A 111869-nucleotide genomic window follows, 5' to 3' on the forward strand; every position below is an offset into this window, starting at 1 on the left:
ACGCCGAGGCCCTCCTCCTGCGCGCCGCGGCCCACCTGGAACTCTCCGGCGACCGCCCTGCCGCGACAGCGCTCTACGACCGCCTGCTGTCCGCTTCAGAAGGCCTTTCGAAGGACCTGGAGAACCCCACCCTGATCCGTGCCCTCAAGGCGTCGAACCTGTGGGAGTACGACCACGAGGCCGAGGCGAGGGCGATCATCGACGGCATCCGGCTGACCGCCCCGCGCGACCCGGCCCCCTGGGTGATCATCGCCGAGGCCCTGGAGTCGCACGACGAGCTGGAAGCGGCCGAGGAGACGTACACGGAGGCCGCGCGCCTGCTGCTCCCGTCCACCACGGAGGCCGCCCCCTCGACCCAGCCCCTCCTCTACGGCCGCCACCGCGTCCGCCGCATGCGAGGCCTCCCGCACGACGACTGGGACACCCTGGCGGACTCCCTCCACTCCGCCCCCGTCTCCCTGGACGAACTCCACGACCCGAAGCGCGTCTGGTCCCTCGGCTCGGACAACCCGGCGGAACTCCAAGCCGAGATCTCCCGCCTCCGCGCCGAACTGGGCGCCTACAGAGAAGCCCTCTCCCGCCCCTTCCCGGTAGCGGTCCTCCACTGGCCGGCGCCCGAACTCTCGGAACTCCTCTCGGCCTACCCGACCCTGTCCACGGAGTACCCGTCCCACGAGATCCACCTGTCGACCATAGAGACGTCGCTGCGCGAACTGTCCTCGTCGGGCACGGGGAACCTGGGCATCGTGACGGGCACGGTCCCCTCGTACGAGGCCTTCGCCGCCTCGGAGGGCTCCTCCCCGGACGACGTGACGCTGCTCCCGCAGTACGCGACGACACTGGCGGCCCGGGGGCGGGCGGTGGCTTGGCCGCCGGAGACGGGGGCGGGGTGCTGGTGCGGGGAGCCCCAGAGCTATGTGGCGTGCCACGGCGCAGCAAACTGACCACGCGCCCCTGAAGAGGCACCCCCGCGTCCCGCAGGCCCTCAATCCACCCGGCGTGCATGAGGAAGCACGACACTGCCCAAGGAGCGGGCGGCCCGACGGTGTGGCACAAGCGGGCCTTGCGCGGTCCTGGATGAGAAAGAGTGCCTGCGCAGCACGCTTGGGCACAAGGTATGGCAAAATCGTGCATCAGTTCGACAACGGGTGGCCAGCCTGTCGCCGGCGCTCAGATGAACCTGGCGAGAAGTGCGAGACTCTTGGGGCTGGGGAGCAGTCGCTGATCACTGCTCCCGACCTGTACATGATCATCCAGGAGGAGCTGCATGCCCCGCAGCGGCCAGAAGCGACCGAAGTTCGCCTCGCCATTGACCTCGATCGAGATCTGCGCGGGCGCCGGCGGGCAAGCCGTCGGGCTGCACAACGCCGGTTTTGACCACCGCGCGCTCGTGGAGTGGGACCCGCACGCCGTGGCCACCCTGCGGGCCAACGTGGGCGACTGGCCCGGCTGGGACCAGGAGAAGGCTGACGCCATTCGCCCGATGGACGTCAAGGAATTCCTGGAGTCGGACGTCCTGAAGGACCTCGGCTTGAAACGCGGAGACCTTGACCTGCTCGCCGGCGGCGTGCCGTGCCCTCCGTTCTCCTTGGCGGGGCACAGGCTCGGCCCTGACGATGAACGCGATCTTTTTCCCGCAGCGCTTGACATCATCGACGCTTTGTTGCCCAAGGCAGTGATGATTGAAAATGTGCGAGGAATCCTGGAACCTCCAGAGTTCTTCATTGATTACCGGATCTCAATCCTCGAAAGACTTCGCAGCCTCGGCTATCTGGTCCCCGAGGTTGATCCAGGTCTTTCTGCGACTGAGCAGGACGTCATCATGCGTTCGGTCTGGCGGCGTCTCGACGCAAGCTATTTTGGCGTTCCGCAACTGCGGCCGCGCGCGATTTTGGTGGCCATTCACAAGAGTGCAGTAAGCCCAGGTGACCAGAAGTTCAGGTGGCCCACAGAGCTGAAGGGTGATCCGGCAACGGTCCAAGGGAAACTCTACGACAGCATGAAAGCGCGCTGCGATGAGTTCTGGGACAAGAATCTCCACGGGCAGCCCGCAGGACCTGGAGAGAAAACTGGACAGCATATCTTCGAAAGGTGGGAAGAAGCCACTTCAGGTAAGAGGGTCGCCCCCACTCTCGTAGGCGGGTCAAAGAAGCACGGCGGCGCCGACCTTGGTCCCACACGAGCCAAGCGTGCTTGGCGAGACCTGGGAGTTGACGGCATGGGAATCGCGAACGACCCCGAGAATTGCGTCCCGGAGCGCGACCTCTTCCGTCCCGACGGCCCCATGCTCACCGTCGCTCAGGCCGCGATCATTCAGGGCTTCCCGGAGTACTGGAAGTTCCAGGGCCGCAAGACCGCCCGCTACCGCCAGGTCGGGAACGCGTTCCCGCCCCCGGTGGCGGAAGCCGTTGGACGGGCCATTGCGGCCGTTCTGCGTCCTGAACACCGCGAGGAACTTCTCACCGAGTACGAGATGGAACCGACGGGAGCGCTGCCCGTCGCAGACGTCCCGCGGCAACTTGAGATTTCAGTCTCCGCCGCCCGCGCCGCCCTTGCGCCGACTCAGGACCGTGAGGGCGATTTTGTCGGCACAAGCGTCTGATGATTCATGCTCCCAGAAGCGGAGCACGCACCAACCGGCTGCCTTCAGTTTCTGGTCCGTGTCCATGTCCCGTGCCATGTTCCGCAGGACTTTCTCGGACCAGTAACCTGAATTCGTCCTAGGCGGCACGTAATGCTCCGGGCAGCCATGCCAGTAGCAGCCGTCTATGAAGACAGCGACTTTCGCCGGACGGAAGACCAAGTCCGCCGTCCGGCGGAGGTCCGGCAGGGGCCGGGCCGCGACGCGGTAGCGGAGACCCTTCGCGTGGACCAGCCTTCGGATGAGCCACTCGGGCTTGGTGTCACGGCTGCGGATCGCCTGCATGTTGCGGCGGCGTGCTGCGGACGAAGCCCAGGAACCTTCCGGGGCCTCCCATTGGGCATCATGGGACACACCGCAGAGGGTAGTCCCGCGAGGTCCCCAGCACGCGGCCGGTCCTAGCGACCCCCCATGTGACTGAGCAGTGCCTCTATGTCACTCGGCGCGAGTCCGGCGGCCACCGAGGGCTCCTCCTCCAGGTCAGCGAGCTGCTGCACCGTGGGGTCGTCCAGGATGCGCCCCATGAAGTCGAGCTTCCGCTCCAGGCGCTCGGCGACCACCTCGTCGATGGAGTTCCGCACCGCCAGGACAGTCACCCGGGTCTCCGTGTCGGGGGCCAGCCCGAGGCGGTGGATCCGGTCGAGGCTCTGAAGGAAGCGGCCGGCCATGAAGTCGCGGTCCACGTAGACAGCGTCGTGGCACACATGGTGCAGGCTTATCCCTTCTCCCAAGGTCGCCGGGTTCGAGATCAGCACCATGCACGCCGGGTCCTCCCGGAACCGGCGGAGCTGCTCCTCACGGTCCGCGGTGCCGCCGTAGACGACAGCCGGACTGTACTTCTCCAGCAGGCCTTCCAGCGTGGTGAGGCTCCTGACGAAGGTCGTCCAGACCAGCGTCTTACGGCCCTGGGCGGCGTTCTCCGCGATGATCGCGATGGCTTCCTGGTACTTAGGCGACAGCTCGTAGTCGGGGAGGCTCTGCATGAGGGAGTACAGCGAGCTGCCCTCGGGGACGTCCAGCGGTGGCAGTTGGTACGCGAGCGGCTCGTACCGGCTGGCTCCTTCAAGGAGCAGGGCCGGGCTCGTAGCCGCCATGAGAAGACGCAGAGCAGTCTTGCCCAGGCTGCTCAGGTCGTCGCGCGCTGTGCCGCTCTTCTCGCCGCCCACGAGAGCCGTGTAGATCTCGTCGTGCAGGGGTGGCATGTCGACGAAGCGAAGCCCCAGCTGAACCGGTGGCAGACCGAGTTCCTGCTTGGTCGTGCGCGTGAACAGCGGCCGCAGGACCGAGCTGGCGTGTGCGAGGTCACCGCCAGCCACCGCCTGCACCACCGTGCGCTGACCGTGCCCCGGCCAGACGAAGCCCAGCAGGTTTTCCAGGTCTCGGGAGCCGTTGGGGGCCGGGGTACCGGTCAGGATCAGTCGGCGCGCGGCCAGAGGGCCCAGGGCCATGCAGGCTGCCCCGTACGTCCCCCGGGCGCCCAGCTTCATCCGGTGCGCCTCGTCCAGGATGATCATTGAGGGACCCGCCTTGAGCCACCCGGCCAGCATGGGCAGCGACCGGTCGAGACGCTCGTAGTTCACCACGAGCACCTCGGCCCACTCGTCCCACGAGCCGTCCAGGACGTTGATCCGCAGCGGGTGGATGAGGCACTCGGCGGTCTCATAACGCCAGGACTCGTAAGCCGACTTGGGACAGACGACCAGCAGGCGGCTCACCTTGCCGGCGGCCTTCTGCGCGGCATACACGGCGAGGGCGACGCGGGTCTTGCCGGCTCCGGGCACGCTGAAGTTCGCACCGTGCTGCAGCGACAGAAGCTTCGCGATGTCGCGGCGCTGGAACTCGCTGAGTTCGCCCTTCCAGGTGTCGCCGAGGAGGGCGAGCACGTCGTCGGGCGCGACCTCGCCGGGTGCGCCCCGCCCCGCGAGTCGCTGCTGCACGGTGTGGGCGTCCTGGACCACACCGGATACCAGCTCACGCAGGTCATCCGCCCACTCCACGCCGGCCGGGTCGGACCAGGTGCCGAGGAGGGCAAGGTCCGCGAGCAGCTCGTCCAGGGAGACCGAGGCACTCAGAGGGCCGAGCTGGCCGCCGGTGCGAAACCGGGCGGCCAGCTGCACGAGTTCCTGCTGGAACGATTCCGTGGTCCGCAGCACCACCCTGGTCCGGGTCTCATCGAACCCGAGACGCAGCGACTTCTCGCTAACGGGACTGCTCACCGCGAGCCCTCCGCTGCGACGGCCTCCAGCAGCCAGGCCACACCGTCTCCCGGCTGCGGCAGCCCGCGGCCGGCCTGCTGCGCGAGCTTGAGGAGGCTGCCCCGCAGCTTGATCACCGCATCATCGAACGCTTCCTCGTCCAGGCTCCGGGAGGTCCGTGCCTGTACCAGGTCGCTTACGCACTGGTCGATGCTCGCGCATGCTTCCGCCAGCCGGGCCGGGGCGAGCTGCTTGCGCTTGCGCAGCCGGGCGTTGCGGCCCGCTGCGTCGATCGCCTCGTCGAACGCCTTCTTCGTGCTTTCCCAGGCGTCCTGCGCGGCGGCCTTCCGCTCGTCACCGAGGTCCGAGGCTCCGTTCCTCACCAGAGCGGCGGTGCGGAGGATCTCGTCGTTCATCGCCCGGGCCTCAGCGACGGCGGAGGAGGCGGCGGGCACCTCCAGGCCCAGGCCGGGGATGGACACCGACTGCGGCTGCGCGGCCGTCGTACCGCCCATGGGCAACTGCCGCTCAAGCCCCGCCTTCAGGAACTCCTCGTCGATGTGACGAACGTCCGTCTTGGAGAAGTTGAGGAGGATCGCGGCCAAGCGCAGCTCCTTCAGGACCTCGGCCTGGTCGCGGTCCACCGTTTCCAGCTTCGCGTACAGCCGGTGGAGCTCCCTGAGCCGCTCCGTCGCGCCCTCCCAGTCCACCAGGCGCAGTCCGTTGCCGCCGCCAGTGCGGCTCCGCTCGTTCAGCTCGCGGATCGTGCTGAGGATCCACCGCTCCTGGTGGTAGGTGCGCACCTGGATCCGGAAGTCCTTAGCGATCTGCTCCGGCGTCCGGCCCAGCGCCGCCTGCTCCTCCATGGCGATGATGCGGTTGATGAAGGAGTAGTCACGCCTGTGGTCCTTGCGAAGCTGCAGGGACAGCTCGACAGCGTTGATGTCGGCCCATGTGAACGACGCCGGCAGTACGCCCACGCGCATCGACTGAGCGCCGAGTTCGCGAAGCGCGGCGGCCCGGGTGTTGCCGTTCACCAGCACCCCGTGCCGGGTCACGAGCCCGGGGTCGTTCTGCCCGAACTGGTTAAGGCTGTCTTTCAGGTCATCGAAGTGCTTGTCCCGCACGTTCGTGTTCTCGGGGTCCGCCTTGAGCAGGAAGCTGAGGTAGTCCTGGCTCTCCGCGCACCAGGGGTCCTTGTCCAGCAGCGCATCCCGCTCCGCGTCGTGGCTGCGCTGGGCCCGGATCCGGTGGGTGCTGGGGTTGTAGAAGAGGCTGCTCAGCGGCAGATCAATCACTTCGACATGGGCCTGCTGCCCATTCCAGTCGACGGTCACGGTCTCCCGCGTACCGCCGGCCGCCTTGACCTCCTCGACCTTCTTGCTGATCAGTTCGCTGAACTCGGCCGCCCTCGGCGGGGCCGGAAACTCGCGCATCGTAGTCGTCCCGTCCTGTCTCAGTCGTTCGTACCGTCGAGCTTGTCGGCCACGGCCTTGCGTGCGTCCGCAGGCAGCGTGCGGTACAGCCCCCACAGCTGCTCCAGCGCGCTGGGGGGCCGGCGGTCCGCGGCGATCCACCCGCGGAACACCCTCCGCTCTACCGAAGCCAGCGACTCGATCTCCCCCAGGACGTCCGCCATGTGCACGGTCCGGTCCACGTTGCCCCGGCCGCACCGCTGGCACTCCGTGACGAGCTGGTGGACGACGCTGCCGTCCGGCTGAACGACCGGCCGACGCGCCACGTTGAGCACGGCCTGCTCCAAACCCCCGTCGCCGTACGTCTCGCCGCCCGCCACGCCGCAAGTACGGCAGAGGTAGCCATCGTCCTGGAACACCTTGGCCCGCTGGGCGTTAGTGATGCTCCCCTTGTGCGCCGGCGCCTTCGACTGCCCCGGAATCCAGACGTCAGCACCCCTGGTCCGAAAGCGGTGCTCCTGCTGGCGCAACGTCGGGTCCTCGCGGCTCGTGGCGATCTCCCAGCCGCGGTCGCGCAGGTCACGCATGCGACGGTCGATCTGCGCCACGTCCGGGAACGCGGCCCGCAGGTCGCCCTTGGTGAAGGTGCCGTTCTCCTTCACCTCCTGGATGAGCCACAGCGCGACGCGTGCCATGGTTCCGAGCTTGTGGCCCCCGTAGGTCGTGTCCCGCCAAGACGGCAGCGCGGTCATCCGTTCCCTCCCATGTGCCCATGTGGCAATTACCTGAATCTGGCCTTAAGGCGCGCACTGCTGCATAGCGGCACAAGAACTGCCATTCCTGCACAAGCGTTCGCCTCGCGACCACCCCCCGCCTCAAGAGCGGCTGACGTCCAGTGAACACGACAGATGCCGAGATTCAATCCCCTTTGGATACTTGCCGACACAAAGCAAGCCTTGCTCGTCAAAAGCAAGCACAACTCCGCCATCACTACGGCAGAATGAACCAGACACCTGGCAACGGGCTTGCTGGCAGAGCAACTTGCTGGGAGACGGGGAGGTCTCAAGAGCGTGCCGTACAGCAGGAACAGTCGCCCTCCATTTGCATGGGCGGAAAAGCCCATCGACAGCGGCCTTTCACCAGCACGGCGTGAACTCGCCTCCGCCCTTCAGCGCCTTTGCCCGCTCCTGCTCATCACGCCAGAGAGCACCGGTGTACTTACACACAGCCCGACCCAGGGCGAGGCCGCCAACCGGCTCAAAATGAGCGAAAGCGCCCTTTCTAGGGCACTCAGCGGAAAGGCCCTTCCCCAGCGAAGATCGGTGGAGATCCTCTTCGAGGAGGCGCGCGCTGACGCCTCGAAGCAGGGCATCGAGGTCGGCATAACCCGGACGACTTGTGCCAGTTGCACGCGAAGGCGGCGGCCGAGCAGAACGGTGGGATCGCTACGCACCTGAGCGCAGACCTGGAGTCGGCGTCCAGAGAACTACGCGCGCTTCGTGACGAGAACGAACAGCTCAGGAGCGCGAACGAGGAGCTGCGCGCGGAACGTGACACGCTGCGCCAGCAAGCCTCGCCGAAGGCCGACAGCCTGCGTTCCCTCCAGCGGAAGTACACGGTGCTGCAGCGAAAGGCCGCCTCACTTCGGGAACGGGTCAGCCTCCTCGAAGCCGGCTCACCAGTCCATCCGCCTCACGCTCCGGCCGCCGTTCCGCTGCCGGTACCCCGTCAGGCGGGGTACCGGCAGCGGAACGAACTTGATACGGAGGCCGCCCGGAACGTCGCGAGGCGAGCGGAAGCTCTGCGCGGCGACGGCCGGCAAGCGGATGAGGTGCTGGCCCTCCTGCGACATACGGCGGACGCCTACAGCCCGGCAGAGATAGCCCTGCTGGTCGTCCTGCTGACCCAGGAAGGCCAGGAGGATCTCGTCAGGGACCTTCTCCACATCTATGGACGGGACCAGCCCGACCGCGAAGTGCTGCGCACCGCGCTGGAACTTCTCAGGTCCGGCGCCCCAGGTAACGCTGAAGCCCTGCTGCTGACCGCTGCGCAAACGCGCAAGTCATCCCGTACCGCTTAGGCCGCCCCTCCCAGCTCCGCCTCGTAATGCATCTGAACACGGTCGAGGACATCGTCTGGATCCTGGCCCCGGGCAGCAGTCCAGTGGAGCAGGTCAGTACGAGCTTGGTCACGTGCCATGCTTGCGCGATGCTCCCCGAAACGACCTGCAAGCACAGCAACTTCCCGCTCCACCGTGCTCCTGGTGACGACTCACGGAGGACGTTCGATGCCCTGCGAGAGGAGGCATGGCGTCCGGAGGCTCCTATAGCCTGCCCCCATGATTCGCGCAGTGGTCTTCGACGTCGGTGAGTGCCTGGTGGACGAGACCCGGGAGTACGGGACCTGGGCCGACTGGCTGGGGGTTTCGAGACACACCTTCCATGCGATGTTCGGGGCCGTGATCGCGCAGGGGCGGGACTACCGGGAGGTCTTCCAGGAGTTCCGGCCGGGGTTCGACCTGTACGAGGAGCGGGAGAAGCGAGCCGCCGCGGGGCAGCCGGAGACCTTCGGTGAAGAGGATCTGTACACGGACGTACGGCCGGCTCTGGGCGAGCTGCGGGCGGCCGGGCTGTGGCTCGGCATCGCCGGGAACCAGACCGTGCGCGCCGGACGGATACTGTGTGAGCTGTTCTCGAGCGACGTCGACCTGATCGGTACCTCCGACGACTGGGGAGCGAGCAAACCCGACCCCGAGTTCTTCAAGCGCGTCGCCGAGGCGGTGCCGTTCGACAGCGGCGAGATCCTCTACGTCGGGGATCGCTGCGACAACGACATCCGCCCGGCACGTGAGGCGGCGATGCATACGGCACTCGTGCACCGCGGGCCCTGGGCGACGATTCAGTGGGACTCGGCCGAGGCCCGGGAGCTGCCCACTTTCCGGGTGCGGAGTCTGCTTGAACTGCCCACTGCGATTCGTCAGTTCAACGACTCAGCGCACTGAGCGTCGTCGACCAGTCGTACAGTCGGTCGTCCAGGTCACGGACACAGTGCTCGTTCTGGTGGGGCGCCAGCGCGCGCCGGACCTCGCGTACGCGGTCCATGCCGGTGGCGTACCAGGTGACCGCCAATTGATCGAGGGCCTGCCCCGCGTACCCGCACGCCTGCTCCGGGTTTCCCGACGCGACCTCCACGGCGGCCAGGTCGCCGAAGATCACCGAACGCTGCTTGGCCTCGGCAGGCGTCATCGACGCCAAGGCGTGGAGCAAGCTCTCGCGAGCCTGTGGGAGGTGGCCCGCGGTCACCTGGGTGTTGCCCTTGAAAGCCGCAAGACGGGCCGGGGAGAACCAGTCCAGCCACTCCGGTGACGAGTGGTCATTGCCTGCTGCCAGCACGTCCTCGGCGTGGGAGATCAGGTTCAGGGCCGTGCGAGTGTTCCCACACCTGGTTTCACACTCGGCCTCCACCGCATCCAGCCAGGCCAGGATCTCGGCGGAGGCGGGCGCACGGCGCGCGTATGTCCGAGCCGCCGTCATGCGCTCCAGAGCGCCGTCGCGGTCCGCCACCCAGCCCGGGACGAAGGCCATGTGCGCGATGATCGCCGCCCCGAGCAGCGGATCGTCGGCTTCGCCGGCGGCCTGCAGCGCCAGGAGGAGGGTGTCGTTGGCCCGGCTCGGTTCACGGAGATCGAAGAACTCGATCCGACCCGCTAGAAGATAGGTCTCGGCCAGAGCGGCGGCCACCGTGCTCCGGGTCGAGTCCCGCAACTCCGGCAGCAGGACACAGCCCAGCGTCGCGTGGGCGACGACGGCCGGATGCAGTTGGGCCGGTGTGACGGACCAGTAGAGCCGACGGTGGGAACGCGTCACCGCCTGGAAGTCCGCTCCGGCCGTGTCGGGATGTGACGCCGCGCCGGCCCTGCCGGGCAGCACCGCCAGGCCCAGGGTCGCCGCACCACCGGCTACCAGGCTGCGCCGCGAGTGGCTGGGCTGCTGTGGGCCCTCGGTACCCCACGGAGGGGTGAAGCCGAGGGCCTCCATGTTCTGGCCCAGCAAGTGGACCAACACCCGCTGGCAGTCCGGCTGCGGCCACGGAGGGCTGTCCGACTCCCACCGCCGCACCTGTCGCACCCCGATCGACAGTCCGCGCATGCCCATCTCCTTGGCGTGCCGCGTCAGGGCATCTGCCAGGTCCTGTTGCGAGTTGAAACCGGCGGCCACTCGAGCAGCCTTGAGACGGACGTTGCCGCTGGGCCTGGACACTTGGACACCTCCTGCTGCTGACTCCTTCAACGGTCCCACGTCGAGTCCCTTGTTGGGCAGCCCCTAACTCCTACGAGGTAGAGGAGGCCCCTTCTGGGTCCCTTCAGCGGCCTCTCCAAGTCCTCGAATGTCGCAGCTACTTCCAAGAAGCTGTGTGCCGTGACCGATCCGGCCCGCAGCAGGAGGAAGACATGGATCCGCAGGAGGCATCAAGCAAGGCCGTTGCCAGGTGGCTCGTCCGGGTCCCGACCGAGGGTGCCTGCCGAAGCCTGATCCTCGTGCAGTCAAAAGACACGAAGTCGATTGGTTGCCCGCTTACATGACCAGGCCCGCCGACTCCGATGCGAAGACGCGGCTCTTCGCCGACAGCCCACTCATGACCATGCGCGTCTCGCGGGACTCCGGGAAGACCTGGGGACCCGAGACGGTCGTACGCGCCACGCCGGACCTTCCGCCCCTGATCACCAGCGAGTGGCCGCCGTGTCGGTGCCGGCGCTGTGACGGGCGCGGTACGGACTCCGGACGCTGAGGCATCTGCCTCCCCCATTTAACTCCCGCCCTCTTGGGCGGCGGCGGTCGGTCATGGCCGTGATCAGTTGAGCAGGAAGGTGCAGTGATGCTGGACGGAACCAAGCTGTACGGGCTCGACATCAGCGGGGCCTCCTTCGCGAAGGCTTGCGGAGGGCCCTGCACCGAGGGATGCGTGACCCTGGCCCGGATCGGCGACGACGCCTGGGCGCTGGGTGACAGCAAGCGCCCGGAGAGGGAGCCACTGCGGTTCACCTCGGCGGAGCTGGCCGCGGCCGGTATCGAGCCGGCGAGGTTCGGGCTGCCCGTCTGATCCTCCCCTGGCCGGTCCTGGGAGCTGTGCGCTCTGCATGGAGTCCGGGGCCGGCCCCCTCGATCTTCGACGCCCGACGGGAACGACCGGTGCATCATCACGGCTATCTATGGGTGGGGGCCAAAGAGCGGTTCGATCAGGAAGCCCTGCGGCGGCCTCCGCATCCCGAGCCGCCCCCGGCGGGATGCAGGCCCGAGCTGCTACAGCGCCACCGGGAGGTCTCGGCGGAATTCCCGACCGTGGACCTTCCTCCGCTGGAAATCGCGTATTGGCTGGTGAAGCCGCGTTCCCTGGTGCGTGGTACGTGGGACGAGGCAAGGGATGCAGCCGCCTGGATGGGCGCGTGCGTGGCCGAGTACGCACCCCGGTTCGCCTCCGCACGGGAGCGCGATTCCATCGATCGGGCGGTGCTGGTCCGCTCCGCGGCCATGCGGCTGGGGTCGGGCGGAGATGTGTCGCTCGGGTTCTACCTGGAGCGACCCTCGTACCTGTCGCTCGCCTTGGTGACGTGTTCTCCGAACCGGTCGAAGCCCGAGCTGGCGTGTCCCGTTCGGCGAGGTGATGGCGAGATCTGAGATCGGCTCCGCCCGCCGTTCGGTGCGGCCCGCACGAGCCGGTCGCCAGTAGGGCCCGCCCCACCCCCGCCCCGGGGGCCCGCCGGAGTGCCTGTGGTTCGGGTTGCGTGGTCCGCTGGGTCGTACAGGAAGCGTGCGGCAGAAGGTGGACGGGTGAAGGCTCGGATCGGGTATTCCGTGTGGATCGCGGGTGTGGTGCAGTTCTTTGTGATCCACGTGATCGTGGAGTCAGCGTGGGCGAGACCCTACAGTTGGGCGCGGAACAACATCAGTGATTTGGGTAATGCCCACTGCGCCATGCAGCAGCATCCCGAGCCGCGCTATGTCTGTTCACCCGAACACGGCCTGATGAACACCTCGTTCGTCGTCCTGGGAACGCTGCTCGTTGTCGGCGCCGCTCTGACCGGCCCCATGTGGCGCCGGGGCGCGACCGCCGCCGTGGCCCGGATTCTCCTGGCCGGGGCCGGTCTGGGGTTCGTGCTCGCCGGGCTGGCGCCCGCGGACGTCCATGAGAACCAGCACGTCCTCGGCGCCTTGCTCATCATGGGGACGGGAAACGTCGGTCTTCTGCTGGCGGGGATCGGCCTGTCTGACGATTCTCCGGGTCCGGTGCGTCGGGTCACCAGCCTGCTGGGAATTACGGCGATCGTGGGCTTGGGGCTCTTCCTTTCCCGGCACTACCTGGGACTGGGTATGGGAGGTATGGAGCGGGTCGCTGTATTTCCCCTGCTGGTGTGGGCGCTGGCCGTCGGTGCACGCGGTCTGTTCCGTCAGCCGCCCCGCAAGGAGGATGCGAGCAGGTCCGTGGCCTTCATGGCCGGGTGAGGACGCGAGCCGCCGGACCTGAAGCAGCCGGCCCTCCTGGCTCTCGGCGAGAGTCCAGCCGGGGCGGCACCACGGGGAGAGTTAGGCTCGCGTCGGATCTTGACGGTACGAGGGGAGAGACGCCGTGAGTGCGGTCGTTGCTGCTGTCAGTCGTAATGAGGAGTACTCCTTCACCAAGCCCAACCGGGAGAGCATCACGCTGCTCGCCGGGCTCGGGGTGGAGGGGGACGTGCATGCCGGGGTGACCGTGAAGCATCGGTCGCGGGTGAAGGCCGATCCCACTCAGCCGAACCTGCGGCAGGTGCACCTCATTCACGAGGAGCTGTTCGAGGAGGTCGCCGGCGCGGGGTTCCGTGTGCGGCCCGGGGACCTCGGGGAGAACGTGACCACCCGTGGGATCGATCTGCTCGGGCTGCCCGTGGGGACGCTGCTGCGGATCGGGGACGAGGCCGTCGTCGAGGTGACCGGGCTGCGCAATCCCTGTGCGCAGATCGACGGCTTCCGGCACGGGTTGCTGAAGCAGGTCGTCTCACGAAGGGACGACGGGGGGCTCGTCCGCAAGGCCGGGATCATGGGGGTCGTGCGGGAAGGTGGTGTCGTACGGCCCGGGGACGTGATTCGGGTGGAGCTGCCCGCGGAACCTCACCGGGAGCTCGACCGGGTCTGAGGGGCCCCGCTGTGGCTGCGCTCGTCCACGCGAGAGGCGTTGCCGGCCGGAGCGCGGAACGAGTGCCGGCTGAGCTTCGTCGCGGGGCGCCTCCCGCACCGCGGGCGGCGCCCCGGCACGGTGGCTACGCCGTCGGTGCGAGGTCCGCTCGGCCGAAGAGGAGGGCGTAGCCCGGCGGGAGTTGGGCGAGGAGGCGGGTCGTCAGCGTCTCGCCGATCCTGTCCGCCAGGACACCGAGCACCGAGCTGACGTCCCAGCGGGCCGTCGCGGGGGTCGAGCCCTCGATGCCGGTCGCCACCGACTCCACGAACTCCCTCGCGGTCAGGGGGCGCGTCGCGGGGATCTGGGCCGCGATCAGCATGCCCGCCTCCCGGGGGAGGGCCTGGGCGAGGGACACGCGTTCTTCCCCGGTCACGTGCCCGCCCAGGGCGGCAAGGACCGTGCGGGTGACGCGTTCGGCCTGCGCCCTCGTGGCGTACTGGCCCGCCTCGCGCACCGCCTCCGTCAGTTCCTGCCAGCGCGTGGTGTCCGCTGCCTCGCCCACGTACAGGGAAGGGGCGGGGATCGTGGCTCTCGTCTGCGGCTGCGGCGTCGTCACGGTCATCGTGGTGGTTCCTCCTCCGGGACACTTCCGGGCACCGGGCATCCGGACATCCGGACGTCTGGTACCCCGTAATGCGGCGGGCATGAGGGGCAGTTCGGCCAATGTGCGGCATGTGGCCTCATGCGGCGTGGGGGGCGGGGCGTGGGCAGGGTCCGGGAGGTGTGAGCGTCGTGTCCCGAGCCCCGGGGGGCGGGCTCGGGACACGTGGGGGGGCGGGCCGGGCCGCAGGTCGGTGGGTGCGGGCCGGGGCCGCGGCTCAGTTCGATCCGGTCGGCTTCCCTGCCGGTGTCGGCTCAGCCGCTGATCTGCTTGCGGTCGCCGGCGCCGCCGCTGATCTGGATGCGACGCGGCTTGGCCTGTTCGGCCACCGGGATGCGCAGGGTCAGGACGCCGGCCTCGTACGACGCGTCGATGCGTTCCGTGTCGAGGGTGTCACCGAGGAACAGCTGACGGGTGAAGGTGCCCGTGGGCCGTTCGGCGAGGAGCATCTCCGCACCCTCGGGAGCGGGGTTGCGGCGCTCGGCGCGGACGTTGAGGACGTTGCGCTCGACGTCCAGCTCGATCGTCTCCGGGTCGATACCGGGCAGATCGAAGTGGACCAGGAAGTCGTCACCGGCGCGGTAGGCGTCCATCGGCATGGCGGACTGGCGCGTGCTGTTGCCGAAGACCTGCTGCGTGAGTCGGTCGAAGTCGCGGAACGGGTCCGTGCGCATGAGCATCACGGGTCACTCCTCTCTACAGGAACTGGGTGCGATGCCCTACGACTTCTTATATAGCTCGCCGGTAGAAAGTTGACAAGCCACGACTCATGTTCGGGTCGCGGACCGGCCCGCGCGTTAGCCTCGGGGCAGATCTCACAGGACGTACCTCGAGGCAGGCACGGGGGATCACGAGGAGGCACTCATGGCCAAGGTTCCCAGCGCGGTCGTCGCCGCCGGTGGACTCGTCGGCGGTTACGGCGTCGCCCGCTGGACCAAGAAGCGGCCGCTGGGCGGGGCGGTGCTGGCCGTCGCGGGTGCCGCCGCGGCCCAGCAGTGGCGCGTGCAGGCGGGCGGGAAGGCCGCGGGTGCGCTCACGGCCGCGTACGTCGCCGCGTTCGCCGGTTCCCACCCGCTCGCCAAGAAGATCGGCGCCTGGCCGTCGGTGTTCGGTGTCGCCGGGGCCGTCGCCCTCGCCTCCTGGGCCGTCGCCGACCGCCGGAGCTGAATCCGCCTGTCGGCCAGGGGGCAGCAGACGCGCGCTCCGGCCCGACGGCCGACGGCAGAAGTGCCACGGCCCGACCGCCGACAGCAGGAGTGCTACGGCCAGCCGTCGGCGGCAGCGGATCCGCTCCAGGCCGCCCACCGCCCCCGGCGGCAGAAGCCCAGCCGCCCGCCGACGGCAGACGCACCGCAGCCTGCCCACCGCCCCCGGGGGCAAAGGACCCACCGCCGGCCCCGCCACCGACGGCAGACCCGTGCTACGGCCGGCTCGCCGCCGGCGGTGCCGAGGGGCCCTGGGGGCCGGACGTACGGCTCGACGGCCGGGCGCCCTTCGTCGCCGCCTTGGCCCGGCCGGCCACCGCCGTCAGCGGGCGGGCGATGTCCTCCAGGGAGCGGCGTTCGGCCCGTACCGCCAGGAACGCCGCCACCAGACCCGCCAGACACATCAGCGTCGCCCCGATCGAGAACGCCAGGACCGTGTCACCGACCTTGCCCGTGCCGGTGAGGTCCGCGAACAGCAGCGGGCCGCTGATACCGCCCGCGGCCGTACCGAGGGCGTAGAAGAAGGCGATCGACATCGCCCTCGTCTCCATCGGGAAGATCTCCGAGACCGTCAGATACGCGCTGGACGCGCCCGCCGAGGCGAAGAAGAGCACCGCACACCAGCAGGCCGTCAGCGTGGCCGCGTTCAGCGAACCCCGGTCGAACAGCCAGGCCGTGCCGAAGAGGAGGAGGCCCGAGAGCAGGTACGTGGAGGAGATCATCACCCGCCGGCCCACCGTGTCGAACAGGTGGCCCAGCAGCAGCGGCCCGCAGAAGTTGCCGACCGCGATCACCGCGAAGTAGTAGCCGGTATGGCCGGACGGCACGTCGAAGAACTTCGTCAGGATCGCGCCGAAGCCGAAGGTGATCGCGTTGTACAGGAACGCCTGCCCGATGAAGAGGGAGAAGCCGAGCACCGCCCGCTTGCGGTACCGGCCGAAGACCGTGCGGGCGATCTCCCGGAACGTCACGCTCCTGCGCTGGTGGATCTCCAGCTCGCCGCCGTCCGGCTCGGGCAGCCGCTCACCGCGCTGCTCCTCCACCTGACGTTCGATACCGGAGACGATCTCCTCCGCCTCCCGGTCCCTGCCGTGGATCAGCAGCCAGCGCGGACTCTCCGGGACGTGCCGCCGTACCAGCAGGATGACCAGGGCCAGGAAGGCGCCGAGAGCGAAGGTCAGACGCCAGCCGACGTTCGCCGCCAGCAGGTCGGTGTCGAGCGCCACGATCGACAGCAGCGAACCACCGACCGCGCCGAGCCAGAAACTGCCGTTGATGATCAGATCGACCCGGCCGCGGTAGTTCGCCGGGATCAGCTCGTCGATCGCGGAGTTGATCGCCGCGTACTCACCGCCGATGCCGAAACCCGTCAGGAAGCGGAACAGGAAGAACCACCAGGCCTCCCACGAGACGGCCGTCAGCGCCGTCGCCGCCAGATACACCGCCAAGGTGATCATGAAGAGCTTCTTGCGGCCGAAACGATCGGTCAGCCGGCCCCAGAACAGCGCACCGATACAGGCACCCGCCACATACAGCGCGGCGGCCGTACCCGTGATCTGGCCCGAGGTGATCGACAGACCACTGCCCGGCTCGGCCAGCCGGCTGGCGATGTTGCCGACGACCGTGACCTCCAGGCCGTCCAGGATCCATACGGTGCCCAGGCCGATCACGATCGTCCAGTGCCAGCGGGACCAGGGCAGACGGTCCAACCGGGCGGGAATGGTGGTGATGATGGTCCGTCCGGTGTCCGGCGATGCCGCCTCGGCTGCGCTCATGGGGCTCCCTCCGCGTCGAAGGACGTCCCCCGGAAAGCGCGAGGGACGGCACCAAGCGGGTGCCCCCAACCTGCGGAATCAGTCGGCACAGAGCCAGGACTCAGGCCCCCAGCGCCCGCGACACCACATAGATCAGCAACCCCGCCAGTGATCCCACCACGGTGCCATTGATCCGGATGAACTGCAGATCACGGCCGATGTGCGCCTCGATCTTCCGGGTGGTGTGCTCCGCGTCCCAGCCCGCCACCGTGTCCGTGATCAACGAGGTGATCTCCTTGCGGTACGTCGTCACCACGTGCACCGCGGCCCCCTCCACCCAGCTGTCGACCTTGCCCTGCACCTTCGGCTCGGTCGCCATCCGCCGTCCCAGCGACAGCAGCGCACCCCGCACCCGCAGCCGCAGCTCACTGCGCTCGTCCTCCGCCGCCGCCACCATCATCGACCGCACCGCCGTCCAGGCCGACGCGATCAGATCCTGCACCTCGCCCCGGCCCAGCACCTCACCCTTCAGCCGCTCCACCCGCGCCCGGGTGTCCGTGTCGGACTGCAGATCGGAGGCGAAGTCCGTGAGAAAACGGTCCAACGCACCCCGCGCCGGATGCGACGGCATGTCCCGCATCTCGGTCGCGAACCGCAACAACTCCCGGTAGACCCGCTCACCGACCTTCCGGTCGACGAACCGCGGGGTCCAGCCCGGCGCACCACCCTCCACGGCCACCATCACGTCGTCCCGGTGCAGCACCAGCCAGTCGTGCGCACGGGCCACCACCAGATCCACCGCCCGCCGGTGCCCCCCGTCGGCGACGATCTTCTCCAGCATCTTCCCGATCCCCGGAGCGATCTCCTGCGTGTTCGCCCGCCGGGTGATCGCCTCCCCCACCACCGCCTGCACGTCCGAGTCACGCAGCACCGTCAGCGCGCCCCGCAGCGCCGTCGCCAGCTCCGCCGTCACCCGGTCCGCATGCTCCGGCTCCGCCAGCCACACCCCCAGCCGGCTGCCGATACCCACCGCCCGCAACCGCTGCCGCACGACGTCCTGGGAGAGGAAGTTCTCCCCGACGAACTCCCCCAACGAGACCCCCAACTGGTCCTTCTTCGTCGGAATGATCGCCGTGTGCGGAATGGGCAGCCCGAGCGGATGCCGGAACAGCGCCGTCACCGCGAACCAGTCGGCCAGCGCACCCACCATGCCCGCCTCGGCCGCCGCGGCCACGTACTGCGTCCACTCCCCGGCACCCTCGTGCCCGGCCACCTTCGCCACCACATAGACCACCGCCACGAACAGCAGCATCGCGGTCGCCGTCAGCTTCATCCGCCGCACCCCGCGCCGACGCTCCTCGTCCGCCGGAGTGAAGGCCGTCATGGTCCGGTACGACGCGGCCCGCGCCGGTGCTGCCGTCTCCGTAGGTTCCATCAGCTCCACCCGTCAGCTCCACAGCTCGGTGATCCCGCACACAATTGTCCCTTCCCGACCGACTCACGGAACGGAACAAGAGTTCCCGGCGTCTGTCTGGACGGGAGTCCTGGGCAGGGCCCTGTCAGCTCCCCGCACCCCATGCCGCATCATGGAGTGACCCAGATCGGAGCCTCGGGCTCCCATCTCCCGAGGAGAACAACAAAAGCATGACCAAGCGTCATGGTTATGCAGTACTGACTGCGCTCGTCGCGCTGGTCGTGGCACTGTCCGCCGCCATCTACGTCACCGTCGCAGCCGACGACGGCACCTCCCGCAGCGCCCTCACCGACAACCGCCCCCACCGCGACTCGTCCGCCGCCCCCGTCTCCGCCGGAACCTGGGTCGGCTCCTGGTCCACCGCCCCCGTGGGCGGCGAACCCGGCACCGAGACGAACGGCATGGCAGGCCACTCGGTCCGCAACGTCGTACACGCCGACACCGGTGGTACGAGTGCCCGCATCACACTGTCCAATCTCTACGGCCAGTCACCGCTCGCCCTGACGCACGCCTCGATCGCCCTCTCCACCGGCGACGGCACCGCGGCCGCCGACCCCCAGACCATGCGGCGCCTCACCTTCAACGGCAGCACCAGCGTCGTCATCCCCGCAGGCGGACAGATCGTCAGCGACGCCGTCCGCCTCACCATCCCGCACGCCGGCGACGTCCTGGTCACCACCTACTCCCCCACCCCGTCCGGCCCGGTCACCTACCACCCGCACGCCCGGCAGATCTCCTACGTCGCCACCGGCGACGCCACCGAGGACGCCACCGGCACCCCCTACACCGAACAGACCGCCTACTGGCGCTACTTGACCGCCCTGGACGTCCTCAGCAACGAGGCCGACGGCACCGCCGTCGTCTTCGGCGACTCCATCACCGACGGCATAACCTCCACCACCGGCGCCAACCACCGCTGGCCCGACATCCTCGCCGGCCGGCTCCGCACCGCCCTCGAAGACGGACAGCAACTCCCCCGCTACAGCGTCGTCAACGAAGGCATCAGCGGCAACCAGGTCCTCGCCGACGGCCTCGGCCGCCCCGCCGAGAACCAGAGCGGCCTCGGCCGCTTCGGCCGCGACGCCCTCTCCCACCCCGACGTCAAGGTCGTCGTCATCGACCTCGGCATCAACGACATACTCCGCAACCCCCAGCTCGCCGACCCGGACCGCATCACGGCCGGCCTGCGCACCCTCGTACGCCAGGCCCACGCCCACGGCCTGAAGGTCGTCGGCGCCACCCTCATGCCCTGCCGCGGCCACCGCGGCTGGACCCCCGCCCGCGAGACGGTACGCCAGCAGGTCAACGCCCAGATCAGGTCCGGCGGCCTGTACGACGCGGTCGTCGACTTCGACAAGGCCCTCCGCGACCCCTACGCCCCGCAGCGCCTGCGCCCCGACTACGACTCCGGCGACCACCTGCACCCCAGCGACCTGGGCTTCGCGAAGATGGCCGAGGTCTTCGACCTGCGCACCCTGAACGGCGCGGGGCAGACGGAGCTGTGACCGGGCGGCGAGGAATACTGGCGGGCATGACCCGCTTGATCCTCGCCACCCGCAACGCCGGAAAGATCACCGAGCTCAGGGCGATCCTCGCCGAAGCAGGCCTGCCGCACGAGCTGATCGGCGCCGACGCCTACCCCGAGATCCCCGACGTCAAGGAGACCGGCGTCACCTTCGCCGAGAACGCCCTGCTCAAGGCCCACGCCCTGGCCCAGGCCACGGGCCTGCCCGCGGTCGCCGACGACTCGGGCCTGTGCGTCGACGTCCTCAACGGCGCCCCCGGCATCTTCTCCGCCCGCTGGGCCGGCCGCCACGGCGACGACCGGGCCAACCTCGACCTGCTGCTCGCCCAGCTCTCCGACATCGCCGAGGAACACCGGTCGGCACACTTCGCCTGCGCGGCGGCCCTGGCCCTGCCGGACGGGCGTGAGCGGGTGGTCGAGGGACAGCTTCGGGGCGTCCTGCGCCACGCCCCCGCCGGCACGAACGGCTTCGGCTACGACCCGATCCTCCAGCCGGAGGGCGAGACGCGCACGTGCGCGGAACTGACCGCGTCCGAGAAGAACGCGATCAGCCACCGGGGGAAGGCGTTCCGGGCGCTGGTGCCGGTGGTCCGGGAGTTGTTGGGCTGAGCAAGAAGGGGCCGCCCCGATGGACGGCCCCTCTCATGTACGGTCGGTGGGACTCGAACCCACACGGGATTTCTCCCACGGGCACCTAAAACCCGCGCGTATCGCCTATTTCGCCACGACCGCCCCACACCGGACAATTAGCCTGCAGGCTGTTTTGCCTCGCTCAGTGTACGGGGCTGCGTCTTTCGTCGTCCGCCCCCTCGGCACCAGGTGCGGGTGGTGGCGTGGCAGTTGGGGCACAGCAGCCGCAGGTTCTCCCGCCGGTCATCGCTCCGGTCGCCATTGATGTGGTCGACCTCCAGCGTCATCGGGTGCCCGAGCCACTCGGAGCCAACACCGCACTCGGCGCATCGGTCCGGTACGCCCGTCTCGTGGAGTCGAATTCCGCGGATCCACCCCCAGCCTCTCCAGCGCCTCGGACAGATTCCACGCTCCCCGAGCCGCCTCCTCCAGCCGCTCCCTCGTGTACGCACTGGCCCCCATCGAGCCCCCTCCGCTCCGGGCAGGCGTTCGCTGCCCGTACGGAGCAACGAACCGGTTATCGGACAGTCGCGCCCGGAGACGGAAAAGCGGCCCGCCCGGGGTCGTTCCAGGGGCGGGCCGCCGACGTCGGCTACAGGTTCCTCAGATGCCCAGATCCTTGATGATCTTGGCCACGTGGCCGGTGGCGCGGACGTTGTAGAGGGCTCGTTCGACCTTGCCCTCCTCGTCGACGACGATCGTGGAGCGGATGACGCCCATGTACGTCTTGCCGTAGTTCTTCTTCTCGCCGTAGGCGCCGTAGGCCTCGGTGACCTTCTTCTCCGGGTCGGCCAGCAGCGTGACCTTCAGGGACTCCTTCTCGCGGAACTTCGCCAGCTTCTCCGGGGCGTCGGGGGAGATGCCGATGACGTCGTAGCCGGCGGTGGCCAGGACCTCCAGGTTGTCCGTGAAGTCGCAGGCCTGCTTCGTGCAGCCGGGGGTCAGGGCGGCCGGGTAGAAGTAGACGATGACCTTGCGGCCCTTATGGGAGGAAAGGGACACCTCGGTGCCGTCGGCGTCCGGGAGGGTGAAGGCGGGGGCCACGTCCCCCGGCTGGAGTCGCTCGCTCATCGGGCCAGCGTAACCGGGGGGCCTTGCGGTGCGGCGCGGGCATGAGCTGACAGACTGTCCGGAACAGCATCAGACTTCGGCAGACTTCGGAGGCCGTACGGTGGCGGACACGTCGGACACCAGAACCCCGGCGCAGATCGAGGCGGACATCAAGCGTCGCCGCGAAGTGCTGGCCGAGACGCTCGACGAGATCGGCGTGCGGGTGCACCCGAAGACGATCGTCGGGGACGCGAAGGCCAAGGTCGTCGCCAACATCGATCACACGGTCGGCCGGGCGTACGTCCAGGTCAACCGGGCCGTGACCGAGGTGCGGGGGCAGTTCGTGGACGAGGACGGGGCGCTGCGGCTGGAGCGGGTCGTGCCCGTGGCGCTGCTCGCGGTCGGGGTCGTGGGGCTGATCGCCCTGGGCACCCGGCGGCGCAAGGGCTGACCCGGAGGCGTACGGCCGGGGTGAAGGCAGGTAGGTTCGAGGCGTGAGCGCCAACAGAAACGAGCACAGGATCCCCCATCACGACAAGCTGCCCATTCGGATGCTGCACGACCGGGTTCTGGTCAAGCAGGAGACCGGGGAGGGCGAGCGGCGGTCGGGGGGCGGGATCCTGATTCCCGCGACCGCGGCGGTCGGGCGGCGCCTGGCCTGGGCCGAGGTCGTCGCGGTCGGTCAGAACGTACGGACCGTGGAGCCGGGTGACCGGGTTCTGTTCGATCCAGAGGACCGGGCGGAGGTCGAGGTGCGGGGCGTGGCGTACGTGCTCATGCGTGAGCGTGATCTGCACGCCGTCGCCGCGGACCGGTTCGAGGGGTCGGAGGACTCCACCGGGCTGTATCTCTGATTCGAAAGTCCCTGACGGAAGGGCTGGTGACGGCTGTCACCAGCCCTTTTGTCGTTCCTTTGCTATGTTCGGAAGCGAGCCCGACGAGACGCGCCGTACCGGGATGCAGGCAAAGACGACGCACCGGTGAAGAGTCGTTCCGTCTCGGGAGGTGCCTGTCGTGGCCTGGGTGCTGTTGGTTGTCGCCGGTCTGCTGGAAGTGGCCTGGTCGATCGGGATGAAGTACAGCGACGGGTTCACCCGGCTGGTCCCGAGTCTGTTCACCGGCGCCGGCATCGTCGCGAGCATGGTGCTGCTGTCGTATGCCGCGAAGTCCCTGCCGATCGGTACCGCGTACGGCGTGTGGGTGGGCATCGGCGCGGCCGGGGCGGCGGTGCTCGGCATGGTGGTGCTGGGTGAGCCGGTCACCGCCGCCCGGGTGTTCTTCGTGTGTCTGCTGCTGGTCGCCGTGGTGGGGCTGAAGGCGACCAGCGGTCACTGAGGGCGGGGTCAGGCGCCGGGGTCGCCGCCTCCGGCGCCTGCCGCTGTGCCGGTCGTGCCGCCGCCGTCCGTGGCCCCGCCGGCGGCTGTGCCGCCGCCGGGGGTGCCGCCGCCGGTCGTGTCGCCGCCGCCGGTCGTGCCGCCGGCTCCGGTCGTCGTTCCTCCGCCGGTGGTGTCGCCGCCGGTGGTGGTGCCGTCCGTCGTGGTGTCGCCGCCGGTGGTGGCGCCGCCGTCCGTGGTCGGGCCGCCGTCGGTGGGCGTGCCGGTGGTGCCGCCGTCGGTCGGGCTGGCGGTGGCGCCGCCGTTGTCCTGGCCGCCGTCGGTGGTGGTGCCGCCGGTGTTCTGGTCGCCGGTGGTGCCGGGCTGGGCCGAGCCGGGGGAGCTGGGCGCCTGCGGCTGGTCGGCGCCCTGCTGGAGCTGCAGGTCGAAGTCGGCGGTCGGCTTGTTCTTCAGGGCGTCGTGCGTGTACTGGGCCCAGATCTGGGTGGGCGGGCCGCCACCGTTCATGCGGGCCTGGCCGAGGGCGCCGTACAGCGGCATGTGCTTGGCGGTCACGGGGTCCTGGCCCATGACGGAGACGACGGTGGCCAGGTCCGGGGTGTAGCCGGCGAACCAGGCGGCGGTGTCGTTCTCGGCGGTGCCGGTCTTGCCGGCGGCGGGGCGGCCGGCGTTCTGGGCGGCGGTGGCGGTGCCGTTGTCGACCACGCTCTGCAGGATCGAGGTGGTGGTGTCGGCGGCCTCGCGGCTGACGGCCTGCTCGACGGACTGGTCGGGGAGCTTGACGTCCTCGGTGTTGTCCTTGGTGATCTTCTCGACGAGGGTGTACGTGCCGTGCTTGCCGTGGTTGGCGAGCGTCGCGTATCCCTCCGCCATGTCCAGCACGCTGGCGGTGGCGGTGCCGAGGGCGATCGACGGGTACGGCTGGAGGTCCGGGGTGGCGGAGGGGATGCCGAGGTCGATCGCGGTCTGCTTGACCTTGGAGGGGCCGACGTCGACGGCCATCTGGGCGTAGACGGCGTTCACGGACAGGTCGGTCGCCTTGGTGACGGTGATCTGGCCGTACGACTTCTGGTCCTCGTTCTGGGGGGCGTAGCCGCCGCCGCTCCAGCCCTGTACGGGGCGTTCGTTGGTGCCGTCGTACATGGTGTTCGGGGTGATGGTGCGGCCGTCCTGGGTGGTGGAGCCGTTCTGGACCGCCGAGGTGAACACGAAGGGCTTGAAGGTCGAGCCGACCTGGAAGTCACCGCGGGTGGCGCCGTTGGTGTACTGCTTCACGTAGTCGATGCCGCCGTACATGGCGACGACCTTGCCGGTCTTGGGGTCGACGGAGGCGCCGCCGGCGCGGACGTAGCGGTCGACCTTGTTGTTCTTCTTGTCGAGCTTGGAGATCAGCTGGTCGTGGACCGCCTTGACGAAGGCGTCCTGCCGGTTCTTCTGGATGGTGGTGGTGATGCGGTAGCCGCCGACCGCGAGCTGGTCGTCGGTGAGGATGTTGTTGGTGGTCAGGTAGTGCTTGACCGCCTCGACGAGGTAGCCGCGCTGGCCGGACATGCCGGTGGAGACGGTCTGCTCCTTGGGCATGGGGAACTTCATGCCGGTGCGCTCGGACTGGTTGAGCCAGCCCTTCTTGACCATGCCGTCCAGGACGTAGTTCCAGCGGGCGACGGCGGCGGCCTTGTTCTCGGGGTGGGCGACGACGTCGTACTCGCTGGGCGCGTTGACGAGCGCGGCGAGGTAGGCGGCGCGGGCCGGGTCGAGGTTCTTGGCGTCCACGCCGTAGTAGGCCTGGGCGGCGGACTGGATGCCGTAGGCGTTGCGGCCGAAGTAGCTGGTGTTGAGGTAGCCCTCGAGGATGTCGTTCTTGGACTTGTTCCGGTCCAGCTTGATCGAGATGAAGAATTCCTTGGCCTTGCGGGTGACCGTCTGTTCCTGGCCCAGGTAGTAGTTCTTCACGTACTGCTGGGTGATCGTGGAGCCGGACTGCTTGCCCTTGCCGGTGGCGGTGTTCCAGCCGGCGCGGATCATGGCCTTCGGGTCGATGGCGGACTCGGTGTAGAAGTCACGGTCCTCGGCGGCGAGGACGGCGTGCTGGGCGTCCTTGGAGACCTGGGCGAGGGTGACGTTCTCCCGGTTGATCTGGCCGTCGCGGGCGATCTGTGAGCCGTCGGCGTAGAGGTAGACGTTGGCCTGCTTGGTGGCGAGGGCGTTGGCGGGCGGGATCTTGACCATCGAGTAGCCGAGGAAGAACAGGCCGATGATCAGCAGCACGCCGATGACGAAGGTGCCGAGCACCATGCGCCAGGTCGGGAACAGCCGCCGCCAGCCGGTGCGCTTGGGCCGCTTGGACTTCTTGCCCTCGCCCGCGCCTGCGGGGGCCGCGGCGTCCGCGGTGGTGGCGGCGAGGGCGGTGGTCTCGGCCTCGGAGGACCGGGCGGGGGGCGGGGTGGCGGGCGTTGCGGGTGCGGCGGGCTTCGCCTTGGGCCGTGCGCCGGTGCCGGTGCTGTCTCCGGTGCGGGGGCCGGGGGTGACGGCGCCCGCGGGGGAGGCCTGAGCGGCGGCACCGGCACCGGCTGCGGCTGCGGCTGCTGCGCGGGCCGCGCGGGCCTTGGCGGGGTCGGCGGGCGCGCCCTTGCGGGGCGCGGTGACGCGGCGCAGCACCTGGGTGCTCTCGGCCGGCCGGTCCTCGCCGGTGTCCTGGGGGGCGCGCGGCGGGGTGACGCGGCGCAGCACCTGGGTGCTCTCGGCGGACTGGGGTCCGCGCTTGTCGGTGCCCTCGCCGGCCTTGGCGGTGGACGCGGTACGGGCGGTGGTGTCGCCGCTGGACGCGGCGTTGCCGGAGGCGGCGGCGCCGTCACCGGGCGAGGAGGTGCGGGCGGCGTTGCCGGAGGCGGCGGCGCCGTCACCGGGCGAGGAGGTGCGGGGGGCAGGCGCGGCCGCATGGGACGCGGACTCGCCGTCGGACTTCGAGGCGCCGCGGGACGCGGACGGGTCCGCGGAGGGTGCCGGGATGCCCTTGCCGTCGGTGCGGCCGCCGAGGGCGGCCTGGCGGGCGCGGGCGATGGAGGCCGTACGGTCGTCGCGGCCCGTGCGCTCCGCAGCCGCGCCGGAACGGCCCGGGGCCACCCCGCCGGACCCGCCCGAGCCGCTCTCGGACGCGTCGCCGGACGTGCTCGAAGCGTCACCCGGCGTCACCGGTCCGGCCGTGGCCGAGCGGTCCTCGGAGTTCGCCCGCCCAGGCTTGGCGTCCCCGGGTTTCCCGGCGCCGTCGGTGCCGTCGGCGTTGTCGGTGCCGTCGGCGTTGTCGGTGCCGTCGGCGTTGTCGGTGCCGTCGGCGTTGTCGGCGGCACCGCTGCTCTGCGTCCCCTTCCCCCTGTCGGTGGCCTGCTCCACGCGGCCCCCCGGGGCCCCGGGCCCTTCAGCCGGCAGCGGCTTTTCCGGCGCCACGCCTTCTTTCGGCTGCTGCGGCTGCGGCTCGTCGCTCATCTCGTGCACGGACTCCTGTTTCGCGTCGTACGTTCCTGTACGCCTCGTACGCTTCTGCGCCCCCGGTGTGAAGACTCTCGCACCTGGCGTTCCGTTCCCGGATTCCGGCACGCTTCCGGCACAAAATGCGTGGCCGGCCGCCGGGCCTCCGGACTAGGCTCCTGCGCTTCGGTGTCGAGCGGTCCGAGGAGGTCGACTGGCGTGGGCGCGGGACGGTTGTACGTGGCCGTCGCGGCGGGGGGATTCAGACGGTACGCGACCTATCGGGCGGCCACTGCGGCAGGGGTGTTCACCAACACGGTCTTCGGGCTGATCCTCGTCTACACGTATCGGGCGCTGTGGGACGTGAAACCGCACCTCGGAGGTTATGACCAGGCGCAGGCCGTCACCTATGTGTGGCTGGGGCAGGCCTTCTTGTCGACCCTCGCGATCGGTGGTGGCGGCGTCGAGGACGAGTTGATCGAACGCATCCGTACGGGGGACGTCGCGATCGACCTGTACCGGCCCGCCGATCTCCAGCTGTGGTGGCTGGCCGCGGACGTGGGGCGGGCGTTCTTCCAGTTGCTGGGGCGGGGGGTGCTCCCGTTCGTCTTCGGGGCGCTGTGTTTCCCGGCGTACCTGCCGACGGACGCGGGGAGGTGGGCGGCCTTCTTCGTCGCCGTGCTGCTGGCCATGGTGGTCGGCTTCGGGATCCGGTACCTGGTGGCACTGTCCGCGTTCTGGCTGCTGGACGGCACGGGGGTGGGGCAGATGGCGTGGCTGCTGGGTTATTTCTGCTCGGGGATGCTGCTGCCGCTGAACGTGTTCCCGGGCGCGCTCGGGGAGGTCGTGCGGGTGCTGCCCTGGTCGTCGCTGCTGCAGGCGCCGGCGGACATCCTGCTCGGGCACGGGGATCCGCTGGGCACGTATGCCTTCCAGGGCGCGTGGGCGGTGGCCCTGCTGGGGACGGGGCGGCTGGTGCAGTCGGCGGCGACGCGGCGGGTGGTGGTGCAGGGTGGCTGAGCGCGGCCGGCTCGCGGAGGGTGCGCGGGTCTACCGGCTGATCGCCGGGATGTGGATCAGGTCGACGATGGCCTACCGGGCGTCGTTCGCCATGACCACGGTCGGGAATTTCGCGGCGACGTTCTTCGACTTCGTCGCGATCACGCTGATGTTCTCCCGGGTGGACGCCCTGGGCGGCTGGTCGCTGCCGGAGGTGGCGTTCCTGTACGGGTTGTCGGCGGTCTCCTTCGGGCTGGCGGATCTGGTGATCGGGTCGATGGACCGGCTGGGGCGGCGGCTGCGGGACGGCACGCTGGACACGCTGCTGGTGCGGCCGGCGCCGGTGCTGGCGCAGGTGGCGGCCGACCGGTTCGCGCTGCGGCGGCTGGGCCGGGTGACGCAGGGTTCGCTGGTGCTGGGCTGGTCGCTGTCGCGGCTGGAGGTGCACTGGACGGCGGGGAAGCTGCTGTTGATGCCGGTGACGGTGCTGAGCGGCTTCGGGATCTTCTGCGCGGTGTTCGTGGCGGGGGCGGCGTTCCAGTTCGTGGCGCAGGACGCCTCGGAGGTGCAGAACGCGTTCACGTACGGCGGTACGACGCTGCTGCAGTATCCGCCGACGGTGTTCGGCAGGGAGCTGGTGCGCGGGGTGACGTTCGTGCTGCCGCTGGCCTTCGTCAACTGGCTGCCCGCGAGCCGGGTGCTGGGGCGGGCGTATCCGCTCCGGCTGCCGGTGTGGGTGGCGTGGACTCCCCCGCTGGTGGCGGTCGGCTGCTGTGCGCTGGCCGGGCTGGCCTGGCGGGCGGGGCTTCGTTCGTATCGGAGTACAGGGAGCTAGCGTGGGCGACTTCATCGAGCTGGAGCGGGTCGAGAAGGTCTTCGAGGTGCGCAGGAAGACCGGGTTCCTCAGGCGGGAGCGGCGCGAGGTGCGGGCGGTGGACTCGCTCTCGTTCACCGTGGCGCGCGGCGAGATGGTGGGGTACATCGGTCCGAACGGTGCCGGGAAGTCGACCACGATCAAGATGCTGACCGGGATCCTGACGCCGAGCGCGGGACGGCTGCGGGTGGCGGGCATCGATCCCTCGCGGGAGCGGACGCGGCTGGCGCACCGGATCGGGGTGGTGTTCGGGCAGCGTACGACGCTGTGGTGGGACCTGCCGCTGATCGACTCCTACCGGCTGGCGCACCGCATGTACCGGATCCCGCTCGCGCGTTACCGGGAGAACCTGGACCGGTGCGTGGAACTGCTGGAGCTTCAGGCGTTGTTGGACGTGCCGGTGCGGCAGCTGTCGCTGGGGCAGCGGATGCGCGGTGACATCGCGGCGGCGTTGCTGCACGACCCGGAGGTGCTGTACCTGGACGAGCCGACGATCGGCCTGGACGTGGTGTCGAAGGCGAAGGTGCGTGGGTTTCTGCGGGAGTTGAACGCCGAGCGCGGCACGACCGTGCTGCTGACCACGCACGATCTGCAGGACATCGAGCAGTTGTGTTCCCGGGTGATGGTGATCGACCACGGCCGGCTGATGTACGACGGCCCGCTGGCGGGGCTGCACGAGGTCGGTGAGAGCGAGCGGTTGCTGGTGGTGGACCTGGAGCGGGAGTTGCCGCCGGTCGAGGTGACGGCGGCGCGGGTGGTGCGGGTGGAGGGGCCCCGGCAGTGGCTGGCGTTCCCGGCGGGGCAGTCGGCGGCGCCGCTCGTCGCGTCGCTCGCGGCTCGGTATCCGCTGGTGGATCTGTCGGTGCGGGAGCCGGACATCGAGGCCGTCATCGCCAAGATGTACGCGGAGAAGGCGGTCTCGTAGGCTGCTGCCATGACCGACGACGCAACTGCGGATCTCCGGGCCTCCGACGCCGACCGGGAACGGGTCGCCGAGGTCCTGCGGGACGCCCTCGCGGAGGGGCGGCTCGACATGGAGGAGTTCGAGGAGCGGCTGGAGGCGGCCTACACGGCGCGCACGTACGGTGAGCTGGCGCCGCTGACCCGGGATCTGCCGGCGTCCGGTGCCGTGGCGCCGCCCGCGCCGGTCTCCTTCGTCAAGGGGCCTGTGGAGGCGGGGGGTTGGGCGTCGCGGATCGTCGGGGGCGAGGGGTCCTCGACGGGCGGGATCGCCATCATGTCGGGGTTCGAGCGCAAGGGCCGCTGGACGGTGCCGAAGCGGTTCAACTGCTTCGCGTTCTGGGGCGGCGGCGAGATCGACCTGCGCGAGGCGAACTTCGCGGACCACGAGGTCGAGATCAACTGTGTGGCGGTCATGGGCGGGATGCAGGTCATCGTGCCGCCGGGCGTCGAGGTCGTCGTCCGGGGCATCGGGGTGATGGGCGGCTTCGAGCACCCGAGGGACGACGGGCCGCCGGAGCCGGGAGCCCCGCGTGTGATCATCGGCGGGTTCGCCTTCTGGGGCGGGGTCGGTGTGGAGCGCAAGGTGACGCGGGCCGAGCAGAAGCGTCTGAAGGAGCAGCGCCGGCAGGAGAAGCTGGAGCTGCGCCAGGAGCGGCACGAGCTGCTCCGGGCACGGCGCGAGGAGCGGCACGGGCTGCTGCGCGAGGAGCGCGAGGAGCGCGAGCGGCGTCGCGACGGAGGGCACTGAGCCGCGCCCCGCTCCCCCCGCGCGGAGGTCCTACTTCGTGCAGACCTTCGTCAGTTCGCCGGCCGCGTCCGTGACCGGCCCCACGTCCGGGGTCTTGTCGCCGTTCCTGATGGCCGTCCGCACGTTGTCGACGGCCTTGTCGATGTCGTCGACCGCCTTGTTGACGTCGGCGTCGTCGGTCTTGTCGCCGATCTTCTTCAGGTTCTGCTGGATGGAGTCGAGGGAGGCGTCGGCCTGGGAGGGGTCGTCGGCCGCGTTCTCCACGGCCTGCTGCAGCTCGGTGACGCTGTCGGCGATGGAGTCCGCGGTCTGTACGCAGTCCAGGGCTTTGTCGACGGTGTCGCAGCCGGCGGTGAGGCCGGCCGTCAGTGCGGCAAGCGCCACGGCGGCGACGGCGGTGAGACGGCGTCGGCTGACGGCCATGGTGGTGGGTCCCTCCCCTGTTACGACTGTTCGTACGTAGGACGCCGGGGAGGGCGCGCGGGTTGCCCGCGCGCACCCGTCGTGTTGGTCTGCCCTTTACTTTGCGAGCGTGGCCTCCAGGGCCGCGCGCTGGTGGGCGGTCAGTTCGGCGCAGCCGGTGACCGCGAGGTCGAGCAGGGCGTTCAGCTCGTCGCGGTCGAAGGGGGTGGCCTCGGCGGTGCCCTGGACCTCGACGAAGCGGCCGTCGCCGGTGCAGACGACGTTCATGTCGGTCTCGGCGCGCACGTCCTCCTCGTAGCAGAGGTCGAGCAGCGGGACGCCGCCGACGATGCCGACGGAGACGGCGGCGACGGTGCCGGTGAGCGGCTGCCGGCCTGCCTTGATCAGCTTCTTGCCCTGCGCCCAGGCGACGGCGTCGGCGAGGGCGACGTAGGCGCCGGTGATGGCGGCGGTGCGGGTGCCGCCGTCGGCCTGGAGGACGTCGCAGTCGAGGACGACGGTGTTCTCGCCGAGCGCCTTGTAGTCGATGACGGCGCGCAGGGACCGGCCGATGAGCCGGGAGATCTCATGGGTACGGCCGCCGATCTTGCCCTTGACGGACTCGCGGTCGCCTCGGGTGTTGGTGGCACGGGGAAGCATGGCGTACTCCGCGGTGACCCAGCCCTCGCCGCTGCCCTTGCGCCAGCGGGGGACGCCTTCGGTGACGGAGGCGGTGCAGAAGACCTTGGTGTCACCGAAGGAGACGAGGACGGAGCCCTCGGCGTGCTTGCTCCAGCCGCGTTCGATGGTGACCGGGCGGAGCTGTTCGGGGGTACGGCCGTCGATGCGAGACATGCGGATGAGCCTAGCCGCACATGAGGAAGGGGCTCGTCCCGTGTCGGGAAGAGCCCCTCGCCGGTGAGCCCGTGGCTCACATCATGTCTTCGATCTCCGCGGCGATCGGGTCGGCGTCGGTGCCGATGACGACCTGGATGGCGGTGCCCATCTTGACGACGCCGTGGGCGCCGGCGGCCTTCAGGGCGGCGTCGTCGACCAGCGAGGGGTCGGACACCTCGGTGCGCAGTCGGGTGATGCAGCCCTCGATCTCCTCGATGTTGTCGATCCCGCCGAGGCCGGCGACGATCTTCTCAGCCTTGCTGGCCATGTTGCTTCTCCCTGATCCGAACCGCTTTGTCGCAGTAACCCACAGTTGGCCCATCTTCGCGAGCGGTCATGCCGTCCGTGCCGAATGATGGCGATCACGACAGCGGAACCGTCCGCCAACTGGTCTACACCACCCGGGGGACGGTCGCCAAACCGCGTCCGAGTCGAGCGGCCGGGAGGACGCCATGAGCGCCGAGAGCGCGCCCGCGCACAGCACGGTGAGCCCGGCGCGGGAGCGCTGGAACCGGCTGTTCCAGGGGCTGCAGAAGATGGGCCGCAGCCTCCAGCTGCCCATCGCGGTGCTGCCGGCCGCGGGCATCCTGAACCGGCTGGGGCAGCCGGACGTCTTCGGCGACCAGGGCCTGGGCTGGACCGCCGTGTCGAAGGTGATGAAGGGCGCGGGCGGCGCGCTGCTCGACGGCTCCCTCGGTCTTCCGCTGCTGTTCTGCGTGGGCGTCGCGATCGGCATGGCGAAGAAGTCGGACGGCTCTACGGCGCTCGCGGCGGTGGCCGGCTTCCTCGTCTACTACGGCGTCCTGCACCAGTTCCCGCAGGCGTGCCCGGGTGGCTCGAAGACGATCCCGGACATCGGCTGCCAGGTGAGCGTGGGGGCGGGCGCCGGTGCGGTGACGCCGTACACCTTCCAGAACCCCGGGGTCTTCGGCGGCATCGTCATGGGCCTGCTGGCGGCCTTCTTCTGGGCCCGCTACCACCGCACGAGGCTGGTGGACTGGCTGGGCTTCTTCAACGGCCGTCGTCTGGTCCCCATCATCATGGCGTTCGTCGCCATCGCCTTCGCGGCGCTGTGCCTGTGGATCTGGCCGCCCGTCGGTGCCGGCCTGGAGAGTTTCAGCAAGTGGCTGCGGGACGCCGGCTCCTGGGGCGCGGGGGTGTTCGGGGTCGCGAACCGGGCGCTGCTGGTGGTGGGCCTGCACCAGTTCCTGAACGTGCCCATCTGGTTCCAGTTCGGCACCTACACCCCGCCCGGCGGCAGTCCGGTGCACGGCGACATCAACATGTTCCTCGCGGGCGACCCGAACGCCGGCCAGTTCACCTCGGGCTTCTTCCCGATCATGATGTTCGCGCTGCCCGCCGCCGCGCTGGCGATGACGCACTGCGCCCGGCCCGCCCGCCGCAAGGAGGTCGGCGGACTCATGCTCTCGGTGGCGCTCACCTCGTTCGTCACGGGCATCACCGAGCCGCTCGAGTACTCCTTCCTGTTCATCGCGCCCGCCCTGTACGCGGTCCACGCGGTGCTGACCGGTGTGTCGATGGCGGTGACCTGGGCGCTGGGGGTGCACGACGGCTTCAGCTTCTCGGCGGGGCTGATCGACTACGTCATCAACTGGAACCTGGCGACCAGGCCGTGGGCCGTCGTCCCGATCGGCCTGGGCTTCGCGGCCGTCTATTACACGGTGTTCCGGTTCGCGATCACGAGGTTCGACCTGAGGACTCCGGGGCGGGAGCCGGAGGAAGAGGTCGAGGACACCACCAAGGCCTGAGCGGGATCCCGGGCGGATCGGCCTCCCCTGACACATCAGCACGCCGCGTAGCGTTTCCGTAGCGGATTTCGTGGTTCCTTGTACCGCCTTCATCGTGCTACAACAGGTCTACACCACTGAGTGGTGTAGACCACCACCGATGGAGGAACCATCCATGAGCACCGCCACCGCGACGGCGGCTCCCGCAAAGAAGCGGGGATCCGGCCTCTTCCAGGGCCTGCAGAAGGTCGGCCGCAGCCTGCAGCTCCCCATCGCCGTCCTCCCGGCGGCGGGCATCCTGCTGCGTCTGGGCCAGCAGGACATCCATGACAAGCTGCACCTGCCCGACAAGGTCACGGCGGTGTTCGCCACGGCCGGCGGCGCGATCTTCGACAACCTGCCGATGCTGTTCTGCATCGGTGTGGCGATCGGTTTCGCCAAGAAGGCGGACGGCTCGACGGCACTGGCCGCCCTGGTGGGCTTCCTGGTGTACAGCAACGTGCTGAAGGCCTTCCCGGTCACCGAGGCCAAGATACAGAAGGGCGCGGACGTCGCCGCGACCTACAACAACCCCGGTGTTCTCGGCGGCATCCTCATGGGCCTGCTGGCCGCCGTGCTGTGGCAGCGCTACCACCGCAAGCAGTTGGTGGACTGGCTCGGCTTCTTCAACGGCCGCCGGCTGGTGCCGATCATCATGGCCTTCGTCGGCACCGCCATGGGCGTCTTCTTCGGTCTGATCTGGAAGCCGATCGGTGAGGGCATCTCCAACGCCGGCGAGTGGATCACCGGCCTCGGCGCGCTCGGCGCGGGTCTGTTCGGTCTGGTCAACCGCGCACTGATCCCGGTCGGCATGCACCAGTTCGTGAACACCGTCTCGTGGTTCCAGATCGGCGACTACAAGAACGCGGCCGGCCAGGTCGTGCACGGTGACCTCAACCGCTTCTTCGCCGGTGACCCGCACGCCGGTATGTTCATGGCCGGCTTCTTCCCGATCATGATGTTCGGTCTGCCGGCCGCGGCGATCGCCATCGCGCACTCCGCCCGCCCCGAGCGCCGCAAGGCCGTGCTGGGCATGATGATCTCCCTCGCTCTGACCTCGTTCGTCACCGGTGTCACCGAGCCCATCGAGTTCGCGTTCATGTTCATCGCGCCGCTGCTGTACGCGATCCACGCGGTGCTGACGGCCCTGTCCATGGCGATCACCTGGGCGCTCGGCGTCCACGCCGGCTTCACCTTCTCGGCGGGCTTCATCGACTACGCGCTCAACTGGAACCTGGCGACCAAGCCCTGGCTGATCATCCCGATCGGCCTGGTCTTCGCGGCGATCTACTACACCGTCTTCCGCTTCGCGATCACCAAGTTCAACCTCCCCACCCCGGGCCGCGAGCCCGAGGAGGAGGTCGAGGACCTCACGAAGGCGTGAGGCCCGCCGGTACGGCATGACAAGGGCCCCGGAACCGACAAGGTTCCGGGGCCTTTCGTATGCAAGCAGGCTAGATCTCGTACGTGACCCGCGGAGTGGCCAGCTCCACCGGACCGCCGAACACCTCGCGCGCGTCGCGCAGGTTGGTCTCCGGGTCGGTCCACGGCGGGATGTGGGTGAGGACCAGGCGGCGGGCGCCCGCGCGGGCCGCCGTCTCGCCCGCCTCACGCCCGTTGAGGTGCAGGTCGGGGATGCTTTCCTTGCCGTGCGTGAACGCGGCCTCGCACAGGAACAGGTCGGCGTCGCGGGCCAGCGAGTCCAGCGCCCCGGTCACCCCGGTGTCGCCGGAGTACACCAGGGACTTCCCGCCGTGCTCGACACGGATGCCGTACGCCTCCACCGGGTGGCGGACCCGCTCGGTGTGCACGGTGAACGGGCCGATCTCGAACGTGGACGGCTTGACCGTGTGGAAGTCGAAGACCTCGCTCATGGAGGAGGCGGAGGGGGTGTCCGCGTAGGCGGTGGTGAGCCGGTGCTCGGTGCCCTCGGGCCCGTAGACGGGGATCGGGGCGCAGCGGCCGCCGTCGTGCCGGTAGTACCGCGCGACGAAGTAGGCGAGCATGTCGATGCAGTGATCGGCGTGCAGATGGCTGAGGAAGATCGCGTCGAGGTCGTAGAGACCGCAGTGGCGCTGCAGCTCGCCGAGGGCGCCGTTGCCCATGTCGAGAAGCAGCCGGAAGCCGTCGGCCTCGACGAGGTAGCTCGAGCAGGCCGATTCCGCGGACGGGAACGACCCCGAGCAGCCGACGACGGTGAGCTTCATGAAGCAGAAACCTCCGTTGGCGGGAGAGCGGTGGGCGGGGACGGGAGCCTGTGGGGTACGGGCAGACAGGGGTCGTGCGGTCCGTCGAGCGTAAGGCGCGAAAGCGCGGGTCGCTCCTCCGCCAGGGGCCGTTGTGGGCGAACTCACCTGTGCTGTCACCGGTTCGGCTGGACCAGGGGCGCATGAGGTTCACAAGAGGGCGCGCGGTGCTCGGCGCACGCCGGTAACGTCGTGCCTATGGACACGTCCTGGTGGCTGGCGCTCGCGGCGGTGGTACTGCTCGCGCTGGTCGCCACGCTCGTGGACGGCTGGGGACACGGCCGCCGGCCCGGCGGCCGGCGGCTGCGGCCACCGGGCCGGCCGGGCGCCCGCAGGACGCGGGCCGGGCGGCCGGTGCCGGGGGACATCTGGTGGGCGAACGTCCCCTACGAGGACCGCACCGAGATAAAAGACCGGCCCTGTCTGGTGCTGGCCGTGCGCGGCGACCGGGCCACGGTCGCGAAGATCACCAGCAAGTACCACGACGAGCGGGCCGGGGTCATCCCGCTGCCGCCGGGCGCGGTCGGCGACGCCCGGGGCCGGCCCAGCTTCCTGGAGACCGACGAGCTGCGCGAGGTGCCGGTCGGCGACTTCCGCCGCCGGGTCGGTGTGGTCGACCCGGTTCTGTGGGACCAGGTACGGCACCTCGCGGGCTAGTCACTTCACGTTCACCGTGACCGTCCACTCCTGGATCCCCTTGCAGGACACCTGGCCCGACCCCGTGGGCTGCGCGCACAGGGGCCGGGAGGACGTCGGCTTCGCGGTGCCGGTGGACACCGCCCGGTAGGCGGCCGTCGCGTCCCCCGGCTGGATGACGAAGCCCGCGTTGATGGCCTGCAGCGCGGTGCCGCTCGTCATGACCGGCTTCCAGGGGCGGTCCTTGGTGCCGTCCAGGGTGAGCCGGACCTCGCCGCCCTTGGCGACGCAGACCGTACGGCCGTTGTCGGCGGCCTTCAGCTCCACCAGCTGCGCGCACGAGGAGGAGGGGGAGGAGGGGGCCGGGGAGACCTTGCCGTTGCTGCCGGTGTCCTTGCCGCTCTGCGAGCCGCAGCCGGCGAGGAGCAGTGCTGCCGCCGCGAGGGCGCACAGGGTCGTACGGCGCATGGGGTTCGCCTTTCTGCCGTGGCCGGACGACCGGCCGCCTGGTGCAGATGTGACGTACCACGCGCGCATGAGGATCCCGCACACGACGGGCCGGGCCGGTCGTGTGCGGGATCGGGTGGAGCGGGTGCGGTGCGGCTCAGCCGGTCGTGAGGGCGGTGTCGTCCACCACGAAGCTGGTCTGCAGCGAGGAGTCCTCCACGCCGTTGAACTTCAGGGTGACCGTCTGGCCCGCCAGCGAGGACAGGTCGAAGGTCTTCTGCGTGTACCCGGAGGCCTTGTCGAGGTTCGAGTAGGTCGCCAGGGTGGTCGAACCGGCGGTGACCGTCAGCTTGTCGTACGCGGTGCTGGTGGTGGTCTCGGCGGTGTCGACGTGCAGGTAGAAGGTGAGCGTCGCCTTGCAGCCGGCCGGGATCGTCACCGACTGGGACAGCGTGTCGGTGTGCGAGGAGCCGTAGCCGTCCAGCCAGGCCTTGTAGGAGCCGCCGTGGGCGGCCTCACCGGAGTCGGTGGTGATCACACCGCTGCTCGCGGTCCAGCCGGTGCTGCCCGACTCGAAGCCCGGGTTGGCCAGCAGCTGGGAGGAGGAGCAGCCGCCGCCGGAGGTGCCGACCGTCCAGGTGAAGGAGGTCGCGCCGGAGGCGCCGGAGGAGTCCTTCGCGGTCACCGTGACCTGGTAGGTGCCCGCTGTGGACGCCGTACCGGAGATCAGGCCGGTGGAGCTGTTGACGGACAGGCCGGTCGGCAGGCCGGTGGCGCTGTAGGTGAGGGCCGCGCCCGCGCTGTCGGTGGCCTGGATCTGCAGGCTGACCGAGCCGCCGGTGGCGGTGGACTGGCTGCCCGGGTTGGTGACGGTCACCGTGTTGCCGGTGCTGGAGCCGGAGGTGAAGGCGGTGGTGCCGTTCGGGGTGCCCCAGCCGGTCGGGCCGTCGTAGCCGGTGGTGGCCCTGCAGAAGTACGAGGTGGAGCAGGAGCCGTTGGAGCCGCTGGTCACGTCGTACAGGTTGCCGGTGTGGGAGTACGGGTACTTCGCCGGGTAGTCGCTCGCGCTCGGGGTGCCCGCGAGGGCGTAGACACCGGCGATGATCGGCGCGGAGGCGCTGGTGCCGCCGTAGACCGCCCAGCCGGAGCCGCCGTAGGTGTCGTAGACCGCCACGCCGGTGGCCGGGTCGGCGACCGCGGAGACGTCGGCCTCCATGCGCTTGGAGCAGCCGGTGTCGGTCTGCCAGCTCGGCTTCGGGTCGTACGCGGAGCAGCCGGAGCCGGTGCCCTCGGTGGAACTGGTGTTCCACACCGACTCGCTCCAGCCGCGGGAGTTGGCGGAGGTGGTGAGCGCGGTGCCGCCGACGGCGGTCACGTACTGGGAGGTCGCCGGGTACTCGGCGCCGTAGCCGGAGTCGCCCGCGGAGACGGTGATCGCCACGCCCGGGTGCTTGAAGTACTGGGTGTCCTCGGTCGTCTGGGAGGACGCCTCGTCGCCGCCCCAGCTGTTGGAGACGAACTTGGCGCCCAGCGAGACGGCCTCGTTCTCGGCGATGCCGAGGTCGGTGTCGTTCGCGGAGTTCGCCTCGACCAGGATGATGTTGCAGTTCGGGCAGACCGCGCTGACCATGTCGATGTCGAGCGCCTCTTCACCGGCCCAGCCGCTGTCGTTGGTGGGCAGCGAGGTGGTGGAGCCGGTCTGACCGACCTGCTTGAAGCAGCCGTTGGCCTTGGTGCAGGCGGACAGGCCGTAGGTGGAGCGGTAGGTGGCGAGGTCCGACTCGGCGTTGGGGTCGTTGTAGGCGTCGACCACGGCGACCGTCAGGCCCGAGCCGCCCGTGGTGGGCAGGTTGTAGGCGCTGTGCAGGTTGGCCGGGGAGAGACCGGAGGGCGCGGCGGCGGCGAGCGCCGAGGCGAGCTTCTGCTTGATGTCGGTGCGGCGCTGGGCGAAGCAGGACGCGTGGCCCGGCTCGGCGGTGGCGCACAGGTGGGTCGTGGGGACCTTCTGGCCGGCCTTGCCGGTCGAGTGGAAGGTCTGCCGCTCGGGGGCGGTCAGGGCCTTGGCGTTCTGCGTCGCCTTGGCGGTGTGGGGCGCGGGAGCGGCGGCGGCCTGGGCCCCTGCCGTCGGTGCCGCGGTGAATCCGGCGACGGTGAGGGCGAGGGCGGGGAAGGCGACGGCAAGGAGTCTTCGCAGACTCCGTCTCCGCCTGCTCGGGCGTGACTCGCGCATGGGGAACTGCCTCCGTTGGAAGTGGGGATCCGCACTGGATTGGCAGGCCCGTGACGCGCGTAGCGGCGGCAGAAACCGCGCAGTCATGAGCATGACATTCACAGACACCCCGCACGTCACGTTGGGTGAGCGTGACATGTCAGGGCGCGGGAGGAACGTAGCCCTGGCCCCGGCTTCACCGGCAGTACCGGACGGAATTCTTTGCCCCGCCATAGAAATGGATTGGCCCCCTCATAGGAGGGGGCTGGGGCGGGCTTGAGGCGCCCCGATCCGGAAGGAAGGACCCTAGGCCCAGAGCTGGCCCTGGAGCGTCTCGATGGCTTCCTCGGTGGTGGCCGCCGTGTAGACGCCGGTGGAGAGGTACTTCCAGCCTCCGTCGGCCACGACGAAGACGATGTCGGCGGGCTCCCCCGCCTTGACCGCCTTGTTCCCCACGCCGATCGCCGCGTGCAGGGCGGCGCCGGTGGAGACGCCCGCGAAGATGCCCTCCTGCTGGAGGAGTTCACGGGTACGGGTGACCGCGTCGGCCGAGCCGACCGAGAAGCGGGTGGTCAGCACGGAGGCGTCGTACAGCTCCGGCACGAAGCCCTCGTCCAGGTTGCGCAGGCCGTACACCAGGTCGTCGTAGCGCGGTTCGGCGGCGACGATCTGGATGCCCGGCCGGTGCTCGCGCAGGTAGCGGCCGACGCCCATCAGGGTGCCGGTGGTGCCGAGGCCCGCGACGAAGTGGGTGACCGAGGGGAGGTCGGCGAGGATCTCCGGGCCGGTCGTGGCGTAGTGGGCGCCCGCGTTGTCCGGGTTGCCGTACTGGTAGAGCATCACCCAGTCGGGGTGCTCGGCGGCCAGCTCCTTGGCCACGCGGACCGCGGTGTTGGAGCCGCCCGCGGCCGGCGAGGAGATGATCTCCGCGCCCCACATGCCGAGCAGGTCCCGGCGCTCCTGCGAGGTGTTCTCCGGCATCACGCACACCATGCGGTAGCCCTTGAGCTTGGCCGCCATGGCGAGGGAGATGCCGGTGTTGCCGGAGGTGGGCTCCAGGATGGTGCAGCCCGGGGTGAGTCGCCCGTCCTTCTCCGCCTGCTCGATCATGTGCAGGGCGGGACGGTCCTTGACCGAGCCGGTCGGGTTGCGGTCCTCCAGCTTGGCCCAGATCCGGACGTCGGCCGACGGCGACAGCCGCGGCAGGCACACCAGCGGGGTGTTGCCCACCGCGGCCAGCGGGGAGTCGTAGCGCATCGCTGCTCAGCGGCCGATCAGCGCATCCCGCCGGCGACCGCCGGCAGGATGGTCACGTTGTCGCCGTCGGACAGCTTGGTGTTGATGCCGTCCAGGAAGCGCACGTCCTCGTCGTTCAGGTAGACGTTGACGAACCGGCGCAGCTGGTCGCCGTCCACGATGCGGGCCTGGATGCCCGCGTGCCGGGTCTCGAGGTCGGCGAAGAGCTCGGCGAGGGTCTCCCCGGTGCCTTCGACCGCCTTCTGACCGTCGGTGTAGGTGCGAAGGATGGTGGGGATGCGGACCTCGATGGCCATGGTTGCGGGCTCCTGTCGGAAGGTGTCGTCGGGGCGGCAGGCTCGGTACGTCAGCAGCGGGCTCGCACCACATTCAGAACCATGGGCTCATCGTATCGATTCCCGGTCGAGGGCCCGGAGTGTGATCCCGCATGACGGACGGTTACCGACCGAATGGTGAGATCAGTACGTCTCCACCACCGTGACCTCCTCCTCCGTGACCTCCCCGTCCACGATGCGGAAGGAACGGAACTGGAACTCGCCGAGGCCGTCGGTGTCCGCGGTGGACACCAGCACGTAGTGCGCGCCGGGCTCGTTGGCGTAGGAGATGTCGGTCCGGGAGGGGTAGGCCTGGGTCGCGGTGTGGGAGTGGTAGATGATCACCGGCTCCTCGTCGCGGTCGTCCAGCTCGCGGTAGAGCTTGAGCAGGTCGCCCGAGTCGAACTCGTAGAAGGTGGGCGACATGGCCGCGTTGAGCATCGGGATGAAGCGCTCGGGGCGGTCCGAACCCGCCGGGCCCGCGACGACCCCGCACGCCTCGTCGGGGTGGTCCTTGCGGGCGTGGGCGACGATCTGGTCGTACAGGGCCTGGGTGATGGTCAGCATGACGGTCAGGATAAGCAGAGGGGCCGTCCCGTACCGAGGTGTGGTACGGGACGGCCCACATGCCGGACGCCCTGAGCGGCGGCCGCCGGGAGTGCCACGAGTACTCCCGCCGGCCGGACGTCCTTGGGGGAAAGGTCAGCGCTTGCGGAAGGCCGCGGCCTCCGGGTTGCGGCGCTTGAGCACCCAGTAGGAGACGCCGAGGATCGCGGCCCACAGCGGGGCACAGTACAGCGAGACCCGGGCGTCCTTGTCGATACCCATGAGCACGATCACCATGAAGATGAACAGCAGCGCGACGACGCTCGTCCACGGCGCTCCCGGCGCGCGGAACTCGCTCTGCGGCAGCTCCCCGCGGTTCGCCTTGGCCCGGTAGCGGATCTGGCAGAGCAGGATGACGATCCAGGCCCACATGCCGGAGATGGTCGCGAAGGACACCACGTAGTCGAACGCCTTGCCCGGCCACTGGTAGTTGATCCAGACGCCGACGAGCATCAGCGCGGCGGAGAACGTGGTGCCGACCAGCGGGGTGCCGCTGCGGGTCAGCTTGGTGAAGAACTTCGGGCCCTGGTTGTTGAGCGCCAGGTCCCGCAGCATGCGGCCGGTGGAGTACATGCCGGAGTTGCAGGAGGACAGCGCGGCCGTGAGGACGACGAAGTTGACGATGCCGGCGCCCGCGGGCAGGCCCATCTTCTCGAAGGCGACCACGAACGGGCTCGCACCCGCGTGGAAGCTCGTCCACGGCACGACCGACAGGATCATGATCAGCGCGCCGATGTAGAACACGGCGATGCGCCACGGCACGGTGTTGATCGCCTTCGGCAGCACCTTCTTGGGGTCCTTGGACTCGCCCGCGGTGACACCGACCAGCTCGACGGCGAGGAAGGCGAACATGACCATCTGCAGGGTCATCAGCGTGTTGCCGACGCCGTGCGGGAAGAAGCCGCCGTCGTTCCACAGGTGGGCCACGGAGGCGGTGTCGCCGGCGTCGGAGAAACCGATCGTCAGGATGCCGGCGCAGATCAGGATCATGCCGATGATCGCGGTGACCTTGACCATGGAGAACCAGAACTCCAGCTCACCGAAGAGCTTCACGGAGATCAGGTTGGCGCCGTACAGCACGACCGTGAAGACCAGGGCCGACAGCCACTGCGGGATGTTCCACCAGTACGTCATGTAGGCGGCCGCGGCCGTGACCTCGGTGATGCCGGTGACCACCCAGAACAGCCAGTACGTCCATCCGGTCACGAAGCCGGCGAACGGGCCGATGAACTCGCGCGCGTACTCCGAGAACGAACCCGACACCGGGCGGTACATCAGCAGCTCGCCGAGCGCCCGCATGATGAAGAAGATGACGAGGCCCGCGATGGCGTACGCCAGGATCAGGCTGGGCCCTGCCTTGGAAATGCCCTTGCCCGCGCCGAGGAAGAGGCCGGTGCCGATGGCACCGCCGATGGCGATCATCTGGATCTGCCGGGCGCCGAGCCCGCGCTGATACCCCTCGCCGCCCTCGCTGTCCTCGGCCCGCGCGGCCTCATTGCCGTCGCGAAGCTGGTCGACCTGCGATGAGGTCATGTGTGGTGCGCCTTTCTCCATGCCGACCCGCGGCCTTCAGTCGGCCTCGGATCGGGTTTCGATCCCCCCGGATTGCTGGAGTCGTTGCCTGGCCGACGGTCGTCGGCTCGGTGGCGCACCCGGCCGGACATGGGTGGTGTCGGCCGGGCGGTCGTGAAGATTTATCACGGCCGCAATATTGATCACAGAGACGCGCTGTGACGCATCCCATAGGTAAAAGCGGACAAAGAACGCCCGAATGCGGCAAACCAGGCCGCAACGGTGACGGGATCGTTATCCGGATTTGAGCGTCCTCTGAGCGAACACTCGAGGGCGGCAAACCGACCCGGATTACGGCATAAGGGTCGTCACCAGGGTTTCCTGCAGACCGCCGAGCCACAGATAGGCCATCACCATCGGCTTGCGCGGGTCCTCGTCCGGGAGCCGGTAGAGCAGGTCGGTGTCGTCCTCGTCGGTGATCTCCAGCCGGGCGCCGATCGCCAGCCGCAGGTCGTTCAGGGCACCGAGCCAGTGCCTCGACTCCGTCGGCGACAGCTTCAGCACCGCCCCGGTCTCGTCCACCGGCGCGAGCGCGTCCAGGCTGCGGATCACCGCGAGCGCGTTCTCCCGTTTGCCGGCACGCAGGTCGTTCTCGGTGTAGCGGCGGAACTCGGCGGAGTGGGCCCGCCGCTCCTCGGCCTGGGCGGGTGACTCGGGGGCCTGCTCCGGGTCGCTGTAGGCGTCCGGGAAGAGCCTGCGCAGGACGGGGTCCGCGGGCGGCTCGCTCGGCCCCTCGGCGAACAGCTCGGCGAGCGGATCGGTCTCGGCGCCCTCGGCGGGGCCGGGGCCCGGGCCGATGAGCTCCAGGAGCTGGACGGCCAGCGACCGGATGATGGAGATCTCGACGTCGTCGAGCGCGACGGCCGCGCCGCCGCCGGGAAGCGGTTCGAAATGTCCGGGCATGTAAGTCGGTTCGCTACTTCCGGTCCTGCTGGAGGGTGGCCCACAGACCGTAGCCGTGCATCGCCTGCACGTCGCGCTCCATCTCCTCGCGGGTTCCGCTGGAGACGACCGCCCGGCCCTTGTGGTGGACATCGAGCATGAGCTTGGTGGCCTTGTCCTTGGTGTAGCCGAAGTACGTCTGGAAGACGTACGTCACATAGCTCATGAGGTTGACCGGGTCGTTGTGCACGATGGTGACCCAGGGGACGTCGGGCTCGGGTACGGCGAAGACCTCCTCCGCCGACTCGGTGCGTTCGATCTCTACGGGCGCGGGTGACGTCACAGTGACCATGCTGCCACGCTGGCCAGAAATCGTCACACTGACGCGAAGGGGTGTAGCATCATGGTCATGAACACAGCGGACCTTGGGCTGCCGGTGAACGTTCCCTCGACGGCGCTCTTCACGGACCAGTACGAGCTGACGATGCTGCAGGCCGCGCTGAAGGCCGGTACGGCCGAACGGCGGAGCGTGTTCGAGCTCTTCACCCGGCGGCTGCCGGAGGGGCGCCGATACGGCGTCGTGGCGGGCACGGGACGCGTCCTGGACGCGGTGGAGAACTTCCGCTTCGACGAGGGCGTCCTCGGCTTCCTGCGCGAACGGGGGATCGTCGACGAGACGACCCTGGAGTGGCTCGCCGACTACCGCTTCAGCGGTGACATCTGGGGCTACCCGGAGGGCGAGGTGTACTTCCCGGGCTCGCCGATCATGCGGGTCGAGGGCACCTTCGCCGAGTGCGTCCTGCTGGAGACGGTGCTCCTGTCGATCCTCAACCACGACTCGGCGATCGCCGCCGCAGCCTCCCGCATGGCCTCCGCCGCCGGCGACCGCCCGCTGATCGAGATGGGCGCCCGCCGCACCCACGAGCTGGCCGCCGTGGCCGCCGCGCGCGCCGCCTACGTCGGCGGCTTCTCGACCACCTCCGACCTCGCGGCAGGCTTCCGTTACGGCATCCCGACCGTCGGCACCTCCGCCCACGCCTTCACCCTGCTGCACGACCGCGAGCGGGACGCCTTCCAGGCCCAGGTCGACACCCTCGGCCGGGGCACCACCCTGCTGGTGGACACCTACGACGTCGCCGAGGCCGTCCGTACGGCGGTGGAGGTGGCCGGACCCGAGCTGGGCGCCGTCCGCATCGACTCCGGAGACCTGCTCCTCGTCGCCCACCGGGTCCGGCAGCAGCTGGACGAGCTGGGCGCGACGAACACGAAGATCGTCGTGACCTCGGACCTGGACGAGTACGCGATCGCCTCGCTGGCCGCCGCGCCCGTGGACGCGTACGGCGTCGGGACCCAGCTGGTGACCGGCTCCGGGCACCCGACCGCCTCCATGGTCTACAAGCTGGTCGCCCGCGCCGAGACCACCGACCCGCGGGCGCCCCTGGTGTCGGTCGCGAAGAAGTCCACCGGCGGCAAGACGTCCATCGGCGGACGCAAGTGGGCGGCACGCCGGCTCGACGAGGACGGGGTGGCCGAGGCCGAGGTCGTCGGCACCGGCCCGGTGCCGCCGGAGCTCGCGGACCAGCGGCTCCTGGTGCAGCTGATCAAGGGCGGGGACGTCGTGGCCCGTGAGCCGCTGGACGTGCCCCGGGACCGCCACATCGCCGCCCGCGCCAACCTCCCCCTGTCCGCCACCCAGCTCTCCCGAGGGGAACCCGTCCTTCCGACGGAGTACCTCACCGGGCGGTCGGGTAGCTAAAGCGGGTCGGCCCTCCGCCCCCGCGAACGCCCCCTCCCGCACCGGCCCATAAGTCTCTAGGCTCAGTTACTTAGCCCACAGTCGAAGGACACCCACCATGCGCCGCGCCTTGATCGTCGTAGATGTGCAGAACGACTTCTGCGAGGGGGGCAGCCTCGCGGTGGCCGGTGGTGCGGACGTGGCCGCCGCCGTCACCGAGCTGATCGGCCAGGCCGCGGGGACGGGCTACCGCCATGTGGTGGCCACCCGCGACCACCACATCGCCCCCGGCGGCCACTTCGCCGACAACCCCGACTTCGTGCGCTCCTGGCCCGCGCACTGTGTCGCGGGCACGGAGGGAGTGGGCTTCCACCCGAACTTCGCGCCCGCCGTCGCCTCCGGCGCGGTGGACGCGGTGTTCGACAAGGGGGCCTACGCGGCGGCGTACAGCGGCTTCGAGGGGGCCGACGAGAACGGCGTCCCCCTCGCCGAGTGGCTCCGCGCCCGCCACATCGACGAGGTCGACGTGGTCGGCATAGCCACGGACCACTGCGTGCGCGCCACGGCCCTGGACGCCGCCCGCGAGGGCTTCCGCACCCAGGTCCTGCTGGACCTCACGGCCGGGGTGGCCCCGGAGACGACGGAGCGGGCCCTGGAGGAGCTGCGGGCGGCGGGTGTGGAACTCACCGGCAAGCCGGTGGTCAGCGGCTAGGGAAGCGCTCCGAAGGAGCCCGCGTCACCCCTGTGGCACCGCCGGAGGTCTGCGCAGCAGCGCCCGGATCGGGTGCCACAGCTCGTTGACGAGGACACCGTTGTCAGCCGGTGCCGTCCGCCATATCAGGCCGTCGGGATGGTGCAGCACCGCCGTGATCTCGTCCGGCGTCGGAGGTGCCGCGTTCCCACGGAGGTAGATCGCACGGAACCCCAGGTTGCGGAGCCTGGTCAGGGCCCTGGCGCGGTTCTGGGCGTGCACCAGCACCCGCACCCCGACGGCGTCGTAGGGCAGGTTCAGCGCCACCACCACCGTGCCGTTCGGCAGCTTGCAGAAGCCTCCTGCGGCCATGCGGTCACATCCCCGTTTCGGTCGGTGTCAATAAGCGGTCCACAGGACGCACCTAAACACGATCGGCGGCAACCCGCCAAGGGGTTGCCGCCGATACGTCTCTGACCTGCGAAGATGCGGACTACTTCACCGCGGGTCCGACCTTCAGCAAGATCGTCGAGCCGTCCTTGGCCTCCTTGACGATCGCGATCTTGGTGTTGGTGTCAGTGACCTTCACGCCCCCGGTCGGGTTCGCCGGGTCGTAGTAGGTGCCGGTGTGGTCGTTGAAGACCGACACACCCTTCGACGCCTTGATCTTCGTCACGACGTCGGCCTTGTGCAGGGTGATGCCGTCCGTGCCGTAGAGGCTGAACGGGGAGTCGTAGGCCTGCATGCGGTTGCGCATCAGCGTGCCGTCGGACCACTTCATCGCCGTCGGGTGGGAGTCGATCGGCAGGATCAGGCCCGTGCCCGGGTGGTCCTTCTCATTGGTGTTGTTGTCCGCCTGGGAGGTGTCCCACTTCCAGATCAACAGACCGTTCTGGTACGGGTAGTGCTCCACCCAGTCGGGGCGCTTGGCCGAACCGAAGTTGTACGGGCCGGTCTTGAGCTGCTTGTCGTACGACACGTACTGCCGGTTCTCGGCGATGTAGTACTGCTTGTAGTCCTTGGTGAAGGACGCGCCGATGCGGGAGAACCCGTTCGACGTCCAAGCGGCGTCCTGCGTCTCGGCGTCGTCCGAGAAGACCGGCGTGCCGTCGGCGGTCACGGCGATCTCGTCGGCCGTGAAGCCGTTCTCCGCGACACCGCCGTCGGTGGCGTAGCGGAAGCGGAGCTGGATCTTCTGGCCCGCGTAGGCGTCCAGGGAGTACGACAGCTTCTTGTGCGTCTGCGAGAAGCCGGTCAGCGCGGGCTTGCCGCCGCCGTCCTGCGGGATGGCCTGGCCGTCCGCCGTACCGTTGACGGCGGTCCAGTTGGCGCCGCCGTCGGTCGACACCTCGGTGTACAGGTAGTCGTAGCCGTCCTCGATGGCCCACCAGCCGTCCAGGTCCAGCTTCGCCGACGACTTGCCGGTGAGGTCCACGGACCGGGTCAGCGTGTTCTTCAGGTCGTTGCCGCTGCCGCTCCACCACTGGGCCGAGCCCTGGGACGGCTCGGTGATGGTGGTGGTGACCGCCTTGTCGGGCAGGTTGACCACCAGGGCCTGCTTGTCCCAGGTGTTGTACTCGGCGACGCCCAGCTTGTGCGTGGACTGCGCGCCGGCCTTGGCGGTGTCGTAGTTCAGCCAGCCCAGCTGCAGCTTGTCCCAGGCGTTCATGTCGCCGGGCAGGTCGCCGATGGACTCCTTGCCGGTGCCGAGCCAGGAACCGGAGGACATCAGGGTCCAGAAGCCGGTGGAGTTGTCGCCGCCGTCGGTGTCGTACTCGTCCGGCAGGCCCAGGTCGTGGCCGTACTCGTGGGCGAAGACGCCGAGGCCGCCGTTCTCCGGCTGGATGGTGTAGTCGCCGACCCAGATGCCGGTGTCGCCGATCTGCGCGCCGCCGAGCTTGTTGTTCTGGGGGCCGGTGGCGCCGGCGTCGGTGCCGAAGGCGTACCAGCGGTGGGCCCAGATCGCGTCCTTGCCCTGCGCGCCGCCGCCCGCGGACTCGTCCTCACCGGCGTGCACGAGCTGGAAGTGGTCGATGTACCCGTCGGGCTCGTTGAAGTTGCCGTCGTGGTCGTAGTCGTAGCGGTCCCACTGGTCGTACTTGGCCAGGTCCGCCTTGATCGCGGCGTCGGACTTGCCGGCCGCCTTCTGCTGCGCGACCCAGGCGCTGACGCCGTCGCTGACCACGTTCCACACGCTCGTGCAGTTGGTCTGGCCGCAGGCGTTGTTGCCGTAACGGGCCTCGTTGTACGGGACCTTGACCCAGTCCGAGACCTCGCCGTCGACCGAGTAGCGACCCGAGGACTGCTTCTCGTAGTACTTCTTCAGCGACTCGGTCTTCTTGCCGGTGCCGAAGTAGAGGTCCTGGTAGTGCTTCTGGTTGTAGTCCTTCTGCCAGGCCGTGGAGTTGTCCTTCTTGCGGTCCGGCGCGGCGATGGTGTTGTGCAGCGGACCGGGGGTTCCGCCGTACTTCGGGTCCGTCTTGTCCCCGAACTCCACCAGGATCGTGAAGATCTTGTCGGTCTTCTCGCGGCTCAGCTCGACGTACTTGCTCTTGCCCTTGCCGCTCTTGAGCGCCAGGACCTTGGAGCCGTTGCGCTCCTGCGCCTTGGCCTTGCCCGATATGAGCTGGCTCAGGGCCTCCCGGCGCTGGGCGTCCTGGGTCTTGCTCAGCGGACCGTCGAGGTCGTGCTTCCGCTGCTTCACCGGGGCCGGGTCGTGCCGGTTGGCCGCCGCCTGCGTCCGGGTGCTCGCCTCCGCGACGGCGAAGGTGGCGAAGGTGGCGGAGGCCGCCGCGAGCGTCACCCCGATCGCGGCCGCTCTGAACGTCCAGGATCTGCTGGTCACTTGAGTTCCTCCCCCGCGCCGCGCGCACGGACAGGGGGATCCGGGTCATGGAGGAATCCGCGCGCGCACGTTCAACGCGTGTTCAAGTGACGTCATTTGACTAGAGGTTTAGAAGAAAAGACAGACCTTGACTTGTTCAGGCCAAGTGCACTATGCGGAGTCGGTGTTCGCTTTACGGACTTGTCCGGGTCACATGACTCCGTGCGCCCCCCGTGCTCCCGGTACCGTGGGTTAGGTCACGCTTACCAGGCGTTCGGCTCGGGCATGCACGCGAAGAGAGAGTCGAAGGCACCCCCGACACCCGAAGACCTCCGCAGACTTCCGAGGACACGATTGCCATGCCTCGTCCGACCTCCGCACAGCTCATCTACGGTTCGTGCACCGTGATCTTCTCGACGCTCGCCATGCTGCTGCTGTCGCAGACGAGTTCGGGCCTCGGGATCGCCGTGATCGCTCTCGTGGCGCTGGCCCTCGGGCTGCTCGTGGCGATGACGGTACCGCTGCCAGGGGCGCGAACGGCGGACACGGCCGCGGCGCCGGCCGACACCGCCGGGTCCGCGGCCGAGGAGCCCGCCGCCGAGGAGCAGCCGGTGTCCAGCAGGCTCTGACCGGAGCACACGGCAGCGGCGGGCCCGCGCTTCTCACGGACCCGCCGCTGCTCTGTGCCCGGTCGCGCTGTGCGCCCGGTCCCGCCTCAACCGGTGCTGACCACCACCGTCTTGGCCGCCTTGTCGTGCAGGCCCTGTTTGTACGGCTTGTCGAAGAAGCTCCAGCCACCACAGATCGCCGTCCAGATGCAGGCGCAGCAGAAGGCGAACGGCACCCAGAGCACCAGGGCGCGGTTGAGCGAGGTCTGGGTGGAGGGGGTCGCGCCGTTGTCCAGGTTGGCCACGCGCATGTGCAGCCACTTCTTGCCGAGGGTCTGACCCGTTCTGGCGATCAGGAAGGTGTCGTAGGCGACGTAGAGGACGGCGGCGACGACGGACTGCCAGATGGTGCCGGAGGTCTCGATCCTGTCGGTGTTCACGTTGTACTCGTGGGCACCGATCGGCCAGGTGACCAGCCAGACGACGATCCCGACGAGGATCATGTCGATGATGCGCGCGAGGGTGCGCTTGCCGCTGTCGGCGAGCGGGGGCATGCCGGCGAGCGGATCGGCGGGATAGCCGCCGGGGCCGGACGGGCCGCCACCGGGACCGTACGGGCCGCCTCCCCCGCCGTAGGGGCCGCCGCCGGGTGGCGGCGGGTGCTCGCCGCCGTAGGGGGGTGGCTGGCCACCGCCGGGCGGTGGGGGCTGCTGGGCGCCGCCGTACGGGGTGTCGTACGGCGAGCCCGACCCCTGGTCCGACGGGGGCCGCTTCCTCAGCGGGTCGTCTTCGGGGGGCTGCGGTCCGGAGCCGGGGGGCGGTTCGCTGCTCATGGCCCGAGTGGACCGCGAACGTCCCGGCTCCGCACCCGGCGGACGGCCGGACGGGGTACGGGGGGTGTCCCCGCGTCAGTCCGCGACGAAGGTGTGGGCCGCCTTGTCGTGCCAGCACTGGTGCCAGGGCCGGTCGAACAGGCACCACAGCACGCCCAGGATCCCGATGCCGAGCAGCCCGGGCACGCTGTAGACGAGCCAGCGGCGCAGCGCCGGGCCGAACGTCGGGGGCTCGTGCGCCTCGATGTCCCGCACCTGAAGACCGCACAGCTTCTTGCCGAGGGTGCGGCCCCACTTGACGGTCGGCAGCACCTCGTACAGGACGCCGCCGAGCAGCAGGACGGCGAGGACGATGCCGAGGCTCGTGCCGGTCGTGCCGTCGAGCAGCCAGACGGTGACCTCGCGGCCGGACAGCTTGGCCGCGTCGATCTTCTGCTGGACGTGGTCGACGGCCTTGATCCCGAGCGGTACGGCGGCGACGGCCGTCACGGCGCCCAGCACCAGGCTGTCGATCAGCCGGGCGGCGAACCGCTTGCCGAGTCCGGCCGGGCGGGCCGCTGCCCGGCGCCGCGCCGCCGCCTGGAACACGTCCTCCACCGGCGGCTTCCACGGCGCCACCGGCTGCTCCTCCGCCCCACCGGCCAGCTGGTGCACCTGCTGCGCCCAGGACGCCTGACCGCCACCGGGTCCGGCGGTCAGCGGGGTGGCGGGGGCAGCGGCCGGCCTCACCTGTTGAGGCCCCGCCTGCTGCGGCACCGAGGGGGCCGCGGCGGGGGGCTGGGCGGCGTGGGGTGTCTGCGGCCCGGAGGTGTCGGGGGCGTGCGGGGTCTGCGGGGGCTGGGCCGCGTGGGCCTGGGACGCCTGCGCGGCGGCTCGCTCGGCGGCAGCCTTCCCGGCGCTGAAACCGGGGCCGGCGGGCGCAGTGGAGTGTGCCGGGGATCCCGCGGCGGCCGAGGGCGCTCCGACGGGGCCCTGGACGCCGGGTGCGCCGAGGCCGGGGTCCCCTGGATGCGCCCCCTGCGCACCGCCCGACCCGCCGGCGCCCTGCGCGGGGCCCGCACCGGGATGCCCGCCGGCGGCCTGATGCTGCGTGGGGACGGGCGCCCCGGAACCGGGGCCGCCCGCGGGGTCGGCGCCGGGCGAACCGAGACCCGCGCGGCCGGGGTCGTGCGCGCCGAACCCGGCACCGCCACCGGCTCCCTGGCCCGACGCCTGCGGTCCGAAGTCCGCGCCGCCGGGTGCGTGGCCCGCGTTCCCGTCCGCGCCCGGGGTGCCCGGTCCGCCGGCCGGTGTCCGCGGACCCGGCCGGCCCTGGCCGGGGACCGGGCGGAACGTCATCGTGCCCTCGTCCCTGACCGCCGCCGGGCCCGGGACCGGGCGGCGGAAGATGAAGGTGCCGCCGGGGTCCGGGGTGTCGTCGTCCGCCGGCGGGACCGGTGCCGTGCCGTCGGCACGGTGGGCGTGGCCGGCCGGCCCGGCCGGTCCGTCGGCGGGCAGACGCGGGTCGGTGCCCCAGGCGGCCCGGCCGTCGGCGTCACCGGCACCGGATCCGCCGGGCTGCGGGCCGCCGGTGCCCGCGTGCCCCGCGCTCCCCTGCCCGTCGGCGCCCCAGGCAGGGGAGCGCGGGTCCTCGTCGAAGAAGTGCGGGCCGGTCTCCTCCACGGCCGGGGCGGCCGGGCGGACGCCGGGCGGCGGGGTGAGCGGCTCGCCGTCCTGGGGCGCCGGGCGGCTGGTGCCGGGCACCCAGGAGGCGCCGTTCCAGTACCGGACGTAGCCGGGGATGGACGGGTCCGGGTAGTAGCCCTCGCGGGGCCTGTCGTCACCTGGGGCCGGGGTTGGGGCGCTCATGTCCGTCGTCCCGTATCTGCTCGGGGGTGGGATGGGGGGCTCCACATCTATCAGACGCGGGCATCCGCCACCGCCAGTCCCACCGGACCCGCCCCTTTCCGGGCAACGCCGTACCCACTCGCGCGGTTCCGCGAAAAAAAATGCCACCGAACCCGCGTAATGGCCGGGCCGCTGCCCTCTCTCCCCTGCTGCGGGCCCGTTCCGAGCGGCCCCGAGCAGACCCGAGGAGAGAGGACACACGTCATGCATCACACCGTGGTGGAGCGGGAGCTGGAGTTGCGGCTGATCCTGTCGCCCGAGCGGAGCATCCCGGTCCCGGCCCGGCTCGACTACCGCTCCGACGACCCGTACGCCGTCCACATCGTCTTCCACACCGACTCCGAACAGCCCGTCCACTGGACGTTCGCCCGTGAGCTGCTGGTGGAGGGGGTGTTCCGGCCGTGCGGGAACGGGGACGTACGGGTGTGGCCGACGAAGGTCGACGGGCGCGGTGTCGTTCTCGTCTCGCTGAGTTCACCGGACGGGGAGGCGCTGCTGGAGGCGCCGCTCCCGCAGGTGTCGGCCTGGCTGGAGCGGACGCTGCGGGCGGTGCCGCCGGGCGCCGAGGGCGGGCGGCTGGGCATCGACGACGCGCTCGACCAGCTGCTCGCCCGGTGACCGGCGCGGGCTCAGAGGACCTTGCCCGGGTTGAGGAGGCCCAGCGGGTCGAAGGCGTGCTTCACGGCCCGCTGCATCTCCACCCCGACCGGGCCGATCTCCCGGGCCAGCCACTCCTTCTTCAGGACACCGACGCCGTGCTCGCCGGTGATGGTGCCGCCCAGCTCCAGGCCGAGGGCCATGATCTCGTCGAAGGACTCCCGGGCCCGCCGGGACTCGTCCTCGTCCTGGGCGTCGAAGCAGACGGTGGGGTGCGTGTTGCCGTCACCGGCGTGTGCGCAGACGCCGATGGTCAGGTCGTACTTCTCGGCGATCCGCTCCACGCCGTCGAGCATCGCGCCGAGCCTCGACCGGGGCACGCACACGTCGTCGATCATCGTCGTGCCCTTGACCGCCTCCAGCGCGGTCAGCGAGAGCCGCCGGGCCTGGAGGAGGAGTTCGGACTCGGCCGCGTCCTCGGCCGGCACGACCCCGGTGGCGCCGGCCGCCTCGCACAGGGCGCCGACAGCGGCGAGGTCGGCGGCGGGGGCCGGGGTGTCGAAGGCGGCCAGCAGCAGCGCCTCGGTGGTCTCGGGCAGACCCATGTGGGCGAGGTCGTTGACCGCCTTGACAGTCGTACGGTCCATCAGTTCGAGGAGGGACGGCAGATGACCGCCCTCCATGATCCGGCAGACGGCGTCGCAGGCGGCCGTCGCGGACGGGAACTCGGCGGCGAGCACCAGCTGCTGCGGCGGCTTGGGCTTCAGCGCGAGGACCGCGCGGACGACGATGCCCAGGGACCCCTCGGAGCCGACGAACAGCCGGGTGAGGTCATAGCCCGCGACGCCCTTCGCGGTGCGGCGCCCGGTGGACAGCAGGCGGCCGTCGGCGAGGACGACGTCCAGGCCGAGGACGTACTCGGCGGTGACGCCGTACTTCACACAGCACAGGCCGCCCGAGCCGGTGCCGATGTTGCCGCCGATCGTGCACATCTCCCAGCTGGAGGGGTCCGGCGGGTAGTACAGGCCGTGTGCCTCGACCGCGCGGGAGAGGGCCGCGTTGATCACGCCCGGTTCGACCACGGCGATCCGGTCGACGGGGCTGATCTCCAGGATGCGGTCCATCTTGACCAGGGACAGCACGATGCAGCCGTCCGTGGCGTTCGCGGCGCCGGACAGGCCGGAGCGGGCGCCCTGCGGGACGACGGGGACGCGTAGTTCGGTGGCGGTGCGCATGACGTGCTGCACCTCCTCCACCGTACGCGGCAGGACGACCACGGCCGGGGCGCCGGCCGGGCAGAAGCTGGCCATGTCGTGGGCGTAGGAAGCGGTGACGTCGGGGTCGATGAGGACGGCCTCGGCGGGCAGGCCGGCCAGGAGCCGGTCGGTGAGGTTGCTGGTTGCCTCGTCGCAAGGCGCTTCGATGCGGCTCATGATCACAGGGTCGCACTCGCGGCCATCGGTGTGAACCCCGTGCGTCCTCCGCTTGGGCCGCCCGGATCAGCTCGTCGTATTGACGCACAGTGAGCGGCATGGACAACCGACTGAGCGCGCCCGGTACGTCCCTGCTGGCCGAGCCGCCCGCCCCGCGCCGCTCCCGGCGGTGGCTGCGGCGGGTGCTGGTCGCCGCGCTGGCGGGCGGTGTCGCCGCCGGCACGGTGCTGACGCTGCTGCCCGAGGAGCCGCCGCGGCGGTCCCGGGTGGTCAGGCCGCCCGCCCCCGGACCGCGGGCGCCGGCGGTCCCGGCGGCGCTGACCGCCGGGGTGCCGGTCGCGCTGCCCCAGCTGACGGCGCTCATCGGGCAGCAGGAGCAGCGGGTGCGGGAGCGGCCCGCGGACGCGCGGGCCTGGGCCGTGCTGGGGACCGCCTATGTGGAGCGGGGGCGCGGGACGGCCGACGCCACCGACTTCCCGCGGGCCGAGCGGGCGCTGCGCACCTCGCTGCAGGTGTGGGGTGCGGCGAGCACCGAGGCGCTGGACGGGTTGACCGCGCTGGCGCTGGCGCGCCGGGACTTCGCGGAGGCGAAACGGTACGGCGAGGAGGCGCTGAAGCTCACGCCCCGGCGCTGGTCGGCGTATCCGCAGCTGATCGACGCCTACACCGGGCTCGGTGACTACGAGGCGGTCCGGCGGTCCCTGGACAAGCTGATGGCGCTGCACACCGACGCGGCGGTGCGGCCGGCCGTGATGGCGCAGGCCTCGGCCGTGTACCGGGACCGGGGCTGGCGTGAGGACGCGGTGGCCCAGCTGACGGATGCGGCGGCCGGCGCCCGCACCCCGGGCGAGCAGGCGGCCTACCTGGCCGGGCTCGGGCAGCTGGCCTGGGAGCGCGGGGACCTGCAGGACGCGCTGCGGCACTTCGAGGCGGCCCTGCGCCTCGACCCCGACCAGCGGGAGGCACCGGTGGGGCGGGCGCGGGTGCTGGCGGCGCTGGGCCGCACGGCACAGGCGCTCACCGCCTATCAGACGGCCCTGGCCAAGCAGCCGAACCCGCGGTACACGCTGGAGCTGGGCGAGCTGTGGGAGTCACTGGGGCAGGACCGGCTCGCGGCCACGCAGTACACGCAGGTCAGGACGCAGGTGCGGCGGGAGGGGGAGGGCGGGGTCGACGACGAGCTGCTGATGGGTCAGTACGAGGCGGACCACGGGGACCCGGTGGAGGCCGTGGAGCGGTTGCGGGACGAGTGGGACCGCCAGCCGGGGATCGAGGTGGCCGACGCGCTCGGCTGGGCGCTGCACCGGGCCGGTGAGGACGACGAGGCGCTGGACTACGCCTTGATCGCCACGGACAAGACGAAGGGGGGCGGGGTGCGCAGCGCCCTGTACGCCTTCCACCGGGGCATGATCGAGGGCGAGCTGGAGGAGTACGGGCCCGCCCGCAGGCATCTGCAGGAGGCGCTGCGCATCAACCCGTACTTCTCGCCCCTCATGGCCCCGCAGGCGCAGGCGGCGCTGCGCTCGCTGGGCGACGTGCCGGACGCACCGCCGCCCAGCGAGTAGGGCCTGGCGCTACAGGTTGCCGCGCTTGGCCTGCTCGCGCTCGATCGCCTCGAACAGGGCCTTGAAGTTGCCCTTGCCGAAGCCCATCGAGCCGTGCCGCTCGATGATCTCGAAGAAGACGGTCGGCCGGTCCTGGACGGGCTTGGTGAAGATCTGCAGCAGGTAGCCGTCCTCGTCGCGGTCGGCGAGGATCTTCAGCTCGCGCAGGGTCTCGACGGGCACGCGGGTGTCGCCGACCCACTCGCCGAGGGTGTCGTAGTAGGAGTCGGGGGTGTTGAGGAACTCGACGCCGGCCGCGCGCATGGTGCGGACGGTCTGCACGATGTCGTTGGTGTTCAGCGCGACGTGCTGGACGCCGGGACCGCCGTAGAACTCCAGGTACTCGTCGATCTGCGACTTCTTCTTGGCGATCGCGGGCTCGTTGAGCGGGAACTTCACCTTGAGGGTGCCGTCCGCGACGACCTTCGACATCAGGGCGCTGTACTCGGTGGCGATGTCGTCGCCCACGAACTCCTTCATGTTCGTGAAGCCCAGGACGTTGTTGTAGAACGCGACCCACTCGTCCATCTTGCCGAGCTCGACGTTGCCGACGCAGTGGTCGATCGCCTGGAAGGTGCGCTGGGCGGGCGGCTCGACCATCGGCCGGGCGGCGACGAAGCCGGGGAGGTAGGGGCCGTCGTAGCCGGAGCGGTCGACCAGGGTGTGGCGGGTCTCGCCGTAGGTGGCGATGGCGGCGAGGACGACGGTGCCGTGCTCGTCCTTCATCTCGTACGGCTCGGCGACGCTCGTCGCGCCCTGCTCGATGGCGTGGGCGTAGGCGGCGCGGGCGTCCGGGACCTCGATGGCGAGGTCGATGACGCCGTCGCCGTGGTCGGCCACGTGCTGGGCGAGGAAGTGGCCCCAGGTGGTGCTCGGCTTGATCACCGAGGTGAGGACGAAACGGGCGGAGCCGTTCTCGAGCACGTAACTGGCGGTCTCGCGGCTGCCGTTCTCCGGTCCGGAGTAGGCGACGAGCTTCATGCCGAAGGCGGTGGAGTAGTAGTGCGCCGCCTGCTTGGCGTTGCCCACGGCGAAGACGACCGCGTCCATTCCCTTGACCGGGAAGGGGTCGGCCTGCCGGGCGGTGTCGGGAGTGTGGTGTGTGGTCTGCGTCATAGCGGAAGGGTGGCCCCGCTCTGCAAGGTGCGCAATAGTTCGCGTATTCACTGGGCAATCCGACCAGTGGTACGACCGTGTCGGCTGCCTTTGTGTACAGGATGACCATCTCGGGGGTCCCATGGCGATCGATCATCTGGACGGGCGCGTCATCGTGCTGCTGGCCCAGGAGCCGCGCATCGGTGTGCTGGAGATGTCCCGGCGGCTGGGGGTCGCGCGGGGCACGGTGCAGGCGCGGCTCGACCGGCTCCAGTCGAACGGGGTCATCCGCGGGTTCGGCCCCCAGGTGGATCCGGCGGCCCTCGGCTATCCGGTGACCGCGTTCGCGACGCTGCAGATCCGGCAGGGCCAGGGGACCGACGTCCGGGCGCACCTGTCGACCGTGCCGGAGGTGCTGGAGCTGCTCACGACCACCGGCAGCGGGGACATGCTGTGCCGGCTGGTGGCCCGCTCGAACGCCGATCTGCAACGGGTGATCGACCGGGTCGTCGGTTTCGACGGCATCGTCCGCGCCTCCACCACGATCGTCATGGAGAACCCTGTCCCGCTGCGGATCATCCCCCTGGTGGAACAGGCGGCGGCCGAGGGCCGGAACCGGGACGGACGGGGCAGGAACTAGCAGCTCGGGACCGAGTCCTTGTGCTTCTCCAGGGCCACCAGGGAGTCGACCGCGCTCTTCAGCGTGGTCACCGGGACCAGGCGCAGGCCCTTCGGGAGTTCGGCCTCGGCGTCGGCGCACTCCGCCTTCGGCACCAGGAAGACGGTGGCCCCGTCCCGCCGCGCGGCCTGGGTCTTCAGGGCGACCCCACCGACCGCGCCGACCTTGCCGGAGGCGTCGATCGTGCCCGTGCCGGCGATGGTGCGGCCTCCCGTGAGGTCGCCACCGTTGCCGTCGCCGTCCAGCTTGTCGATGATCCCCAGGGTGAACAGCAGCCCCGCGCTCGGGCCGCCCACGTCCGCGAGCTTCAGCCTGACCTTGACCTTGTCGGCACTGAGGTGCAGGTACTTCAGCGCCGCCTGGGTCGCCGCGTCCTGGGACTGCTGCATCTGCGCCTGGTTGTGCTGCTCGATCTCCTTGACGGTGTCACCGCTCGGGTAGACGGCGTCGCGGGGCATGACGGCCCGGTCGGTGCGGAACCAGTTGCCGATCACGTCGCCGAGGGAGATCCGGGCGTCCGGGCCGGTCGCCACGATCGTGACCATCCGCAGCTGTCCGCCGGTCCTGCGGACCGGCGCGCCGGCGACGGTGATCACCGGGGTGCCCTTGTTCTCCCCGAGCACGTTCGCCGTCGACCCGGGCTGCGCCAGCGTGAAGGGCAGCGGCGCGAACGCCGCCGTGGCGATCAGGGCCACGACGGGTACGGCGCAGACGGCGAGGGCCCGGGGGCGCGTGAGACGTGAGAGCACGGGATCAATCTAACGCGACACCCCGTGCGCCCCTCGTGCCGCGTAGCCACGTGGCCCGTACAGGTCCCAGGTCACGCCCGGTACAGGTCCCGGCGCTCCCTGGTGAACCGGCGCAGCGCCTCCGGGAGCGGCTCGATGCCGATGCCGGGGCCCGTCGGGACCGGAAGGTGGCCGTCCTGGAGGACGAACGGCTCGGTGATGTCCTCGGCGAAGTAGCGGGAGGAGGCGGAAGTGTCGCCGGGGAGGGTGCAGCCGGGCAGCGCCGCCAGCGCCAGGTTCGGGGCGCGGCCGATGCCCGTCTCCAGCATGCCGCCGCACCACACCGGGACGCCGTGCGCGTGGGCCACGTCGTGCACCCGGCGGGCCTCCAGGTAGCCGCCGACCCGGGCGGGCTTGACGTTCACCACCCGGCAGGCGTCCATCGCGATCGCGGAGGCGGTGTCCCGGGCGTGGTGCAGGGACTCGTCCAGGCAGAGGGGGGTGCGCAGGCGCTGCTGCAGCCGGGCGTGGGCGTGCAGGTTGTTCTCCTCCAGCGGCTCCTCGATCAGCAGCAGCCCGAAGTCGTCCAGCCGCCGCAGGTGCTCGGCGTCCGCGAGGGTGTAGGCGGTGTTGGCGTCGACCTGGAGGGGCAGCGCCCCGCCGAAGCGCTCGCGGACCGCCCGCACCGGCTCGACGTCCCAGCCGGGCTCGATCTTCAGCTTGATCCGGACATAGCCCTCGGCGAGGTAGCGCTCGACGTCGTCCAGCAGCTCCGGGACGGAGTTCTTGATGCCGACCGACACCCCCGCGGGCACCCGGTCCCGCACCGAGCCCAGGTAGGTCGCGAGCGGCAGGCCGTACGCCCGCAGCTCGGCGTCCAGGACGGCCGTCTCCAGGGCCGCCTTGGCCAGCTCGTGCCCCTTGACCCCGGCCGTCGCCGGGGCCAGGGCGGCGGTGGTGAGGCGGGGCAGGGCCGCCACGCGCGGGATCAGGAAGTCGCGCAGCACGATCTCGGCGCCGGCCACGAACTCCGAGCAGTACAGCGGCTCCGGGTCGGCCGCGAACTCCGACCAGCCCTCGGCCTCGTCCGTCACGACGTGCAGCAGGAAGGTGTCCTTCGCCGTCATCGTGCCGAAGGAGGTGCGGAAAGCGGTGACCAGCGGGATCGCGACGTGCACGATCTCGACGCGCTCGAGCTTCACGCGGCCGCCCCCGCCCGGGTCAGCGTGTACCAGCCGTCGCGGGACATCCCGGTGGCCCGGAACCCGTCCGCGCAGGCCGTCAGGAACACCTCGCGCACCGCGTGCCGCCAGCGCAGCGCCTGGCCGGGGTCGATGGCTCGCAGCTCGACGATGTCGTCGGGGACGCGGCACCACAGGTACCGGTCGGCGAGGTCGCGCCGGACGAGCGGACCGCCGTCGGGGGCGAGCCGGGTCACCGGTCCGTGGCTCTCCGGCGCCGACGGGATGCGGGCCGCATCGAGCTGCCAGGTCACGGTCAGCCGGTCGCTCTCGTCCCCGTCGTTCACGCCGTCGGTCATGGGGCCGTAGAAGTCGACCAGGTACTCCGTGCCGACGGCTCCCAGCTTGACCAGGTTGAAGCGGGCGTTGCGGCCGACCAGGGGGTCGAAGGTCCAGCGCATGGTGCGGGCGCCCAGCGCCACGGCCCAGTCCCGCTGGGCCAGCTTCACGGCGTGCCCGAGACCCCGCTCCGCGGCGGCCACCAGTGAGTACGTGCTCCGCTCGGGGCCGAGGACGGCGACGGACGCGCCGGCGAGCCGCTGCCCGTCGTACGCGGCGTGCACGGCGCCGCCGGCGTGCACCAGGCTGTGCAGGACCTCGGCCGGGTACGGCGGGGCGGTGCGGGGCGTCTGCCAGACGTCACTGAAGTGGTCGGCCACGGCCGCGAGGGAGGCCACGTCGTGGACGGTGCGGATGGTGACTCCTGCTGTCATGGCACGAGTCTCGAAGGAGTCGGCCCGCCGTGTGTTGTGCGAGCGGCCAAGGCATGCGTACGTTCGTTTCACCATCCGCCAACAGCCTTCGGGGGCCCTCATGGACGCCTGCACCCTCGGCGACCTCCTCGACGTCGTCGGCGGCCCCGCCCTGCGGCTGCACACCGCGCCCGCCGGGCAGGCCGTGCCGGTCACCGAGGTGGTGCTGCACGACGGCCGCACCCCGCTCCCCCGCACGCCGGGCGCGCTGCTGCTGGCGGTCGGGGTGCCGGCGGACCGAGCGGGGCCGCTGCTGCGGGCCGCGGCCGAGGCCGGGATGACCGGAGTGGTGGTGCGCGGCGCGGACGGCCCGGAGGAGGCGGCCCAGGCGCACGGCGTGGCCCTGCTGTCCGTCGCCGAGGACGCCGCCTGGCACCACGTGCACCTGCTGCTGGCCTCGGCCGTCGCGGCCGGACCCGCCGCCGCCTCGGCCTCCGCCGACACCGGGCTCGGCGACCTGTTCGCGCTGGCCGACGCGATCGCGACGGCGACCGGCGGGGCCACCGCCATCGAGGACCCGCGGCAGCGGATCCTCGCCTACTCGACCGTCTCCGGACAGCCGGTGGACGAGGACCGCCGGCAGAGCATCCTCGGCCGTCAGGTGCCGGCCAGCGCGGAGAACACCGAGCAGTACCGGCGGCTCTTCGCCGCCGACCGCCCGCTGCGGCTGCCCGCGCTGTCCGGCGCGGACCTGCCCCGGCTGGCGATGCCGGTGCGGGCCGGCGGGGAGACGCTCGGCTCGGTGTGGGTGATCGACAGCGACACGCTCGCCCCCGACGCCGAGGAGACCCTCGCCCAGGGCGCCTCCACGGCCGCGCTCCTGCTGCTGCGGGCGCGGGCGGCACGGGAGCTGGCCCGGCACCGGGGCAGCGACCTGCTGCGCCGGCTGCTGGACGGCACGGCGCCGGACGCGCCGACGGCCGCCGCCCGCCTGGGTGTCGACGGCCCGGCCCGGGTCGCGGCCTTCGTGCTCGACTCCGCCGCGAGCGTCCCGGACGCCGAACGCACGGCGCTGCGCCTGCTGGACGTCGTACGCCTGCAGTGCGAGGCGCGCTACGGCCGGCACGCCGGCGTGCTCGTGGACGGGGTGGTGTACGCGGTGCTGCCCGGGCCCGGGGAGCGGCACCGCCGGCTCGCCGAGGACATCGTGGCGCGGGCCGGGCAGGCGCTGCGGGTGCCGGTGCGGGCGGCGCTCGGCGAATCGGTGCCGGGCGCGGACGGCCTCGCGGACTCCCGGGCGGACGCCGACCTGGTGCTGCGGGTGCTGGACGCGGAGCTTCCGGTGGCCACGGTGGACGAGGTACGGGCGCGGGTGATCCTGCTCCGGCTCGGTGAAGTCATGGGCGGGCGGAGGGAGTTGAGTGCGGGCGCCTGGCGTCGGGTGCTGGCGTACGACGCCGGGCACGGCACGGAGTACGCCCGCACGCTGGTCAGCTGGTTCGACGCGGGCTGCGACGTAGCGGGCGCGGCGAAGCTCCTCGCCGTCCACCCCAACACCTGCCGCTACCGCCTCCGGCAGCTCCAGCAGCACGCCGGGGTCGACCTGGACGACCCCGACGAACGGCTGGTGCTGTGGCTCCAGTTGCGGACGCTGGCCGGGCTCAGCGCAGCCACGCCCTGAGCCCGGCCGCGCACCGCTCGAGGTGGTCCACGGGGACGTACTCCCCCGCCGTGTGGGCCAGGGAGGGATCGCCGGGGCCGTAGTTCAGCGCGGGCACGCCGAGCGCGGCGAACCGGGCCACGTCGGTCCAGCCCAGCTTGGGCCGGGGCGCGGCACCGAGAGCCGCCACGAGCCCGCCGATCCGGTCCAGGTGGGGCAGGGCACCGGGGACGACCTCGGTGACCCGGACGTCGTACTCGGGGAAGAGACCCCGCACGTACGCCTCCGCCTCCTGCGCCGAACGGCTCGGTGCGAAGCGGTGGTTGACGGTGACGCGGCACTCGTCGGGGACGACGTTCCCGGCGACCCCGGCCCGTACGGCGACGGCGCTCAGCCCCTCCCGGTACTCCAGCCCGTCGATCACGACGCGCTCGGGGGTGTGCTCGTCCAGGCGCTGGAGCACCCGGCCCGCCTTGTGGGCGGCGTTGACGCCCTTCCAGGCGCGGGCGGTGTGCGCACGGGCGCCCCCGACCACGATGTCGGCGGTGAGGATGCCCTGGCAGCCGGCCTCCACGCCCGCGTCGGAGGGCTCCATGAGGATCGCCAGGTCGGCCTCGAGCAGGTCGGGCCGCGCGGCGCCGATCCGGGCGAGCCCGTTGCGGTCCCCTTCCACCTCCTCGCACTCGTAGAAGACGAAGGTGAGGTCGCGGTCGGGCTCGTCGAGGCCGGCGGCCAGCCCGAGGGCGACGGCGACCCCGCCCTTCATGTCACAGGCGCCGAGCCCGTACACCCGGTCGTCGGCGAGCCGCGAGGGCAGGTTCCCGGCGGCCGGGACGGTGTCCAGGTGACCGGCGACGAGGGCGCGTTCCGGGCGGCCGAGACCGGTCCGGGCGACGACGGAGTGGCCGATCCGGTCGACGGTGAGGTGGGGCAGTGCGCGCAGGGCGGCCTCGACGGCGTCCGCGATCCGCCCCTCCCCTCCGCTCTCGGAGGGCAGGTCGACCAGGGCGCGGGTGAGGGTGACGAGGTCGGCGGTGAGGTCGAGGGTGCTCATGCGGGGTCCTGGGGCCGGTCGAGCTTGGAGTGCCGGATGCCGTAGAGGCCGTAGACGACGAGCCCGGCCGCCATCCACGCCCCGAACGCGATCCAGGTGTCGGTGCCCAGGCTGCCCAGCATGTAGACGCAGAAGGCGACGCCGAGGAGCGGGGTGACCGGGGAGAACGGAACCCGGAAGGAGCGGGGCGCGCCGGGGTCGCGCCGGCGCAGCAGGACGACCGCCAGGTTGACCAGCATGAACGCGAAGAGGGTGCCGATGCTGGTGGCGTCGGCGAGGCTGCCGAGCGGGACCAGCGCGGCGAGGACCGCGATGAACGTGGACACGATGACGGTGTTGGCGCGGGGCACACCGGTGCGCGGGTGGACGCGGGCGAACAGCGGCGGCATCAGGCCGTCCCGGGCCATGGCGAACAGGATGCGGATCTGCCCGTACTGCACGGTCAGCACCACGCTGGTGGTGGCGACGACGGCTCCGACGGACAGCAGGACCGGCCACAGGTCGCCGCCCCCGACGGACCGCACCAGCACCTCGCTCAGCGTCGCCTCCGTCCCCGCGAACTGCTTCCACGGCATCGCGCCGAGCGCGGCGACGGCGACGAGGACGTACAGGGCGGTGACGAGGACGAGGGACAGGATGATCGCGCGCGGCAGGTCCCGTTGCGGGTCGCGGGCCTCCTCGCCCGCCGTGGAGGCGGCGTCGAACCCGATGTACGAGAAGAAGAGCGAGGCCGCTCCCGCGCTCATCCCGGCGGCGCCGAGCGGGAAGAGGGGACGGAAGTTCCCGGCGCGGAAGGCGGTGAACGCGACCGCGCAGAACAACACCAGGGCGGCGATCTTGACGGTGACCATGAGGGTGTTGGCGACGGCGCTCTCCTTGGCTCCGCGCAGCAGCACCACCATGGCGAGGACGACGATGAGGGCGGCCGGGACGTTGAGGACGCCACCGGCACCGGGCGGGGCACTGAGCGAGTCGGGCAGGGAGACGCCCACCGTCAGCTGGAGCAGCTCATTGACGTACTGCCCCCATCCGACGGCCACGGCGGCCACGGACACCCCGTACTCCAGGATCAGACACCACCCGCAGACCCAGGCGACGAGCTCGCCGAGGGTGGCGTAGGCGTAGCTGTACGACGACCCCGAGCCGGGGATCATGCCGGCCAGCTCGGCGTACGACAGCGCGGAGAACAGGGCGGTGACACCGGCGAGCACGAAGGACAGGACGACGGCCGGCCCCGCCTGCGGCACGGCCTGCCCGAGCACCACGAAGATGCCGGTGCCGAGGGTGGCACCCACACTGAGCAACGTCAGCTGGGCCACCCCCATGGTCCGCTTGAGGGGACTCGCGGCAGCCTCCCCGACCAGCGCCCCGACGGCCTGCCGCCGCCCGAGCCGGGCCCACCTCGGTGTCCCCGCTCCGGCCTCCGGCCGGATGTCGACTCTCTCCATGCCACTGCTTCCCTCCGCCTGCGGGCTGGTAGGCCCTTGATGATGCGGAGGGGCGGGGCGAGGGTGGTGGGGCAATCGGCCAAAGGTCGACGGGCAGGGTTGGCCGCACGGCCAAAGGCGCGGGTCGGCCCGAGGGTGCCGGACAGCCGGACGGAGGGAGTGGCACCGCCGGGAGGAGTGGGCGGCCGAGCCCGCTCAGCGCAGGGCTTCCGCCACCTCGCGTGCCGCTTCCACCACGCGCGGCCCCACCCGCTCCGGGACGGAGTCCGCGAGCATCACCACTCCCACACTGCCCTCGACCCCGGTCACCCCGACCAGCGGCGCCGCGGCCCCACTGGCACCGGCCTCCAACTCCCCGTGCGTGAGCGTGTATCCGGGGTCGGCGGACGGTGCCTGCCGCGCGGCGAGAATCGCCCTGCCCGCGGCCCCCCGGTCCAACGGATGCCGGAATCCCGCCCGATACGCCACGTGGTAGTCCGTCCACGTCGGCTCGACCACCGCGACGGCCAACGCCTCGGTCCCGTCCACCAGCGTCAGGTGCGCCGTCGCCCCGATGTCCTCGGCCAGCGACCGCAGCGCCGGCAACGCGGCCTCCCGTACCAGCGGATGCACCTGCCGCCCGAGCCGCAGCACCCCGAGCCCGACCCGGGCTCGGCCGCCCAGATCACGTCGTACGAGCGCATGCTGCTCCAGCGTGGCGAGCAACCGGTACACCACGGTACGGTTCACGCCCAGTTTGGTGGACAACTCGGTGACGGTCAGCCCGTGGTCCGTGTCGGCCAGCAGCTTGAGGACACGCAGTCCCCGGTCGAGCGTCTGAGAGGTCTCCGCGGTCACGACGCCCACTCCTTCGGCGGTGAGGTCGGCGGATCCCTGAGCGATGAATGCGACACCGAGTCCCGTCGGCGACGCGCTTCAGAGGCCGCCGATCGGCAGGAAGGCCCGGCGGCTCCGGGCATGTCGCTTCACGGCTGCGCTCCGCGGCGGCGCTGCCACGGGGCGTGTGCGTAGCCGGACAGTAGCGAAGGCGGTTCGCTGAGCGGAAGCCTCCGTCCAGAATCCGGGCAAGGCCAGATCCGGCCTGCCTCAGTTCGTCCGGATACGAGCAGGGCCCAGGAATTGACACGCGCCACGTGCCGCGAGGGGGAAACGCTGTCGAACCCGGTGGAGCGTCACCGCATGCGCGTGGCCCACTCCTGCACCTTGGCGATGCGCTGTTCGAGCTGTCCCGGAGTGGCCTCCGCGCTGGGCGGACCGCCGCACACCCGCCGCAGCTCGGTGTGGATCACCCCGTGCGGCTTGCCGCTCTGGTGGACGTAGGCGCTCACGAGGGTGTTGAGCCGCTTGCGCAGCTCCATCATCTCCTTGTGGCTGACCACCGGCCGCCGCTCGGCCGGCAACTCCAGCAGGTCGGCCTCGCTGTCCGGCTTCTTCCTGCTGTGCGCGATCTGCCGGGCCTGCCGCTTCTGCAGCAGCAACTGCACCTGCTCGGGCTCCAGCAGACCGGGGATGCCGAGGTAGTCCTGCTCCTCCTCGCTGCCCGGGTGGGCCTGCATGCCGAACTCGGCGCCGTCGTAGAGCACCCGGTCGAAGACCGCCTCGGACTCCAGCGCCTCGAAGGAGAACTGCTCCTGCTCGCCGGTGTCCTCGTCCTGCTGCTTGTTCGCCTCCTCCATCTCCTTCTCGGATTCGGCGTACGGGTCCTCCTCGCCCTCCTTCTTCGGCTTGTCGAGGGCGTGGTCCCGCTCCTTCTCCATCTCGTTGGCGAAGGTCAGCAGGTCGGGCACGGTTGGCAGGAACACGGACGCGGTCTCGCCGCGGCGCCGCGACCGGACGAAGCGCCCGACGGCCTGGGCGAAGAACAGCGGGGTCGAAATGGTGGTCGCGTACACACCGACCGCGAGCCGCGGCACGTCGACGCCCTCGGACACCATGCGCACCGCGACCATCCACCGGTCGTTGCTCTCGCTGAAGTCGTCGATCCGCTTCGAGGCCCCGGCGTCGTCGGACAGCACGAGCGTGGCCTTCGTACCCGTGATCTCCCGGATCAGCTTGGCGTAGGCGCGGGCGGAGTCCTGGTCGGAGGCGATGACGAGGGCGCCGGCGTCCGGGATGGCCTTGCGGACCTCGGTCAGCCGCTGGTCGGCGGCGCGCAGCACGCTGGGCATCCACTCACCGCGCGGATCCAGCGCCGTACGCCACGCCTGGCTGACCGCGTCCTTGGTCATCGGCTCGCCGAGCCGGGCGGCGATCTCGTCACCGGCCTTGGTGCGCCAGCGCATGTTGCCGCTGTAGGAGAGGAAGATGACCGGGCGGACGACGTGGTCGGCGAGCGCGTTGCCGTACCCGTACGTGTAGTCGGCGGCGGACCGCCGGATGCCGGCGTTGTCCTCCTCGTAGGTCACGAAGGGGATGGGGTTGGTGTCGGACCGGAACGGCGTACCGGTCAGCGCGAGCCGGCGCGTGGCGGGCTCGAAGGCCTCCAGGCAGGCCTCGCCCCAGGACTTGGAGTCACCGGCGTGGTGGATCTCGTCGAGGATGACGAGGGTCTTGCGCTGCTCGACCCGGTTGCGGTGCAGCATCGGGCGCACGCCCACACCGGCGTAGGTGACGGCGACCCCGTCGTAGTCACGGCCGAGCGGCCCGGCGCTGTACTCCGGGTCGAGCTTGATCCCTATCCGCGCGGCCGCCTCCGCCCACTGCTTCTTCAGGTGCTCGGTCGGCGCGACCACGGTCACCTGCTGCACGACGTGGTGGTGCAGCAGCCAGGAGGCGAGCGTCAGCGCGAAGGTCGTCTTGCCGGCGCCGGGCGTGGCGACGGCGAGGAAGTCACGCGGCTGCTCCTGGATGTACTTCTCCATCGCCCCCTGCTGCCAGGCACGCAGCTTGCTGGCGGTACCCCAGGGGGCCCGGCCCGGGAAGGCGGGCGAGAGGTGGTGGGAGTGGGTGGAGGAAGCGGCGGTGGTAGTCACGGTCTCCGTGCATTGGGTCGGCGGCTACGTATGACAACCGGGCCACCCTACCGGCGGCGCACCCCCGTCAACGCCCGGACGAGGCCGGGTCACCCCCGGGTGGGACCCACGTCACAACCCCGTCGGTACGCAGGTGCGGCGAGCAGATCCGTGCGGCTGTACGGTTCACCGCTCCCGCAGCCGTCGCGTCACCCAGGCCCCCACCAGCGCCACCGCGGCCATCGGCAGGAAGACGGCCAGGAAGGCGGCCGGACGGGTGCCGTCGGTGGCCGTCGCCGCGGTGGCCGCCGCGGTACCGCCGCCCAGGGCCGCGAAGGCCGCGCCGGTGCCCGCGAGGAGGACGACGTTCGACAGGGCGTCGGAGATCTGGAGGGCGGCGGAGTTGGCGCCGGCCTCCTCGGGGGCGGACAGCTGGAGCAGCAGCACACTGGTGGAGGAGATCACCAGGCCCATGCCGAAGCATCCGAAGCCCCAGGCGACGGCGACGATCCAGACGGGGACGGAGTGCGCGAGGACACCGGGCGCCGTGAGGATCGCGGCGGCGACCAGCACCATCCCGCAGGTCATCAGCCGTTCCCGGTACGGCTCCACGCGCGAGCGGGACTGCACCCAGGAGCCCAGCGCCCAGGTGCCGCCGCCCGCGGCCAGGGAGAACCCGGCGAGCGTCGGCGACAGGCCACGCTGGGTGACCAGCATGAGCGGGACGAAGGACTCGGCGGCGATGAAGGAACCGGCGGACAGCCCGCGCAGCAGCACCACGGAGGGCAGACCGCGGGCCGCCCGGTAGGTGCCGCGCGGGAGGAGACCGAGGACGGCGGGCACCAGCAGCGCGGCGCCGGCCAGGCCGGGCAGCACGGAGAGGGGGCGCAGGTCCTGGGCGGCGTACTGGAGGAGACCGGCGCCGAGGGCGATGCCGAGGGCGAGCCGGATGCGCCGGCGGTCGAAGGAGCCGGAGCCGGGCTCCCCGCCCACCGGTCCGGACGCCCTCCGGCGTATCTGCGGCAGGGCGAGGGCGAGCGGGAACACGACGAGGGCGGGGATGCCGAGGAAGACCCAGCGCCAGCCGAGGTGCTCGGTGACGGCGCCCGCGGCGAGCGGGCCGACGATGGAGGGCACCACCCAGCCCGCGGCGAAGGCGGCCATGATCGCGGGGCGCAGCCGCTCGGGGTAGGCGCGCCCGACGACGACGTACAGGGCGACGATGACCAGGCCGCCGCCGAATCCCTGGACGGCCCGCCCGAGGATGAACACCCACATGGACTGCGCGGTCCCGGCGACGACCAGTCCCGCGGCGAAGGCCCCGATCCCCGTGGTCAGCGACCCGAGGGGGCCCTTGCGGTCCGACCACTGTCCGGAGAGGACCATGCCGAGCAGGCTGGTGGTGAAGTACCCGGAGAAGGCGAAGGCGTACAAAGCCACACCGTCCAGCTCCCGGGCCGCGACGGGCATGGCGGTGCCGACGGCGGTGGCCTCGAAGGCGATAAGCAGGACGACGGAGACGATGCCGACACTGAGGGCCCGGTGGGACCGGCTCAGCACACCGCCGTCCTGCTCGACGGCTGGGTCCACGACGGCGGCGTCACGGGATTCAAGGGCACTCATGGTCGTCAGAGTAAGCTCCGCAACCGACATTGACCCCTGTCACGAGACGGACCGTCCCTGCGACCTTGGTCGTACGCCCCGAGCCCTTCTGTGAACGCGGCGTGGCAGTCACATTGCAGCCCCGGCCCTCCCCTTGAACACCCCCACCGCCCCCACCTACGGTCATTCACACGAACACGGCCGTGTGCCCGAGTGGTTCAGGGGCTCGCCTGCGCTGCATCCATCAGCGAGCTCCGCTCGCGGGGAGTCACGTGGGTCCGATTCCCGCCACGGCCGTGCAGCACAACCGAACACGGCCGTGTGCCCGAGTGGTTCAGGGGCTCGCCTGCGCTGCATCCATCAGCGAGCTCCGCTCGCGGGGAGTCACGTGGGTCCGATCCCCGCCACGGCCGTGCAGCACAACCGAACACGGCCGTGTGCCCGAGTGGTTCAGGGGCTCGCCTGCAAAGCGAGTTACGTGGGTTCGAATCCCGCCACGGCCTCCACTCACGTGACCAGGCTGAACGAAAGGCGGCACCCTCCGGGGGCACCGCCCTTTCGGCCGTCCCGTCCCAGCTCGTTGGAACAGGGCTAGGATCCGCCGCGCTGGGTGCCACCCTGCGTGCCGCCACCCTGGGTGCCGCCCTGCGTGCCACCGCCCTGGGTGCCGCCCTGCGCATTGCCACCGCCCGGCTTGCCGCCACCCTGGGTGCCGCCCTGGGTGCCGCCCTGCGCATTGCCACCGCCCGGCTTGCCGCCACCCTGGGTGCCGCCCTGGGTGCCGTTCGGCCGGTTGCCGAAGTTGCAAGTTGCGCCCGTCTGGCAGATGACCACGGGACCATTGTTCCGGCCACTATTGCGACCGCTATTACCGCCGTTCTTACTACCGCTATTTCGGCCGTTATTGGACCGGCCGTTATTGGACCAGCCGTTACAGTACTTGTAATTGTTCTTACATGAACGATCCGGGACACGCTGCTGTGCCGTCACCACTTGCTGCGCGCCGGGTTTTTGCACCGAAGCAGACGCACTGTCGAGAACCCCACCCATGAGTAGGGGGGGTATTGCCAGACCGGCAACGATGAGACTCCTGCGCATGAGTGACTCCTCGCGGCGCATCGATCTCTTGCAAAAGGCCGAGGCTAACCCTCACTGGTCGTAAGGCGACTCATTTATGGCCGACCACCAGGATCGAGTGACCCCATCGATGATGGCGAGACCCACGTTACTACTCGCAGACCGGACCGCCTAACGCTGGGAATGCTCAATACGGTTGAGCGATAAATATGTCCTGGTTCAACGACAATGCGACCGCGTTGCGGCCGAGAGGCTAGTACTACAGCCTCAGATCTTGTGACTGCTGATCGGTGATGTCGTTGTCTGGCCATGCTTGTCGATGTGGCGCCGGAGCATGTGGAGGGGTGGGCGGAGGAACCGGCCTCGCTCACCGCAGGGTTGGGGCGCTTGTTCGCGCGGCCGGAGCCGCGGGAGGTGTTCGCGGACCTGATTGAGGGTCTGCTGTCGGACCTGGGCCGCAAGAACGGCTGGCCGATGGCCGAGCGGGCCGGGCACGCCACCCCGCACCGGATCCAGAAGTTCCTCGGTGAGGCGTCCTGGGACGCGGGGGCGCTACTGGCCGAGGTCCAGGACTACATCGCCGGCCACCTCGGGAATGCGCAGGCCACGCCGGTGCTGGACGACACCCAGGTGATCAAGAAGGGGACGCGGTCGGTCGGGGTGGCCCGCCGGCACTGCGGGTCCACCGGGGACGCGCTAACTGCCAGGTCATGGTGATGCTCACCTACGCGGCCGAGTGCGGGCACACCTTTGGCACCAGCACGGTTGTTGCGGCGGGCCTGGGCGGCACGTTCGCGGCGAACGCCTACGCCGGCGCACCTCCGTCGGGCGGCCCCGGCGGCGGGGGCGGCGGTCACCAGGAGCCGACCGACGACAGGCGCTACCTCCGGGGCGTCTGGAGGACGGACCGGCACGGCTACGCGGTTCCGGGCCCTTCGGGCTGCGCACCGCCGGTCGGGTGGTCTTCGCGGACAGTCGGCACCCGCGCGTGGAGCGTCTGGAGAGTGGCGGCGCCTCTTTTGCCTTAACTGACGGTACGTCAACTACTGCGGCTGAGGGATGCCGCGATACCGGGAGGTTCGATGCGTCGGGAGTCTGGTGCAGGGGGAGGGATGTTCGGCTTGTCAGGCCGGCCGTCGTTCGCAAGACGTCGGTGGTCAAGGGCCGCCGCGCTCGTTGGGAGCCTGGCGCTCGGCGTCGTGGGGATGTCGGCCCAGGAAGCGTACGCACAAGGTCCGTGCGGCACGAACGGGACCTTCAGCGGTTCCACCTGTACGTACACCACGACCGGGGAGGACACGTTCACCGTTCCCGCCGGGGTGACCAGCATTCACGTGGTCGCCGACGGTGCCGCAGGCGGCTTCGGCGCCACGGTCAGCCCCGGAGGCGCCGGCGCACGGGTGACCGCGGACCTGACGGTCACGCCCGGCAGCACCTGGTATGTCGACGTCGGGGTGGGCGGAGGCGCCGGCGGCAGCGCCAATGGCGGGGCGGGCGGCGGCGAGTCCGACTTCCGTAATTGCTCCGCGTTCTCCTGCGCGCTAACCGGTGTTCCGTCGTCGGACCCGCGCCTGCTGGTGGGCGCCGGCGGTGGCGGAGGGGGCGGCGGCACTCACGACCCAAGGCCCGGCGGCGCCGGTGGTGTGGGGCCTGCCTACTGCAATCCCGGGTCTGACGGCACGGGCGTCAGCGGCGCCGGACAGGGCACCGGCGGAACGTGCACCACCGGCGGAACGGGCGGCGGAAGCAGCGGCGGTGGAACCGCCGGCACGAACGGATCACCGGGTCTCGGGGGCAACGGCGGCAACTTCGGATCTCCGTCCGGTGGCGGCGGAGGCGGCGCCGGCTTCTGGGGTGGTGGCGGTGGTGGCACGGGGAACGACACCGGTGCGGGCGGGGGCGGCGGTTCCAGCTTCGCCACCACGAGCGCGAACAACGTCTCCACGGTCGCCAACCCCAACACCACGCCGCAGGTGACCATCAGCTTCACGCCCGTGACGCCGGTGCCGACCCTGGTCACGACCCCCAACAGGACCACGGCCCGGGTGGGCACCCCGGTCATCGACCGCGCGACGGTGACAGGGAACGCCCAGTCCGGCAATCCGGCGGACTCCGGTGCGACGGTGAGATTCTTCGTCTGCGGGCCGCCGGCGTCGAGCTGCAACAGTGGCGGCACCCCGGTGGACGGTCCGCGACCTCTGACGGCCACATCGGCGACCAGCGCCACGGCCACGTCCGGGCCGTTCACGCCGACCGTCACCGGGACCTATTGCTTCCGCGCCGAGTACTCGGGCAACCCTAGCTACGCCCCGACGTCTGCGGACGGCAGCGGCGAGTGCTTCACCGTGACTCCCCGGGGTGGCGGGGGCTGGGGCGGCCCTTGGCACCCGAGCGATGGCTGGTACTACGACCTGAGCCACCCTCACTGGTAGTGGCCTCAACCGGTCGGACGGCCGACGGCTCTGAGACCGACCATGAGCGAGGTCTCAGGGCCGCCAGGCTGCGACGACGTCCCGCGGCCCCCACACCAGCTCGATCTCGCCCTCGGGCAGGGGCGTAGCGGACAGGGACACAACCGCCAGACCGCTGGTGCCGGGCGTGAAGCCCGGCACCTTGGCGGCCCCTTGAGCGAGAGCGGTCAGGTCGTGCCGGTCGAAGGGTGTACCGAGCCACTTCACCGATCCGGCGAAGTGGCTCGTCCCGGCGACGGGGCCACGGTCTGCACCGACGAGATCGATCTCGGGTGAGAACCGGCGGTGCCACCAGCCGCCGACCACCTCCGTGTCGGACCAGGGAAGTCGCCGGAGACCGCGGCCGGCTCCATGGCCTCAGGGATCAGCGGCTCGACGGCTCAAGTCCAACAGCAGACCCTCGATCAGGTCCGCGAACACCTCCCGCGGCTCCGGCCGCGCGACCAAGCGCCCGAACCCTGCGGTGAGCGAGGCCAGTTCCTCCGCCCACCCCTCCACATGCTCCGGCGCCACATCGACAAGCACGACCAGACAACGACATCACCGATCAGCAGTCACAAGATCTGAGGCTGTAGTACTAGAGCACCCCGCCCCGCTCGTCCTGGAAGAGTTCTGTCCAGTAGTGCCAGGGCGTGCGCGGGGTCGTGGGGTCCGCCGTCGACAGGGTGTGGATCATGGCCGCGGCGAGGTGGTCGTAGGCCGTCGTCGTCAGTTCGTGGCGCAGGTGGGCGTCGATCGTGCGCTCGTGGTGCAGGAGCCAGAGCGTGTAGGCGAGGGTGGAGACGTCGGTGTTGAGGGGGTAGAGCGTCGCCTCCGGTTCGCTGAAGGTCAGGACCGCGCCCGTTCGGCCGTCGATCACCAGGCTGTTGTCCCCGATCAGGTGGCCGAGGCGGATCAGGTGGTCGCAGTGGGCCGGGAGGTCGGACAGGGGATAGTCGCCCCGCTCGTCGGCCATGTACTCCCGCAGCGTCGGCAGCGGGACGTCCGTGTCGGCGTGGAAGAGGACCGCCTGCTCGGGCAGCCCCGTCTCCCGCAGGAAGCGGCGGGTCGGCTCGTGGGAGAGCGTCGACGGGAAGTCGACCTCCTCGAAACGGGTCACTCTGCCCTGCCCGAACTCCTGGTCCAGCATGCGCGCCGGGACGTCCAGGGTGAGTCCGGACGCCGTGCCGGGGCCCGCGGCGAGGGAGAGGGGACGGATCAGGGCCGCCGCCTTCCAGTAGGGCGGGACCTGGCCGTCCGTGCCCTCCGCGAAGAGGGAGAGGAGACGGCGGGTCGCCTCGGCCGCCGCCTCGGGGCCGTACCGGCCGGCCAGGGAGGCGAAACGGCCGCGCAGGCCCGCCAGTTCCTCCGTGACCGCGGCGAAGCGCAGCAGCGTGTGCAGGGAGGGCGCGAAGGGGCGGGCGCCGGAGGGGTCGAAGAGGTAGGCGGTCGTCAGCTCGCCCGTGGCCCCGTCGAGCAGGATCGACTCGCGCTCCATGCCCGCCGGGTTGAGCAGTTCGCCTATCACCAGCCGGTCCCGCAGCTCGGCGGCCACCCGGAACGGGGCGTCCGCGGCGTCGGCGAACTTGCGCAGGCCATGCGTGCGGAGGGGGGAGAAGGTCAGCAGGTCGGTCTCCGTGGGCAGCCCGGAGTCACCGAGCAGGCCGCGCGTCGGAGCATGCGTGACGTAGCGGTCGAGCTCCGCCTCGGTCAGCGTGATCGCCGGGATCCCGGCGTCGGTCGTGCTCATCGCTCCCCCGCGATCTTCCCCGTCGGTGCACGTCGAGTCCGTGAGCGCAACTGCCCCCACCACTCAGCACACTACGCCGCCCCACTGACAACGGCCCTCGGCAGAAGGGACGCCGGACGGCCCGGGCACGTTCCCCCACGCCTCAGGTGAAGTAGACGCCGCCCAGTACGACGGCCAGGGCCGCCACCAGGAACAGCAGGACCCAGAGGAACAGCTTGCCCACGCTCGGCGGGGGCTCGTAGCGCGGCTCGTCCGAAGCCTGCGAGGCTTCCGGGGCCTGCGGGGCTTCCGGGGCCCGGGAGGTCCTCGAGGTCTCGTGCGTGCTCACTGGGCCGTCACCACCGCTGCCTGCGGGCGGATCGGAAGGCGGTTGACCGGGCGGCCGGTGGCCGCCCGGACGGCGGAGGCGATCGCGGCCGGTGCCGTCACGACCGGGACCGCGCTGACCGACTTGGCGCCGAAGGGCGCGACGACGTCCCGTTCCTCGACGAGTTTGACGATCCGGATGTCCGGCGCGTCCAGGGCGGTCGGCAGGGCGTAACCGGTCAGGTCGGGATGGCGGATCAGGCCGCGCGGAGTGCGGAGGTTCTCGGTGAGCGCGATGCCCACGCCCTGGGTGACGCCGGCCTCGATGCGGGCGGCCAGCTGGGCCGGGTTCAGGATCCGGCCCACGTCCTGCGCCACCGCCAGCTCCACCACCCGGACCGAGCCCAGCTCGATGTCGACGTCCACCACCGCGCGGATGGCGCAGAAGGCCAGGCCGACGAAGGCGTCGCCCTGACCGGCGGCGTTCAGCGGCTCGGTGGGGTGCGGGCGGCACTGCGCCGTGGCCCACAGCTCCTTGCCGTCCATCGCCTCCGTGACGGTGGTCGACAGCACGCCGTCGTACGAGGTGATCTTGCCGTCGGTGATCTGCAGCAGCTCCGTCGACATGCCGAACTTGTGGGCGAGCGGCTGGAGGAGCTGGGTGCGGACCATCTTCGCAGCGCGCTCCACCGCGCCGCCCGACACCCAGGTGTGCCGGCCCCGGCAGCCCGCGCCCGCCGGCGGCTGGTCGGTGTCGACCGGGGCGACGTGGACCTCCTCGATTCCGAGGGTCTCCTGGACGATCTGCCGGGCGAGCGTGGTGAAGCCCTGGCCGGTCTCCACGGCCGCGCAGAGGACGGTGGCGACGCCGTCGTGGACCTTGACGGTGGCCGTGGACACCTCGTCGGCGCCCTCCGCGCCGAGCATGTGCACCATGCCCAGGCCGTAGCCGACGCCCCGGCGCACCGCACCCGGCTCGCCCGCGCCCTCGGGGCCGCCGGGCAGCAGCCACTCGTCCTCGGGCGTGTCCTTCGGGAGGGCGGGCAGCGGGAAGTCCCGTACGGTCTGGAGGAGTTCGGCCACCGGGGCGGGACACGTCACCGTCTGGCCGATCGGCAGCACGTCCCCGGTCGCGAGGACGTTGCGCAACCGCACCTCGGCCGGGTCCAGCCCGAGCTTCTTCGCCAGCTTGTCCATCTGCGCCTCGTAGGCCGCGCACACCTGCATCGCGCCCTCGCCGCGCACATGGCCGGAAGGCGGGTTGTTGGTGCGTACGGCCCAGCCCTCGATGAAGGCGTTCGGGACGACGTACGGGCCGCACGCGAAGGAGACGGCGGCGGCCAGCGCTTCGGAGGACGTGTCGGAGTACGCGCCCGCGTCCAGCAGGATCTGCGCCTCCACCTTCACCAACTTGCCCTCGGCGTCGGCGTGGTGGCGGTAGCGCAGCAGGGTGGGGTGGCGGTGGGCGTGGCCGAGGAAGGACTCCTCACGGGTCGCCGTCAGCTTCACCGGGCAGCCGGTCCGCAGGGCGAGCAGGCCGAGCGGGAGCTGGAAGCCCTGGTCCTCGCGGTCGGCCGTGGCTCCGGGCACCCCGGTGACCACGATCTTCACCTGATCGGGGGACAGGCCGTAGCAGGCGGCGGCCGTGTTGCGGTCGGCGTGCGGGTCGGTGGAGGCCAGGTACAGCTCCACCCCGCCGTCCGGGCGCGGCACGGCGAGGCCGGCCTCGGCGCCGATCGGGGCCGGGTCCTGGCGCCCTATGCGGTACAGGCCCTCGACGACGACCTCGCCTGCGGCCTCCGGGTCGCCGTGGTGCAGCGGGATGTGCCGGATCAGGTTGCCGTCGGGGTGCAGCGGCTCGGCCTCGAAGGCCTGCTCGGGATCGGTGATCGGGTCGAGGACCTCGTACTCGACGATGACGGCGGCGGCGGCCATCCGCGCGGTGTCCGGGTGGTCGGCGGCGACGGCCGCGATGGGCTCGCCGTGGTGCCGTACGACCTCGGAGGCGAACACCGGGCGGTCGGGCGTGCCCCGGCCGTGGCGGGGGGTGCCGGGCACGTCCTCGTGGGTGATGACGGCGCGTACGCCGGGCATCTCGCGCGCGTGGGTCGTGTCGACGGAGACGATGCGCGCGTGCGCGTGCGGGGAGCGCAGCACGGCCGCCCAGAGCAGGCCCTCGGCCCACAGGTCGGCCGCGTACGGGAAGGTGCCCTCGGTCTTGGCGCGGGCGTCGGCGTGCGGCAGCGAGGCGCCGAGGCCGTGCGGCCACGCGTCGGCCTCGGGGACCGCTTCCGCGGCGGTGGTCGCCGTGGCGGCTTCGTTGCTCACGCCTGGCCTCCGTCCTGGCCGTAGTGCGGGTCGTGCGGGCCGTGCGGATCGTGCGGTCCCGGGGTGCCGTACGGGTCGGGCGCGCCGTACGGATCCGGGGTGCCGCCGTAGCCGGCGGACGTGCCGTGCGGCGGGTCGAACGCGCCCGGTGCCTCGAACGCCGACGGGTTGACGCCGCCCGAGCCGGGGCCCGCCTGGTGCGGAATACGTGCCTCCTCGGCGTCCGCGCCGGGAGCGGAGTGCGACGCCTCGCGTTCGGCGACGACCTCCTTGACGGCCTCCACGACACCCCGGTAGCCGGAGCAGCGGCACAGGTTGCCGCACAGTGCCTGCCGGGTCTCCAGCTCGGTCGGCGCGGGGTTGCCCTCCAGCAGGTCGTGCACGGTCATCGCCATGCCCGGCACGCAGAAACCGCACTGCACGGCACCGCAGCGGGCGAGCGCGCGCTGTACGTCCGAGGGCTGCCCGTCGACGGCCAGGCCCTCGACCGTACGCACCTCGCTGCCGGCCGCCGTGACCGCCGGGACCAGGCAGGAGGCCACCAGGCGCCCGTCGACCTGCACGTTGCAGGCACCGCATTCGCCCTGCGAGCAGCCGTCCTTGGCGCCCGCGAGACCCAGGCGCTCGCGCAGGACGTAGAGCAGCGACTCGCCGATCCAGGCGTCGGTGACGGGGCGGTCGGCGCCGTTGACGCGCAGGACGTAGGAGGCGAGGGGGTGGTCGTCGTGCGGCGGCAGGGGCGCGTGGTGCTCCTCCGCGGCGGCCTCGTGCGGGGACGCGGGGTGCTCACCGGGGGCCTCGGCGTCGCCCTCGGGCGTGTCGTCCGGCGGGGCGGCCGCGGTGTCGTCGGCGTCGGCCGGGTGTGCGGCTTCGGGTTCGACTGCTTCGGCCGGGTCCTGCGGTGCCTCCGGGCCGGGGGGTGCCGGCGCGGCGGCGGCCGTCGTCGCGGCCTGTGGGGCCGTGGCGGGGGCCGGGGGCTCCGTGGGCTCCTCGTGGCCTGCCGGGCCGTCAGCGGGGCGCTCAGGGGCCTTCGCAGGGCCGTGGGCGTCCGCGTCCGGCGCCGCTCCGGGCCGGGGCCGCTGCTCCCGGTCGGTGTGACCGGGCTCGGCGTGGCCGGCGTCCTCGTGGCCCGGCTCGTGCCCCGGCTCCGCCTGCTCCGGCTCCGCACGACCGGCCGGAACGTGCCCGTACGGCTCCTCCGGCCCGTATCCGTCGTCCGGCCCGTACCCCTCCGGCGCCGTGCCGCCCGCCGGATGTGCGCCGGTGTGGTCGGGCACGGGGGTGCCGGGGTGGGCCGGAGGCCGGGAGTCGGCCGGGCTGCCCCAGGGGTGGCCCGTCCCCTCCGTCGCCCAGGGTGCGGGCGCGCCGCCGGGCAGGGTGGCCGGCGGCGTGCCGCCCCACTGCTCGACCAGGGAGGACGTGGTGAACTCGCCGGACTCGTCCGGAAGATCGCCGCCGGCGACGGGGATGGACCACTGCCCGGTGACGTCGTGCCCGGGTGCGGCCGGGGCCGCGGGCTCCTCGAAGGTCCAGTGCTGGGTCGCGCCGGGCTGGTAGGTGAAGCGGTCGTCCGTGCCCTGGGCCGAGGGCGTGGCGTTCGGGTCGGGCCACTGGGGGTCGTCGGCGGCCGCGCTCCAGCTGCCGGTCGCCGCCGGGTCGGCGGTGCCGGGGGCGACCGCTATCTGCGGCGGCACGTAACCGTGTCCCGGTGCGGCCAGCGGGCTGTCGCCGTTCAGCAGGGCGTCGATGCCGCCCTCGGGGAGCTTGACGAACGCGGTGGCGCCGTCGTCGTAGTCGCCCTGGGGCAGCGGGTTCCAGCGTCCGCCGCCCTGGTGCGTGCCCTCTCCGTGCTGGTCGTCGGTCACGACAGCGCCCTCCCCAGTGCTCGTCGGGCCAGTGCGGCGACGGTGCGCCGCAGGTGCAGTACGGCGGGCGGAAGCGGGGTCACCGAGCCGTCGGGCTCGGGTGCCGGATCCGGGATGCAGGCCGCGGCCACGTACTCGCCGAAGGCGTTCAGGGCCTCCGGGACGAGCGCGCGGTCGTTGTCCCAGTCGATCAGCTGGGCGACCCACTGCTCGGCCTCCAGGGGGCGCAGCGGCATCGGCGCTATGGCACCGACGGCGCACCGCACCCCGCGCCGGGCGGGATCGAGGACGAGGGCCACGGAGGCCAGCGCGCGGCCCGGGCCGGTTCGTCCGGTGGCCTTGAGGAAGACCTGCGGGGCGTGCAGCAGCGGCACGCGCACGTAGCCGATGAGTTCGCCGCCGTGCAGCATCTCCACGCCGGCCAGCAGGTGCGACACCGGGATCTCCCGGCGGGCTCCGCCCGGGCCCGCGATGACCAGCGTCGCCTCCAGGGCGGCCAGCACCGGCAGCGCGTCCCCGGTTGGGGCGGCCGAGGCGATGTTGCCGCCCAGGGTGCCGGCGTTGCGGATGTGCGGCGGGCCGGCCGCGCGGGCGGCGGCGGCGAGCGCCGGGATCAGGGCCGCGAAGTCGGGACGGCCCATCCGCGCGTGCGTGAGGCCCGCGCCGAGCAGCGCGTGGCCGTCCTGGTACTGCCAGCCGCGGATCTCGCTGATCCGCCCGAGGCCCACCAGGGCGGCGGGCCTGAGCTGGCCGGAGTTGACGGCGGCCATGAGGTCGGTGCCGCCCGCCACCGGGACGGCCGTGGGCATGGCGGTGAGGGCCGCCACGGCCTCGTCCAGTGTCGTGGGCAGCGTGACGGCCTGCGCCGCCTGCGGTGCGTGCGTGGTCAAACCGGCTGCCCCTTCCCGCTGCCCCACCTGGTCCCACCTGTGTGGCCGTACGGTACGTGCTCACAGGGCGGACGTGGCAACTCTGGCACATCTTCGCGAGGGCCGAACGCGGGGGTCCGCTAGGAGGCATTCGCCCGCCTCACCAGGGAGATGGTCCGATTTCGCACAGCATCACCGGTGAGCGCGGATTGCCACTCTTCGGTGATGCTTGAGGTCTTTTTCCATTACCAGTTCGGAAGCACCCCTTCGACTATCTGTTCGGGGGCTTTCCCTCGATCGGACGGCCGGGGACACCGGGACGTTTCTGCCACGGCCGGGGGCCGGCCGGTGGCCGGTAGGCGACCCCGAGGGCGTCGAGCCGCCGGTAGTGGGCGGCCATCCGGCGCTCGAAGTCCGCGAAGTCCCGGTCCGCCGGGGCGGGCAGCCGGCTCCAGGCGACCTCGGCGAACGCGGCGAGCCGCGGAAACGTCTGGTAGTCCACGCGCGCGGCGTCCTCCAGCACCTCGGTCCACACGTTGGCCTGCGTGCCCAGCACGTGCCGGGCCTCCTCCGCGGTGAGTTGGGGCGGCACCGGCTCGAACCGGTAGACGTCCTCCAGGGTGCGCACGAAGCCGATCGGCACCGGCTCGTCCTCGCCCGGCGCCTGACGGTGGTCCAGATACACGTACTGCTCCGGGCACATGACCACGTCGTGACCGGCCCGCGCGGCGGCGATCCCGCCGCCGTATCCGCGCCAGGAGGACACCGCCGCGCCCCGGGCGAGGCCGCCCTCGAGGATCTCGTCCCAGCCGATGAGCCGGCGCCCGCGCGCGGCGAGCCACGCGTCGAAGTGGCCGACGAACCAGGACTGCAGCCCGTCCTCGTCGGCCAGCCCCAGTTCGTTGATGCGGGTCTTGGCGGTCACCGACTCGCTCCACTGCTCCTTGCGGCACTCGTCACCACCGATGTGGATGAACCGCGAAGGGAACAGTTCCAGTACCTCCTCGAACACCCCTTCGTAAAACCGCAGGGTGGTGTCGGTGGGAGCCAGTACGTTGGAGGAGATCCCCCAGTCGTCCCAGACGGAGAGGGCCGTGGTGTCGATGACGTCGGTGTTGCCGAGTTCCGGGTACGCGGCGATGGCGGCCTGCGAGTGTCCCGGTACGTCGATCTCCGGGACGACGGTGATGTGCCGCTCGGCGGCGTAGGCGACGATCTCCCGGATGTCGTCCTGGGTGTAGTAGCCGCCGTGCGGTTTCTGCTCCCACAGCGGTGAGGCCCGATGACCGAATTTCGACCGTGCCCGCCAGGACGCGGTCTCGGCCAGCTTCGGGTAGCGCTTGATCTCGATCCGCCAGCCCTGGTCGTCCGTCAGGTGGAAGTGGAAGACGTTGAGTTTGTGCGCGGCCATCAGGTCCAGGTAGCGCAGCACCCCGTCCTTGGGCATGAAGTGGCGGGCCACGTCGAGCAGGAGCCCGCGCCAGCGGAACCGGGGGGCGTCGTGGATGGTGACGGCGGGGAACTCCCACTCCTGCCGCCCGCTGACCGGGGCGCGCCGGAAGGCCTCCGGGCCGAGCAGTTGACGGAAGGTCTGGGCGCCCCAGAACACGCCGGCCTCGCTCGCACCGTCGATGGCGATGAGATGTCCGTCGGCGCACATCCGGTAACCCTCGTCGCTGCCGAGTTCGTCCGCGAGCCCGGGGGTGATCCGCAGCAGGATGCGGCAGCCGCCGTCGCGGAGCGGCGCCAGCGGCAGACCGGTCGCCGCGCCGACGGTCGCGCGCAGCCACCGCGCGACCCGCTCGGTGCCCTCGCCGGCCTGGATCTCGGTGTCCGCGTCGATCACGTACCCGGTGCCACCGCCCGGCAGCGAGGCCGAGATCCGCTCCGGGGCCGGGATCAGCGTCACGTCCGGTTCCGGGAAAAGGGGTGTGTCGCTCATACCGCCGTCGCACCTCCGCACCAGCGTTGCACCGCGTGCAACGGCCGTTCCGCTCCGCACCGCTAGGGAGGCTACGGAGTCCGGTGACGGCCGACAAGAGGTCTGAACCACTTCGCGCCGGGAGCGCGCGAAGACCCCCGGGACAGGCGTGCACGCACGCGTCCCGGGGGCCTCACGAGACTCGGGCCGGCGGGGAGACCCCTACTTGCCGCCGCCCTTGTCGCCGCCCTTGTCGCCGCCGCCACTGCCCATGGACTCGTAGATCTCCTTGCACATGGGGCACACGGGGTACTTCTTCGGGTCGCGGCCCGGCACCCAGACCTTGCCGCACAGCGCCACGACGGGGGTGCCGTCGAGGGCGCTCGCCATGATCTTGTCCTTCTGGACGTAGTGGGCGAAGCGCTCGTGGTCGCCGTCACCGTGGGACACCTGCGGCGTCGGCTCTACGAGGGTCCCCGTACCAGTCCCGCGCTCGGGCTCGAGAGTGCTCATACCGCCCAGGGTACTGAAAGCTCACACGCATCAGTTGAGCGAAGGGTCGTCCGGATACGTGGCCACCATCGCCAGCTCGTTGCGCTGACGGCGCAGCACCTCGCGCCAGAGTCTCTCGGGCGCCGGCGAGGAGACGTCCCCCGGCTCGGACTCGACCACGTACCAGGCGCCCTCGACCAGCTCGTCCTCCAGCTGGCCGGGGCCCCAGCCGGCGTACCCGGCGAAGATCCTCAGGGACCCGAGGGCGGAGGCGAGCAGTTCCGGCGGGGCCTCCAGGTCGACCAGGCCGATCGCGCCGTGCACCCGGCGCCAGCCCAGCGGGGCGAGGTCGCCGTTGGACCCGCCCGGGATGACCGCGACGCCGAGCGCCGAGTCCAGCGAGACGGGTCCGCCCTGGAAGACCACACCGGGCTCGCCGGCGAGGTCCGCCCAGCCCTCCAGGATGTCGCCGACGTCCACCGGGGTGGGGCGGTTGAGGACGACACCGAGGGAGCCCTCCTCGTCGTGGTCGAGAAGGAGCACCACCGCGCGGTCGAAGTTGGGGTCCGCCAGGGCGGGAGTGGCCACGAGCAGCCGCCCTGTGAGCGAGGACACCTCGGTCATGCCAGACATGATCCCGCATCTTCCCCCGGTGTGGGGAGCCAATGCGGGGTACCCAGGCCAGGGCGTAGGGGAGCAAGTCCGGCGCCCGCCGGACCGGTGACCCCATGTGCCCGATAGGGAACGGTTCGTGTTGTGACACAGCTATGACGCGACTGGGCGGTACTTGGGCTTAACGACGGGGGGTGATCGGCGATTACCCTGTCTTCCCGGCCCCTGCGCACAGTGATCGGCCGGCCCCTGCCCAACTCATCGGAACGCGAGATTCATGACCGTCAACGACGATGTCCTGCTTGTCCACGGCGGAACCCCGCTGGAGGGCGAGATCCGTGTCCGCGGTGCGAAGAACCTCGTACCGAAGGCCATGGTCGCCGCCCTGCTGGGCAGCGCGCCGAGCCGCCTGCGCAACGTTCCCGACATCCGTGACGTGCGAGTGGTGCGCGGCCTGCTCCAGCTGCACGGGGTGACGGTCCGCCCGGGTGAGGAACCCGGCGAGCTGGTGCTGGACCCGACGCACGTCGAGAGCGCCAATGTGGCTGACATCGATGCCCACGCGGGCTCCAGCCGTATCCCGATCCTCTTCTGCGGCCCGCTGCTGCACCGTCTCGGGCACGCGTTCATCCCCGGCCTCGGCGGCTGTGACATCGGCGGCCGGCCCATCGACTTCCACTTCGACGTGCTGCGGCAGTTCGGCGCGACCATCGAGAAGCGCGCGGACGGGCAGTACCTGGAGGCCCCGCAGCGGCTGCGCGGCACGAAGATCCGGCTGCCGTACCCTTCGGTCGGCGCGACCGAGCAGGTGCTGCTGACGGCGGTCCTCGCCGAAGGCGTCACCGAGCTGTCCAACGCGGCCGTCGAGCCGGAGATCGAGGACCTCATCTGCGTGCTGCAGAAGATGGGCGCGATCATCGCGATGGACACCGACCGCACGATCCGCATCACCGGTGTGGACAAGCTCGGCGGCTACACCCACCGTGCCCTGTCGGACCGTCTGGAGGCGGCGTCCTGGGCGTCGGCGGCCCTGGCGACCAACGGCAACATCTACGTCCGCGGCGCCCAGCAGCGCTCGATGATGACGTTCCTGAACACCTACCGGAAGGTGGGCGGCGCCTTCGAGATCGACGACGAGGGCATCCGCTTCTGGCACCCCGGCGGCCAGCTGAAGTCCATCGCGCTGGAGACGGACGTGCACCCCGGTTTCCAGACCGACTGGCAGCAGCCGCTGGTGGTGGCACTCACGCAGGCCACGGGCCTGTCCATCATCCACGAGACGGTGTACGAGTCCCGGCTGGGCTTCACCTCCGCGCTCAACCAGATGGGCGCGCACATCCAGCTCTACCGCGAGTGCCTGGGCGGCTCGGACTGCCGTTTCGGCCAGCGCAACTTCCTGCACTCGGCGGTCGTCTCGGGCCCGACGAAGCTGCAGGGCGCCGACCTGGTCATCCCGGACCTGCGGGGCGGCTTCTCGTACCTCATCGCGGCCCTGGCCGCCGAGGGCACGTCCCGGGTCCACGGCATCGACCTGATCAACCGCGGCTACGAGAACTTCATGGAGAAGCTCGTGGAACTGGGCGCGAAGGTGGAGCTGCCGGGCAAGGCGCTCGGCTAGCCCCCGGATACGCCAAAAGGGCGGCCCACCTCGGCGAGAGGGGGGCCGCCCTTTGGGCGTCGTCAGCTGCGGCGCGCCCCCGAAGGGGCGCGGGGAACTGCGCGGCCGGCCACAGGCGGCCCGCAGTCACCCACGGCGCTCCAGTGGACCGGCGCTCGCAGCGGAGCGCTTACTTGCCCTTGGCCGCTTCCTTGAGCTTCGAGCCCGCGGTGACCTTCACGCTGTAGCCGGCCGGGATGTTGATCGGCTCGCCGGTCTGCGGGTTGCGCGCGGTGCGAGCGGCACGGTGGGTGCGCTCGAAGGTCAGGAAGCCGGGGATGGTGACCTTCTCGTCGCCCTTGGCGACGATCTCGCCGACGGTCTCGGCGAACGCGGCCAGCACGGCGTCGGCGTCCTTGCGGGTCACCTCGGCGCGGTCGGCCAGCGCGGCCACCAGCTCACTGCGGTTCATGTTGTTACTCCCGTGTTCTTCTTGCCGTTGGGGTGTGCCACGCGGCGGATCCGCCCGAGGCACTGCGATGCCGATGCGCTCGCGCCCAGGGACGCATCCTGCCCCTACCTGCGGCGGTAAAGCCAATCCGGCACCCGTAGGAGTCGTGGGAACACCCTGGGGAGTCACACGAAAAGCGCCTGCTCGGCCGTCACCCTAGAGCGCACCCGGCATGTGCTGGTTCCACGACGCGCCGGTGCGGGGGCCGGTCGTGGTGATCCTCACAGCCCCTGCACAGTACGTCACGCGGTGTCTAGACGGTCGCTCCGGCCGCCTTCGCGGCCTCGCGGACGGCGCCGGCGACCGCGCCCGCGACCTTGTCGTTGAAGACGCTCGGGACGATGTAGTTCGGGTTCAGCTCGTCCTCGGTCACCACGTCGGCGAGGGCCTGGGCGGCGGCGAGCATCATCTCCGTGTTGACGGTGCGGGACTGGGCGTCCAGCAGGCCGCGGAAGACACCCGGGAAGACCAGCACGTTGTTGATCTGGTTCGGGAAGTCGGAGCGGCCGGTGGCCACGACCGCCGCGGTCTGGCGGGCGATCGCCGGGTCCACCTCGGGGTCGGGGTTCGCGAGCGCGAACACGATGGCACCGTCGGCCATGGCGGCCACGTCGTCGCCGTCGAGGACGTTCGGGGCGGAGACGCCGATGAAGACGTCGGCGCCGTGCACGGCCTCCTTCAGCGTGCCGGTGAGGCCCTCGGGGTTGGTGTTGTCGGCGATCCAGCGCAGCGCCGAGCCGGTCGGGGCGTCCACCAGGTCCTCGCGGCCGGCGTGGACGACACCGTGGATGTCGGCGACGACGGCGTTCTTCACGCCCGCCGCGAGCAGCAGCTTGAGGATGGCCGTACCGGCGGCGCCGGCGCCGGACATGACGACCCGGATGTTCTCGATCGCCTTGTCCGTGACGCGCAGGGCGTTGGTCAGGGCGGCGAGGACGACGATCGCGGTGCCGTGCTGGTCGTCGTGGAAGACGGGGATGTCGAGGGCCTCGCGCAGCCGGGCCTCGATCTCGAAGCAGCGGGGGGCGGAGATGTCCTCGAGGTTGATGCCGGCGAACCCGGGGGCGATCGCCTTGACGATCTCCACGATCGCGTCGCTGTCCTGGGTGTCCAGGCAGATCGGCCAGGCGTCGATGCCGGCGAAGCGCTTGAAGAGGGCCGCCTTGCCCTCCATGACGGGCAGCGCGGCCTTGGGGCCGATGTTGCCCAGGCCGAGCACGGCGGAGCCGTCCGTCACGACCGCAACCGAGTTGCGCTTGATGGTGAGGCGGCGGGCGTCCTCGGGGTTCTGGGCGATGGCCATGCAGACGCGGGCCACACCCGGCGTGTAGACCATGGAGAGGTCGTCACGGTTGCGGATGGGGTGCTTCGACGCCATCTCGATCTTGCCGCCGAGGTGCATCAGGAACGTACGGTCGGAGACCTTGCCGAGGACGACGCCCTCGATGCCGCGCAGCTTCTCGACGATCTCGTCGGCGTGCGCCGTGGAGGAGGCGGCGATGGTGACGTCGATACGGAGCTTCTCGTGACCGGAAGCGGTGACGTCGAGGCCGGTCACCGAGCCTCCGGAGGACTCCACCGCGGTGGTGAGCTGCGAGACGGCGGTTCCGCTCGCGGGCACCTCCAGCCGGATGGTCATCGAGTAGGAGACGCTGGGCGCCGTTGCCATGGCCGACTTCCTCTGCTTTCACCGTGTCGCGAGTTGTGCCGTCCGATCGTCGCACCTACCGCTCAGTACGTGGTAGTCGCCCTGGGTTGCGGACGTTTTGTTCACAGGAACCCGACCGGTAGGTGCACAGTTTCGGAAAACCACTTCCACCATACGAGAAACGATCAGGCGAGAGAAGAGGACGGGCAGACGAAAGAGGCCCACGTCACATCGGACGTGGGCCTCTCACGAGTTCAGTGACACCGACCCGCCATGCTCGCCTCGCGGCAAGTGGTCCCTCTGAGGGACGAAGGTTGGGCCCGGGGGCTTGGATCGGGCCGGTGCCACACCCAGGCTAACAAACCGACGGCGGAAGCCCTTCCCCCTGCGGGGAGTTCACAGGAATCAGTCCCTGAGCAGGTCCGGCACCCCGGAAGCGTCCGGCTCGTCCCGGTCCCCCGAGACCACCGTCAGCTGCTGGGTAGCCCGGGTCAGCGCCACGTACAGCACGCGCAGGCCCGCCGGGGACTCGTCCGCGATCTCCGCGGGGGACACGACGACCGTCGCGTCGTACTCCAGGCCCTTGGCCTCCAGGCTGCCGAGGGCCACGACCCGGTCGCCGAGCCCGGCCAGCCAGCGCCGGGCCTCCGCGCGCCGGTTCATCGCGACGACCACGCCGACCGTGCCGTCCACCACGCCCAGCAGCCGTTCGGCCTCCGCCCGGACGGTGGCCGCCTGCGAGTCCCGGACGACGACGAAGCGCGGCTCGACCCCGGTGGACCGTACGGCGCTGGGCGCCTCGGAGCCGGGCATGGCGAGCGCGAGCACCTTGGCGGCCAGCTCGGCGATCTCGGCCGGGTTGCGGTAGTTCACGGTGAGCTGGAAGCGGCGCCGGGGCCGGGTGCCGAGGGCCTCGTCGCGGGCCTCGGCCGCCTCGTCCGGGTCGGACCAGGAGGACTGGGCCGGGTCGCCGACCACCGTCCAGGTGGCGTGCCGGCCGCGGCGGCCGACCATGCGCCACTGCATCGGGGTCAGGTCCTGCGCCTCGTCCACGATGACGTGCGCGTACTCGGTGCGCTCCTGCGCGAGGCGCTCGGCCCGCTCCCGCTGGCTCTCCTCACGCACCGGCATCAGCTCCTCCAGGCCGGTGAGCTGGTCCAGCGGGTCGAGCTCGCGCTTCTTCTTCGGCCGGGCCGGGGCACCGAGGATCGCCTGGAGCTCGTCGAGCATGGCGATGTCGTGCACGGAGTACCCGTCCCGCTTCAGCGAGCGGGCGACCTTGCGCACCTCTCCGGGGTTGAGGATCCGGCGGGCCCAGCGGCCGAGCCGTCTCTCGTCGGCCATGGCGTCGAGCACCGCCTTCGGGGTCAGCTCGGGCCACCAGGCGTCGAAGAACGCGAGGAAGGAGTCCTCGCTCCTGACGTCCTCGTCGAAGGAGGAGCGCAGCTCGGCGGCCAGCTCCGGGTCGGTGTGCCGGCCTGCCGCCCCGGACTTCGCCCACAGGGCGTCCAGGAGCAGCTTGCGGGCGCGCGGGCGGAGCAGGTTGACGGGCGCGGTGCCGCCGAGGGCGGTACGGCGGACCCGTTCCAGCTCGGCCGTCTCCAGCTCCAGACGGCGCCCGAAGGCGACGACGCGGAGGCGGTCGGTCGTCCCGGTGACCGTCCTCGTCTCGTCCGCCTCGTCCTCGTCGTCGAGGGCGAGCTGCCCCACCGGGGCGCTCGGCCCCAGCTCCAGCGCGCCCCGGGCCGCCTTGCGCAGCACCTTCAGCATCCGGTACGAGCCCTTGGCGCGGGCCACGGACGGGGAGTCGTACAGCGTGGCCTCGGCGCCGTCGACGAGTGAGCCGATCGCGCGGATGGCGACCTGGCCCTCCTCGCCGAGCGAGGGCAGCACGCCCTCGGTGTAGGCGACGAGCAGCGGGGTCGGGGAGACGATCAGGATGCCGCCCGCGTAGCGTCTGCGGTCCTGGTAGAGCAGGTAGGCGGCGCGGTGCAGGGCGACGGCGGTCTTGCCGGTGCCGGGGCCGCCCTCGACGTAGGTGATGGAGGCGGCAGGGGCGCGGATGACCAGGTCCTGCTCGGCCTGGATGGAGGAGACGATGTCCCGCATGGTGTGGCTGCGGGCCTGGCCGAGGGCGGCCATGAGGGCGCCGTCGCCGATGACGGGCAGCTCGTGGCCGTCGAGGCGGGCCGTCAGCTCGGGCCGCATCAGGTCGTCCTCGACGCCGAGCACCCGGCGCCCCTTGGACCGGATGACGCGGCGCCGTACGACCCGGCCGGGGTCGACGGGGGTGGCCCGGTAGAAGGGTGCGGCGGCGGGAGCGCGCCAGTCGATGACGAGCGGTGCGTAGTCCTCGTCGAGGACGCCGATGCGCCCGATGTGCAGGGTCTCGGCGATGTCGGCGGTGTGGTCGTCCCGCACCGCGCCCTCGGCGGGTTCCACGGCGGTGTAGGCGCCGTCGGGCCCCTTCTTGCCGTCCTTGCCGAGGAGCAGGTCGATCCGGCCGAAGAGGAAGTCCTCGAACTCGTTGTTGAGCCGGTTCAGGTGGATGCCGGCCCGGAAGACCTGTGCGTCGCGCTCGGCCAGCGCGCCCGGGGTGCCGACCTGGCCGCGCTGGGCGGCGTCGTTCATCAGGAACTCGGCCTCGTGGATCTTCTCCTCGAGCCGCCGGTACACCCGGTCCAGGTGTGCCTGTTCGACGCTGATCTCTCGGTCACGGACGGAGTCGTGTGCGTCCTGTACCGAGCCGACCGCGGACTGCTGAACCTGAGCGGCCACCGGACCCCCTTCTGACGTGCTGGGCAGCCGTCAACCGTACGCGAAGGGGGCCCACCGAAGCTACGCGTCCACTTGGACCAGCTTCTTCCCGTCGAAGGTCACGACCTCGAAGTGGTCGATCTCGTTGGGCTTGAAGGCCGCCGCGCCGCCGATGTACAGCGGTTTCTTGGACTCCGGCGTCTTCCCGTTCGGGATGCCGTAGCCCCACTTCGGCACGGACCAGGAGGACATGGTCACCCGCTGGCCGTTCTTCGCGACGAGCACCAGGGAGCACTTGAGCGGCCCCTTGGCGTTCTTCAGCTCCAGCACCGTCTGTGTGCCCCAGACCTTCTCGGCCATGGCGACGGTGGCGCTGATCTGCGACGACGGGTCCGTGGCCGACTTCTTGTCGGGCAGGGAGGCGAAGGTGGTCTGCGCGGTGGACGCGGCGACCTGCCCTCCCCCGTCCGAGCCGCTGTTCACCGCGACCGCGGCCAGCGGCCCGGCGATGATCAGGGCGGCCGCCGCGGCGATCATGTAGAAGCTGCGGCGGCGCTTCTGGGCGCGCTGCTCGGCGACCTCGTCGACCAGCTTCTCCGCCAGCCGTGGGCTGGGCCTGGCGGACAGCGACTCGCCGATCGCGGGCGTGCTGCCGGAGCCCGGGAGATCCGCGAGGGCGGCCAGCATCGGCTCCATCCCGGCCAGCTCGTCCAGTTGCTGGGCGCACCACTCGCAGCCGGCGAGATGCGCCTCGAAAGCGGTTGCTTCGGCGTCGTCGAGGATCCCGAGGGCGTAGGCGCCGACGGTCTCGTGCTCGCTCGGCACCGAAGATCCCGAACTGGGGCTCATGGGTCCTGACATACCCGGACCACCCGCGCCGAATCCCTGCATTCCCCCGTATCCGCTGCTCATCACGCCGTCACCCCCCGCTCCTCCAGTGCCAGCTTCATCGACCGCAGGGCGTAGAACACCCGAGAGCGCACCGTGCCGCTGGGGATACCCAGCGTCTCGGCCGCCTCATTGACCGTACGCCCCTTGAAGTACGTCTCGACGAGGACCTCCCGGTGGGCCGGGGTCAGGTCGTCGAGCGCGTCCGACAGCGTCATCAGCCACAGCGCCTTGTCGATCTCGTCCTCCGCGGGGATGACCTCCAGCGGCGACGGATCGACCTCCTGCGGCCGGGCCTGCCGGCTGCGGTGGCCGTCGATGACGATGCGGCGTGCGACCGTCACCAGCCAGGGGCGTACCGAACCGGTCGCCCGATTGAGCTGACCGGCGTTCTTCCAGGCACGGATGAGCGTTTCCTGCACGACGTCCTCGGCGCGCTGCCGATCACCGGCGACCAGCCGCAGGACATACGCGAGCAGAGGTCCGGCGTGCTCTCGATACAGCGCACGCATCAGCTCCTCATCAGGTTCCGAGGGCTGCGAGGACATGCGATGTCGGGCCCTCGATCCACGTTCATTGGCCACGGCCGCATCCTTGCGCACGCCCACCTCCGGTGTCCGGGGGTTCCCCCAGTCGGTCGCTCGCCCACCCGTACGGAAGGGAGCGGCGTGGCGTTCAAAACGGAGTGACAGATTTCTCGGGGGTGACGTGACGAGAGGGACATGGGCGAACATTCCCACCGAGTGATCTTCACATTTCCGACACACCATCGGAGGTGGCGTCCGCTTCCCGTGTATACAGCATCCAAAACCCGGTGTAACGGAAATCACGCTCGCGCGAGCGCCGCCCGACGCCGGTGCCGGGCCACCCGCTCCCGGTTCCCGCACACCTCGCTGGAGCACCAGCGCCGGCGCCGGCCCCGGGAGGTGTCCAGGTAGACGAGCGGGCAGTTGTCCCCCTCGCACTCCCGGACGGCCGCCCGCGCGACAGGATCGGTGAGCAGCTCGACGGTGTCCCGCGCGACGAGGGCGAGCAGCGCGGCACACACGGGCGGCCCCGCGAACTCCCGGACGAGGGCGCCGTCGGCGCCGCGCACCGCGCACGGAGCCGGGGTCGCGACCCGCGCCGCCTCGTTGACCCGGCCGAGGGCCCGCTCGTACGACGGCACGTCCAGGGTGTGCACGGAACGCACCAACTGCCCCACATGCCCCCGCAGTTCCCGGAACGCCACCAGCCAGGACGCATCGGCGTGGTCCAGCGCCGTACCGCCCGGCACCAGTCCGCAGCCGCCGATCCAGGCGCGCAACGCCGGGACGGTGCCGAGCCGTTCGGCCGGATGCGTGGTCGCGAGGAGATCCAGACAGATCCGCCCGGCGTCGAACCGCAGCTCGTACGGGGGCGTGGCCGAACCCAGTGCCATGTGCCTGTCACCGCCTAGGCAGGAACCGTGGGGGGACCGTTCCACCACTCCCCCTCACAGTGCCCGCCCGGAGGGACGGCCGGAACCCCTCGTGGCGAGTTGTGCGACCGGGTACGCCCCGGACCGCGGCAGGAGACCGGGCTCCCTCACGCGTCCGCGTACTTGGCGTCCGTCGCCGGGTCCAGTGCCAGCCGGTACCCCCGCTTCACCACCGTCTGGATCAGCTTCGGTGCCCCGAGGGCCGTGCGCAGACGGGCCATCGCCGTCTCCACCGCGTGCTCGTCACGGCCCGCGCCCGGCAGGGCCCGCAGGAGGTCGGCCCGGGCCACCACCCAGCCGGGACGGCGGGAGAGGGCGCGCAGCAGGGACATGCCGGCCGGCGGAACCGGCTTCAGTTCACCGTCCACCAGGACCGCGTGGCCCCGGATCTCCACCCGGTGGCCGGCGACCGGCAAGGGACGGGCGCGGCCCGGGAGTTCCTGGCACAGCAACTGGACGAGGGGGCCCAGGCGGAAGCGCTCCGGTTGGACCGTGTCCACGCCGTGCGCCTGGAGCGGGAGGGCGGTCACCGGGCCCACGCAGGCCGGGAGCACGTCGTGTCCCAGGGCGGCCAGCAGCTCGGGGAGCAGGCCCCGCTCCTCAGCCCGGGAGAGCAGGGAGGCGGCGGCGGGGGCGCTGGTGAAGGTGAGCGCGTCAAGGCCCTGGGAGACCGACGCGTCCAGCAGCCGGTCCACGGGGCCCAGGTCCTCCGGCGGCATCCAGCGGTACACCGGCACGGGGACGACCTGGGCTCCCCCGGCCCGCAGGGACTCGACGAAGCCCGGCAGCGGCTCGCCGTGCAGCTGTACGGCGATACGGCGGCCGTCGACCCCCTCCTCCAGCAGGCGGTCCAGCACCTCCGCCAGGGACTCCGAGGTGGGGGACCACTCCTCCGTGAGGCCCGCGGCGCGGATGGCGCCCTTGACCTTGGGCCCGCGGGCCAGCAGGGCCACCTGGCGCAGCCGGCCGAGCAGCTGCTCGCCGAGACCCCAGCCGTCGGCCGCCTCGACCCAGCCGCGGAAGCCGATCGCGGTGGTGGCCACGACGACGTCCGGCGCCTGGTCGATGATCTCCTTGGTGGCGGCGAGGAGTTCACCGTCGTCGGAGAGCGGCACGATACGCAGCGTGGGCGCGTGCAGCACGGTGGCCCCGCGCCGCTGCAGCAGTGCACCCAGCTCGTCGGCCCGGCGCGCGGCGGTGACGCCCACCGTGAATCCGGCGAGCGGACCGTGGTCGGGCCGTCCGGGTTGCGGCTCTTCGTCGTACATGGCGCTCTCCTAGCTGACCGGCAGGCCGATCGAGCCTGTCAACAGCGCGTGACAGGCTCGGTTCGGGGTGATGTCACCGGTGTTACGTCATACCTCCGCGTAGCTGAGCTGCGGCTTCGTCTCCGTCGCCGACGTGGTTCCAGTCTGCGTCGCGTTCCGGCGAAGGTATACGGCCCACGTCACGGCGATGCACAGGCCGTAGAAGGCGAGGAACGCGACGAAGGCGCCGGTGCCGGAGCCGTAGGACAGGAAGGACTGGCGGAAGGCGAGGTTGATGCCGACGCCGCCGAGCGCGCCGACCGCGCCGATGAGGCCCATGGCGGCACCGGACAGGCGTCGGCCGTGGGCCGCGGCCTCCTCCCCGGTCAGCCCCTCGGCCAGGGCCTTGTTGTGGAAGATGCCGGGGATCATCTTGTACGTCGAGCCGTTCCCGAGCCCGCTGAGCACGAACAGGACCACGAAGACGGACACGAACAGCGGCAGCGACTTCCGCATGCCCGCGGCGATCAGCGCGGCGGTGGCGGCGGCCATGCCGACGTAGTTCCACAGGGTGATGCGGGCGCCGCCGTAGCGGTCGGCGAGCCGGCCGCCGACGGGGCGGATCAGGGAGCCGAGCAGCGGGCCGATGAAGGTGAGGTACGCCGCCTGCAGCGGGGTACGGCCGAACTGGATGGTCAGGACCTGGCCGAAGGCGAAGCTGTAGCCGATGAAGGAGCCGAAGGTGCCGATGTACAGGAACGCCATGATCCAGGTGTGGGCGTCCTTCGCGGCGTCCTTGGCCGCGCCGGTGTCGTTGGTCAGGGACGCCAGGTTGTCCATGAAGAGGGCGGCGAGCGTGGCGGCGACGACGATCAGCGGGATGTAGATGCCGAGCAGGACGCGCGGGCCACCGCTCGCGCCGATGATGGCGAGGGCGACCAGCTGGATGACGGGGACGCCGATGTTGCCGCCGCCGGCGTTGAGACCGAGCGCCCAGCCTTTCTTCCGCAGCGGGAAGAAGGCGTTGATGTTGGTCATGGAGGAGGCGAAGTTGCCGCCGCCGACACCGGCCAGCAGCCCGACGAGGAGGAACGTGCCGAAGGACGTCCCCGGCTTCATCACCACGAAGGCCGCCACCGTCGGGATGAGCAGCAGGCTCGCGGAGACGATCGTCCAGTTCCGGCCGCCGAAGAGGGCGACGGCGAAGGTGTAGGGGACGCGGACGACGGCGCCGACCAGGGTGACCATCGAGGTCAGCAGGAACTTGTCGGCGGGGCTGAGGCCGTACTCCGGGCCCATGAACAGGACCAGCACGGACCACAGGGTCCACACGGAGAAGCCGATGTGCTCGGAGAGCACCGAGAACCACAGGTTCCGGCGGGCGACCTTCTCCCCGGTCGCCTCCCAGAACCCCTCGTCCTCCGGATCCCAGCGCTCGATCCAGCGGCCACTGCGACGGGTTGGGGGTGCGGCTGTCATCACGCCTCCACGGGGCTCCGGCTGTTCGGTCTGCCGTACGACTGACTGAACTCGAAGGTAGGCAGCACGCGTTTCCGGCCTGTGGCTCTGTGGGTGACCGCGAGGGAACGGTGCCCTCACCCGGCTCGGGGGTGGGGTGAGAGGTCCCGCGGTGGGCCGGGGCGCGTCAGCCGGGCGCGTCCATCACGTCCGCGTCGGCGGTCGACACCCAGGCCCGGCCGGGTCGCCGCAGCCACCCCTGCGTGCGGGCCAGCTCGGTCGTAGCCCGGCGCAGTGCGTCCAGGCCGGGATGGACCAGGCCCTTGCGCCACACCAGGGAGACCGGTGAGAGCGGGACGGGATCGACCAGCGGGCGGCGTACCGTGCGGGGCATGGCCGGGAAGTCCACCACGGCCAGCACCGGATGCCGGGTCTTGGCCATGATCCGCTCGAACTCCTCGTCCCCGACGGCGAGCGGGAGGGGCGGGGCCAGCCGGATACCGCGCCCGTCGAAGAGCCGGCGCGCCAGGTCGGTCCACTCCAGGGTGCGCGGGTTGCCGGCCCCGGCGTACACCGTCTCCCCGGCCAGCGCGGCCAGCGGCACCTGCGGCAGGGCGGCCAGCGGATGGTCCTCCGGCAGGACGACGGCCATCGGCTCGTAGCGCACCGGCTGTTGTTCCAGGCCGGACCGCAGCGCCGGGTCCAGACCGGCGAAGCGGCCGAAGGAGGCGTCCAGCCGGCCGGCCAGCAGCTCGGCGGCGGCGCCGGTCAGGCCGCTCTCGTAGCGGGCCATCAGCTCGCAGTCGGGGGCGAGTTCACGCGCCCGGTGCAACACCCGGCGGCCGGTGACCAGGCCGGGCGAGTTGAGGTCCACCAGCAGGGGCCGGGCCTGACCGGAGGCGAACGCCGCGAGCAGGTCGTCCTGGGCGGCGAGGACGCGCCGCGCATGCGGCAGCAGGCGGTCGCCGTCCGGGGTGAGCGTGACCTGGCGGGTGGTCCGCACGAACAGCTCGGTGCCCAGCTCCCGCTCCAGCCGCCGTACGTCCCGGCTGAGCGCCTGCTGGGCGACGTACAGACGGGCCGCGGCCCGGGAGAAATGGAGGTCCTCGGCCACGGCGACGAAGGCGCGCAGCAGCCGGGGGTCTATGTGGGCCGCCATGAAGGCGAACTTACAACACAGGTGCGTGAATCGGCGCCGATCAGGTGTTGGACCCCTTGATCCGCTCCGGGCGAGGGTGGAGCCATGCCCCCGCTCATAGCCACCGCCTCCGGTTACCGCCGTCTCTTCTCCCTCCCCGGCACCCGTGCCTTCACCACCGGCAACCTCCTCGCGCGCCTGCCCATGGGGATGTTCAGCGTGAGCGCGGTCGTGATGATCGCCGGTTCGCGGGGCTCGTACGCCCTGGCCGGTGCCGTCACCGCGACCGGCCTCGCGGCGACCGCGCTGGCCGGGCCGTGGGTCGCCCGGCTCGTGGACCGGCACGGGCAGGCGCGGGTCGCCGTACCCGCCACACTCGCCTCGGTGCTCGGCAGCCTCGCGCTGCTGCTGTGCGTGCGCTGTGGCGCCCCCGACTGGACCCTGTTCGCCGCGTACGCCGGCACCGCGGCCACCCCCAACATCGGCGGCCTGTCCCGCGCCCGCTGGGCCCATCTGCTGCGCGACGACCCGGGCGCGCTGCACACCGCGAACTCCTTCGAGCAGGCCGCCGACGAGCTGTGCTTCATGCTCGGCCCGGTCCTCGCATCCTTCCTGACCGGCACGTTCTTCCCGGAGGCGGGCACGCTCGCGGGCGCGGCGCTGCTGCTGTCCGGCATGCTGCTGTTCACCGCCCAGCGCACCACCGAGCCACCGCCGCAGGCCCGTTCGAAGGCACGCTCGCCGCTGCGCAGCCCCGGCATCCCGCCCCTCCTGGCCTGCTTCACGGCCACCGGGGCCGTGTTCGGTTCGATGGAGGTCGTCACGATCGCCTACGCCGACGCCCAGGGCCACCGCGCGGCGGCCGGCGTGGTCCTCGCCCTGCAGGCGGCGGGATCGTGCGCGGCGGGGCTGGCGTACGGCGCCCTGAGACCGGCCGGGCTGCGGCTGGGCCACTGCCTGGCGGGGATGGCGGTGCTGATGACCCTGCCCTGGCTGGCAGCGGGCCTCACCGGGTCCCTCGTCGCGCTCGCGGGCGCACTGCTGGTGGCGGGCATGGCCACGGCTCCGACGATGGTCACCGCGATGACCCTGGTCCAGCGGCGCACTCCCGCCGACCGCCTCAACGAGGGCATGAGTCTGATGGTGACCGGCCTGCTCACGGGCATCGCATGCGGCTCGGCGACGGGAGGCTGGGCGGCGGAGCACCTCACCCCGACGTTCGCGTACGCCGTACCGACGGCGGCCGCTGCCCTCGCCCTGGGTCTGGCGTCGCTCACCCGCGCGGGCGGGGCGCCGGACCCCACGGCGCCACCGCATGACAGCACCACCGCATGACAATGGCCCCGCCGCTCAAGAGCGACGGGGCCATTGCCCACATGGGGTACCCCCGGAGGGGCGTCGTGGAGATGGCGGGAATCGAACCCGCGTCCAACGGTGCGGAATCAGGGCTTCTCCGTGTGCAGTTCGCTGTGATTTTCTCGGCCCCGGCGATCACGCGAACAAGTCGCCGACGGGCTCAGTCACTGTTTGGTTTCCCTCTTCACCCCGTGACCGGGATCAAGGTTTAGTTCCCTAGCTGATGCCAGGATCCGGGTCGGGAACAGCCCCGGGCTGACACTTCGCAAGTCGCTACTTAGGCAGCGAGGGCGAAGGAATCGCGCTTGGTGTTGGCGATTATTTTTTGCGACATATGGTTTACGAGATCATTGCCGCTTCCTCGACACGCTTCCCCTGCTTCGACAGCCGCTGTCGAAACCGATCATCCCCATGTTGTTTTTTCAATCCCCTCCGTGGAGGGGGCGTGCACCCGCTGTGGAGTGCAGTGCCATCGTACGTGACCAACGCACGACGATGCCAGCCTATTCCCGGGCGGTCGGCCGGCTAGACGCCGCGCTGCCTGCGCTTCGCCGCCGCGATCGCCCGGTCCGACTCCCGCCGGTCCTGCTTCTCCCGCAGCGTCTGCCGCTTGTCGTACTCCTTCTTGCCCCGTGCGAGAGCGATCTCGGCCTTCGCCCGGCCGTCCTTGAAGTAGATGGCGAGGGGCACGATCGTGTGGCCCGTCTCCTGGGACTTCGACTCCAGCTTGTCGATCTCCTCGCGGTGCAGGAGCAGCTTGCGCTTGCGGCGCGCGGAGTGGTTGGTCCAGCTGCCCTGGTGATACTCGGGGATGTGGGCGTTGTGCAGCCACGCCTCACCGCGGTCGATCTGGACGAAGCCGTCGGTCAGCGAGGTCCGTCCCTCGCGCAGCGACTTGACCTCGGTGCCCATGAGCACGAGCCCGGCCTCGTAGGTGTCGATGATCGCGTAGTCGTGCCGGGCCTTCTTGTTCTGGGCGACGATCTTGCGCTTGCCGCCCTTCTCGCCGTCCCTGGCCTTGGCGGCCCCGCCGCCCTGCTTGGGCTGGGACTCCTTCGGTACGTACATTCCCTTGCTCATAGTGCCGACCATTTTCGCACCACACAGGGGGTGTGAGTACAGCCGATTACGCGTGGCCGTCAGGCATGGCTACGAGGGGTCACCCAGGCCGGTGAGGACCGTCTCCGCCCGCGGCAGGGCCTGCTCCGGCCCCGCCTCCAGGTCGGGCGTGATACCCCGGCCGTCGACCGCGTGCCCGGCGGGGGTGCGGTAGTGGCCGACCGTCAGCTCGGCCACCGCGCCGTCGGGCAGCCCGGTCGGCATCTGGACGGAGCCCTTGCCGAAGGTGCGGGAGCCGATCACCACCGCGCGGCCCCGGTCCTGCAGGGCGCCGGTGAGCATCTCGGCCGCGCTCATCGTGCCGCCGTCGACGAGGGTGACCAGGGGCCGGGCGGTGTCGCCGCCCGGCTCGGCGTGCAGGGAGCGCTCGGCGCCGTCGACGTCGTAGGTGGCGACCAGACCGCCGTCCAGGAAGGCGGAGGCGGTGTCCACGGCCTCGGTGACCAGTCCGCCGGAGTTGCCGCGCAGGTCGAGGATGATCCCTGCGTCGGCCGGCGCGTCGCGGACGGCGGCGCGGACCGCGTCACCGGAACCCTTGGTGAACGCGGCGATCCTGACGACGGTGACCCCGCCGGGCAGCCTGCGCACGGTCACGGAGTCGGTGGACAGCCGGACCCGGCGCAGTTTCTCGGTCCACACGCGCGTGCCGCGCTGGAGGCCGAGCGTGACCGTCGTACCGGCCGGGGCGTCCTCGGCGTCACCGCGCAGTAAGGAGACCACCTCGGTGACGGGCCGGCCGTCCACCCCGCCGCCGTCGACGCTGCGCAGCCGGTCGCCCGTGCGGATCCCGGCGTCGGCCGCGGGCGAGCCGGGCCGCACCTTCGTCACCTCGATCCGGCCGTCGGCGCCGCTCCGCGCCCACAGGCCGACACCGGTGTAGCGGCCGTCGAGGGCCTCCTGGAACTCCTGGTACTCGCCCTCGGAGTAGACGGCGCCCCAGCGGTCCCCGCTGCGGCTGACGGCCCGTTCGGCGGCCTCCATCGGGGACTTGCCGTCGGCCGCCGCCTCGGCGGCGGCCTTCTGCACCTCCTGGTGCCGGCTCCCCGTGCGTGTCGGCCCGAACACCTCCGCCCTGCGCGAGGGCTGGCCGGCCTCCGGGAAGGAGCCGGTGGCGGCGCCGGTGACCAGCACACCGGCGAAGACCAAGGTCAGGGCGGCCCCGCGGCGGATGCGGCGGGGCTGACAGAAGAGATCTCGGCCCGACATGGCGGTGAGTCTAGGACAACGCACAGAGCCGTACGGCCGGTTGCCCGTACGGCTCTCTTGGCGTGCGTCACACCTTCAGGTACTTGCGCAGCGCGAAGAACGCCGCCAGCGACGGCATCAGGACGCTCGTGGCGAGGATCAGCGGCAGCTTGGTCAACACCGCGTCCCAGCCGACGAAGTTGATCAGCGTGAGCTTGTGGGACAGGTCCATGCCGTGGTCGATGGTGAAGTACCGGCCGACCACGAGCCCCACACAGGCGAGGCCGCCGCCGATGAGCCCGGCGACCGCGGCCTCGGCGATGAACGGCGCCTGGATGTAGAAGCCCGAGGCACCGACCAGGCGCATGATGCCGGTTTCGCGCCGACGGCTGAACGCCGAGACACGCACGGTGTTGACGATCAGCAGGAGGGCGACGATCAGCATCATCGCCATCACGCCGAGCGCGCCCCGGTTCATCAGGTTCAGCAGCTGGAAGAGGTTGTCCAGGATGCCCTTCTGGTCCTGCACCGACTGCACGCCGTCGCGGCCGTTGAAGGCGGTCGCGATGACCTGGTACTTCTGCGGATCCTTGAGCTTGATCCGGTACGACTCCTGCATCTGGTCCGGCGTGAGGGAGCTGGCCAGCGGGGAGTTGCCGAACTGCTCCTTGTAGTGCTTGTACGCGTCGTCCTGCGACTCGTACGTGACCTTCTCGACGACCGGCATGTTCTTCAGGTCCGCGAGGATCTGCTTCTTCTGGTCCTCGGTGACCGCGCCCTTGGCGCAGTTGACGTCCTGCTCGGCGTCGTGCTTGTTGCACAGGAAGATCGAGACGTTGACCTTGTCGTACCAGTAGCCCTTCATGGTGCTCACCTGGTCGCTCATCAGCAGCGAGCCGCCGAAGAGGGCCAGGGACAGGGCGACGGAGACGATGACGGCGAAGGTCATCGTCAGATTGCGGCGGAGACCGACACCGATCTCCGACAGGACGAACTGGGCGCGCATGGCGGGTCTTCAGGCCTTTCGGGAACGAGGTGCGGTCAGTGCTGGTAGCCGTAGACGCCGCGGGCCTGGTCGCGGACGAGGCGGCCCTTCTCCAGCTCGATGACGCGCTTGCGCATCTGGTCCACGATGTTCTGATCGTGTGTCGCCATGATCACCGTGGTGCCCGTCCGGTTGATCCGGTCGAGCAGCTTCATGATGCCGACGGAGGTCTGCGGGTCGAGGTTGCCGGTGGGCTCGTCGGCGATGAGCAGCTTGGGACGGTTGACGAACGCGCGCGCGATGGCCACACGCTGCTGCTCACCACCGGACAGCTCGCCGGGCATCCGGTCCTCCTTGCCGCCGAGGCCGACGAGGTCGAGCACCTGGGGCACGGACTTGCGGATCTCACCCTTGGACTTGCCGATGACCTCCTGGGCGAAGGCCACGTTCTCCGCGACCGTCTTGTTCGGCAGGAGCCGGAAGTCCTGGAAGACCGTCCCCAGCTGGCGGCGCATCTGCGGCACCTTCCAGTTGGAGAGGCGCGCGAGGTCCTTGCCCAGCACGTGCACCTGGCCGTGGCTGCACCGCTCCTCGCGGAGGAGCAGCCGCAGGAAGGTGGACTTTCCGGAGCCGGAGGACCCCACGAGGAAGACGAACTCGCCCTTCTCCACTTCCAGGGACACATCCCGGAGGGCTGGACGGGTCTGCTTGGGGTAGACCTTGGAGACGTTGTCGAATCGGATCACGGATGCACCACGGGTCGCCGGGGGTAGATGAGCGTGACCATACGCGAACCGGGTGTGCAAGTGCAGTCGCAGGTCGAGGTTGGGCAAGACTTGTGCGTTTTTGTACCGGTGACTGCTCCCGCTTCGTTCCGGGCCCCTCTTCGGAGGGCCCGCGCACCGCACGGAGGAACCTGGCACAGTGGAAGGGGAACGTTCTGGTTCCCTTGAGCGTTGTACGTGTGATGGCCGGTGCAAGGAGGGCGAGCGCATGACGTACGACCGGTTGGTGTGCGCGAACTGCGCGGCGCCCGTGAGCGAGGGCCGGTGCCCGGTGTGCCGTGCCAACCGCGAGCGACTGCAGCAAGAGGGCTTCCTGAACGGGCTGAACCCGATGGCGCTGATCGCGCTGCTGGCGGTGCTGATCGCCGCGGTGGCGCTGCTGGCACACCAGACCGCGTAGGGAAGCGCACGGGAATGCGGCGGGAAACCGCCGCGAAGACAGCCGAAGGGCCCGGAGCGCCGAGCTCCGGGCCCTTGTGTCTGCGCGTCGCGTGCGCTGCGTGGCCGTACGGCTACGCTCAGGCGGCGGCGCCGCCCCGGCCGCTGACCAGACGCGGCAGCACGCGGAAGCCGATGCCGCCGGCGATCATCGTCGCGGCGCCGACGAGCAGGAAGGCGGTCTGACCGGCACCGGTCTCGGCGAGCTGCTTGTCACCGCCCTGGGCCTGGGTGTCGGACCCGGTGTCGGTGAGCGCCGAGGACCCCTCGTCCTGGGAGGCGTTGTCGTTGCCGCCCTGGGGGGTGTCGTTGTTGCCGCCGGTGGTGCTGGTGCCACCCGAGTTGCCGTTGCCGCCCGAGTTGCCGTGACCGCCACCGGAGCCGTTGCCACCCGAGTTGCCGTTGCCGCCCGAGTTACCGTGACCGCCACCGGAGCCGTTGCCGCCGGAGTTGCCGTTGCCGCCACCGGTCGTGGTGGTCTGGCCGGTGCTGTTGGTCTCACCGGTCGTGGTGGTCTGGCCGGTGCTGTTGGTCTCACCGGTCGTGGTCGTCTGGCCGGTGCTGTTGGTCTCACCGGTCGTGGTCGTCTGGCCGGTGCTGTTGGTCTCACCCGTCGTGGTGGTCTCACCGGTCGTCTGGCCGCAGACACCAACCGGGTCGCAGCCGCCGCCACCGTCGGTCTCTCCGCCGGTCGCGGGGCCGTCGGCGCTCACGCCGAGGCTGATCGGGCCCGCCTGGACATCGAGGTCCAGGGCGGAAGCCGCGCCGGCTGCGGTCAGGGACGCACCGGCCGCGATCACGGCGCCGGCGGCTATCCGCGCGACCCGGATCCGCGTCTTCTTCGTCATGTGGTTGCTACCCCCAGTAGCTGTTCGTCAAGGAGGCGGCGCGTGGGGCGTGCCGTGATCGACGAGGGCAGCCGGTGACGAAGGTGGCATCAACTTCTTTCCCCCGGTTCACATGCGCCCCAAACGTACGCATGCCGCGCCTCACCCTTCCCATTTTTCAAAGCAACGTCAAGGCCGTTGCGCGCGCAATGTCCGATGGGGCGGCGTTTGGGGCGAGTTGAAGCCTGTGAGTGTGATGTAAAACCCAGACATAAGACAACTGCCGCCCCTCGGGCGGCAGTTGTCATGTCGACAAAGTTACTTCTCCTGCTGCTTGCGCCAGCGAATGCCGGCCTCCAGGAACCCGTCGATCTCACCGTTGAACACGGCCTCCGGGTTGCCCACCTCGTGCTCGGTGCGCAGGTCCTTGACCATCTGGTAGGGGTGCAGCACGTAGGAACGCATCTGGTTGCCCCACGAGTTGCCGCCGTCGCCCTTGAGGGCGTCCATCTTGGCCTGCTCCTCCTGCCGGCGCCGCTCGAGCAGCTTGGCCTGGAGGACGTTCATCGCGGTGGCCTTGTTCTGGATCTGCGACCGCTCGTTCTGGCAGGAGACCACGATCCCGGTGGGGAGGTGGGTGATGCGGACGGCGGAGTCGGTGGTGTTGACGCCCTGGCCACCGGGACCGGAGGAGCGGTAGACGTCGATCCGCAGCTCGGACTCGTCGATCTCGACGTGGTCGGACTGCTCGACGACGGGGAGCACCTCGACGCCCGCGAAGGAGGTCTGGCGGCGGCCCTGGTTGTCGTAGGGCGAGATGCGCACCAGGCGGTGCGTGCCCTGCTCGACGGAGAGGGTGCCGTAGGCGTACGGCGCCTGCACGGAGAAGGTGGTCGACTTGATGCCGGCCTCTTCGGCGTACGACGTCTCGATGAGCTCGGTCTTGTAGCCGCGCTGCTCGGCCCAGCGCAGATACATGCGCTGCAGCTTCTCGGCGAAGTCGGCGGCGTCGACGCCACCGGCCTCGGCGCGGATGTTGACGAGCGCCTCACGGGAGTCGTACTCGCCGGACAGAAGGGTGCGGACCTCCATCTCGTCCAGCGACTTCTTCACCGCGGCCAGCTCGGACTCGGCCTCGGCGCGGGTGTCCGGGTCGTCCTCCTCCTCGGCCATCTCGAAGAGCACGGCGAGATCGTCGATCCGGCCGCGCAGCGCCTCCGCCTTCCTGACCTCGGCCTGGAGGTGGGAGAGCTTGCTGGTGATCTTCTGCGCCTCGTCCGGGTTGTCCCAGAGGGACGGCACGGCCGCCTGCTCCTCGAGCACGGCGATGTCTGCCCTCAGCTTGTCGAGGTCCAGGACGGCCTCGATCGACTCCATGGTCGAGGAGAGGGACTTCAGCTCTTCGGATACATCGACGACTGCCACGCATCCAGCGTAACGGCTGTGGCAACCGACCTGGGCCGTGCTGCGCCCGGCACCGGGTGCGGGTGGGCGAGCCCCGGTCAGGGCGCCGACGTGCTGTGGGTGTCCTGGGCCGGCTGGTCGTCGCCGCCGGAGGACGCCCACCACGCACCGACGCCCACGATCGCCGCCACGGCCACCCCCGCCACGCCCAGCGTGATCCGGCGCCGCCGTACCGTGGCCCGGTGCCGGGCGGAGCCGGGGCGTGGTGTGCCGGTCGCCCGGGGGGCGCGAGCGGTCCCGTGGGCGCCGCCCGCGAGCTCGTCCGGACCCGGCACCCGCATGGAGGTGTGCGTGTCCCGGTTGGAGTCCGGCTTGGCACCCGGGACCAGCGACACGGCCCCCCGTCGCCGTACCGGCTCGCCGCCCGGCGAGGCCGCCGGTGCCGGCTCCTCCTCCGCGGCCTCCTCGGAGAGGTCCGGCTCGTCGACGTCCAGCGGCGGCATGCCGGCCAGCATCGGCAGCTGCTCCCGCAGCCGGGCCGCCAGCTCGGAGGCGCGCAGCCGGGAGGCGGGCGCCTTGGCCAGGCACTGGACGAGCAGCTGCCACAGCTCCTCGGGGATACCGGGCAGGGGAACGACCGTCTCGGTGACATGGCGTCGCAGCACCGCGCCGGGGTGGCCGCCGCCGAAGGGCGTGAAGCCGGCCAGCAGTTCGTACAGCACCGTCGCCAGGGCGTAGATGTCGACGGACGCGCGCGGGGGCAGGCCCTCGACGATCTCCGGGGCGAGGTAGTCGGGCGTGCCGATGATCTTCGTGGCCCGGGACCGCTTCGGCGAGTCGATCAGCTTGGCCACGCCGAAGTCGGTGAGCAGCGCCGGGTGGGCGCCGCCGGGACCGAGCGGGCCCTGCATGTCCAGCAGGACGTTCTCGGGCTTGACGTCCCGGTGGACGACCCCGGCCGCGTGCGCCGCGGCCAGCGCGTCGGCGACGTCGGCGACGATCGCCACGGCCGCCTCGGGGGCGAGCCGCCGCTCCCGCTCCAGCCGGGTGCGCAGGTCGGTGCCGCGGACCAGGTCCATGACGAGTGCCAGATCGTTTCCGTCGACCACCAGGTCGCGCACCGTGACGATGTGCGGGTGCTCCAGGCCTAGCAGCGCCGTACGCTCCTGCACGAAGCGTCCGACGAGCTCCTGGTCGGAGGCGAGGTCCTCGCGCAGCAGCTTGATGGCGACGGGACCCTCAGGACCCTCGCCCAGCCACACCGTGCCGGCGCTGCCCCGTCCCAGGATCTGGTTCGCGGTGTACCGGCTGCCGATCTTCCGTGCCAAGACTGCTCCTACAGACGCGTGTTGTCGCTAAAACTACGCGTCCGACGAGCCAACCTTCACCGCGGAGACGGAAATCACCCGCCAGATGTCGACAAATCTGCAAACTCGCGGTCGGTCGTCGTGCTCCCGGCGGTCAGTTGCCGCCGCCCGACGAGCCGCCCAGATCCTTGACCCAGCGACTCACCTGGCCGGCCCAGTGGGACACCTCGTGCCAGTAGCTCCTGCCCTGGCCGATCCAGGTGTGCAGCGGGGTCAGCTCGTAGATCAGCCAGCTCGCGACGACCAGGATGACGATGGTGAACAGGCAGCCCTTCAGACAGCCGAGCCCGGGGATCTTCATCGGGTTGGCGCTGCGCTGCCGCGGCGCCCTGGGTTCACGCGCGGGCCGCTGCGGCTCCGGGGCGGGCGGCGCGTACCGCTGCGGCTGCTGCGGCGGGGCGTACTGCTGGGGCTGCTGCTGCGGCGCGTAGCCGTACCCCTGCTGGTAACCCTGCTGCCGGCCGCGCGGCTGCGGCTGCTGCGGACGGCCCTGCGGAGCCTGACGCGGCTGCTGCTGGGGCCGGGCGACCTGGCGCTGGGGGCGGTGGCGCAGCGGGTCGTCCTCGGGGGAGAGGTACTGGACCTGCGTCTGCTCGTTGCGGTCACGGGCGGCACGCAGCTGGGTCTGCCAGGGGTGCGGCTGGTCGGGCTGCTGTCCCTGCGGGCCGGTGTTCGGCAGGATCGCGGTCGGGTCGGCCGCGCCGGTGTTCGGCAGCACGGCGGTGGGGTCGGCCGCGCCGGCCGGGCCGCCGGTGTGCGGCAGCACGCTGGTCGCCGCGTTCGGGTCGTACGCGCCCTGCGGGCCGGTGTTCGGCAGCACCTGGGTGGGGTCGGCGGCGCCGGGCACGCCCGGGACGGCGGCCGGGGCCGGGTCGGGCGCGAGCAGGGCGCCCACGCCCTCGGCGGCGGCGATCTGCGCGGCGTTGGCGTGCACGCCGACGCCCTCGGCGACGACGCGCAGCCCGCGCGCGAGGTTCTCGGCGCTGGGCCGCTCATCAGGGTTCTTGCGCAGGCAGCGCTCTATGACCGTCCACAGCGGGTCCGGGACCGTGGAGGGACGGCGCGGCTCGGCGCTCAGATGCTGGTGCAGCACCTCCAGGGCGCTGCCGCCGGAGAACGGCGGGTGGCCGGTGACCAGCTCGTACAGCAGGATGCCGGCGCCGTAGATGTCGACGGCGGAGGTCTGCGGGCGGCCCTCGGCGGACTCCGGCGCCACGTACGCCGGCGTGCCGACGAACTCGTGGGTGCGGGTCAGGCCCGGGGAGTCGGCGAGGCGGGCGATGCCGAAGTCGGTCAGCATCGGGTGCATCCGGCCGTCGCGCTGCATGAGCAGCACGTTGGCGGGCTTCAGGTCGCGGTGGACGACGCCGTCGGCGTGGCTCGCGGCGAGCGCGTCGGCGATCTGCGCGGTCATCAGCGCGGCGGCGACCGGGGTCAGGGGGCCGTTCTCGCGCAGGTAGCGGTGCAGGTCGGGGCCGTCGACGAGGTCCATGACCAGCGCCAGCAGATCACCCTCGACGACCAGGTCGCGGACCCGGACGATGTTCGGGTGGGTGAGCCGGAGCAGGACGGAGCGCTCGCGGAGGAAGCGCATCACGATGTCCGGGTCGCTCGCCAGCTCCTCCTTGAGGACCTTGATCGCGACCGTCTCGCCCGGCTGCCCGGCCACGGCCGCCTCGGCGCCCGCGGTCTCGCGCTGGCGGGCACGCCAGACGGTGCCTGTGGCGCCGCGTCCCAGCGGCTCCTCAAGCAGGTACTTGCTGCCGACTGGCCGCACGTCACGCGCTCCCTGCTGCTTGCTGATGCTTGCTTGCCTGCATTCCGGTTGTTCCGAACCACTGTAGTGCCGCCCCTCAGGGCACTACGTAACTCTTCCCGAGCATGTTCGAAGTGTTCGACGGGAAGACGCGTGGGCCGGTCGGCTGGTTGCCGGGAGCGGACGTGACCGATCTCAACTGATCGCCGGTGGCGCACTGGTCAGGCACTTTTGGGGGCAGAGCCGACCAATCAAGATCACTTCTGCCCGGGTCCCGGGCGCGCTGTCGGTGGCAGGTGCAAGGATGCCTACCAGTACTGGCCGCCGTGCTCGTGTTGGGGTGGGGATGCAGATCCGGCTGACCGTCGTAGACCCGCTGGGCCCGGCCCCGCAGCGGGGCCGGGCCGCGAGCCGCGACGTGCTGGTCACGGCCCCCACGGGCACGGACCTGGCCGCGGTCGCGTCGGCGCTGGCCGGAGCGGTCACCGGGGAGGGCCGCGACGCCTCCGGTTCGCCTGTCGTGCTGTATGCCGGCACCGAGCGGCTCGACCCGCGCCGCTGCACCCTCGGGGAGCCTCCGCTGGTCGACGGCGCGGTGCTGTCCCTGGGCGCGCCGGCCGCCCCGGAGCCCCATCCCGAGCTGGACGACGCGCCGACCCAGCTGCACGTCGTGGCGGGGCCGGACGCGGGCGGGGTCCATCTGCTGCACGGCGGCCGGATCACCGTGGGCCGCTCCGCCGAGGCGGACGTCCCGCTGGACGACCCGGACGTCTCCCGGCTGCACTGCGCGGTCACGGTCGGCGCGGACGGGCGGGTCGCGGTGGCCGACCTGGGCTCGACGAACGGCACGGCGCTCGACGGGACGCGGCTGGGCGAGCATCCGGTGCGGTTCCCCGCAGGGGGCCTGCTGAGGATCGGGGAGTCGGCCCTGCGGGTTACTCCGTCCGGGGGACCTGGGGCACGGGTGGGGACCGTGCCGGACGGCGAGGGGTGTCTTCGGGTCGCGTGGGGAGGCACGGAGGCATCCCAGCCCCCGCCCGGGTCCGGGTCCCCGACCGCACCGCCGCGGGGGTCGTCGCCGTCGGCGGGTGCGGGCGGCCCCGCCGGGGGCGCGTCGCTGCCTTCGACGGGTGCCGGTGTTTTCTTCGGTGGGGCCGCGTCGTCCACGGCGGGCGCGGGAGGACCTGCTGGAGACACGTCGCCTTCGGCGGGTGCGGGCCGTGATCGGCACGGGTACGACCCCGTCGGCCGGAGTGCCTCGAACGCGGGCGCGGGAGCCCAGGAGCACCGGGACGCGGAGCCGGCCGTGCCGGGGCACGCCGGGGCGCCGGGGGCCGAGAGCCGGAGCGGCGGGCGCGCTCCGTCCGGCACCGGTCCCGGCGGCGACACGCACGCGGGACGCTTCGGCGTGGCCGGTGCGGCGGCCCACGTCCCCGCGGAGGCGGACCCGCGCGGCCGTAGCGGCACCCCCCTCAGGGGCACCGACGTCCCGCAGGGCGCCCGGCGGCGCGGGCTCGGCGCCTGGGCGCGCCGGCTGGCCGGCGGGCGCGCGGACCAGCCGGCCGAGCAGGAGTCGTATCCGCAGGATGCCGCCGGTGCCGGAGCCGCCCCGTCGGCCGGTCTCCCGCAGCAGCCGGAGACCTGGCCGGACCCGGCCGCGCTGCTGCTGACGGCGCTGGGCCCCGGGCCCCGGCTGTGGGAGCGGGGGCCGGGCCACCCCGAGGCGCTGACCGTCCGGCTCGGCACGGCCGACCGGAGCGCCCCGGACGGCTCGGGTCTGCTGCCGGCCGTGCCGGTGACCGCCGCACTGCGGGAGGCGGGTGCGCTGGGCCTGGCCGGTCCGCGCCCCCGGCTGTCCGGGCTGGCCCGTGCGGCACTGGCCCAGCTGGCCGCGCTGCACTCCCCCGACCTGCTGGAGATCGTGCTGATCAGCGCGGACCGGTCCCGTCCGGTGGAGGAGCGCGCGGCGGAGTGGTCCTGGCTCGGCTGGCTCCCGCATGTCCGCCCGAACCACGGCCAGGACTGCCGTCTGCTGCTGGCCTACGACCGCGAGCAGGCGGCGGCCCGCACGGAGGAGCTGGTGCGCCGGCTCGAGGACCACGCGGCCACGGGCTGGAGCGCGGCCCACCCGCCCTCCGCCCCGTCCACGGACGCCTCCGGCCTGCCCGGCCGGGCCTCGCCCTCGGCGTCCCCGGCGCCCGCGGCGACACCGGGCGCCCCCATCGGGGCCCCGGCTCCCGGCGCGGCTGCGTACGACCCGCACGCCACCCCCTCCGGCGCGCCCGGCATCCCCGCACAGCCCTCGTCGGCCCATGGCACCGCTTCCGGCGCCCCGAGCACCGGAGCCCGTCGCCCCTCCTGGGCGAAGGACGACCCCGCCCTCGACGCGCCCGCAGGCTTCCCCGGGCCGTACACCGTCGTGGTCGTCGACGGTGACCCCGGTGGTGCCGCTTTGCAGGAGGCCGTCGCGCGGCTGGCCGTGGCCGGGCCGCGGGCCGGGATCCACGTCCTGTGTCTCGCGGAGACGGAGTCCGCCTCGCCCGCGTCCCCGGTGACGCGGACGTACGAGGCCGCGTGCGCGGTGACGCCGACGTTCCGGCACTGCGGTGCCGTGGCCCTGCTCGGCGGGGACGTCGCGAGCGCGCTGCATCTGATGCGGGTCGCGCCGAGCGGTCCCGTCGGCCCGGGGACGCTCGCCGCGGTGGACGCCGTGTCCGTCGCCTGGGCGGAGCGGTTCGCGCGGGCGCTGGCGCCGCTGCGGCCGGACGGCCCGATCGGTGAGCGGCACGCGCGCGTGGCCACGCCGTTGCCTCCGTCGGCGCGGCTGCTGGACGAACTGGGGCTGGCCCGGGCCACTCCGGCCTCGCTGATGGCACGCTGGGCGGACGCGGCCGACGACACGGAGTCGCTGGGCGGCCGGGCCCGGGCGGTGCTCGGTGCCGGTCCGCGCGGGCCGCTCACCGCGGACCTGGTGGCCGACGGCCCGCACCTGCTCATCGAGGGGCCGCCCGGCAGCGGGCGTACCGAGCTGCTGCGGGCCGTGGTCGCCTCGCTGGCCGCGGCCGAGCGACCGGACCGGCTGGGCGTGGTGCTGATAGACGGCCGGGACGGGGTCGGCACCAGCGCCGGACGCGGGGAGGGGTTGCGCGTGTGCACGGACATACCGCATGTCACCACGCACCTCACCGCCAACGACCCGGTGCGCATGCGGGAGTTCGCCCAGTCGCTGACCGCGGAGCTGAAGCGGCGCGCGGAGCTGCTGGGCCGCACGGACTTCGCCGAGTGGCATGCGGGGCGCGAACTGTCGGGCCGTATCGTCGCCCAGCGCACGCCCCCCACGGGGGACATAGAAGTGCCGCCCAGCTCCACGCTGCGGCTGCGGCCGGGCGGCGCCGCCCGCCGGCGGGCCGAGGTGGCACCGCCGCTGCCCCGGCTCGTGGTCGTGGTCGACGATCTGGACGCGCTGGTCTCCCCCGCGCTCGGTTCACCGGGGCGGCCCGCCGCCGGTTCGGTGATGCGGGCGCTGGAGGCGGTGGCCCGGGAGGGCGCGCGGCTCGGGGTGCATGTGGTGGCGGCGGCCGGGGTCGGCGGTCGTACGGCGGAGACCGAGCCCGCGCGGAGGGCCGGGCTGCGGGTGGCACTGCAGGCTCCCCAGGCCGGTCCGGACGATCCGGCGCCGGGGCGTGGGCGGTTGACGTACGCGGACGGGCGGGGCGTCGGTTTCCAGGGCGGCCGGGTGACGGGCCGTATCCCGCGCACCGCGACCCAACGGCCCACGGTCGTCCCGCTGGACTGGCAGCGCATGGGCGACCCGCCGACCCGCAGGCCGGTACGGGAGCTGGGCAACGGCCCCACGGACCTGGCCCTGCTGGCGAGCGCCGTGGAGCGGGCAGCGCGGGAGGTCTCGGCGGCGGAGGTGCCGTCCCTGCTGTAGCGGAGGACATCCGCAGTCGCCGAAGCCTGACGCATACACCCCTGGTCACGAGCCGGTCACGATGACCCGCTCGACACCGCAGGCGCTCTTGCCCGCCCTGAGCGGCCCGGCGTAGACCGGACCGCACGGGACAGACTCCTGAGGTTCACGACGTTCAACGGAGAACGACGAACGGGGAAGTGATGCACAGCAAGAGCAGCACCATCCGGACAAGCAGGGCCGTCACCACATGTGCCGCGCTGCTCGCGGGAGCCCTCGCGCTCACCGCCTGCTCCAGCGGCGACAACGACAAGAAGGGCGGCGGCGAGAGCGGCGGGGCCACCCCGTCCGGGTCCTCCGTCACCCTGCCGAAGCTGAACGGCGCGAATCTGGAGATCGCCGCCGTGTGGACCGGCCAGGAGCAGAAGAACTTCAAGCAGGTTCTGGCCGAGTTCGAGAAGCGGACGGGCGCGAAGGTCACCTTCGTCCCCGCCCAGGACCCGATCATCAACTTCCTCGGTTCGAAGATCGCGGGTGGTCAGCCGCCGGACGTGGCGCTGCTGCCGCAGCCGGGCGCCATCAAGCAGGCGGTGCAGAAGGGCTGGGCCAAGCCCCTCGGACCGGATGCCGTGAAGGAGCTGCAGAAGAACTACTCGCAGGGCTGGCAGGACATCGGCAAGGTCGACGGCAAGCAGTACGGCGCCTACTACAAGGCCGCGAACAAGTCGTTGATCTGGTACAACGCCAAGGTCTTCGAGAACGCGGGCGCGAAGGAGCCGAAGACCTGGAAGGACCTGCTGACCACCACGCGGGCGGTCTACGACTCCGGCGTCACCCCGTTCTCGGTGGCCGGTGCCGACGGCTGGCCGCTGACCGACTGGTTCGAGAACGTGTACCTGTCCCAGGCGGGTCCGCAGAAGTACGACCAGCTGGCCCAGCACAAGATCAAGTGGACCGATCCGTCGGTGAAGCAGGCGCTGACCACCCTCGCCCAGATCTGGGCCAAGAAGGACTATCTGGCGGGCGGACAGAACGGCGCGCTGCAGACGGAGTTCCCCCAGTCGGTCACCCAGACCTTCACCGGCGGCGACCAGCCGAAGTCCGCGATGGTCTACGAGGGCGACTTCGTGCAGGTCAACATCGGTGAGACCAAGGCGAAGGTGGGCACGGACGCGAAGGTGTTCCCGTTCCCGGCCGTCGGCTCCTCCGCGCCCGTGGTCTCCGGCGGTGACGCCGCGGTGATCCTGAAGGACTCCAAGGCGGCACAGGCCCTGGTGACGTTCCTCGCCTCCCCGGACGCGGCGACGATCCAGGCGAAGCTGGGCGGCTATCTGTCCCCGAACAAGAACGTGCCGGTCTCGGCATACCCGAACGCGGTGCAGCAGAAGATCGCCAAGGCGCTGATCGCGTCCGGCGACGACTTCCGCTTCGACATGTCCGACCAGGCCCCGCAGGCCTTCGGCGGCACCCCGGGCAAGGGCGAGTGGAAGGACCTGCAGGACTTCCTGAAGAACCCGACGGACGTCGCGGGCGCCCAGGCGAAGCTGGAGAAGGACGCGTCGGCCGCGTACGGAAGCGGGAGCTGATCCGGCGATGGCGTCGGCAGCGGCGGCCGGGGCCCCACCGGGCCCCGCCGCACCTCGCGGTCGCAAGAGCGTGACC

The 111869-nt window shown here is 71.2% G+C and carries 101 protein-coding genes, 4 tRNA genes, 1 other RNA gene, 2 pseudogenes and 1 riboswitch (2 of these 109 only partly in view); of the genes and pseudogenes, 40 read left to right on the plus strand and 68 right to left on the minus strand.

What is annotated here, in order from left to right; translation table 11 throughout:
- Positions 1-944, plus strand: the 3' portion of a protein-coding gene (locus tag ACIHEJ_RS16965; RefSeq protein WP_400135766.1) for a hypothetical protein. 85 nt of this gene lie to the left of the window's left edge; 944 of the gene's 1029 nt are visible here — the last part of the coding sequence; its start codon lies beyond the left edge, outside the window; its stop codon occupies positions 942-944.
- Between the two features lie 323 nt (positions 945-1267).
- On the plus strand, positions 1268-2602 hold the full coding sequence (locus tag ACIHEJ_RS16970; protein WP_400135768.1) for a DNA cytosine methyltransferase: 1335 nt from the start codon (positions 1268-1270) through the stop codon (positions 2600-2602).
- On the opposite strand, the gene ACIHEJ_RS16975 is transcribed toward ACIHEJ_RS16970, so the two are convergent.
- The 4 genes from ACIHEJ_RS16975 to ACIHEJ_RS16990 are packed head-to-tail and all read right to left on the minus strand — an operon-like array spanning position 2528 to position 6946.
- Positions 2528-2995 carry a very short patch repair endonuclease gene (locus ACIHEJ_RS16975; RefSeq protein WP_400135770.1) on the minus strand — a complete coding sequence of 156 codons (468 nt, stop codon included), beginning with the start codon at positions 2993-2995 and terminating at the stop codon, positions 2528-2530. The two genes, ACIHEJ_RS16970 and ACIHEJ_RS16975, sit on opposite strands and share 75 nt — an antisense overlap.
- 44 nt (positions 2996-3039) lie before the next feature.
- Complete coding sequence (locus ACIHEJ_RS16980; RefSeq protein ID WP_400135772.1) at positions 3040-4857, minus strand: DEAD/DEAH box helicase; 1818 nt, start codon at positions 4855-4857, stop codon at positions 3040-3042.
- On the minus strand, positions 4854-6272 hold the full coding sequence (locus ACIHEJ_RS16985; RefSeq protein ID WP_399768639.1) for a hypothetical protein: 1419 nt from the start codon (positions 6270-6272) through the stop codon (positions 4854-4856). Before ACIHEJ_RS16985 ends, ACIHEJ_RS16980 begins: the two co-directional genes overlap by 4 nt.
- Positions 6273-6292: 20 nt before the next feature.
- Positions 6293-6946, minus strand: coding sequence for a hypothetical protein (locus ACIHEJ_RS16990; RefSeq protein WP_400135774.1), 654 nt, complete (start codon positions 6944-6946; stop codon positions 6293-6295).
- Positions 6947-7647: 701 nt separating this feature from the next.
- Here ACIHEJ_RS16990 and ACIHEJ_RS16995 point away from each other — a divergent pair.
- Positions 7648-8331 (plus strand): hypothetical protein, encoded by a 684-nt coding sequence (locus tag ACIHEJ_RS16995; protein WP_400135777.1) that lies wholly within the window; start codon positions 7648-7650, stop codon positions 8329-8331.
- A 258-nt stretch (positions 8332-8589) separates the two neighbouring features.
- Positions 8590-9252 carry an HAD family hydrolase gene (locus ACIHEJ_RS17000; RefSeq protein WP_400135780.1) on the plus strand — a complete coding sequence of 221 codons (663 nt, stop codon included), beginning with the start codon at positions 8590-8592 and terminating at the stop codon, positions 9250-9252.
- Here ACIHEJ_RS17000 and ACIHEJ_RS17005 read toward each other — a convergent pair.
- Positions 9233-10510, minus strand: a complete 1278-nt coding sequence (locus ACIHEJ_RS17005) for a transcriptional regulator (RefSeq protein WP_400135783.1) — start codon at positions 10508-10510, stop codon at positions 9233-9235. The two genes, ACIHEJ_RS17000 and ACIHEJ_RS17005, sit on opposite strands and share 20 nt — an antisense overlap.
- Positions 10511-10825: 315 nt before the next feature.
- A complete protein-coding gene (locus tag ACIHEJ_RS17010) occupies positions 10826-10951 on the minus strand; it encodes a hypothetical protein (protein WP_400135786.1) in 126 nt (41 codons plus the stop codon).
- Between the two features lie 175 nt (positions 10952-11126).
- On the opposite strand from ACIHEJ_RS17010, the gene ACIHEJ_RS17015 reads away from it, so the two are divergent.
- The 4 genes from ACIHEJ_RS17015 (at position 11127) to ACIHEJ_RS17030 (ending at position 13418) form a co-directional block, all read left to right on the plus strand.
- Entirely contained in the window at positions 11127-11351 is a 225-nt protein-coding gene (locus tag ACIHEJ_RS17015; protein WP_400135788.1) for a DUF397 domain-containing protein, read from the plus strand.
- An 89-nt stretch (positions 11352-11440) separates the two neighbouring features.
- Positions 11441-11926: a hypothetical protein gene (locus ACIHEJ_RS17020; protein WP_400135791.1), complete on the plus strand. Its 486-nt coding sequence runs from the start codon at positions 11441-11443 to the stop codon at positions 11924-11926.
- A 153-nt stretch (positions 11927-12079) separates the two neighbouring features.
- Positions 12080-12751 (plus strand): DUF998 domain-containing protein, encoded by a 672-nt coding sequence (locus ACIHEJ_RS17025; RefSeq protein WP_400135794.1) that lies wholly within the window; start codon positions 12080-12082, stop codon positions 12749-12751.
- Positions 12752-12875: 124 nt separating this feature from the next.
- Positions 12876-13418 carry an MOSC domain-containing protein gene (locus tag ACIHEJ_RS17030; protein ID WP_400135797.1) on the plus strand — a complete coding sequence of 181 codons (543 nt, stop codon included), beginning with the start codon at positions 12876-12878 and terminating at the stop codon, positions 13416-13418.
- 124 nt (positions 13419-13542) lie between these two features.
- Here the strand turns inward: ACIHEJ_RS17030 and ACIHEJ_RS17035 are convergent, their stop codons facing one another.
- Complete coding sequence (locus ACIHEJ_RS17035; protein ID WP_400135800.1) at positions 13543-14022, minus strand: DUF2267 domain-containing protein; 480 nt, start codon at positions 14020-14022, stop codon at positions 13543-13545.
- A gap of 293 nt (positions 14023-14315) precedes the next feature.
- Positions 14316-14741, minus strand: coding sequence for an Hsp20/alpha crystallin family protein (locus tag ACIHEJ_RS17040; RefSeq protein WP_400135801.1), 426 nt, complete (start codon positions 14739-14741; stop codon positions 14316-14318).
- 184 nt (positions 14742-14925) lie between these two features.
- Between ACIHEJ_RS17040 and ACIHEJ_RS17045 the strand changes: the two genes are divergently transcribed.
- On the plus strand, positions 14926-15228 hold the full coding sequence (locus ACIHEJ_RS17045) for a hypothetical protein (RefSeq protein WP_400135803.1): 303 nt from the start codon (positions 14926-14928) through the stop codon (positions 15226-15228).
- Between the two features lie 253 nt (positions 15229-15481).
- Here the strand turns inward: ACIHEJ_RS17045 and ACIHEJ_RS17050 are convergent, their stop codons facing one another.
- Positions 15482-17041: an MFS transporter gene (locus ACIHEJ_RS17050; RefSeq protein ID WP_400135805.1), complete on the minus strand. Its 1560-nt coding sequence runs from the start codon at positions 17039-17041 to the stop codon at positions 15482-15484.
- A 100-nt stretch (positions 17042-17141) separates the two neighbouring features.
- Entirely contained in the window at positions 17142-18455 is a 1314-nt protein-coding gene (locus tag ACIHEJ_RS17055; RefSeq protein ID WP_400135808.1) for a DUF445 domain-containing protein, read from the minus strand.
- A 209-nt stretch (positions 18456-18664) separates the two neighbouring features.
- On the opposite strand from ACIHEJ_RS17055, the gene ACIHEJ_RS17060 reads away from it, so the two are divergent.
- Positions 18665-19999, plus strand: a complete 1335-nt coding sequence (locus ACIHEJ_RS17060; RefSeq protein WP_400135811.1) for an SGNH/GDSL hydrolase family protein — start codon at positions 18665-18667, stop codon at positions 19997-19999.
- A gap of 26 nt (positions 20000-20025) precedes the next feature.
- A complete protein-coding gene (gene rdgB / locus ACIHEJ_RS17065; protein WP_400135814.1) occupies positions 20026-20628 on the plus strand; it encodes an RdgB/HAM1 family non-canonical purine NTP pyrophosphatase in 603 nt (200 codons plus the stop codon).
- A 38-nt stretch (positions 20629-20666) separates the two neighbouring features.
- On the opposite strand, the gene ACIHEJ_RS17070 is transcribed toward rdgB, so the two are convergent.
- From ACIHEJ_RS17070 to bcp, 3 genes and pseudogenes are all read right to left on the minus strand, one after another.
- Positions 20667-20751: transfer RNA gene (locus ACIHEJ_RS17070), tRNA-Leu, on the minus strand.
- Between the two features lie 14 nt (positions 20752-20765).
- Positions 20766-21005: pseudogene (locus ACIHEJ_RS17075) on the minus strand (HNH endonuclease); the annotation flags it as partial.
- Positions 21006-21252: 247 nt separating this feature from the next.
- Entirely contained in the window at positions 21253-21720 is a 468-nt protein-coding gene (gene bcp / locus ACIHEJ_RS17080; RefSeq protein ID WP_400135817.1) for a thioredoxin-dependent thiol peroxidase, read from the minus strand.
- A gap of 100 nt (positions 21721-21820) precedes the next feature.
- On the opposite strand from bcp, the gene ACIHEJ_RS17085 reads away from it, so the two are divergent.
- The 3 genes from ACIHEJ_RS17085 (at position 21821) to ACIHEJ_RS17095 (ending at position 23034) form a co-directional block, all read left to right on the plus strand.
- Entirely contained in the window at positions 21821-22150 is a 330-nt protein-coding gene (locus ACIHEJ_RS17085; protein WP_400135819.1) for a DUF3618 domain-containing protein, read from the plus strand.
- Between the two features lie 100 nt (positions 22151-22250).
- On the plus strand, positions 22251-22553 hold the full coding sequence (locus ACIHEJ_RS17090; RefSeq protein WP_143638545.1) for a co-chaperone GroES: 303 nt from the start codon (positions 22251-22253) through the stop codon (positions 22551-22553).
- Between the two features lie 56 nt (positions 22554-22609).
- Positions 22610-22678: riboswitch (guanidine-III (ykkC-III) riboswitch) on the plus strand.
- A gap of 35 nt (positions 22679-22713) precedes the next feature.
- Complete coding sequence (locus ACIHEJ_RS17095) at positions 22714-23034, plus strand: DMT family transporter (protein WP_400135821.1); 321 nt, start codon at positions 22714-22716, stop codon at positions 23032-23034.
- 8 nt (positions 23035-23042) lie between these two features.
- Here the strand turns inward: ACIHEJ_RS17095 and ACIHEJ_RS17100 are convergent, their stop codons facing one another.
- Positions 23043-26042, minus strand: a complete 3000-nt coding sequence (locus ACIHEJ_RS17100; RefSeq protein ID WP_400136137.1) for a transglycosylase domain-containing protein — start codon at positions 26040-26042, stop codon at positions 23043-23045.
- Positions 26043-26717: 675 nt separating this feature from the next.
- Between ACIHEJ_RS17100 and ACIHEJ_RS17105 the strand changes: the two genes are divergently transcribed.
- The 4 genes from ACIHEJ_RS17105 to ACIHEJ_RS17120 are packed head-to-tail and all read left to right on the plus strand — an operon-like array spanning position 26718 to position 30082.
- Positions 26718-27518 (plus strand): ABC transporter permease, encoded by an 801-nt coding sequence (locus tag ACIHEJ_RS17105; protein ID WP_400135824.1) that lies wholly within the window; start codon positions 26718-26720, stop codon positions 27516-27518.
- A 49-nt stretch (positions 27519-27567) separates the two neighbouring features.
- Positions 27568-28332, plus strand: coding sequence for an ABC transporter permease (locus tag ACIHEJ_RS17110; protein WP_400136140.1), 765 nt, complete (start codon positions 27568-27570; stop codon positions 28330-28332).
- A gap of 1 nt (position 28333) precedes the next feature.
- Positions 28334-29296 (plus strand): ATP-binding cassette domain-containing protein, encoded by a 963-nt coding sequence (locus ACIHEJ_RS17115; RefSeq protein ID WP_400135827.1) that lies wholly within the window; start codon positions 28334-28336, stop codon positions 29294-29296.
- 9 nt (positions 29297-29305) lie between these two features.
- On the plus strand, positions 29306-30082 hold the full coding sequence (locus ACIHEJ_RS17120; protein ID WP_400135829.1) for a DUF1707 domain-containing protein: 777 nt from the start codon (positions 29306-29308) through the stop codon (positions 30080-30082).
- Positions 30083-30112: 30 nt separating this feature from the next.
- Here the strand turns inward: ACIHEJ_RS17120 and ACIHEJ_RS17125 are convergent, their stop codons facing one another.
- From ACIHEJ_RS17125 to ACIHEJ_RS17135, 3 genes are all read right to left on the minus strand, one after another.
- The gene (locus ACIHEJ_RS17125; protein ID WP_400135832.1) at positions 30113-30505 is read right to left on the minus strand and encodes a hypothetical protein; all 393 of its coding nucleotides are present in this window, start codon (positions 30503-30505) and stop codon (positions 30113-30115) included.
- A gap of 96 nt (positions 30506-30601) precedes the next feature.
- Positions 30602-31339 carry a ribonuclease PH gene (rph, locus tag ACIHEJ_RS17130; protein WP_400135835.1) on the minus strand — a complete coding sequence of 246 codons (738 nt, stop codon included), beginning with the start codon at positions 31337-31339 and terminating at the stop codon, positions 30602-30604.
- Between the two features lie 76 nt (positions 31340-31415).
- On the minus strand, positions 31416-31649 hold the full coding sequence (locus ACIHEJ_RS17135) for a PTS glucose/sucrose transporter subunit IIB (protein ID WP_366010034.1): 234 nt from the start codon (positions 31647-31649) through the stop codon (positions 31416-31418).
- A gap of 184 nt (positions 31650-31833) precedes the next feature.
- On the opposite strand from ACIHEJ_RS17135, the gene ACIHEJ_RS17140 reads away from it, so the two are divergent.
- Together ACIHEJ_RS17140 and ACIHEJ_RS17145 are read left to right on the plus strand one after the other, a co-directional pair.
- On the plus strand, positions 31834-33150 hold the full coding sequence (locus ACIHEJ_RS17140) for a PTS transporter subunit EIIC (protein WP_400135839.1): 1317 nt from the start codon (positions 31834-31836) through the stop codon (positions 33148-33150).
- A 154-nt stretch (positions 33151-33304) separates the two neighbouring features.
- Entirely contained in the window at positions 33305-34552 is a 1248-nt protein-coding gene (locus ACIHEJ_RS17145) for a PTS transporter subunit EIIC (RefSeq protein WP_400135842.1), read from the plus strand.
- 70 nt (positions 34553-34622) lie between these two features.
- Here the strand turns inward: ACIHEJ_RS17145 and ACIHEJ_RS17150 are convergent, their stop codons facing one another.
- Positions 34623-35375: an MBL fold metallo-hydrolase gene (locus ACIHEJ_RS17150; RefSeq protein WP_400135845.1), complete on the minus strand. Its 753-nt coding sequence runs from the start codon at positions 35373-35375 to the stop codon at positions 34623-34625.
- Positions 35376-35612: 237 nt separating this feature from the next.
- On the opposite strand from ACIHEJ_RS17150, the gene ACIHEJ_RS17155 reads away from it, so the two are divergent.
- Positions 35613-36071, plus strand: a complete 459-nt coding sequence (locus tag ACIHEJ_RS17155) for a type II toxin-antitoxin system PemK/MazF family toxin (protein WP_400135848.1) — start codon at positions 35613-35615, stop codon at positions 36069-36071.
- Here ACIHEJ_RS17155 and ACIHEJ_RS17160 read toward each other — a convergent pair whose 3' ends face one another.
- The 8 genes from ACIHEJ_RS17160 to clpS all read right to left on the minus strand — a co-directional run bounded on the left by ACIHEJ_RS17160 (position 36072) and on the right by clpS (position 43689).
- Positions 36072-36518 carry a hypothetical protein gene (locus tag ACIHEJ_RS17160; RefSeq protein ID WP_400135850.1) on the minus strand — a complete coding sequence of 149 codons (447 nt, stop codon included), beginning with the start codon at positions 36516-36518 and terminating at the stop codon, positions 36072-36074.
- A 136-nt stretch (positions 36519-36654) separates the two neighbouring features.
- Positions 36655-38727 (minus strand): putative Ig domain-containing protein, encoded by a 2073-nt coding sequence (locus ACIHEJ_RS17165; protein ID WP_400135853.1) that lies wholly within the window; start codon positions 38725-38727, stop codon positions 36655-36657.
- A gap of 285 nt (positions 38728-39012) precedes the next feature.
- Positions 39013-39963: a PLP-dependent cysteine synthase family protein gene (locus ACIHEJ_RS17170; RefSeq protein WP_400135856.1), complete on the minus strand. Its 951-nt coding sequence runs from the start codon at positions 39961-39963 to the stop codon at positions 39013-39015.
- Positions 39964-39980: 17 nt separating this feature from the next.
- Positions 39981-40259 (minus strand): MoaD/ThiS family protein, encoded by a 279-nt coding sequence (locus ACIHEJ_RS17175; protein WP_400135859.1) that lies wholly within the window; start codon positions 40257-40259, stop codon positions 39981-39983.
- A gap of 162 nt (positions 40260-40421) precedes the next feature.
- Positions 40422-40844 carry a Mov34/MPN/PAD-1 family protein gene (locus tag ACIHEJ_RS17180; RefSeq protein WP_400135862.1) on the minus strand — a complete coding sequence of 141 codons (423 nt, stop codon included), beginning with the start codon at positions 40842-40844 and terminating at the stop codon, positions 40422-40424.
- Between the two features lie 135 nt (positions 40845-40979).
- Positions 40980-42416 carry an amino acid permease gene (locus tag ACIHEJ_RS17185; protein ID WP_400135865.1) on the minus strand — a complete coding sequence of 479 codons (1437 nt, stop codon included), beginning with the start codon at positions 42414-42416 and terminating at the stop codon, positions 40980-40982.
- Positions 42417-42746: 330 nt separating this feature from the next.
- Positions 42747-43358, minus strand: coding sequence for a DUF2017 domain-containing protein (locus ACIHEJ_RS17190; RefSeq protein WP_400135868.1), 612 nt, complete (start codon positions 43356-43358; stop codon positions 42747-42749).
- 13 nt (positions 43359-43371) lie between these two features.
- Positions 43372-43689 (minus strand): ATP-dependent Clp protease adapter ClpS, encoded by a 318-nt coding sequence (gene clpS / locus ACIHEJ_RS17195; RefSeq protein ID WP_366010021.1) that lies wholly within the window; start codon positions 43687-43689, stop codon positions 43372-43374.
- 57 nt (positions 43690-43746) lie between these two features.
- Here clpS and ACIHEJ_RS17200 point away from each other — a divergent pair, with 57 nt between their 5' ends.
- Together ACIHEJ_RS17200 and ACIHEJ_RS17205 are read left to right on the plus strand one after the other, a co-directional pair.
- Positions 43747-45093 carry a nicotinate phosphoribosyltransferase gene (locus tag ACIHEJ_RS17200; RefSeq protein WP_400135872.1) on the plus strand — a complete coding sequence of 449 codons (1347 nt, stop codon included), beginning with the start codon at positions 43747-43749 and terminating at the stop codon, positions 45091-45093.
- A gap of 97 nt (positions 45094-45190) precedes the next feature.
- Entirely contained in the window at positions 45191-45784 is a 594-nt protein-coding gene (locus tag ACIHEJ_RS17205; RefSeq protein ID WP_400135875.1) for an isochorismatase family protein, read from the plus strand.
- 24 nt (positions 45785-45808) lie between these two features.
- Here the strand turns inward: ACIHEJ_RS17205 and ACIHEJ_RS17210 are convergent, their stop codons facing one another.
- Together ACIHEJ_RS17210 and ACIHEJ_RS17215 are read right to left on the minus strand one after the other, a co-directional pair.
- A complete protein-coding gene (locus tag ACIHEJ_RS17210; protein ID WP_400135878.1) occupies positions 45809-46135 on the minus strand; it encodes a hypothetical protein in 327 nt (108 codons plus the stop codon).
- Positions 46136-46256: 121 nt separating this feature from the next.
- The gene (locus tag ACIHEJ_RS17215) at positions 46257-48608 is read right to left on the minus strand and encodes an immune inhibitor A domain-containing protein (protein WP_400135881.1); all 2352 of its coding nucleotides are present in this window, start codon (positions 48606-48608) and stop codon (positions 46257-46259) included.
- A 338-nt stretch (positions 48609-48946) separates the two neighbouring features.
- Between ACIHEJ_RS17215 and ACIHEJ_RS17220 the strand changes: the two genes are divergently transcribed.
- Positions 48947-49216 (plus strand): hypothetical protein, encoded by a 270-nt coding sequence (locus tag ACIHEJ_RS17220; protein WP_400135884.1) that lies wholly within the window; start codon positions 48947-48949, stop codon positions 49214-49216.
- 86 nt (positions 49217-49302) lie between these two features.
- Here the strand turns inward: ACIHEJ_RS17220 and ACIHEJ_RS17225 are convergent, their stop codons facing one another.
- Positions 49303-50028, minus strand: coding sequence for an RDD family protein (locus ACIHEJ_RS17225; RefSeq protein ID WP_400135887.1), 726 nt, complete (start codon positions 50026-50028; stop codon positions 49303-49305).
- Between the two features lie 75 nt (positions 50029-50103).
- Positions 50104-51876, minus strand: a complete 1773-nt coding sequence (locus tag ACIHEJ_RS17230; RefSeq protein WP_400135890.1) for an RDD family protein — start codon at positions 51874-51876, stop codon at positions 50104-50106.
- Positions 51877-52119: 243 nt separating this feature from the next.
- Between ACIHEJ_RS17230 and ACIHEJ_RS17235 the strand changes: the two genes are divergently transcribed.
- Positions 52120-52533, plus strand: coding sequence for an SsgA family sporulation/cell division regulator (locus tag ACIHEJ_RS17235; protein ID WP_400135893.1), 414 nt, complete (start codon positions 52120-52122; stop codon positions 52531-52533).
- 11 nt (positions 52534-52544) lie between these two features.
- Here ACIHEJ_RS17235 and ACIHEJ_RS17240 read toward each other — a convergent pair whose 3' ends face one another.
- A complete protein-coding gene (locus tag ACIHEJ_RS17240) occupies positions 52545-53951 on the minus strand; it encodes an FAD-binding oxidoreductase (protein WP_400135895.1) in 1407 nt (468 codons plus the stop codon).
- A 92-nt stretch (positions 53952-54043) separates the two neighbouring features.
- On the opposite strand from ACIHEJ_RS17240, the gene ACIHEJ_RS17245 reads away from it, so the two are divergent.
- The gene (locus tag ACIHEJ_RS17245; protein WP_400135898.1) at positions 54044-55510 is read left to right on the plus strand and encodes a tetratricopeptide repeat protein; all 1467 of its coding nucleotides are present in this window, start codon (positions 54044-54046) and stop codon (positions 55508-55510) included.
- A gap of 9 nt (positions 55511-55519) precedes the next feature.
- On the opposite strand, the gene hppD is transcribed toward ACIHEJ_RS17245, so the two are convergent.
- Positions 55520-56665, minus strand: a complete 1146-nt coding sequence (gene hppD / locus ACIHEJ_RS17250; RefSeq protein ID WP_400135901.1) for a 4-hydroxyphenylpyruvate dioxygenase — start codon at positions 56663-56665, stop codon at positions 55520-55522.
- 121 nt (positions 56666-56786) lie between these two features.
- Between hppD and ACIHEJ_RS17255 the strand changes: the two genes are divergently transcribed.
- Complete coding sequence (locus ACIHEJ_RS17255; protein ID WP_400135904.1) at positions 56787-57284, plus strand: Lrp/AsnC family transcriptional regulator; 498 nt, start codon at positions 56787-56789, stop codon at positions 57282-57284.
- Here ACIHEJ_RS17255 and ACIHEJ_RS17260 read toward each other — a convergent pair.
- From ACIHEJ_RS17260 to ACIHEJ_RS17270, 3 genes are all read right to left on the minus strand, one after another.
- Complete coding sequence (locus tag ACIHEJ_RS17260; protein ID WP_400135907.1) at positions 57281-58072, minus strand: S16 family serine protease; 792 nt, start codon at positions 58070-58072, stop codon at positions 57281-57283. The genes ACIHEJ_RS17255 and ACIHEJ_RS17260 overlap by 4 nt on opposite strands.
- A 71-nt stretch (positions 58073-58143) precedes the next feature.
- The gene (gene menC / locus ACIHEJ_RS17265) at positions 58144-59253 is read right to left on the minus strand and encodes an o-succinylbenzoate synthase (protein ID WP_400135909.1); all 1110 of its coding nucleotides are present in this window, start codon (positions 59251-59253) and stop codon (positions 58144-58146) included.
- Positions 59250-60005, minus strand: coding sequence for a chorismate synthase (locus ACIHEJ_RS17270; protein ID WP_400135911.1), 756 nt, complete (start codon positions 60003-60005; stop codon positions 59250-59252). Before ACIHEJ_RS17270 ends, menC begins: the two co-directional genes overlap by 4 nt.
- Before the next feature lie 100 nt (positions 60006-60105).
- On the opposite strand from ACIHEJ_RS17270, the gene ACIHEJ_RS17275 reads away from it, so the two are divergent.
- On the plus strand, positions 60106-61665 hold the full coding sequence (locus ACIHEJ_RS17275) for a PucR family transcriptional regulator (RefSeq protein ID WP_400135914.1): 1560 nt from the start codon (positions 60106-60108) through the stop codon (positions 61663-61665).
- Here the strand turns inward: ACIHEJ_RS17275 and dapE are convergent.
- From dapE to ACIHEJ_RS17300, 5 genes are all read right to left on the minus strand, one after another.
- Positions 61646-62698 (minus strand): succinyl-diaminopimelate desuccinylase, encoded by a 1053-nt coding sequence (gene dapE, locus ACIHEJ_RS17280; RefSeq protein ID WP_400135916.1) that lies wholly within the window; start codon positions 62696-62698, stop codon positions 61646-61648. The genes ACIHEJ_RS17275 and dapE overlap by 20 nt on opposite strands.
- Positions 62695-64146 carry an amino acid permease gene (locus ACIHEJ_RS17285; RefSeq protein ID WP_400135919.1) on the minus strand — a complete coding sequence of 484 codons (1452 nt, stop codon included), beginning with the start codon at positions 64144-64146 and terminating at the stop codon, positions 62695-62697. The genes dapE and ACIHEJ_RS17285 overlap by 4 nt, the downstream gene beginning before the upstream one ends.
- A gap of 195 nt (positions 64147-64341) precedes the next feature.
- Positions 64342-64983, minus strand: coding sequence for an IclR family transcriptional regulator (locus ACIHEJ_RS17290; RefSeq protein WP_191870603.1), 642 nt, complete (start codon positions 64981-64983; stop codon positions 64342-64344).
- Between the two features lie 335 nt (positions 64984-65318).
- Complete coding sequence (locus tag ACIHEJ_RS17295; RefSeq protein ID WP_400135923.1) at positions 65319-67118, minus strand: DEAD/DEAH box helicase; 1800 nt, start codon at positions 67116-67118, stop codon at positions 65319-65321.
- Between the two features lie 165 nt (positions 67119-67283).
- Positions 67284-68720 (minus strand): MFS transporter, encoded by a 1437-nt coding sequence (locus tag ACIHEJ_RS17300; protein ID WP_400135926.1) that lies wholly within the window; start codon positions 68718-68720, stop codon positions 67284-67286.
- 178 nt (positions 68721-68898) lie between these two features.
- On the opposite strand from ACIHEJ_RS17300, the gene ACIHEJ_RS17305 reads away from it, so the two are divergent.
- From ACIHEJ_RS17305 to ACIHEJ_RS17315, 3 genes are all read left to right on the plus strand, one after another.
- A tRNA-OTHER gene (locus tag ACIHEJ_RS17305) sits at positions 68899-68996 on the plus strand.
- An 18-nt stretch (positions 68997-69014) separates the two neighbouring features.
- A tRNA-OTHER gene (locus tag ACIHEJ_RS17310) sits at positions 69015-69112 on the plus strand.
- Positions 69113-69130: 18 nt separating this feature from the next.
- Positions 69131-69205, plus strand: a tRNA-Cys gene (locus tag ACIHEJ_RS17315).
- A gap of 85 nt (positions 69206-69290) precedes the next feature.
- Here the strand turns inward: ACIHEJ_RS17315 and ACIHEJ_RS17320 are convergent.
- Entirely contained in the window at positions 69291-69797 is a 507-nt protein-coding gene (locus tag ACIHEJ_RS17320) for a hypothetical protein (protein ID WP_400135929.1), read from the minus strand.
- Positions 69798-70085: 288 nt separating this feature from the next.
- Between ACIHEJ_RS17320 and ACIHEJ_RS17325 the strand changes: the two genes are divergently transcribed.
- The 3 genes and pseudogenes from ACIHEJ_RS17325 to ACIHEJ_RS17335 all read left to right on the plus strand — a co-directional run bounded on the left by ACIHEJ_RS17325 (position 70086) and on the right by ACIHEJ_RS17335 (position 72208).
- A complete protein-coding gene (locus ACIHEJ_RS17325) occupies positions 70086-70493 on the plus strand; it encodes a transposase (RefSeq protein WP_400135932.1) in 408 nt (135 codons plus the stop codon).
- A gap of 95 nt (positions 70494-70588) precedes the next feature.
- A pseudogene (locus ACIHEJ_RS17330) lies at positions 70589-70693 on the plus strand (dioxygenase); the annotation flags it as partial.
- Positions 70694-71095: 402 nt separating this feature from the next.
- On the plus strand, positions 71096-72208 hold the full coding sequence (locus ACIHEJ_RS17335) for a hypothetical protein (protein ID WP_400135935.1): 1113 nt from the start codon (positions 71096-71098) through the stop codon (positions 72206-72208).
- Between the two features lie 54 nt (positions 72209-72262).
- Here the strand turns inward: ACIHEJ_RS17335 and ACIHEJ_RS17340 are convergent, their stop codons facing one another.
- The 9 genes from ACIHEJ_RS17340 to ACIHEJ_RS17380 all read right to left on the minus strand — a co-directional run bounded on the left by ACIHEJ_RS17340 (position 72263) and on the right by ACIHEJ_RS17380 (position 82381).
- Positions 72263-72454, minus strand: a complete 192-nt coding sequence (locus tag ACIHEJ_RS17340; protein WP_400135936.1) for a hypothetical protein — start codon at positions 72452-72454, stop codon at positions 72263-72265.
- A gap of 370 nt (positions 72455-72824) precedes the next feature.
- Complete coding sequence (locus ACIHEJ_RS17345) at positions 72825-73976, minus strand: SUKH-4 family immunity protein (protein WP_400135938.1); 1152 nt, start codon at positions 73974-73976, stop codon at positions 72825-72827.
- Between the two features lie 142 nt (positions 73977-74118).
- Positions 74119-74304: a hypothetical protein gene (locus tag ACIHEJ_RS17350; protein WP_400135940.1), complete on the minus strand. Its 186-nt coding sequence runs from the start codon at positions 74302-74304 to the stop codon at positions 74119-74121.
- The gene (locus ACIHEJ_RS17355) at positions 74301-76610 is read right to left on the minus strand and encodes a xanthine dehydrogenase family protein molybdopterin-binding subunit (RefSeq protein WP_400135943.1); all 2310 of its coding nucleotides are present in this window, start codon (positions 76608-76610) and stop codon (positions 74301-74303) included. The genes ACIHEJ_RS17350 and ACIHEJ_RS17355 overlap by 4 nt, the downstream gene beginning before the upstream one ends.
- A complete protein-coding gene (locus tag ACIHEJ_RS17360) occupies positions 76607-78475 on the minus strand; it encodes a 2Fe-2S iron-sulfur cluster-binding protein (protein ID WP_400135946.1) in 1869 nt (622 codons plus the stop codon). Before ACIHEJ_RS17360 ends, ACIHEJ_RS17355 begins: the two co-directional genes overlap by 4 nt.
- A complete protein-coding gene (locus ACIHEJ_RS17365) occupies positions 78472-79365 on the minus strand; it encodes an FAD binding domain-containing protein (protein ID WP_400135948.1) in 894 nt (297 codons plus the stop codon). Before ACIHEJ_RS17365 ends, ACIHEJ_RS17360 begins: the two co-directional genes overlap by 4 nt.
- 250 nt (positions 79366-79615) lie before the next feature.
- Positions 79616-81286 carry a beta-N-acetylhexosaminidase gene (locus tag ACIHEJ_RS17370; RefSeq protein WP_400135951.1) on the minus strand — a complete coding sequence of 557 codons (1671 nt, stop codon included), beginning with the start codon at positions 81284-81286 and terminating at the stop codon, positions 79616-79618.
- Positions 81287-81487: 201 nt separating this feature from the next.
- Entirely contained in the window at positions 81488-81778 is a 291-nt protein-coding gene (locus ACIHEJ_RS17375; protein WP_400135954.1) for a DUF3039 domain-containing protein, read from the minus strand.
- A 30-nt stretch (positions 81779-81808) separates the two neighbouring features.
- Entirely contained in the window at positions 81809-82381 is a 573-nt protein-coding gene (locus ACIHEJ_RS17380) for a YqgE/AlgH family protein (protein WP_061923946.1), read from the minus strand.
- A gap of 265 nt (positions 82382-82646) precedes the next feature.
- Here ACIHEJ_RS17380 and murA point away from each other — a divergent pair, with 265 nt between their 5' ends.
- Positions 82647-83987, plus strand: a complete 1341-nt coding sequence (gene murA / locus ACIHEJ_RS17385) for a UDP-N-acetylglucosamine 1-carboxyvinyltransferase (protein WP_400135957.1) — start codon at positions 82647-82649, stop codon at positions 83985-83987.
- Between the two features lie 169 nt (positions 83988-84156).
- On the opposite strand, the gene ACIHEJ_RS17390 is transcribed toward murA, so the two are convergent.
- The 9 genes from ACIHEJ_RS17390 to ACIHEJ_RS17430 form a co-directional block, all read right to left on the minus strand.
- Complete coding sequence (locus ACIHEJ_RS17390; protein WP_023550134.1) at positions 84157-84438, minus strand: HU family DNA-binding protein; 282 nt, start codon at positions 84436-84438, stop codon at positions 84157-84159.
- A gap of 292 nt (positions 84439-84730) precedes the next feature.
- The gene (locus tag ACIHEJ_RS17395) at positions 84731-86146 is read right to left on the minus strand and encodes an NAD-dependent malic enzyme (protein ID WP_400135960.1); all 1416 of its coding nucleotides are present in this window, start codon (positions 86144-86146) and stop codon (positions 84731-84733) included.
- 384 nt (positions 86147-86530) lie between these two features.
- Positions 86531-88903, minus strand: coding sequence for a HelD family protein (locus tag ACIHEJ_RS17400; protein WP_400135963.1), 2373 nt, complete (start codon positions 88901-88903; stop codon positions 86531-86533).
- A gap of 60 nt (positions 88904-88963) precedes the next feature.
- On the minus strand, positions 88964-89731 hold the full coding sequence (locus tag ACIHEJ_RS17405) for an anti-sigma factor family protein (protein ID WP_400135966.1): 768 nt from the start codon (positions 89729-89731) through the stop codon (positions 88964-88966).
- A 62-nt stretch (positions 89732-89793) separates the two neighbouring features.
- Positions 89794-90378, minus strand: a complete 585-nt coding sequence (locus ACIHEJ_RS17410) for a sigma-70 family RNA polymerase sigma factor (protein WP_030167252.1) — start codon at positions 90376-90378, stop codon at positions 89794-89796.
- 218 nt (positions 90379-90596) lie between these two features.
- Positions 90597-91190, minus strand: coding sequence for a CGNR zinc finger domain-containing protein (locus tag ACIHEJ_RS17415; protein ID WP_400135968.1), 594 nt, complete (start codon positions 91188-91190; stop codon positions 90597-90599).
- Positions 91191-91336: 146 nt separating this feature from the next.
- Positions 91337-92497, minus strand: a complete 1161-nt coding sequence (locus ACIHEJ_RS17420; RefSeq protein ID WP_400135970.1) for a uroporphyrinogen-III synthase — start codon at positions 92495-92497, stop codon at positions 91337-91339.
- An 87-nt stretch (positions 92498-92584) separates the two neighbouring features.
- Entirely contained in the window at positions 92585-93955 is a 1371-nt protein-coding gene (locus tag ACIHEJ_RS17425) for a nitrate/nitrite transporter (RefSeq protein ID WP_400135973.1), read from the minus strand.
- Positions 93956-94121: 166 nt separating this feature from the next.
- Complete coding sequence (locus ACIHEJ_RS17430) at positions 94122-95093, minus strand: LysR family transcriptional regulator (RefSeq protein WP_400135976.1); 972 nt, start codon at positions 95091-95093, stop codon at positions 94122-94124.
- A gap of 84 nt (positions 95094-95177) precedes the next feature.
- Between ACIHEJ_RS17430 and ACIHEJ_RS17435 the strand changes: the two genes are divergently transcribed.
- Complete coding sequence (locus tag ACIHEJ_RS17435; protein WP_400135979.1) at positions 95178-96407, plus strand: MFS transporter; 1230 nt, start codon at positions 95178-95180, stop codon at positions 96405-96407.
- 63 nt (positions 96408-96470) lie between these two features.
- On the opposite strand, the gene ssrA is transcribed toward ACIHEJ_RS17435, so the two are convergent.
- From ssrA to ftsE, 5 genes are all read right to left on the minus strand, one after another.
- Positions 96471-96839, minus strand: a transfer-messenger RNA (tmRNA) gene (gene ssrA, locus ACIHEJ_RS17440).
- Between the two features lie 114 nt (positions 96840-96953).
- Complete coding sequence (gene smpB / locus ACIHEJ_RS17445) at positions 96954-97496, minus strand: SsrA-binding protein SmpB (protein WP_153535457.1); 543 nt, start codon at positions 97494-97496, stop codon at positions 96954-96956.
- Between the two features lie 81 nt (positions 97497-97577).
- Positions 97578-98753 carry a S41 family peptidase gene (locus ACIHEJ_RS17450; protein ID WP_400135981.1) on the minus strand — a complete coding sequence of 392 codons (1176 nt, stop codon included), beginning with the start codon at positions 98751-98753 and terminating at the stop codon, positions 97578-97580.
- Positions 98754-98820: 67 nt separating this feature from the next.
- Complete coding sequence (ftsX, locus tag ACIHEJ_RS17455) at positions 98821-99738, minus strand: permease-like cell division protein FtsX (protein ID WP_400135984.1); 918 nt, start codon at positions 99736-99738, stop codon at positions 98821-98823.
- A gap of 35 nt (positions 99739-99773) precedes the next feature.
- Complete coding sequence (gene ftsE, locus ACIHEJ_RS17460; RefSeq protein WP_400135987.1) at positions 99774-100463, minus strand: cell division ATP-binding protein FtsE; 690 nt, start codon at positions 100461-100463, stop codon at positions 99774-99776.
- Positions 100464-100710: 247 nt separating this feature from the next.
- On the opposite strand from ftsE, the gene ACIHEJ_RS17465 reads away from it, so the two are divergent.
- Positions 100711-100902, plus strand: coding sequence for a hypothetical protein (locus ACIHEJ_RS17465; protein ID WP_366009978.1), 192 nt, complete (start codon positions 100711-100713; stop codon positions 100900-100902).
- A gap of 118 nt (positions 100903-101020) precedes the next feature.
- On the opposite strand, the gene ACIHEJ_RS17470 is transcribed toward ACIHEJ_RS17465, so the two are convergent.
- From ACIHEJ_RS17470 to ACIHEJ_RS17485, 4 genes are all read right to left on the minus strand, one after another.
- Complete coding sequence (locus tag ACIHEJ_RS17470) at positions 101021-101788, minus strand: hypothetical protein (RefSeq protein ID WP_400135991.1); 768 nt, start codon at positions 101786-101788, stop codon at positions 101021-101023.
- Between the two features lie 297 nt (positions 101789-102085).
- The gene (gene prfB, locus ACIHEJ_RS17475; RefSeq protein WP_400135994.1) at positions 102086-103192 is read right to left on the minus strand and encodes a peptide chain release factor 2; all 1107 of its coding nucleotides are present in this window, start codon (positions 103190-103192) and stop codon (positions 102086-102088) included.
- Between the two features lie 77 nt (positions 103193-103269).
- A complete protein-coding gene (locus ACIHEJ_RS17480) occupies positions 103270-104499 on the minus strand; it encodes a serine/threonine-protein kinase (protein ID WP_400135997.1) in 1230 nt (409 codons plus the stop codon).
- Positions 104500-104632: 133 nt separating this feature from the next.
- Positions 104633-106315, minus strand: coding sequence for a serine/threonine-protein kinase (locus ACIHEJ_RS17485; RefSeq protein WP_400136000.1), 1683 nt, complete (start codon positions 106313-106315; stop codon positions 104633-104635).
- Between the two features lie 325 nt (positions 106316-106640).
- On the opposite strand from ACIHEJ_RS17485, the gene ACIHEJ_RS17490 reads away from it, so the two are divergent.
- The 3 genes from ACIHEJ_RS17490 to ACIHEJ_RS17500 all read left to right on the plus strand — a co-directional run.
- Positions 106641-110228, plus strand: coding sequence for an FHA domain-containing protein (locus ACIHEJ_RS17490; protein ID WP_400136144.1), 3588 nt, complete (start codon positions 106641-106643; stop codon positions 110226-110228).
- Between the two features lie 182 nt (positions 110229-110410).
- Positions 110411-111793 (plus strand): ABC transporter substrate-binding protein, encoded by a 1383-nt coding sequence (locus ACIHEJ_RS17495; RefSeq protein ID WP_400136002.1) that lies wholly within the window; start codon positions 110411-110413, stop codon positions 111791-111793.
- A gap of 70 nt (positions 111794-111863) precedes the next feature.
- Positions 111864-111869, plus strand: the 5' end (the start) of a protein-coding gene (locus ACIHEJ_RS17500; RefSeq protein WP_400136004.1) for a carbohydrate ABC transporter permease. Its footprint extends 1275 nt past the window's final position; the window shows 6 of its 1281 coding nt (coding positions 1-6); the start codon lies at positions 111864-111866; its stop codon lies off the right edge, out of view.

Origin of the sequence: Streptomyces sp. NPDC052301 (assembly GCF_044593395.1) — a bacterium.
Classification (GTDB): Bacteria; Actinomycetota; Actinomycetes; order Streptomycetales; family Streptomycetaceae; genus Streptomyces.

Excerpts from the sequence above, each read along its gene's own strand:
- ACIHEJ_RS16970 (WP_400135768.1), top strand. The coding sequence starts at position 1,268 with ATGCCCCGCAGCGGCCAGAAGCGACCGAAGTTCGCCTCGCCATTGACC.
- ACIHEJ_RS16985 (WP_399768639.1), bottom strand. The coding sequence starts at position 6,272 with ATGCGCGAGTTTCCGGCCCCGCCGAGGGCGGCCGAGTTCAGCGAACTG.
- ACIHEJ_RS16990 (WP_400135774.1), bottom strand. The coding sequence starts at position 6,946 with ATGGCACGCGTCGCGCTGTGGCTCATCCAGGAGGTGAAGGAGAACGGC.
- ACIHEJ_RS17000 (WP_400135780.1), top strand. The coding sequence starts at position 8,590 with ATGATTCGCGCAGTGGTCTTCGACGTCGGTGAGTGCCTGGTGGACGAG.
- ACIHEJ_RS17015 (WP_400135788.1), top strand. The coding sequence starts at position 11,127 with ATGCTGGACGGAACCAAGCTGTACGGGCTCGACATCAGCGGGGCCTCC.
- ACIHEJ_RS17035 (WP_400135800.1), bottom strand. The coding sequence starts at position 14,022 with ATGACCGTGACGACGCCGCAGCCGCAGACGAGAGCCACGATCCCCGCC.
- ACIHEJ_RS17040 (WP_400135801.1), bottom strand. The coding sequence starts at position 14,741 with ATGCTCATGCGCACGGACCCGTTCCGCGACTTCGACCGACTCACGCAG.
- ACIHEJ_RS17045 (WP_400135803.1), top strand. The coding sequence starts at position 14,926 with ATGGCCAAGGTTCCCAGCGCGGTCGTCGCCGCCGGTGGACTCGTCGGC.
- ACIHEJ_RS17050 (WP_400135805.1), bottom strand. The coding sequence starts at position 17,041 with ATGAGCGCAGCCGAGGCGGCATCGCCGGACACCGGACGGACCATCATC.
- ACIHEJ_RS17055 (WP_400135808.1), bottom strand. The coding sequence starts at position 18,455 with ATGGAACCTACGGAGACGGCAGCACCGGCGCGGGCCGCGTCGTACCGG.
- ACIHEJ_RS17060 (WP_400135811.1), top strand. The coding sequence starts at position 18,665 with ATGACCAAGCGTCATGGTTATGCAGTACTGACTGCGCTCGTCGCGCTG.
- rdgB (WP_400135814.1), top strand. The coding sequence starts at position 20,026 with ATGACCCGCTTGATCCTCGCCACCCGCAACGCCGGAAAGATCACCGAG.
- bcp (WP_400135817.1), bottom strand. The coding sequence starts at position 21,720 with ATGAGCGAGCGACTCCAGCCGGGGGACGTGGCCCCCGCCTTCACCCTC.
- ACIHEJ_RS17090 (WP_143638545.1), top strand. The coding sequence starts at position 22,251 with ATGCTGCACGACCGGGTTCTGGTCAAGCAGGAGACCGGGGAGGGCGAG.
- ACIHEJ_RS17110 (WP_400136140.1), top strand. The coding sequence starts at position 27,568 with ATGTGGATCAGGTCGACGATGGCCTACCGGGCGTCGTTCGCCATGACC.
- ACIHEJ_RS17120 (WP_400135829.1), top strand. The coding sequence starts at position 29,306 with ATGACCGACGACGCAACTGCGGATCTCCGGGCCTCCGACGCCGACCGG.
- ACIHEJ_RS17125 (WP_400135832.1), bottom strand. The coding sequence starts at position 30,505 with ATGGCCGTCAGCCGACGCCGTCTCACCGCCGTCGCCGCCGTGGCGCTT.
- rph (WP_400135835.1), bottom strand. The coding sequence starts at position 31,339 with ATGTCTCGCATCGACGGCCGTACCCCCGAACAGCTCCGCCCGGTCACC.
- ACIHEJ_RS17135 (WP_366010034.1), bottom strand. The coding sequence starts at position 31,649 with ATGGCCAGCAAGGCTGAGAAGATCGTCGCCGGCCTCGGCGGGATCGAC.
- ACIHEJ_RS17140 (WP_400135839.1), top strand. The coding sequence starts at position 31,834 with ATGAGCGCCGAGAGCGCGCCCGCGCACAGCACGGTGAGCCCGGCGCGG.
- ACIHEJ_RS17145 (WP_400135842.1), top strand. The coding sequence starts at position 33,305 with ATGAGCACCGCCACCGCGACGGCGGCTCCCGCAAAGAAGCGGGGATCC.
- ACIHEJ_RS17150 (WP_400135845.1), bottom strand. The coding sequence starts at position 35,375 with ATGAAGCTCACCGTCGTCGGCTGCTCGGGGTCGTTCCCGTCCGCGGAA.
- ACIHEJ_RS17155 (WP_400135848.1), top strand. The coding sequence starts at position 35,613 with ATGGACACGTCCTGGTGGCTGGCGCTCGCGGCGGTGGTACTGCTCGCG.
- ACIHEJ_RS17160 (WP_400135850.1), bottom strand. The coding sequence starts at position 36,518 with ATGCGCCGTACGACCCTGTGCGCCCTCGCGGCGGCAGCACTGCTCCTC.
- ACIHEJ_RS17165 (WP_400135853.1), bottom strand. The coding sequence starts at position 38,727 with ATGCGCGAGTCACGCCCGAGCAGGCGGAGACGGAGTCTGCGAAGACTC.
- ACIHEJ_RS17170 (WP_400135856.1), bottom strand. The coding sequence starts at position 39,963 with ATGCGCTACGACTCCCCGCTGGCCGCGGTGGGCAACACCCCGCTGGTG.
- ACIHEJ_RS17175 (WP_400135859.1), bottom strand. The coding sequence starts at position 40,259 with ATGGCCATCGAGGTCCGCATCCCCACCATCCTTCGCACCTACACCGAC.
- ACIHEJ_RS17180 (WP_400135862.1), bottom strand. The coding sequence starts at position 40,844 with ATGCTGACCATCACCCAGGCCCTGTACGACCAGATCGTCGCCCACGCC.
- ACIHEJ_RS17185 (WP_400135865.1), bottom strand. The coding sequence starts at position 42,416 with ATGACCTCATCGCAGGTCGACCAGCTTCGCGACGGCAATGAGGCCGCG.
- ACIHEJ_RS17190 (WP_400135868.1), bottom strand. The coding sequence starts at position 43,358 with ATGCCCGGACATTTCGAACCGCTTCCCGGCGGCGGCGCGGCCGTCGCG.
- clpS (WP_366010021.1), bottom strand. The coding sequence starts at position 43,689 with ATGGTCACTGTGACGTCACCCGCGCCCGTAGAGATCGAACGCACCGAG.
- ACIHEJ_RS17200 (WP_400135872.1), top strand. The coding sequence starts at position 43,747 with ATGAACACAGCGGACCTTGGGCTGCCGGTGAACGTTCCCTCGACGGCG.
- ACIHEJ_RS17205 (WP_400135875.1), top strand. The coding sequence starts at position 45,191 with ATGCGCCGCGCCTTGATCGTCGTAGATGTGCAGAACGACTTCTGCGAG.
- ACIHEJ_RS17210 (WP_400135878.1), bottom strand. The coding sequence starts at position 46,135 with ATGGCCGCAGGAGGCTTCTGCAAGCTGCCGAACGGCACGGTGGTGGTG.
- ACIHEJ_RS17220 (WP_400135884.1), top strand. The coding sequence starts at position 48,947 with ATGCCTCGTCCGACCTCCGCACAGCTCATCTACGGTTCGTGCACCGTG.
- ACIHEJ_RS17225 (WP_400135887.1), bottom strand. The coding sequence starts at position 50,028 with ATGAGCAGCGAACCGCCCCCCGGCTCCGGACCGCAGCCCCCCGAAGAC.
- ACIHEJ_RS17230 (WP_400135890.1), bottom strand. The coding sequence starts at position 51,876 with ATGAGCGCCCCAACCCCGGCCCCAGGTGACGACAGGCCCCGCGAGGGC.
- ACIHEJ_RS17235 (WP_400135893.1), top strand. The coding sequence starts at position 52,120 with ATGCATCACACCGTGGTGGAGCGGGAGCTGGAGTTGCGGCTGATCCTG.
- ACIHEJ_RS17245 (WP_400135898.1), top strand. The coding sequence starts at position 54,044 with ATGGACAACCGACTGAGCGCGCCCGGTACGTCCCTGCTGGCCGAGCCG.
- hppD (WP_400135901.1), bottom strand. The coding sequence starts at position 56,665 with ATGACGCAGACCACACACCACACTCCCGACACCGCCCGGCAGGCCGAC.
- ACIHEJ_RS17255 (WP_400135904.1), top strand. The coding sequence starts at position 56,787 with ATGGCGATCGATCATCTGGACGGGCGCGTCATCGTGCTGCTGGCCCAG.
- ACIHEJ_RS17270 (WP_400135911.1), bottom strand. The coding sequence starts at position 60,005 with ATGACAGCAGGAGTCACCATCCGCACCGTCCACGACGTGGCCTCCCTC.
- ACIHEJ_RS17275 (WP_400135914.1), top strand. The coding sequence starts at position 60,106 with ATGGACGCCTGCACCCTCGGCGACCTCCTCGACGTCGTCGGCGGCCCC.
- dapE (WP_400135916.1), bottom strand. The coding sequence starts at position 62,698 with ATGAGCACCCTCGACCTCACCGCCGACCTCGTCACCCTCACCCGCGCC.
- ACIHEJ_RS17285 (WP_400135919.1), bottom strand. The coding sequence starts at position 64,146 with ATGGAGAGAGTCGACATCCGGCCGGAGGCCGGAGCGGGGACACCGAGG.
- ACIHEJ_RS17300 (WP_400135926.1), bottom strand. The coding sequence starts at position 68,720 with ATGAGTGCCCTTGAATCCCGTGACGCCGCCGTCGTGGACCCAGCCGTC.
- ACIHEJ_RS17320 (WP_400135929.1), bottom strand. The coding sequence starts at position 69,797 with ATGCGCAGGAGTCTCATCGTTGCCGGTCTGGCAATACCCCCCCTACTC.
- ACIHEJ_RS17325 (WP_400135932.1), top strand. The coding sequence starts at position 70,086 with ATGCTTGTCGATGTGGCGCCGGAGCATGTGGAGGGGTGGGCGGAGGAA.
- ACIHEJ_RS17345 (WP_400135938.1), bottom strand. The coding sequence starts at position 73,976 with ATGAGCACGACCGACGCCGGGATCCCGGCGATCACGCTGACCGAGGCG.
- ACIHEJ_RS17370 (WP_400135951.1), bottom strand. The coding sequence starts at position 81,286 with ATGAGCGACACACCCCTTTTCCCGGAACCGGACGTGACGCTGATCCCG.
- ACIHEJ_RS17375 (WP_400135954.1), bottom strand. The coding sequence starts at position 81,778 with ATGAGCACTCTCGAGCCCGAGCGCGGGACTGGTACGGGGACCCTCGTA.
- ACIHEJ_RS17380 (WP_061923946.1), bottom strand. The coding sequence starts at position 82,381 with ATGACCGAGGTGTCCTCGCTCACAGGGCGGCTGCTCGTGGCCACTCCC.
- murA (WP_400135957.1), top strand. The coding sequence starts at position 82,647 with ATGACCGTCAACGACGATGTCCTGCTTGTCCACGGCGGAACCCCGCTG.
- ACIHEJ_RS17390 (WP_023550134.1), bottom strand. The coding sequence starts at position 84,438 with ATGAACCGCAGTGAGCTGGTGGCCGCGCTGGCCGACCGCGCCGAGGTG.
- ACIHEJ_RS17395 (WP_400135960.1), bottom strand. The coding sequence starts at position 86,146 with ATGGCAACGGCGCCCAGCGTCTCCTACTCGATGACCATCCGGCTGGAG.
- ACIHEJ_RS17405 (WP_400135966.1), bottom strand. The coding sequence starts at position 89,731 with ATGAGCCCCAGTTCGGGATCTTCGGTGCCGAGCGAGCACGAGACCGTC.
- ACIHEJ_RS17415 (WP_400135968.1), bottom strand. The coding sequence starts at position 91,190 with ATGGCACTGGGTTCGGCCACGCCCCCGTACGAGCTGCGGTTCGACGCC.
- ACIHEJ_RS17420 (WP_400135970.1), bottom strand. The coding sequence starts at position 92,497 with ATGTACGACGAAGAGCCGCAACCCGGACGGCCCGACCACGGTCCGCTC.
- ACIHEJ_RS17425 (WP_400135973.1), bottom strand. The coding sequence starts at position 93,955 with ATGACAGCCGCACCCCCAACCCGTCGCAGTGGCCGCTGGATCGAGCGC.
- ACIHEJ_RS17430 (WP_400135976.1), bottom strand. The coding sequence starts at position 95,093 with ATGGCGGCCCACATAGACCCCCGGCTGCTGCGCGCCTTCGTCGCCGTG.
- ACIHEJ_RS17435 (WP_400135979.1), top strand. The coding sequence starts at position 95,178 with ATGCCCCCGCTCATAGCCACCGCCTCCGGTTACCGCCGTCTCTTCTCC.
- smpB (WP_153535457.1), bottom strand. The coding sequence starts at position 97,496 with ATGTACGTACCGAAGGAGTCCCAGCCCAAGCAGGGCGGCGGGGCCGCC.
- ACIHEJ_RS17450 (WP_400135981.1), bottom strand. The coding sequence starts at position 98,753 with ATGTCGGGCCGAGATCTCTTCTGTCAGCCCCGCCGCATCCGCCGCGGG.
- ftsX (WP_400135984.1), bottom strand. The coding sequence starts at position 99,738 with ATGCGCGCCCAGTTCGTCCTGTCGGAGATCGGTGTCGGTCTCCGCCGC.
- ACIHEJ_RS17465 (WP_366009978.1), top strand. The coding sequence starts at position 100,711 with ATGACGTACGACCGGTTGGTGTGCGCGAACTGCGCGGCGCCCGTGAGC.
- ACIHEJ_RS17470 (WP_400135991.1), bottom strand. The coding sequence starts at position 101,788 with ATGACGAAGAAGACGCGGATCCGGGTCGCGCGGATAGCCGCCGGCGCC.
- ACIHEJ_RS17490 (WP_400136144.1), top strand. The coding sequence starts at position 106,641 with ATGCAGATCCGGCTGACCGTCGTAGACCCGCTGGGCCCGGCCCCGCAG.
- ACIHEJ_RS17495 (WP_400136002.1), top strand. The coding sequence starts at position 110,411 with ATGCACAGCAAGAGCAGCACCATCCGGACAAGCAGGGCCGTCACCACA.